The organism is Micromonospora sp. FIMYZ51 (assembly GCF_038246755.1).
In the GTDB taxonomy this organism is placed as follows: domain Bacteria; phylum Actinomycetota; class Actinomycetes; order Mycobacteriales; family Micromonosporaceae; genus Micromonospora.
Map to the genome: position 1 here is coordinate 3,988,080 of NZ_CP134706.1, position 112,792 is coordinate 4,100,871.

Genomic DNA, 112,792 nt, shown 5'->3' on the forward strand with positions numbered 1-112,792 from the left:
CCGACCTGACCGAGTACGCCAACCTGATCACCCGTGAGGAGCAGACCCGCGCCGACCGGCAGGCCGCCGCGGATGCCGCCGGCCTGACCATCGCCAGCCTGGAAACCGAGTAGTCCACCAGCCCACGTCCGCCTCGTTGATCATGAGGTTAGCGGCAGTTTGAAGATCAACTACTGCCGCCAACCTCATGATCAAGAGGATCGAAGTGGGTGGGTGGGTGGGTGGGGGTTAGCGTTCGATCAGGATGTCGTGGCCCAGGTCGAGCAGGGAGTGCCGCCACTCGTCGTCGGCGGTGCCCCGAGCGGGTCTGGCGGCGGTCAGCGACCGGATCCGCTCGACCGCGTCCCGCATCACCTCGATGTCCTCGGGCGTCAGGTCGACCTTGCGCTTGCGCAGCACGGCCAGGATCTGCCGGCCCGGCTCGGGCAGGTTCAGATCCGGGTCCGGGCCGAACGCCTCCACACCGGAGCCGCGGGTCAGCAACCACTGCCGCAACTGCTCGGACGGCACGTTGACCTCGGCGTGGAAGTCCTCCCAGAGCACCTCCACCTCGGGATCGAGTCGCTGCTGGCGTACCATCAAGCCTCCTCTGTCGGGGGCGATCCGGACGGTTCCGGGTGCCCCTGGTCGATCTGCCCGTCCAGGCCCTCCTCCGGCACCTGCACCCGCCGGGGGTTCGCCGTCGGCGGGGCCAGGATCGGTTCGGTCAGCTCGTCGTCGCGGCTCTCTTCCGGTTCGGTCATCGCCTACCTTTCCGCCTCAGCGGGGATGCGAGGTCGTGGCGGCGGTGTAGCCGCGCGTGCCGGCCGCCACGTCGAAGGCGAGCCGCCCGTCCCGGCCGTCGACGGTGACCCGCTGGCCCGGTGACAGTTGCTGTTCCAGCAGCATCCGGGAGAGGTGGTTGTCCACCTCCCGCTGGATGACCCGGCGCAGCGGTCGCGCACCGTACTCCGGCTGGTAGCCGTGCTCGGCGATCCAGTTCACCCCGGCGGTGGTGAACTCCACCTCGATGTCCTGGGCGTGCAGCCGGCGACGGGTCTCCTCCAGCAGCAGCCCGGTGATCTGACGCAGCTGCTCGGCCTCCAGCCGACGGAAGATGATCACCTCGTCGATCCGGTTGAGGAACTCCGGGCGGAAGTTCTCCTGCAACCGGCGCATCAGCCGGTCCCGCAGCTCGTCGCTCTCCTGGCTGCTGCCCGGCTCGCCGGCACCGAAACCGACCGCCCGCTGACTGCCGGTGATCAGCTCCGAACCGAGGTTGCTCGTCATGATCAGTACGGTGTTCTTGAAGTTGACCGTACGGCCCTGGCTGTCGGTGAGCCGCCCGTCGTCGAGCACCTGCAACAGGATGTTGAACACGTCGGGGTGGGCCTTCTCGATCTCGTCCAACAGCACCACCGCGTACGGGCGGCGGCGCACCGCCTCGGTCAACTGGCCCGCCTCCTCGTAGCCGACGTAGCCGGGTGGCGCGCCGACCAGCCGACTGACCGTGTGCCGCTCCTGGAACTCGCTCATGTCCACCCGGACCATCCGGTCGGCCTCGCCGAACAGCGCCTCCGCCAGGGCACGGGCCAGCTCGGTCTTGCCGACCCCGGTGGGGCCGAGGAACAGGAAGCTGCCCATCGGGCGGTTCGGGTCGGCCAGCCCGGTGCGGGACCGGCGCACCGCCTCGGCCACCGCGTTTACCGCGTCGTCCTGCCCGATCACCTTCTCGTGCAGGTGCCCCTCCAGGCGCAGCAGCCGGTCCCGTTCCTCCTCGGTGAGCTGACTGGCCGGGATACCCGTGGCCCGGGAGACCACCTCGGCGATCTCGTCCGGCCCCACCTCGGGCACCTGGCTGCCACCGCCGTCCTCGCCCCGGGCCCGCTGGACCTGCTGCTCCAGTTCGGCCACCCGGTCGCGCAGCGTGGAGGCGCGTTCGTACTGCTCGTCGGAGACCGCCTGCTCCTTGTCTCGGCGTACCTCGTCGAGCTGCTGCTCCAGATCGCGCACGTCGGCGGCCGGCGTACGGGTACGCAGCCGCACCCGGGCACCGGCCTGGTCGATCAGGTCGATCGCCTTGTCCGGCAGGTAACGGTCGGTGACATACCGGTCGGACAACTCGGCGGCGGCGACAAGCGCCTCGTCGCTGAACCGCACCTGGTGGTGCGCCTCGTAGCGGTCCCGCAGTCCGCGCAGGATGGCCACGGTGTCCTCGACGGACGGCTCGGGCACGAACACCGACTGGAACCGTCGGGCCAGCGCGGCGTCCTTCTCGATGCTGCGCCGGTACTCGTCAAGCGTGGTCGCGCCGATGACCCGCAGCTCGCCCCGGGCCAGCGCCGGTTTGAGCATGTTGGAAGCGTCCATCCCGCCCTCGCTGCCCGCACCGCCCGCGCCGACCAGGGTGTGGATCTCGTCCAGGAAGATGATCAGCTCGTCCCGGTGCGCCCGGATCTCGTCGATCACCTTCTTCAGCCGTTCCTCGAAGTCGCCCCGGTAGCGCGTACCGGCGACCAGCCCGGCCAGGTCGAGCTGGACCACCCGCTTGCCGAGCAGGGTCTGCGGTACGTCGCCGTCGCAGATCCGCTCGGCCAGGCCCTCCACGATCGCAGTCTTGCCGACCCCGGCCTCTCCGATCAGCACCGGGTTGTTCTTGGTCCGCCGGGAGAGGATCTCCACCGCCTGCTCGATCTCGTCGGCGCGCCCGATCACCGGGTCGATCTGGTCGTTGCGGGCCAGATCGGTGAGGTCCTGGCCGTACTGGTCCAGGGTGGGCGTACCCCGGTCCGGCCGCGGTCCGTTCGTCGGACCGCGCTCGGCGTTGGCGGCCTGCAACGACTCGGGCTGGATCCGGCCGGCGGCGAGCATCCGGCCGGCCGGCGACTCGGGGTTGAGCGGGAGCGCCATCAGGATGTGCTCGGGGCCGATGTAGTTCGCCCCCATCGCCCGGGACAACTGGTGGGCGTCGAGCAGCGCCCGCTTGGCCGCCGGGGTCAGCGACAGGTTCGGCGGCACCTCACCCTGCGGCGCACCGTCCCCCCGCCCGCCGAGCGCGTTGATCAGGGTCTCCGGGTCGGCACCGGCCCGGCGTACCAAATCGCGTAGGGGCTCGCGCTGCAACGCCGCCCAGAGCAGATGGTCGGTGTCCAGATCGTTGCTCTTCTTCTGGGCCGCCCGGCGCGCGGCGTCGGCCAGCATCTCCCGGGCGTCGGCGGTCATCAGCCGGGTGATGTCGACCCGGTGCGCGGGCCGCCGCCCGCCCTCGCCCCGGCCGAAGTACCGGGCCAGGAACTCGTCCCACGGGTCCGAGCCGAAGTCGCCGGGTCCAATCATCTCTGTCCTCCGCGGTCGGGCGCGAGACGGTCGGCACGGGCTACCCGGCCCCCGCCCGGACAAACGCGACCGCTCGGACGCCGGCCCGGCGTCGGCGCGGCGGTCGAGCGGGTCAGCCGGCCGGGTGGCAGGGTGGGCGGATGAACCGGACTCCGCTGCTCATCGTGGACGCCGCAAACGTGGTCGGGTCCCGGCCGGACGGCTGGTGGCGTGACCGCGCCGGGGCCACCGCCCGGCTGCGCGACACGCTCGCACCGCTGGGTGGGCTCGGCGTCCCGCCGGACCTGTCTCCGCCGGTCGAGGTGGTGCTTGTGGTCGAGGGCGCCGCCCGGGAGGTGCCCGGGGTCGACGGGGTACGGGTGGTGGCCGCCGCCGGTTCCGGCGACGACGCGGTGGTGGACCTGGTCGCCGGGGCCGGCGACCGACGCCGGCTGGTGGTCACCGCGGACCGGGCGCTGCGGGACCGGGTCACCGCGCTCGGTGCCGAGGTGTACGGACCGCGTTGGCTGCGCGGCTGACCAGCAAAGCCACCCGAAGCCGGGGGCAGGTCCGACCGGCCCGGTGGCGCACGGTGATCCACTCGCCACGAGTCCCACGAATCGGACTCGTGGCGCGGGTGGTCGACAACCGGTCAGCAGGGCAGGAACACTGACAGGGCACATGTTCTTCCCCGGACCGGCATAGGCTCTAATGGAGTCCTCCCCGCCCCCAGGAGGTTCCGCGTGGCGAGCGTCGCCGAGCTCAAGGCAGCCATCGATGTCGCACTTCAGCAGATCGGTGACGGCCAGAGCGCCGTGCAGGCCGCCGGCGAGAAGCTGGCCGAGGCGCAGCAGACGCTCGCCGGCGCGCTGGAGGGCAGCGGTCACGCCACCGTCGAGGCGGCCCAGGCGTCATTGACCCAGGCCAGCCAGGAACTGGAGGAGTGCCTCGCCGCGACACTCGTCGCGATCGAGCAGGCTCAGCAGTACGTCGCGACGCTGTAGGGGCGGGCGTGTCCATCGTCGAGGATGTCGGTGCGCAGGTCCGTGCCGCCGCCGAGGAGCTGCCGCTGGGCCTGCTGGCGCAGGCGCTGGAGAAGTTCGGGCTGGCCACCGAACGGCTGCGCTGGGTACGCCAGGAGTCGGCCAACCCGATGGGCGTGCCGGAGCTCTCCGCCGCCACCGAGCATGCCGAGACGGCCGGGTACGCGCTGCGCGTCGCCCAGGAGCAGTTGACCGCGTACCTCGCCGCGATCGGGCTGGCCCCCGACGGCGCGCCGCCGCCGGCCGGTGGGCCGACAGACCGGCCCGGGCACGACGCGCCCCGGGGCGACGAGCCCGTGGCGGTGGCACCGGAGCCCGCGGGCGAGGTGCGGTTGCGCCGCTGGTGGTCGGTGCGGGTGGCGGAGCTGACCGGCGGCCGGGAAGGCCCGCCGGAGGAGCCCGACGAGCGGATCACCGACTCCCGTGAGCTGCTGCACCGGGTGGTACGCGGGGTCCGATCCGGCGACCGCGACCGGCTGCACCGCGACCTGCGCGGGGCACACGCCGACGTCGGCATGGGGCTGGCCGCGGTGGCCCCGCCGCTGCTGCGCGACCTGGCCGCAGAGTTGCTCGGACATCCGCCGCGCGGCGACGACCTGGCCCGGCTGCATCGCGAGCTGGACGGCCGGGTGCGGGACCTACTCCCCGGCCTGCCCGCTCCGGTACTGGACACGCTGCTGACCCGGGTGTGCCGGATGCCCCCGCCGCGCCGCGAGGACGGGGCGCAGCCGCACGCCGCCGACCCGGCGGTGACGGCCGGCGTCCTCACCGGCGTCCTGCTCGACCGCCTCGGCCGCGACCTCCCGTCAGATGAAAGGAAGGGCCCCCTTTTAACGCCTGATGCGGTAAAGGGGCCCCCTGTTAACACCCCCAACGGCGCACCTCGCTCGGCCGCCGGCGGGTCGCGGCACAGCGCCGGGAGTGCGCGCCAGGGTGCCGGCCCGCTGCCGCGCACCGGCCCGTCACCACACACCGCCGGGCCCGTCCCACGCACCAGCGGCCCATCACCCACCGCCGGGCCCGTCCCACGCACCAGCGGCCCATCACCCACCGCCGGGCCCGTCCCACGCACCAGCGGCCCATCACCCACCGCCGGGCCCGTCCCACGCACCGGCGGCCCGTCACCCACCACCGGCGGGCCCGTCCCGCGCACCGGCGGCGGACCGCGCAGCACCGGTGGCTCAGCGCCGTCGCGCCCCGGACCCAACAGCGCAAGCACCGGCCGGCCGGGGCACGGGATCGATGGCTGACCGGCGTAACCAGCTGGTCGCCCGGGTCCGGGAACTGCTTGCCGAGGCGCTCGGCGCAGCCCGCACCCGGTCGGCCACGGCGCAGACCACGCTGGCCGCCGCGCGGGAGCGGGCGGTACGGGTACGGCGGGCGGCTGCCGGCGTACCGCAGCGGGTGGGTGCGGAACGGGACCGGCGGCTGACCGAGATCGAAACCGGGCACTCGGCGCGGCTGGCGGAGCTGACCCGGCGGGCCGCCGAGGCCGCGCTGCGGGAGGCGCCCGGCGCGGGTTCGGCGGACTGGTCTACGTGGCGGCCCACCCCGCCGAGCGGGCCGAACCGCCGGGCCTGGCCCGGGTCGGCACGCTGCGACTGCCGGAGCAGAGGCGACCGGACGGCGGCGTCGAACCGGTGCCGGCGCTGGTGGCGCTGCTCGACGGTGGCCACGTGGCACTCGACGGCGACCCGGCGGGCTGCGCGGCGCTGGTTTCCGCGTTGCTGCTGCGCAGCCTGGGCCGCGCGGCGCCGGGCAGCGTACGCCTGGTCGGCTACGACCCGGAGCAGCTGGGCGGCGGGTTGGCCGGGTTCGCCCCGCTGGGCACGGCCGGGCTGCTCACCTTCGTCGGCCCCGGCGGCCTGGGCCGGCTGCTCGACGACCTGGTGGAGCAGATCCGCCGGATCAACGAGACCGTGCTGGCCGGCGAGCACGCCTCGCTGCGGGAACTGGCCGCCGCGACCGGTCGCCGACCGGAGCCGTGGCGGGTTGCGGTGCTGCTCGGCGGGGAGGAGCTGTCCCGGCACGAGCGCGGCCAGCTGGACCGGGTGGTCCGTGCCGGTGCCGCGTGCGGCGTACACCTGATCGTGCGGGGGGTGCCGCTGCCGGACGATTCGACGGTGACCCGGGTGGTGGTGACCACCGACGGCGCCGACGTCGGCACCCTGCCGGTACGCCTCGACCCCCCGCCGCCGGCCGCGCTGGTGACCGAGACCTGCCGCCAGATCGCCTCGGTGGTCAGCGCCGGACCGGCACCGACCCCGTTCACCGATCTGCTGCCGCCGCCGGAGCAGATGTGGCGGGAGGACTCGGCCACCGGCCTGACCGCGCCGATCGGTGAGGGACCGCAGGGCCGACCGGTGCTGTTGACGCTCGGTGACTATCCGCCGCACGCGCTGATCGGCGGCCCCTCCGGGACCGGCAAGACCAATTTGATCTTCGCCTGGATCGGCGCGCTCGCCGCCCGTTACTCCCCCGCCGAGCTGGAGTTCTACCTGTTGGACTTCAAGGAGGGGGTGTCCTTCGCCCGGTTCGCCAAGGGACGCCGGGATCCGAGCTGGCTGCCGCAGATGCGGTTGGTCGGCATCAACGTCAACACCGACCGCGAGTTCGGGCTGGCGTTGCTGCGTTTCCTCGCCGAGGAGCTGCGCCGCCGCGCCGACGCGGCAAAGAAACACGAGGTCACCAAGCTGGCCGAGCTGCGCGCGGTGGACCCGACCGGGCACTGGCCGCGGATCGTGGCGGTGGTGGACGAGTTCCAGATGCTGCTCGCCGGCCGGGACGCGGTGGCCCGGGAGGCCGCCGACCTGTTGGAGGACCTGGCCCGCCGGGGCCGGTCGCAGGGCATCCACCTGGTGCTGGCCTCGCAGGACGTCCGCGGCATCGAGGCGCTGTGGGGACGGCCGGCGCTTGTCGCCCAGTTCACCCTCCGGATAGCGCTGCCCAAGGCGCTGCGGATCCTCGCCGAACGCAACGACGCCGCCCAGTCGCTGCCGAAGTACCACGCCGTGGTCAACGCCGAGTCGGGGCTGCCGGAAGGTAACCAGGTGGCCCGGATCCCCTCGGCCAGCGACTGGGAGACCTGGAGCGAGCTGCAACACCGACTGTGGCGGATGCGGCCGGCCGAGGCGGCACCGGCCCGGCTCTTCGATGGCGACGCGATCCCCCGGCTGGCCGACGCGCCGGACTTCCGGGCGCTGCAAGCACCGGAGATGGGTACGCCACGCGGCCCGGTCGCCCTGCTCGGCGAGATCATCGACGTGCAGGCCCGGTCGGCGGCGCTGCGGCTGCCCCGGGCCCCCGGGCGCAACCTGGCCGTGCTGGGCACCCGGGTCGACGAGGCGTGCGCGGTGCTGGACGCCGCCGCCCGCTCGCTGGCCCGGCAGCACCGTCCCGGCAGCGCCCGGTTCTCCATCGCCTGCCTGGATCCGGACGCCGACCCGGCGGCCCGCGCGCTCTACGAGGATCTCGCCGACGACGCCGCCTGGTACGACGAGGAGAGCGTCACCGAGCTGATGGCCGAGACGGCCGACGGTCTCGGCGGGCCGGGTGCCACCGGCGCACCGCACTACCTGCTGCTCTTCGCCGTCGACGCGGCGGCCGGCGCGTTGGCCGCCCGGGTCGGACGGGCCAGCGGTCTGGAGCACCTGCGCCGGATCATGCACGACGGCCCGGAGCGCCGCACCCACGTGCTGGCCTGGTGGCGCGGCGTGGCCCGGATGCGCGCCGACCTGGGCGGCGCCGGGGCCCGCACCGATCAGATCGGCGCCTGGGTGGCGCTCGACACCCACGGCGGGGAGCTGAGCGGCTCGCTGTATCCGGGCACCAGCGGCCCGGACTGGTATCCCCGCCCGTGGCGGGGCCTCTTCTTCGACCGGGCGGTACACCGCACCGGGCAGACCATCATCCCGTACGGACCGTCCCGATGAACGAACCGGTGACCAGCGAGACGTACGCGGCCCAGCTCCGGCGACTGGCCGAGCTGACGGCGCGGGTACGCCAGCAGCGGGAGGAGGCGTACGCCTGGCACGAGCAGCAGTGCGCGGCGGCCGATCGGGCCGTGGCCGAGTCGGCCGACGAGGTCAACCGGGCCGAACGGGAGCTGGTCGCGGCCCGCGAGGCGCAGGAGCGGGTGGATGCCGAGGTGGCGGTGCTGTGGCAGGAGCTGAACGTCCGGCTCGGTGGCGGCGGGCGGCGGGCGGGCACGCCACCGGCCCCCCGAGCGGACGCCACCGGCGACCCGGAGCCGCTGCTGGAGGGTGCACGCGACCTGCTGCGCCGCGCCCGGCAGCCGGGTGAGCTGCCCAGCGGGGTGAACCCGCTGCTGGCCCTCTGCGGGGTGGGCGGGGCGGTGCTGGCGTACGCGCTGGGCGCCGGTTTCCGGGCGCTGGCCGCGCGGGCCGACGGTGAGCTGGCGGTGGGCCTGCCGGTGCTGGCCCTGGTGGTGACGCTGCTCGGCCCGGTGCTGGGTCTGATCCCGGCGCGCCTGATCGCCGACCGCCGGCACGCCGTGCTGAGCCCGCGTCCGGTGATCGTGGTGGCCACCGCCGGTCTGGTGACCACTCTCCTGCTCCTGGTGACCGCCTGAATCCGCGCGTCAGCCGGCGCGCTCGGGGGTGAGCACGGCTTCCCGGAGCAGGCGGCGGGTGAGGGTGAGGCGGTCGGCGTCGGTGTCGAGGGCGGGAAGGTCGCCGACCCGGGTGACCTCGCCGGTGAGCAGGGCGCGCAGCGCGGGCTCGCAGTCGGCGGGCAGGGTCAGTGTGCGGTCGAACAGGCGCAGGGTGATCCGGTCGCCGTCGCCGGTGAGCTGCCAGCGCAGCCCGGGACGGACGGTGACGTGGCTGTCGACGCCAAGCGCGGCGAGCGCGGCGGCCTGGGCCAGCGGACGGATCGGTGCCGGACGCGATGCCGGCCAGGCCCGCTGCCGCAGCCGGGCCGCCACCGCCGCCGGATCGGCCCGCAGCAGCCAGTCCCGCAGTGCCTCGACGGTCTCGGTCAGCTCCGGTTCGATGGCGTCCGGGTCGGCCAGGTCGGTGCCGAACGGCAGGGTGGCCCGCAGCCGCCGGTCCTCCGTGGCCAGCGCGAGCAGCTCCTCCACCAGCGCGTACCGGGTGAGGGCGCGGATGCCGACGGTCAGGTGCAGCGAGCTGTCCTGCTGCGCCTGGGCGCTGTGCAGCCAGCCGCGCGGCAGGTAGAGCGCGTCGCCCGGTTCGAGGACCACGTCCAGGGCGGGCGCACCCTGCGCGCTGGCCGTGACCTCGTCGGCCCGGCCGCCCCAGGGCTGGCGTTCCAGCGGGTCGGGCAGCACCGGTGGGTGGATCCGCCAGTGCTTGCGGCCGTCCACCTGGAGCACGAAGACGTCGTGGGTGTCGTAGTGGGTGGCGAAACCCTGGCTGCCGGGCGGGGTCAGGTAGGCGTTCACCTGCAACGGCTGACCGACGGCCAGACCCAGCTCACGGGTGAAGTCGATGAGCGCCGGCCAGGTGCGGTGCAGGCCCTGGAGGACGAGGGTGGCGCCGCCGGCGTACAACTCGAGGATCTTCTCGTCGAGGACCTGGTCGCCGATCTCGGCGCCCGCGCCACCGCCGCCGGTGTACCGCGCCGCCGGCACCAGCTGGCCGTCCTTGGCCACCCGCAGGAAGGGGGTACGCAGACCCCGCCGGCTCAGCAGTTCGTCGGCGTCGGCGGGGCTGAGCAGGTCGATGAAGCCGGCCGGGTTGGGCAGCTCGGCGGCGCGGGACAGCAGTGGGGTCTGTCCCCAGTGGGCGGCGGCGAACTTTGCCGGTTCCACGCTGACACAGCGGGCCAGCGCCGCGACGGCCGATGGTGGTGGCCCGGCCGGAGCGCAGACCGCCGGGCGGCCCTGGCCGCCCGGCGGGTCGAGTTGCGTCATGGTGATCCGCTATCGCGCCGCGCCGTCGGCACCGCCGTCGTGCTGGCCGGGGGTCGCGCCGCCATCGGCCGGACCCTCGGCACTACCGTCCGCACCACCGTCGTGCTGACCCGGGGTCGCGCCGCCATCGGCCGGACCCTCGGCACTACCGTCCGCACCACCGTCGTGCTGACCCGGGGTCGCGCCGCCGTCCGCCGGACCCTCGGCACTACCGTCCGCACCACCGTCGTGCTGACCCGGGGTCGCGCCGCCATCGGCCGGACCCTCCAAGCCGCCGCCGCTGGTGCGCTGAATGTCGTCGTCGTTGAGTGGCATTCGTGCTCCCTCGGATGGCCCCGCCCCCGCCGTCGGTGGGGTGCGTCGTGTCGCGCGTGGTACCCCCGCGCGATCTTCTCTAACCACACTGCACACCACCGTAAACGTCCGCTCCGGCCGACACGGGGCGTTCGGGTCACGACGCGGCGGCGTACGCCTCGGCCAGGCGGTCCAGCACGCTCGTCCCGTCCCGTCGCGGCACCGGCGCGCCGAGGTGCACGGCGCGCAGTTCGGCCATCAACTCGTGCCACAGCTCGGGCCCGCCGGCCGCGAGCAGTTCCGCCCGCACCCGCAGTTGTCGGGTGGTGCGGCGGTGCCGCAGACCCCACTGCCCCAGTTGGGCGAAGACCGGCACCAGGTGAATCGACGCCTCGGTCAGGCTGTAGGCGGCCCGCCGGCCCGGCCCCGCGTCCTGTCGGGTCAACAGGCCGGCAGCGACAAGCCGCCGGAGCCGGTCAGCCAGGATGTTGGAGGCGATCCCCTCCTCGGAGCCGGCCAGCAGTTCCCGGAAGTAGCGCCGATTGCCGAACATCACGTCGCGCAGCACCAGCAGGCTCCAGCTGTCGCCGAACGCCTCGACGGCGGCATTGATCGGGCAACCCGAACGCGCCGGCTCCACCTACCAACTCCTCACCGTCGAGCTGGTTGCAATCTACCATCAGATGCTTCGACGGCGACCGGGCAGCCGGACCGTGGCAAGCCCGGCCAGGGCGGCGGCGGCCAGGAAGGCCGTACCGGCGCTGGTGGCCGCCTGGAGCGACGGCCGGGGCCACGCCGGTGCCGGATCCGGGGCCGACCGGCCGGGCGTGCGCTACGGCACCTCGTTCGAGGTGTTCCACTTCGACCTCTGGTAGGCCGGTGCGACACGCCGGCTGGTCGGACCGGTCGGTCAGGGCATGACCTGCGCGAGATCGCCGGGCATGTTGGCCCGCACGTCGTCCCACTCGCCCTGGGTGATGTGCCGGCGCAGGGTGTCCAGCACCACCTGCACCACCCGCTGCGGGCCGCCCTCGACGTCGTACGGGAAGCCCTGGCGTACCTCGTACAGGAAGTCGTCCCGGTTGAGCTTGATCGGCACGTTCTGCGGCTGCCAGCCGTCGAAGTAGATGCCCCGCACCAACAACGGCAACTGGGCCGAGAACTCCACGCTCTCCTGCACCGGCATCCGGTCCCGCAGCAGGTGCAGCACGGTGCGCAGGGCCGCGTACGACTGGTTGCGTTGCGCCTTCGGCCACCCGTACGCCTGCTCGATGTCCTTGAGAATCAGGTTGGTTTTGTCCACCGAGGACTCCACCGCCGACTGGAACTGCTCAGCCATCTGTCCACCCCCGTAGGTCGGTCTCCCACCGTCGGTCGTCGGGCCGCCGGGGCGGGCCCACCGGACCGCGTCGTGGCCTGATCGGGCCGCCCCGGCCGAGGCGTGACGCGCGCCTGGACCGGTCGGCCGCCCCGATGACGCGCAGCACCCCGTCCGGTCGCCGGTGCGGTAGCACCGTCATCGCCATCCACCTCCGTCGGTCGTCCCCACCATGGTCGGCACGGCGAGGGTGAGCCGTCCTCACCCGCACCGGGTGAACAACGGCGCGGGATCAGGCGGTCTCCGGGAGAAGTTCCTGGAGTTGCTTGGCGTTGCGTTGGGCGTAGTCGCGGTAGCAGTTGTTGAACAGCACGTGGGTCTGTGCCGTCTGGTCGGCGAGTTCGCGCAGCTTGGGCGCCCAGTCGCGCAGCTCACGGTCGGAGTAGCGGTAGCCGAACTTCTGGTGGATGTCGCGGCTGGTCCACTTGTCACTGTGGCCGTGGAAGCGGACGACCGCCAGGTCCGAGGTGGCGGCCAGCACCGGTGGGATCGACGAGCGGTGCCCCTGCGGCATGTCCACGCTGACGTACGACAACCGGTGCTGACGCAGGAAGTCGAGGGTCTCCTCGGCGTTGTCCCCGTCGAACCAGGAGGCGTGCCGGAACTCGAAGACCGGCCGTAGCGGCGCGCACCGCCCGGCCACCTCCAGCAGGTACTGCTTGTTGTCGCGGCGGATGGTGAACCAGGGCGGGAACTGGAACAGCAGCGCACCGAGCTTGTCCGCCTCGACCAGCGGGTCCAGTGCGCTGAGGAACCGGCTCCAGACCTCCTCGTACGCCTGCGGCGGCAGGTCGGCCGGGTAGACGTTGCGCTTGTCGGTCTGCGGTCGAAGCTCCTTGTAGAGCGAGCTGACCTTGGTGGGGTGACCGGTGAGCAGGCTGAACGCCTTCACGTTGAAGGTGAACTCGGCCGGCGTACGCTCGGCCCACAACCGGGCGGTACGCTCGGCCGGCGGCGAGTAGTAGGTGGCATCCACCTCGACCAGCGGGAACTGCCGCGCGTAGTAGGCCAGCCGCTTCTCCGGCGTGTCAGCTTTGCCGGGATACCAGCCCGAGTCCAGCAGCGTCCGGTCGGTCCAGGAGGCGGTACCCACCCTGATCTCGCCCATGGGTGCAGTCCACCGCGTCCCGGACCGACCGGCAACCTGCCGAGGCTCAGGCCGCCCGCCGCTCCCGGGTCTGCTTGCACGTCACACAGGCGGTCGCCGCGGGGAAGATCTCCAGCCGCTCCACCGGGATCGGCGCCGAGCATCCCTCGCAGTAGCCGTAGGTGCCCTCGTCGAGTCGGGTCAGGGCGTGCTCGTACTGGGCGCGCCGGTCGAGGATGGTGCGGAGCAGGGACTGCGCGGTGTCCCGCTCGGCGGTCTTGGTGCCGCTGTCGGCCTGGTCGTCGCCGGCGGTGTCGCCGACCTCGACCAGCCGCAGCACCTGGCTCTGCTGCACCGCCTGCTCGTACTCCTCGGACAGCTCGGCGTAGCGGGCCTGCAAGGAGAGCCGGATCCGGTCGGTCTCCGCCTGGGACCGGCCCGTGCCGATTGTGTCGTGGACGAGCATCGCTGCCTGCCTTTCCTCGGCCTATTCGTCAGCCCGGGCGGGACGCACCCACCCGGCGATACCGCCCAGACCTGATCAGCCGGGCGCTGTGAGCCCCGCGAATACCCCCCGCGACGGCAGGTCAAACCGGGTCGGCGGCGGATTCCACGATCGCCGGACGACGCGGGTCGTCGACCCGGACCACCAGGTCGGCGAAGCTGGCGGGGGCGACCTCGTCGGCGTACCGGGCGAACGCCGGCAGCGTCCACGCCTGCTCGGCGGCGCTGCGGCGGCGCAGCGCGCCGGCCGACATCTCCAGGTGCACGGTGCGGTCGAAGGGCAGGCCGCCGCCGAGCAGGAACGCGCCGCTGACCAGGACCACGCCGCCGGGCGGCAGCTCGACGTACCCGGCCCGGGTGGCCCGATCCGCTGCGGCGTCCCAGAGCGAGGGCAGCAGCCGGCCGGTCCCCGCCGGCCCCGCCGGATCCAGTACCTCCCGACGCAGGCCGGCCTCGTCGACCCAGCTCTCGTAGTACGCGTCCGGATTGTGCCGGCCCCGTTCCAGCCGGACGGAGGCGGGCCGGAGGAAGTCCTCGGCCCGGACGTGCAGCACCGGGCGGCTCAACGCGCGCAGCGGGTCCACAAGTGCGGCGGCCAACTCGCCCGGACGTGCGGCCGGCGCGCCGTCGATGCCGACCCGCAGCCGCCCGGCCGGTACGGCGTCGGCGAGCCGTTCGGCCAATTCGGCCACGAGTCGCTGCGGTGAGATGGGGCGCACGCGCATCCGACAATCGTGCCCGGCCGGCGGTCGGGCGCCCAGCCGGACCGGTCAGCCGGTGCGGTCGAGGGTGACCCGGGCGTCGTCGGCCAGTCGGTATCCGACGCCGTAGACGGTGGTGACCAGCGGGACGTCCACACCGACCTTGCCGCGCAGCCGGCGCACGTGCACGTCCACCGTACGCACGCCCGCGTGCTCGTAGCCCCAGACCGCGTTGAGCAACTGGAGCCGGGTGAACACCCGTCGGGGATGCGCCACCAGGTGCAGCAGCAGGTCGAACTCCAGCCGGGTCAGCGGCAGCGGCTCGCCGTCGCGCAGCACGGACCGGGAGGAGGCCAGGATGTGCAGGCTGGGAATGGTCGGGGCGAGATGCCGTGCCGACCGTCCGGCCGGGACGCTGTCGGTGCGACGCTCGGGCACCACCGGGCCGACGGTGCTGACCATGCCCTCACCGTGCTCGATCATCTCCCGGGCCGCCTCCAGCAGCCGGCGGGCGGCCGGAGTCAGCGACTCCTCACAGGCCAGCGGGATGGAGAGGGTCACGGTGAGCACCGGAGCCGCCGTACTTGTGGGGCGGCGTTGACCGCCCGGAGGCCGACCAGGGACCACGGGTTGGGACGTATGCCATCCGGCGCGCGACGAAGCGGGGCTGACCGACATGGTCCTCCTTGGCTGGTCCGGGTTTCCCCACGGCCCCGGGACGCCGTTTTATCGATGCTTCCCGGCGTCCGTGCGAGGGTCAAGAGGCGGCTGCGTTGCATGAATGTGACAATTGACCGACACTTCGCAGCCAACTGCTCGCTCTGCGTACGAGCCATGTTGATTACAGCAGAGCCGCCCACTTGATCTGTTACGGGGGGGTCCCCGGCGGATTCACCTCTCGGGTGGCCGCCACTTCACCTCTCGGGTGGCCGCCACTTCACCTCTCGGGTGGCCGCGCCGAATTGTTCTCCCGGGCTCCCCTTTCCCCGGGCAGCGCACCGGACGGACGCGGCACACCCGGACCCGGATGCGCCGCGCCACGCTCGCCGCTCGCCTCACGGCTCGATCGTCACCCGGGCCTCGTCGGCGAGGCGGTACCCGACACCGTGCACGGTGGTCAGGATCGGCGTGTCGGCGCCGAGCTTGGCGCGCAACCGGCGGACGTGCACGTCCACGGTGCGCGCCACCGCGTGGTCGTAACCCCAGACCGAGTTGAGCAGCTGGACCCGGGTGAAGACCCGACGCGGTCGCTCGGCGAGGAAGAGCAGCAGGTCGTACTCGATGCGGGTCAACTGGATGGTCCGGTCGCCCTGCTGCACGACGCGCGGCCCGGTGAGGATGCGGACGGCGTTCGGGTCCGCCGGGCCGGTCCGCTGGCCCGCGCCCGGACCCGCCGCAGTGGCGGCCCGCTCCCCGACGTCCGCAGTGGCGGCCCGCTCCCCGACGTCCTCGGGAAAGACCCAGCCGTCGTGGGACAGCCGGCCCTCGCCCGACTCGGCCAACTCGCTAAGCACCTCCATCAGACGCCGCAGACGCGGACTCACCGGCCCTGCGGCGAGATCGACCGTGATGGTCAGGGTCGGTCCGGTGCGCGGCCGGGTCAACCAGACCCGGTCGGGGCGGCCGGGCGGGTGCTGACGCGGACTGATGGCGACGACGGACATGGTGGCCTCCTGGGACTACCGCCACGCCGGGTGGGCGGGGCGGTTCAGCGGGACGCCCGACCGGCGGTCGCCGGGGGCGCGAGGATGGGGCGGGACAGCGGGGTGGGACCGAGTACGGGCAGGCCGGCGATCCGCCACGCGGCGAAACCGCCGATCACGTCGGTGGCCCGGTACAGCCCGAGATCCTGCAACGAGGCGGCGGCCAACGACGAGGTGTAACCCTCCTGGCAGATGACCACCACGGGCAGGTCGTAGCCGACCGCCTCGGGCAGCCGGGCCGGACATCGCGGGTCGAGCCGCCACTCCAGCACGTTGCGCTCGATCAGCAGCGACCCCGGCACGGTGCCGTGCGCGGCCCGCTGCGCGGCCGGCCGGATGTCGACAAGCAGCGCGCCACCCCGGTACGCCAGGTGCGCCTGCTCCGGGTCGAGTCGGTCGATCCGGGCCCGGGCGGCGGCCAGGATCTCGTCGATGCCCCGCGAGCCCGGGGGTGGCACCGGTGGCGGACAGCGGAGGTCGGCCGGTTCGGTCTGCGACATCAGGGGTTCCTTCCAGGAAAGATCATCTTTGCGCGTCGAAGGCTCGGCGGCGGGGCGAGGTGGGCCGCACGGAGATCACCATGCCACGCCGGCCTCGGCCACCTCGGCGACCAGCAGCCGGCCCTCGGCCAGGTGGTAGCGGGTCATCCGGCGCAGGGCCGGACGGTAGACGTGCACGCTGACCGCCGGCTCGGCCTGCCGGTTGGTCACCACGTGCACGTGCCGTGGGCCGAACCGGCGGCCGGAGCCCGCAGCGAGCAGGTGCGGACGCAACCGGCCACCGCTGACCGTCTCCTCGGTGAGGACACCCGCGGCGACCAGGAAGGCACCGGCGGAGCCACCGTGGTCGTGCAGGTCGGTGCCCTGGCCGGGCAACCAGCTCAACGCCCACACCTCGTGGTCGTCGTGCGCCGCCAGCCGGGCGTACCAGCGGCTGGTGGGGTCGAAGCGCAGCGGCACCGGCCAGCTCGCGGGATCGGCGGCCCAGCGCCGGGCGACGGCGAGCAGGTCCGATTCGGTGGCGGATACGGCAGGCATCAGGTCCTCACGGCGGTCGTCGGCGGTACGTCCCGATCAGCTTAGAAGGTAAACCCTATAGGTTTAGTAGGCAATCCTACGATCTGAGACACAGGTGATCGCGACGCGCCCCGGCCCGACGGGCGACGGGCGACGGGCGACGGGCGACGGGCGACGGGCGACGGGCGACGGGCGACGGGCGACGGGCGACGGGCGACGGGCGACGAAGATCATCGGATCGACCGGCGGTCGCGGGCGGTGCCAGGGCGCCGACTAACCTGGACCGGTGAGCGAGGAACTCGACGCCGAAACCCTGGAATTCGCGCACCGGATGTTCGACCTGGCGCGCGACGGCGCGACCACGGAACTCGCCGGGTACGTCGACGCGGGGCTGCCGGTCAACCTGACCAACCAGAAGGGGGACAGCCTGCTGATCCTGGCGGCCTACCACGCCCATCCGGAGACGGTCCGCGCGCTGCTCGACCGGGGCGCCGACCACTCCCGCGCCAACGACCGGGGACAGACGGCGCTGGCCGCAGCCGTGTTCCGCAAGAACGCCGAGGCGGTACGCGCACTGCTCGACGCCGGCGCCGACCCCGACGGCGGCAACCCGTCCGCAGTAGCCACCGCCGAGTTCTTCGACCTACCCGAGATGCTCGCCCTCCTACAGGGTTAAGGAAGGGCCCCCTTTTAACGCCTGCGGTAGAGGAAGGGCCCCTTGTTAACACCGGAGCCGGCCCGCGAGCGGCCGACGCCGTAGCGCCGCCTATCCGCTCGCCGGGAAGCCGACTACGCGCTGGCCTCGATCAGGAAGCGTCGGGCGTACGCGACGAAGGAGCCCTCCGCGCGGATCCGTTCGTGCAGGCGCCGCAGCGCGGGCCGGTGTGCCGCCACGGTGAAGCCGGGCACCGTCCAGATCACCTTGCGCAGGAACCAGACCACCGCCCCGATGTCGTAGAAGACCGTCCGCAGGGTGGCCTCGCGCAGGTCCACCACCCGCAGGCCGGCAGCCTGGGCGGCGGCCACCGCGTGCTCCGGATGGCGGTGCTCGGGCGGCGGCAGTGGACCGAGGATCGCCTCGCTGAGTTCGCGTACGGTCCCCGGGCCGATCTGCTGGGACAGGAACGTGCCGCCCGGGCGCAGCACCCGCGCCACCTCGGGCCAGTCGGTACGCACCGGATGCCGGCTGACCACCAGGTCGAAGGCGGCGTCGCGGAACGGCAGCGGCGCGTCGCCGCGCACTGCCACCACGCTCGCCCCGAGCGGCGCCAGGTTGGCCCGCGCCACCGGTACGTTCGGCAACCACGCCTCGGTGGCGACCAGCAGCCGGGGCGGGTCGGGTACCTCGGCCAGCACCTCTCCCCCGCCGGTGTCGACGTCCAACGCGGCGGCGGCCCGCGCCATCCGCGCCGCGACCAGCCGCGCGTAACCCCAGGGTGGACGCTCCTCGGTGGCCCGCCCGGCGAGCCAGTCGAAGGCCCACCCCTCGACCGGGGCGGCGGCCCCCTCGGCGATCAGATCCTCGAAGCTGGGTTCTCCTGGCACGGACGCCAGCGTGTCCGGCCGGCACCCCTGCGGCAACGCCTTTTCCCGCCGAGCACGCGCGCTCTACGGGCGGGGACGGACCACCTCGACGGTGGGGGCGTCGACGCCACCGCGTACCACCTCGACGCTCGTCGCCTCGGGACTGGCCTCGAAGTGGCGCATCAGCCGCGCACCGAGGTGTACGCCCACCCCACCGACGGCCAGGGCGAGCATCTCGACGACCAGCAGCGCCGGGGTGGCGCCGCGGTTCGCCGCGTCCGCCCGGATCAGGCAGGAGAGCAGGAACAGCCCGGCCATGCCCGCGTTCACGACGTTGAAGCTGATCGCCGTGCGGCGGGTGCGGTCGGGCGGCACGTCCCACAGGTCGACCATGCCGGCCACCGCGGTCAACGCCGCCGTCACCAGGGCGGCCACCGCCGTCCAGTAGCCGACCTCGCCGAGGAAGGCCGGGCCGCCGGCCACGTCGGCGAGGTCGAAGATGGTCGCGCAGACGAAGAGCCCGTACGGAAAGGTCACCAGCATGGGTTGAATCGGATGCCCCTGCACCCGCAGCCGGCTCTGCATCGTCATGTCCCCCCTGGGATCGAATCAGCCCAACAGCCCAGGGTGCTACCCGGGTGCCAGCCGGGTGAAACGACGGTTCAGTTGTCGCGGGGCCGGGAGACGGTGCTGACCAGCCGCTCAGCCACCTCACGCAACGGGATGGACAGCGACTCCGCAGCGCTGCGCAACACCTCGAGGGCGTCCTCGGCCGGGCAGCCACGCTGGGTCATGATCACCCCAACGGCCTGGCCGATCACGCCGTCGCCGAGCAGCGCGGCGTCCTGCTCGCCGGCCTGCGCGGCCCGTCGCTGGCGGTCGCGCACAGCGGCGAGCAGCAGGCCGGCGTGCTCGGCGAGCAGCATCGCGGTCAACTGATGGCCGGTGGTGAGCGCGTCGGACTCACCGGCGTAGAGGTTCACCGCGCCGATGACCTGCTCGTCGATGTCGACCGGGGCCGAGATCACCCCGTGTACGCCCAACTCGCGTGCGCGGGCCGTCCAGTCCGGCCAGCGCCGCTCGGCGTCCAGGTCCTCGGCACCGACCATCTCCCGCCGCCGGATCGCGTCCATCGCCGGGGTGTCCGCGCCGTAGCGCAGGTCGTCGAGCCCGCTGAACCGGCTGTCGGAGGCGGCTACCCCGGCCGGTTCGCCGGCCCGCAGCGCGGTGAACCCGCACCAGCTCACCCCGACCAGCGCATCCCGGGTGATCCGGACCAGCGCGGCGAGCGCCTCGTCGAAGTCCTCCATGGCGAGCAGCCCGGCGGTCAACTCCCGCAGCAGGGCGGCGGTCTCCAGCACGCCGAGCGTCTCCACAAACGGTGGACTGGCGTCCAGGTTCACCGGTCCTCAGCCCCCGTACGACCGGCCTGCGTCGTCACCTGTCTCCTCCTCGACTCATCCGGTACTGCGCGTCGCCGCGCGCCGGCGCACCAGGGGTGATCCGCTTGCTGGCGTCGCGCAGACCCGATCCACCCGAACCGGGGCGCCCCCGGACCACGTGGACTCGCCCTACTACCCACCCGAACAAGGGTCGAAACGGTGCAAACCGGGGCCCATCCAGGGTACGACCACCGCCAGGAGGGCACGTCCCAGCCGCGAAGAAACCGCACCGCGACCACCACCCGATCAGCCCGCAACCGGTCGGCCCGGCAACCGGTTACCGCGACTCGACTCGGCAACCGGTTACCGCGACGATCGGCGGCGTCTCGGTCAGCGTGCGCCCGCGCCGCTGAGCCGGCGGCCGACCGAGGCGATCAGCCGGTCCAACTCGGAGCCGAACGGGTTGTCGTGCACGAGGTACGTCCAGGTCGCACTCGGCCGGACCAGCTTCGCCGCGTCCGGCTCCCAGTCCTCGTCGAACTCCGTCTCCTCGAAGGTCGCCAGGGTGCGCGTCTCGATCTCGGGGACCAGGTTCGTGAAGGCCGGCACCGCAGCCCGGTGGAACTCGTCGAGCGGGTCGAGCCGGCCCAGGGCACGCAGGTGCACGCCCTCGCGGACCTCCGACAGCTCGGCCAGGTGCTCGGCCCAGAGCCGGTCGAGGTGGTAGAGCGCGATCGACCGGGCCACCCGGGCCAGCAGGTCCTCGTCCATCTCGCCGGCCTTCTCCGGCATCTTGTCCAGCAGCATCAGCGCGGCGATGTCGCTGGTCAGCAGCCGCTCGCGGCGTTCGGCAAGTGCCTTGCGCTGTTGCTCGATCACCACGCTGTAGCGCCAGGTGTTGCGGTGGATCTCGTGGTTGACGCCCTCGGCGACCCGCTGCGCGTGCTCCACGGCGTAGTCCACCTGCGCGTCGGTGACCAGGCCGTCGGCGTTCATCCGGGGCGACGGCGGCACGGTGTCACCGGCGTGCCGGACGACCAGGTCGTCCTCCAGGCTGACGAAGAAGACCGAGCCACCCGGGTCACCCTGCCGGCCGGCCCGGCCACGCAGCTGGTCGTCGACCCGGCGGCTGTCGTGCCGGCCGCTGCCGATCACGTAGAGGCCCCCCAGCTCGGCCACCCGGTCCCGGTCGGCCTGGTCGCTGCCGCCGAGCCGGATGTCCACGCCCCGGCCGGCCATCTGGGTGGAGACGGTGACCGCACCGTACGCGCCGGCCTCGGCGATGATCGCCGCTTCCTCGTCGTCGTTCTTGGCGTTGAGCACCACGCACGGCACACCTACCGCGTTGAGCCCGGCGGCCAGCTGCTCGGACTCCTTGACGTCCAGGGTGCCCACCAGCACCGGCCGCCCGTCGGCGTGGCAGCGCTTGATCTCGTCGATCAGCGCCTCCTCCTTCTCCGCCCGGGTGGCGTAGATGCGGTCCGGCTCGTCCACCCGTACGCACGGGGTGTTCGGCGGGATCACCGCGACCTCCAGGCCGAAGAACTCCCGGAGCTGGTCGCCGACGAGCACCGCGGTGGCGGTCATCCCGCACACCTTCGGGTAGAGGTTGATGTACGCCTGCACCGCGATGGTGCCGAGCACCTCACCCTCGGCCGTGGCGTCCAGCCCCTCCTTGGCCTCCACCGCCGCCTGGAGTCCGTCCGGCCAGCGCCGCCGCTGGGCGACCCGGCCACGCATCTCGTCGATCAGCTCGACGGTGCCGTCCCGGACGATGTAGTCCACGTCCCGGTGCAGCAGGGCGTGCGCGTGCAGCGCCACGTTCACCGCCGAGAGCTGCTCGACGTGCTCCTCGTCGTACAGGTCGATGCCGAGCTTGGCCTCGACGGCGGCCAGCCCGGCGGAGGTGAACGCCACACTGCGACCGTCCTCGGCGACCGTGTAGTGCCGGCCCTTGCGCAGCCCACGCACCAGCGCGGCGGCGGCGTGCACCGGATCCTGCTCGCCGGGCACCGAGCCGGCCAGCACCATCGGCACCCGGGCCTCGTCGATCAGGATGGAGTCGGCCTCGTCGACGATCGCCGTACGCAGCGGCGGCTGGACGCGGTCCTCGATGTCGGTGACGAGCTGGTCGCGCAGGAAGTCGAAGCCGGCCTCGCTCACCGCCACGTAGGTCACGTCGCAGGCGTACGCGGCCCGCCGCTCGACCGGCGTGGACGCCTCGTTGACCCAGCCAACGGTGATCCCGAGCAGGGTGTAGACCGGTTCCATCCACTGGGCGTCACGGCGGGCCAGGTAGTCGTTGACGGTGAGCACGTGCACCGGGCCGTTGCCGAGCCGAACGTGCCCGTACGCGGCGATCGCGGCGGTAAGCGTCTTGCCCTCACCGGTGGCCATCTCGGCGACCTTGCCGGAGAGCAGCGACATCGCGCCGAGCAGCTGCACGTCGTACGGCCGCTGATCGAGGCCGCGTCGGGCGGCCTCGCGGCCGATCGCGCAGATCTCCTCGTAGCTCGTCGCCGCACCGGCCGCCTCGGTGAGCTCGGCATCGTCGAACGCCGAGATCTCTTCCTCACGTGCCTCGATCGCCGGCAGCAGCTTCTCCAGCGGGGCCAGGTCGACCGTGGTCCCCGGGCGCTGGAGGAATCGGCGGAACCTGGTCTTCAACCGTTGCGACACACCCATGAGCCGCAACGGTACGCGAACAAACGGATCTTGAGCGTCCCACCCACCCGCTCCCGCACCCCCGAATCTCCGCGATCTTGCAGTTTCCGCCCCAACAAACCAGGACAAAAAGTGTATTCCCGCGACCAAAAGTGCAAGATCGCGGGGGCGCGGGTGGGTGGGGCTAGAGACCGTTCTCGCGCCGCCGGCCGGTTCCGCGCCCTCCCGGGCGGTCGTACCCTGCGGGTCCGGACGCCTGCCCGAGCCGGTCGCAATCAAACGTTCATCCGTTGGGAACGTGCCGGGAGCAGGGTGCTGATCAAGCTGGGAAGACGGATCCGGTTAGCGTGCGGGGTGCTGGGAAATCCATCTCTCGGTCTTCCCGCCATCAGGGGGTGCCTGTGCGGAACACTGAATCTCTGGTCTCGCCCGTGGTCGAGGCGTGGGCCACCTATCGGACCAGTTCCCAGGCGGACTGGCCGACCCGGCGGCTGTTGCGCGCCAAGGGGGAGACCCGGGTCAGCGTGGTGCTGCCGGCGCGCAACGAGGAGGCGACCGTCGGCGCCATCGTGTCGACCATCCGCGAGCACCTGATGGACCGGGTGCCGCTTGTCGACGAACTGATCGTGGTCGACTCACGCTCCACCGACCGCACCGTCCAGGTGGCCCGGGACGCCGGCGCCGAGGTGGTCGGCCAGGACGCGATGACCCGTGGGTTGCCCCGGCTGACCGGCAAGGGCGACGCGCTCTGGGCCGGGCTGGCCGCGGCCGAGGGCGACGTGGTCGCCTTCGTCGATGCCGACCTGCGGGAGTTCCGGCCGCACTTCGTCACCGGGCTGCTCGGACCGCTGCTCACCGACCCCTCGGTCGACTTCGTGAAGGGTTTCTACCACCGGCCGTTGATCAGCACCAGCGGTGTGGAGGCCGACGGCGGCGGCCGGGTGACGGAGCTGATGGCCCGGCCGGTGCTGAACCTGTTCTGGCCGGAACTGGCCGGCTTCGTGCAACCCCTCGGCGGCGAGTACGCGGGCCGCCGGGAGGTGCTCGCGCGGGTGCCCTTCGTCTCCGGGTACGGCGTCGAGACCGCCATGCTCATCGACCTGCTCGAACTGGTCGGGTTGGACGCGCTGGCCCAGGTCGACCTCGGCGAGCGCAAGCACCGGCACCAGGACACCGCGGCGCTGGGCCGGATGTCCGCCCAGATCATGCTGACCGTTTGGTCGCGGTTGCAGCGGCGGGGCTGGGCGAATCCGGAGTTGCTGCCGACGCCCCTGTTGACCCAGTTCCGGCGGGGTGGCTCGGACGCCCTGCCGAACCTGGACCGGGAGATCGTCGTCAGCGACGTCTCGGTGGCGGAGCGGCCACCCCTGGCCGAACTGCGGCACCTGCTGCCGCGTCGGCGGGTCACCGCGGCGTGACCGACCGGGCCGGCGGGCGGCGCCGGTCACCGTTTCGCCGAGGGGGAGGCGCGCCACGATGGGTTTCACCGCATCCCGAGCTGTACGGCGGATTCGACGGCGGCGACCGGGTCCGGGTCAACGGCGTCTCCGCCGGCGCTCCGGCGGTGATGGCTCGCCGCTACCTCGCCCGCTACCACCAACTACCTCGCCTCGGCCAGGCCGCAGCCCCGCTCCGGGCGGCCTGATCCGGCGTCGTCCGGCACCCGACCGCACGGTTTCACCCGGTCTCGCGCCGGGTAGTTGGCAGGCTCGCAAGAGATGGCGGGCAGTCGGCAGATTCCCGGGCGGGCGCGAGACGAGGGCGGAGATGGCGGGCCGGATCAGCTGCGAGGTACGGAACGGGTCACCCGTCACCGTCGTCGCCCTCACCGGCACCCTCGACCTGACGAGCATGCGCGAGGCGTACGCGCTGCTGGACCGGTGCCTGGCCCGCCAGCCCGACGCGCTTGTGGTCGACCTGGCCGGGCTGACCGTACGCGACAGCCTGGCGGTGTCGGTCCTCGCCGCCGCGGCCCGGCGTGCCGAGGACTGGCCGGCGGTGCCGATGGTGTTCTGCGCACCGCAGCCCGACACCTCCGCTCAGCTTGCCGCGTCGGCTGTCTGCCGGGTGCTGCCGCTCCGATCCACCTGCACCGAGGCGACCCGGGTGGCGGGCGCGGCGGCGGTCCCCCGGGTCCGGATACGCCTGGAGCCGGTGGCGGCGGCCTGCCGGCGAGCCCGGGAACTGGTCGCCGACGCCTGCGCCAGGTGGAATCTGCCGGAGGCGGTCGGGCCGGCCTCGGTGGTGCTCAGCGAACTGGTAGGCAACGTGGTCCGGCACGCCCGTACGCCGATGCAGGTCACCGTGACGTTGCGGCGGCCGTGGTTGCAGCTGGCGGTGATCGACGGCAGCCAGCGGCCGGCCCGACCCGGACACGCCGGGCTGCGCGACGAGGGCGGCCGGGGCCTGCTGCTGGTCCGCGAGCTGGCCGAGCGTTGGGGCAGTGCGCCGGCCGGCGACGGCAAGGCCATCTGGGCCACACTGCCGGCGAATTGACCGAATTTCGCTCTTCCGCCTGGTTACATGGTCGGCGGGGCGGGTAGCCACGCCCGTCCTTTTACGTCCTCCAGCGGGGTGAGCACTGATGGCCAAGCGGGTTACCTCCGAATCCGGACAGGACCGGGGCCCGGCCATCCTGGCGCCGGCCCGGTTCGGCGGCTACCCCGGCCCACTGCGCGAACCCGTCCGGGGCGGAAAGCTGATCAGATTCCTGGCCACCACCGATCACAAGCAGATCGGGTTGCTCTACCTGCTCACCTCGTTCGCGTTCTTCCTGGTGGCCGGGGTCGAGGCGATGCTGATCCGCGCCGAGTTGGCCCGCCCGGGGTTGCAGCTGCTCTCCGCCGAGCAGTACAACCAGCTCTTCACCTCGCACGGCGCGGTGATGCTGCTGCTGTTCGCCACCCCGGCGGCGTTCGGGTTCGGCAACTACATCGTGCCGATCCAGATCGGCGCGCCGGACGTGTCGTTCCCCCGGCTGAACGCCCTGGCGTACTGGCTGTACCTGTTCGGCGGGCTGATGGTGATCGGCGGCTTCCTGACGCCACAGGGCTCGGCCGACTTCGGGTGGACGGCCTACACGCCGCTGAGCACCGCCCAGCATTCTCCCGGCGTCGGGGCGAACATGTGGGTGATCGGTCTGGTGGTGTCCGGTCTGGGCACCATTCTCGGCGCGGTCAACCTGATCACCACGATCCTGACCCTGCGCGCACCGGGCATGACCATGTTCCGGATGCCGATCTTCACCTGGAACATGCTCTTCACCAGCGTGCTGGTGATCCTCGTCTTCCCGCTGCTGGCCGCCGCGCTGCTGGCGCTGTCGGCGGACCGGCTGCTCGACGCGCACGTGTACAGCCCGGACACCGCCGGGCCGATGCTCTGGCAGCACCTGTTCTGGTTCTTCGGGCATCCCGAGGTCTACATCATCGCGCTGCCGTTCTTCGGCGTCATCACCGAGATCATTCCGGTCTTCTCCCGTAAACCGATCTTCGGCTACACCGGCCTGGTGCTGGCCACCATCGCCATCACCGTGCTCTCCATGACGGTCTGGGCACACCACATGTTCGCCACCGGCCAGGTGCTGCTGCCGTTCTTCAGCATCCTCAGTTACCTGATCGCCGTACCGACCGGGGTGAAGTTCTTCAACTGGATCGGCACCATGTGGAAGGGACAGCTCACCTTCGAGACGCCGATGCTGTTCGCCATCGGCTTCCTGGTCACCTTCCTGCTCGGTGGGCTCACCGGCGTGCTGCTGGCCGCCCCACCGGCCGATTTCCACACCCACGACACCTACTTCGTGGTCGCGCATTTCCACTACGTCGTCTTCGGTACGGTCGTCTTCGCGCTCTTCGGCGGCTTCTACTTCTGGTGGCCGAAGATGACCGGACGGCTGCTCGACGAGCGGCTCGGCAAGCTGCACTTCTGGACCATGTTCATCGGCTTCCACGGCACCTTCCTGGTGCACCACTGGCTGGGCAACGAGGGCATGCCTCGGCGCTACGCCGACTACCTGCCCACCGACGGCTTCACCACGCTGAACACGATCTCCAGCATCTTCGCCTTCGTACTCGGCGCGTCCACCCTGTTCTTCATCTGGAACGCCTGGAAGTCCTGGCGGTTCGGGGAGCTGGTGACGGTGGACGACCCGTGGGGCTTCGGCAACTCGCTGGAGTGGGCGACCACCTGTCCGCCACCGCTGCGCAACTTCGACCGGATGCCCCGGATCCGCTCCGAGCGCCCGGCCTTCGACGCCAAGTACGGCGAGCTCGTCTCCGATCTGGGGCGCGACCTGCCACAACGCGCCACCCGCCCGCCGCAGGAACTGCACGAGGAGTTCCACCGCGAGCCGCATCCGCGCGAGTCGCCAAGCGCCGAAGGCGCGCACGGTGCCCGGGAAGCCGTCGCGTACCAACCCACGCCGCAGTCCGGGGCGCGGCCCATCGAGGTGCCGGATCCGGAAGAGATTCGCCGGCCGAGCTTCGAGGAGACCGACGAGCCGGAGCAGAACCCGTTGGGTGGGGAACGCAGCCCGCAGCCCAACGACCGGTGGCGGCATCCGCGCGGGCACGGCGACACCCCGGAGAACTGAACCGGACGCCGCGGCGCCGCCCGGCCGACCGGCCACGCCGCGGCGCCGCCCGGCCGACCGGCCACGCCGAGTCGGTCCGCCCCGGCACCGGCCGCAGATCAGCAGGCCGGCTCCAGCAGGCGCAGACCGAGGTCTGCCTCGACCAACCCGGCACCGGGCCGGGCGGTCAACGGACCCGGGACGACGACACCGGCCCGGGTTCCTTCGTCTTCGACTCGGACTCGGCGGGGCCGTTCTGCCAGGGCGGCGGTGTGTCGGCAAGCATCGCCTGGCGCAGCCAGGTCAGCGCCCGCGACAGCAGCCGTGACACGTGCATCTGCGAGATGCCGAACCGGGCCGCGATCTCGGCCTGGGTCTGGTTGCCGTAGAACCGCATCGCCAGGATCCGCCGCTCCCGCCAGGGCAACCGGTGCAGCAGGCCGCTGACGGTCACCCGGTCGTCCACCGATTCCAGCGCGATGTCGGACTCGCCGACCAGGTCACCGAACTCGGCCGAACTCTCCCCGCCCACCGGGGCGTTGAGCGAGGCCGGACTGTACCCGGCCGCCGACTCCAGCGCGGCGAGGATCTCCTCTTCCGGGGTCTCCAGCCGCTTCGACAACTCGGCGACCGTGGGCGCCCGGGACAGTTCGCTGGTCAAGGCCGCCGTCGCCTGGCCGACCTCGAGGATCAGGTCACGCAGCCGACGGGGCACGTGTACGCCCCAGGTCCGGTCCCGGAAGTGCCGCTTGATCTCACCCACGATGGTGATCGCGGCGTACGCCGTGAAGGAACCACGTTCCGGGTCGTACCGGTCGACGGCGTTGACCAGGCCCAGCCGGGCCACCTGTTCCAGATCCTCGAGCGGTTCCCCGCGCCCCCGGTACCGCCGGGCCAGCCGGCCCGCGAACGGCAACGCGAAGCGCACCAGGTCGTCGCGTGCCTCCTGGCGCCGTTCGGGCGGCAGACCTTCGATCCGCGCCGCGTACGCCAGTGCCGCCGAGTCCAGATCCTCAAGTCCCCGATCGGTCGGTGGTGGTGTGGTCGTGCTGGTCTGTCCGAACATCCGCGCCTCCCTCAGGAAGGACCCCGCCCGGATTCGCCGAACACCGGGCACGTGCGTGGGCACGCACGGGCCTGTGCGTGGGTTACGTGACTGGGATGCCAGCGGGCGACGGCGCCATGCCACGCCAAGGTGATCAGCCTGTCGCAGCCGGCGGTGTTCCCGCTCCGTAGGTACTCAATCACGGGATCGCGGGTTCGCGAGGATGTTTCGCCAGCCCTGCGGTTGCCAGTCTGTCTAGCTGACGAGCAGGCCCTCGCGGGTGCCGATGTCCCGCAGCACGGCGAGCGCGTCCGCCACCTCCAGCGGCGGCGGGACGGGCAGGTCGCAGGGCTGGGCACGGAGCACTTCGGTGGCCCGGCGGGTGGGCACCGAGGTGACCGGGTACCCCCGGGCGGCGGTACGGTCCAGCGCCCGGCGGCGTCGACCGAACCCAGCCACCGCCAGCCACTGCGGCAGACCGGCCAGCGCCGGCGAGCGTACGCCCGGCGGCTCCGGCAGCACGTCCACCGAGCTGAACGCGCCGCTGCCGGCCAACCACCACTCCACCTGCTCGACGCTGCGGCGCGTGGCGTTCTCGCACCAGTACGGCACCAGGCCGGCCCGGAGCACCTGCCACGGGTCGAGCAGCCGGCCGCACTCGACCACCAGCCGGTCGCCGGTCTTACCGGCGGCCCGCAGCCAGTGCCGGTACAGGTCGGCGATGGCGGCGCTGAGCACCTCCGGGGCCGGGAACACCAGGCGACGCAGCCGGTGGGTGTGCCGCGCGGTCCACTCCCGGACGTCGAGTTCGAAACCGGACTCCACCGCGTGCTCGGCAGCGGCGGGCGCGGCGCCGATCTCCGGCAGCTCCCAGTGCGTACGGTTGCCACCGGCCGAGCGCAACACCTGCCGCAGCGCGTGGCTGTCGGGGTGAAAATCCACCGGATCCAGCCCACTGCCCGGACAGCCCACCTGGAAGCTGTGCCCGTCGGCGGTCTCCAGCACCGGCCAGGTGCGGCCGTCGCGCAGCACCAGCACCGGCGCACCGGGGGCGAGCCGCTCGGCCAGGAACCGGCGGTACGCGGTCGGCAGCCGACGCCAGCGGGCGGTCAGCAGCACCGTGGCACCGGCGAGGGCACCCCGGCTGGCCGGGCAGTGCACCTGGCGAAGGTGCAGGTCGGGGTTGCCGGCGAGCAGCCGCCCGGCGAGCCCGGCACCGTGGTCCAGGGCCGCGCGGGGGTGCTCCACCGCGCCCTGCGGCCAGTGCGCGATCATCTCGAACCCGGCGGGCAGCCAGGGCACCCCGAGCGCCACCGCCAGATGTGCGGCGGCGCCGTGCGGCGAGCCCACCAGCACGCCCGGGTAGCGGCGGCAGGGGTACTGGTCGGCGAACCAGCGGGCGACCCGTTCGGCGTCCACCTCGGCCGCCTGCCCGGCGGTGAGGGCGACCCGGCCCACGGCCCGCGTGGCCACCGCCCGGCGGACCGGCTCGGGCGTGCCGGCGAAGCGGGACACCGGCGGGCCGGTGTGACCGAGATCGGCGCAGTCGGTGCCGCGCAGCGCGCGGGCGATGGCCGCGACGAGGGTCCGGGCGATGCTGCCGGCGGCCACCACCCGGTCGCCGGCCAGGCCGGCACCCTCAGCCGTCAGCCCTGGGCGCACCTTGCGCACCGGATCCACCCTGCCTCGTTCGCTCGCCACGCGGCGGGCTTCCCGCCTCGATGCGGGTTAAACAGGGCATCCTCTCACCGAACGGCATCAACCAGCGGATCGCGGCCACCCCGCCGTCCACGCCAAATCCCGCCCACCCCGCCCCACCGCACTCCCCCACCCGCACTCCCCCACCCGCACTCCCCCACCCGCACTCCCCTACCACGGCGATCTTGCACTTTCGGTCGCCGTTTCACGCCTTTTATCAGCTTTCGGGGCGACCAGAAGTGCAAGATCGGCGAGGTTGGGGCGGTGGGCTCGGTCGAGGACCATCTCCAGGACGCAGGGGCGGTCGGCGGCTAGGGCCGCGTCCCAGGCGGCCCCCACCAACCGCGACCGGTCCACCCGTACGCCGTGCAGGCCGAGCAGCCGAGCCCAGCCGGCGTAGGGCACGTCGTCGGTCCCCGGCCGGTACCCGGCTTCGGTGCGGGTGTTGAGCACCACGACCACCAGGCGCGGATCGGGCCAGGTCGGCCAGCGCCGGGCGACGGTGACCAGTTCGGTCAGGCCGTGCGGGTGCATGCCGGCGTCGCCGGTCAGGGCAAGCACCGGCTGATTCGGGTCGGCCAGCTTGGCGGCCACCGCGTACGGCAGCGCGCCGCCGGCGGGGGTGTCGCCGACGGCGAGTCCCGACCGTGGGTGCAGGTGCCGGGCGTACCCGGTGAGAATCGAATCGCCGTCGATCACCACGCTGCCCCGAGCCGGCAGCCGGACGGACAGTTCGTCGAGCACCAGCCCTACATCGAGCAGCGACCCGGCCAGCTCTGGTTCGAGCGGGCCTGACCCGGTCAGCCCCGGCCCGGTCAGCCCGGACCGGGTCAGCCCGGACCCGGCCAGCCCGGACCCGGGCAGCTCGGACCCGGCCAGCCCGGACCGGGTCAGCTCCGGTTCGAGTGGGCCGGAGTTTGCCGGCCAGTCGGTCGCGGACGGGGGGTCGGGTGCGGTGTGCCGGGGCAGCACCAGGCAGGCCGGTCCGGCGCCGGTCGCCGCGTACCGGACCGCCTCGTCGACAAGTTGCGCGACCTGGCCCGCCTCGGCGGCGTACCGCACATGCCGGCAGAGCCCGGCGAACAGGCGCTCGACCCGTACCGCGAACAGGCGCTCGACCCGCACCTCCGGAGCGGCGGGCCGGTCGGCCTCGGGGTCACCGGGTGGGTCGTCCGCGCCCACCATCGCCAGCACCGGCAGACCCGGCCGCCAGGCCGCCTCCAAGCCGCTGAGCAGCCCGTACGCGCCCGGACCCGGTGGCGCCAGACAGACGCCGAGACCGCCGGTGAGCCGGGCGTGCCCGGCGGCCATGAACGCGGCGCTCTCCGCGTGCCGGGTGGGTACGAACTCCGGCTCGCCACCGGCCGCCGTCAACGCCTCGACAAGTGGTGCGACCGCCTCGCCCGGCTGACCGAAGACCCGTGGTACCCGCCAGGCCGCCAACCGCGCGACGAGCGCCTGCGCCCCGCTGCGGTCAGGCACCGCCCCGTCCCGGGGTGGACGGGTCGACGTAGCGCAGCACCGCACCGACCCCGTCCACCAGCTCCGGTGCCTCGTCCGGGCCGAGCACGGTCAGCTCGGCGTCGGTGCCGACCAGCGCACGGACCAGCGCGGCGTCGGCGCGGACCCGTTGCGGCGGGTCGGCGACGGCGACCAACTGTGCCGGGTCGAGGGCGATGTCGGTGGCCGCCGGACCGATCCAGAGTTCACCGTTCGCGGACGGGTCGTCCACGATCAGCATCGTGTCGACCTGGTTGCGTTGCAACGCGGCCACCACGGCGTCGAGCCCGGCACCGACGTCCTCCTGCATGCCGAAGCGGTCCAGCGCGGCGGTGACCCGCTGGTCGGCCACCTCGGCGATGGTCTGCACGGTGAGGTCGTCGAGCAGGGTCTGGTCGGCACCGCCGGCCCGCGACCCCGCGTCGGTGCGGACCACCAGGTCCTGCCAGCGCTCCGGCATCTGCGCGGCGATCATGCCGGTGGCCCGCACGTCACCGGCGACCACCACCACCTCGGCGCCGACCCGTTCGGCCAGCTCCACGGTGGCGGCGGTGACGTCACCGGCGTTGTGGTGCCACGCCTCCATGGCGGCGCGCTGGTAACGCGACTGCGACCAGCCGCCCGGCTTGACCCGGCGCAGCTGGTAGCTCTCCCGACCCACCACGTGGGCCCGCCGCGGTACGCCACCGGCGCTCACCGACATCGCGTCGGCACCGGTACGGTCCGCCAGCACCCGCACCCACGCCACCTGCTCACCCCGTTGGGCCAGCAACGGCATCACATGCGGCAGCGGATCGTACGCGGCCAGATCGCGGCGCGGCGGGGCGTGCAGGTACTCGGAGAGCACCACGTGTCCCCCGGTGCCGAAGACCGCCAGCCCGTAGTCGCCGGGCATCGGGTCGTGCCCGCGTACCACCCGGTCGATGGCGGCGACGGTCGGCTCGTCGGCGCCCTGTTCCGCCAGCTGCCGTTGCAGGCCACGCCAGCGCAGATCGAGTGCCGGGTGGGCGTCCTCGGTGTCCAGCGAGGCGTCCAGATAGACCGAACACCACGGCCCCGGACGCTGGTAGAGCGGGCGCAGGAAGGACAGCTGCATGCTCGACCCCTTTCCAGCTCGGCCCACCGCTTACCCGCGCCCCCGCACTTGTCACCTGCCAGCCATCGCGTGACCGCTGTTCATTCATGCCGTTCAACTCGGAGAATCGATACTATCTGTGTCCGTACGCGAACAGTGGGTGGTGATCATGGACGCGACATCGTACTCCCGGCGTGCTCTGCACCCGACTGGCCGGATCCTCACCGCCCAGGTCGTCCGCCTGATGGACGGCTACCCACGGGAGGTACGCGTGGGCCAGCCGGTGCTGGTGGTGGTGCTCGCCGCCGCCGGAGTGGTCGGGCTGCTCGCCAAGCTGGTCCGGGCCCTGCTCTCCGCCGGTTCCGGCACCGGCCGACGCAGCTTCAAGGAGCTCAAGAAGGGCCCCGAGTTCCTGGTCACCCCGATCCGACTGCGCGACGCCGACGGCCGCACGTACGAGGTCGAGCTGCACGGGCACCTGCCGCAGAGCGCCCTGCACCCGGCCGACCACGTCCAGCTCACCCTGCGCGACCAGGGCGACCCCGACCTGGCGCCGAAGATCGAACGGATCGTCAACCTGACCACCGGGCAACTGCTGCGACCGCGTACCGCCACGATGTGGTCGCACCTCGGCCCGCCGCTGCTGCTCCAGGCCGTGCTTGGCGTCCTGCTGCTCGCCGGACTGGCCGCCTGCGCCACGCTGACCTGACCGGCATCGGGCCACAGACCCGGCGGGCGACGAGCCGCCCGAGGTTTCCGGGTCGACCGCGGCGGGCACCGCGTGCCGCATGTTCCCCGGATTCGCGCTGGACGAGATCGACGTCGGCCCGGTGCGGCTGCGGGTACGCCACGGCGGTTCCGGGCCACCGGTGGTGCTGCTGCACGGGCATCCGCGTACCCACGCGACCTGGCACCGGGTGGCGCCCCGCCTCGCCGCCACCCACACGGTGATCTGCCCCGACCTGCGCGGCTACGGCGGCTCGTCGAAGCCACCGAGCACGCCGGACCACGCCACGTACGCCAAGCGGGCGATGGCCGCCGACGTGGTGGGGCTGCTGGACGCGCTCGGTCACCACCGCGCGGCCGTGGTCGGTCACGACCGGGGGTCGTACGTGGCGATGCGGACCGCCCTGGACCACCCGGACCGGGTCAGCCACCTCGGGGTGCTCGACGGGATCCCGATCGGCGAGGCACTGGCCCGCTGCGACGCCCGGTTCGCCGCCCGCTGGTGGCACTGGTTCTTTCTCGGCCAACTCGACAAGCCCGCCGAGCGGCTGATCAACGCCGATCCGGACGCCTGGTACGGCGGCTCCCCCGACGAGCAGGGCCAGGCCGCGTACGAGGACTATCGCCGGGCCATCCACGACCCGGCCACCGTGCACGCGATGTGCGAGGACTACCGGGCCGGTTTCGGACCGGACCGGGCGGCCGACGACGCCGACCGGGCCGCCGGGCGGCGGATCGGCTGCCCGGTGCTGTTCTGCTGGTCCACCCGCGACGACATGGTGGAGCTGTACGGCGATCCGGCGGCCATCTGGCGGGACTGGGCCGACGACGTACGGGCCGCGCCGATCGAGTCCGGCCACCACATGGCCGAGCAGGCTCCGCAGCAGCTGGCCGAGACCTTGCTGACCTTCCTCGCCGGCACCGGACCAGCGTGACGTCAGCCGACCGCAGGCCGGCTCGCAGGCCGACGTAGCGGGCCAGCTCGCAGGCCGACGTAGCGGGCCAGCTCGCAGACCGGCTCGCGGGCCGACGTAGCGGGCCGGCTCGCAGCCTGACGTGCGGTCAGCCGACCGGGGCCGGCTCGCGGGCCGGCTCGGCGACGTCGAGCATGCCGCGCCGACGAGCCCAACGCTCGAAGACCAGGGTGGCGAAGGGCGGCACCGCGCAGGCAAGCGCCACCACGGTGGTCAGCACGCCCCACCGGTGCACCCGGGCCACGGCCAGCACCAGCACGCCGTACGCCACGAAGAGCGCGCCGTGGATCGGCCCGAAGATCTGCACGCCCACCTCGTTGCCGGGCGGGCCGTACTTGACCGCCATGCCGGCCAGCAGGCCGGCCCAGGAGATCGCCTCAGCGATCGCGCCCACCACGAACAGCCGGGTCACCTTCTCACGCACGCCGGCCATGCTATCGGTGCCGTCGGGCGGTTCGCGGCGGTGCGGCGCACCGACGCGACCGGCGTCACCCTACGCCCGACCGGAGCAGCCACCTGGCGAAATCGCCCGCCGGGGGTGCTGGCAAGCCGAATGGTGGACAACCGGACGCTCGGAGCTGCGCCGAAAGGCATGGACGTGCAACGTTTGGGGTACCAGCGGTGACAGGGTGGTGACCATGGGCGAGCAAGTCGGCGTGCAGACCTTCAGCCGCCAGGATCGAGCCCGCTACCGGGAGAAGGTACGGCGTTGTCTCGACGTCTTCGCCGAGATGCTGCGCGAATCCCGGTTCGACGTCGACCGGCCGATGACCGGGCTGGAGATCGAGCTGAACCTGGTCGACCGGGACTCGATGCCGGCGATGCGCAACGCCGACGTGCTGCGCGCGGTGGCCGATCCCAACTTCCAGACCGAGCTCGGCCAGTTCAACATCGAGATCAACGTGCCACCCCGGCGGCTGACCGGCACCGGCACCGCCGATTTCGAGCAGGACGTACGGGCCAGCTTGAACTCGGCCGACGCGCGGGCCCGGACGGTCGGCGCGCAGCTGGTGATGATCGGCATCCTGCCCACCGTGCGGCCCGAGCACCTGACCGCGGCCACGCTCTCGGCCAACCCCCGCTACACCCTGCTCAACGAACAGATCTTCGCCGCCCGCGGTGAGGACCTGCGGATCGCGATCAACGGGGTGGAGCGGCTGTCGGTCACCGCCGACACCATCACCCCGGAGGCGGCCTGTACCAGCACCCAGTTCCACCTCCAGGTCGGCCCGAACCAGTTCGCCGACTACTGGAACGCCGCCCAGGCCATCGCCGGCATCCAGGTGGCGGTCGGCGCCAACTCGCCGCTGTTCTTCGGTCGGGAGCTGTGGCGGGAGACCCGGATCCCGCTGTTCCAACAGGCCACCGACACCCGGCCCGAGGAGATCAAAACCCAGGGGGTACGCCCCCGGGTCTGGTTCGGCGAACGCTGGATCACCTCGGTGTTCGACCTGTTCGAGGAGAACGTCCGCTACTTCCCGGCGCTGTTGCCGGTCTGCGACCAGGAGGAGCCGGCCGAGACGCTCGCCGCCGGCGGGGTGCCGACGCTTGCCGAGTTGCGGCTGCACAACGGCACCATCTACCGCTGGAACCGCCCGGTTTACGACGTGCTGCGGGGCCGCCCTCACCTGCGGGTGGAAAATCGGGTGCTGCCCGCCGGGCCGACCGTGCTGGACACCGTCGCCAACGGGGCGTTCTACTTCGGGCTGGTTCGCGCGCTCGCCGAGTCGGACCGTCCGCTGTGGTCACAGATGTCGTTCAGCGCCGCCGAGGAAAACCTCTACACCTGCGCCCGGCACGGCATCGACGCGCACGTCTTCTGGCCGGGCCTGGGCTACCTGCCGGTCACCGAGCTGGTGCTGCGCCGCCTGCTGCCGCTGGCCCACCACGGCCTGGACCGCTGGGGGCTCGACCCGGGCGAGCGGGACCGGCTGCTCGGCATCATCGAGCAGCGCTGCCTGACCGGCCGCAACGGGGCCAGCTGGCAGGTGGCGACGCTGCACCGGCTGGAGTCGACCGACCAGCTGGACCGGCCGGAGGCGCTGCGCGAGGTGGTCCGGCACTACGTGGAGCTGATGAACACCAACCGCCCGGTCCACGAGTGGCCCATCCCCTGACCCACCCCACGTCCGCGCCGAAGGAAGGGCCCCTTCTTAACGCTGGTTTGTTAAGAAGGGGCCCTTCCTATACACGAGGCGTTAAAAGGGGGCCCTTCCTTTCACCGCAGGGCGGTGAGGGTCAGTTCGGCGGCGTGGGCGAGCAGGGTGTCGTCGTACTCGGCGTCCTTGTCGGTTTTGCTGGAGAGTACGGCCAGCACGATCGGCGCCCGGTCCGGCGGCCAGATCACGGCGATGTCGTTGCGGGTGCCGTAGCCGCCGGAGCCGGTCTTGTCGCCCACCTGCCAGCCGTCCGGGGTGCCGGCCCGGATCGTCTTGTCGCCGGTGGTGTTGCCCTTGAGCCAGTCGACAAGCACCACGCGGTCCTCGGCGGCGAGCGCGTCGTCGACGGTGTACGTCCTCAGCGAGGTGGCCAACGCGCGGGGGGTACTGGTGTCGCGGGTGTCGCCCGGGGTCGCCTCGTTGAGGGCGGTCTCCCAGCGCGCCGGCTCGGTGACCTCGTCGCCGATGTCGCGCAGTGCCTGCTTGAAGCCGCCCGGGCCGCCGAGCCGGTCGAGCAGCAGGTTGCCTGCGGTGTTGTCGCTGTAGCGCACCGCCGCGTCGGCGATCGCCCGCAGCGACATGCCGGTCTGCACGTGCTGCTCGGTGATCGGCGAGTAGGTGACCAGGTCGTCGCGGGAGTAGGTGACGATCTGGTCCAGTTCCTCGGTGGAGGTGGCGGCGAGCACCGCGGCGGCGGCCAGGGCCTTGAACGTCGAGGCGTACGCGAAGCGCTCGTCGGCCCGGTGCTCGACGGTGCGCCCGGTGCCGGTGTCGATCGCGTACACCCCGAGCCGGACGTCGTACTGCTGCTCCAGCGGGGCGAAGTCGACGACCACCGGCGCGGCGGACGGCGACGCGGCAGTCGGCGACGCGGGCGCGGCGGGGGTGCCGGGTGAGCATCCGGCGAGCAGGCCGAGCGCCAACGCGGCGGCGAGGGCACGGATTCGGGTACGGCGGGTGGTGCTGGTCAAGACTGGTCCTTCCGTCGGTCGTCCCGGCGACCCGGAGACCTTCCCGGGCAGCCGGTAACCAGGCTCGCAGCGCTCACCCATGCTGTCGAAGACGCCGAGGGCGGCAGTGATGCTGTTTCGGCATAGGATCATGGGGTGGATCTGGTGGCGGCCTGTCGGGCGTTCGTGTCGGTCGGCACCCATGGCAGCTTCACGGTCGGCGCGTCGGTCGCCCGCATTCCCCAGTCGGTGGCGAGCCGCCGGGTCGCCGCGCTGGAGCGGCATCTCGGCGGGCAACTGTTCGACCGGACGTCGCGCAGCGTCACGCTCACCCCGTTCGGGCGGGACATGCTCCACTCGGCCCGGCGGATCGTGGACCTGGCCGAGGCGATGGAACACGACGCCGAACGCGCCCGGCTGCGGCCGTTCCGGCTGGCCGTACCGGCGGTCTGCGCGCCACGATCGCTGGCCGCCCTGGTGGTCGAGGCCCGCCGGCACGAGCTGAACCTGGAGCTGCGCCGGGCCGAGCCGGCGGAACGGGCCCGGCTGCGCCAGAGCTTCGAGGTGCGCGCCGCGCTGGTCTGCGTACCGTCGGACGAGGCCGCGTGGCGGGTGCCGCTGGGTCTGGCCAGCGGCGCCGACCCGGGCGTCGAGGTGGTGCACCTGGAGACGCTGCGCGCGTCGCGCGCCGACCGGCGCACCCGACGACGCCGGGTGTGGATCGCGCCGGAGGACGACGTGCCGCACGTGCGCGACCCGCTGACCCGGCTGCGCGACGCCGCTGGGCTGCAACCGGCCCAGGTGGCGGTCGCGGCGTCGATTGTCGACGCCGCCGCCGAGGCCCTCGCCGGCTCCGACCTGATGCTCTGCTCGCCCGCCGAGGCCCGCGAACTCGGCCTGCACTGGCGGCCCCTCGGCGAGCTGCGGCCGGTCCGTGGCTACCAGGTGACCGCCGGTGTACGCGAGGACGCCGAGCGGCTCCGCGGCGTGCTGCACACCGCCGTCGGCCGGTGTCTCGGGGCGGCGGAGCGGGTGCCCGGGGAGTCCCGGGCGCACGGCCGGCGGGTGCGGGCATGACCGTCGGTCGGCTGCTCCGCGCCGCTCGGGAGACGTTGCGCGAGGCCGGGCTGCGCGGCTGCATCCTGGTCCGCGACCTGGACACCGGTGACGAGTTGGGGCTCGACACCGACGTCGTCCTCCCGGTCGCGTCGCTGGTGAAGGTGCCGCTCGCGCTGGCCACCGTGGAGCGGCTGGAACGCGGCGAACTCGACGGCGCCACCCCGGTCACGGTGCCGCCCGGCCGGGTGCGGACACCGGGTCCGACCGGGCTGAGCCGGTTCCGGCACCCGGCCACCGTGGCAATCGACGACCTGCTCTATCTCAGCGTGGCGATAAGCGACGAGGGTGCCTCGGACGCGCTGTTCAGCCTCACCCCGCCGGGGGAGGTCGCCGCCACGCTGCGCCGCTTCGGCATCGACGGGATCAGCGTCCGGCACCGCACCCGGGACCTGACCGACACGCCGGCCGAGCGGTTCGCCCCGGACGAGGTGCACCTCGCGCACTCCCTCGCCGCGTCCGCGACCACCGCCGGTCAGGGCCATCCCGTCCCCCAGCTCGACGTGGGCCGGGCCAACGCCGGCTCGGCGCGTGCCTTCGTCGAACTGCTGCACGCCCTATGGCGCCCGTCGCGCATCCCGGCACCGGTCGCCGCCCGGGTACGCGAGCTGATGGGCGACAACCTGCTGCGGCAACGGCTCGCCCCGGACTTCAGCTCCGACGCCTCCCGCTGGTCGTCGAAGACCGGCACCCTGCTCAACCTGCGGCACGAGGTCGGCGTGGTGGAACATGCCGACGGACAGGCGTACGCGGTGGCCGCGCTGAGCGAGTCGACGGTGCCGGCGGCGGTGCAGCCGCAGGCGGAGGCGGCGCTGGCGCAGGTGGCGCGGGAACTGCACGATGCCCTGCGGGCCACCCACCGTTGACCCAGTGGGTTCGGCGGATCACCCGGCTGCGGCGCGGCTCGCCGGTGGCCGGCAGGTCAGCCGCTGGCCAGCAGGTGCTTACGCTCGTCCTCGATCGCGCCGAGGCTGGCGTGGTCCCGGGCGGCCCGCTGCGCCAACCGGACCCGCACGTCGCTCACCAACCGCCGGCACTGCTCGACGTGGTGCACGGCCTGCGTGATCTTCTCCCGCACCGCGAGGTCGGTGAAGATGTTGTCGAACCAGATGTCCACGAACCGGGTCAGGCTGCCGACGGCAAGTCGGGGCGCGATCACGTCGATGCCGGGCACGTCGGCGAGTTCGGTACGCAGCGCGGCGAGGCACCGCTCGGCGTGGGCGGCGGCCTGCGCCGCGTCGTCCAGGCGGGAGTGTTTGAGCGCGCTGCTCACCATCCCGCCGCCGAAGAAGGTGTCATAGGTCGACCAGCCCGAGGCGCTGTCCAGCTTGCGCTGCACCTGTTCCAGGGCCTGCTGGGCGGCGCGGGCGGCCTGATCGGCCTCGGCCACCTCACGCAGCTCGCCGGTGAGCCGGCCACGCTGGTCGGCCAGGGCCAGCAGCCGCGCGGCGCGCGGGTCGCCGGTGCCGGTCAGGTGCTGCTCCTTCGCGTCGAGCACGGCGGCGTACGCGTCCGGGGCCCCGGCGAGCTGATTGAGCCGCGCGCACGCGGCCTCGTGCTCCCGCCGCAGCGCGTCGAGACGGGCCGCGGCCTCGGCCGCGCGGTACCGGGCGGCGTCGGCCTCGGCCCGTTCCCGGGCCAGCAGGTCGTCCCGCGCGCCGCGCAGCGAGGCCAGCACCCGGGTCAGCGAGCGACCCTCCAGCCGGGCGACGTCCTTCTCCTCGGCCACGCACTGCTCGCGCAGCTGCGCGACCCGGCCGGCCAGTTCGTCGACCCGGGCGCGCAGGTCCGCGACCCGGTGCGTGGTCACCTCGTACTCGCGGAGCGCCTCGGCCGCCACGGAAAGCCGGTGTTCGATGTCGTCGGTCACGTGATCCATTTGACGAACCCGGCGCAAGGGCCCGGCCGCGCCAAACCCGGGCCGGTGTCGCTGGCGTAGTCGGCGGCGGGCTTCCGGCTCCGGCCGTCGGGGTGGGTGCGGGACTACGCTTACCCGGTGCGGTTGGTCATCATGGCAGACACCCACCTGCCGAAACGTGCCCGTGACCTGCCGCCCGGGCTGTGGGCTGCGGTCGACACCGCCGACCTGGTGATCCATGCCGGCGACTGGGTCAGCGCGGCACTGCTCGACGAGTTGGAGCGGCGCAGCGCCCGGCTGATCGGCGTCCACGGCAACAACGACGGCCCCGAGCTACGTGCCCGGCTACCCGAAGTGGCCCGCACGGACGTCGCCGGTGTGCGCATCGCGGTGGTGCACGAGACCGGTCCGGCCAGCGGCCGGGAGCGCCGCTGCGCGGCCCGGTTCCCCGACTGCGACCTGCTCGTCTTCGGGCACTCCCACATCCCCTGGGACAGCGAGGCACCCGGCGGCCTGCGGCTGCTCAACCCGGGCTCGCCGACGGACCGACGGCGTCAGCCGTACGCGACGTACCTCACCGCCGAGGTGGCCGGCGGGCGGCTCGACGCCGTCACCCTGCACCAGGTGCCGCGGTAGCCCCGGTCGGCCGGGGCCGACCAGCCGTTTGCCTCCGCTGCGGTCGCCCATGCGAGGCGATGTAAAAGTTTCTAGACACGATGTCGAAGATGTCTTACTCTTCGTGTGTCAAGGATTCTTTACATGGGGAGCCGGTCATGACGCACGAGGAGAAACGCGCCTGGATCATGCTGATGGTCAGCCTGGTCGCCTACACCGGCTACGCGGCCGTGCTGCTGAGCCGGACCGAGGGCGGCTCGCTGACCACGACGCCGTACGTCGCGGCGATGCTGTGGACGATCGGCGGGGCCATGGTGGCGAGCATCCTGGCCGAAATCGGCATGGGCGTGCTGAACCCACGAGCCTCCCGGGTCACCGACGACCGGGACCGGGAGATCGGGCGCCTCGGTGACCGCGTCGGGCAGGCGTTCGTGGCGATCGGCGCGGTGTCGGCGATGCTCATGGCAATGGCGCAGTGGCACTGGTTCTGGATCGCCAACGTGATCTACCTGTGCTTCGTGCTGTCGGCGGTCGTCGGCTCGCTGGCCAAGGTGATCACCTACCGCAAGGGCGTGCCGCAGTGGTGAAACCGACCCGCGTCACCAACAACATCCGGGCGCTGCGCTTCGCCCGCGACGAGATGACCCAGGCCGAACTCGCCGACCGGATCGGGGTGACCCGGCAGACCGTCATCGCCATCGAACAGGGTCGCTACTCCCCCTCGCTGGAGATGGCCTTCCGCATCGCCCGCGCGTTCGGCGTACGGCTCGACGAGGTGTTCCAGTACCCCGAGGAGGCATCGTGAAGGCGATCGTGCAGGACGCCTACGGCAGCACAGAGACACTCCGGCTGCGCGACGTCGAACGGCCGCGCACCGGCGACCAGGAGGTGCTGGTCGCGGTACGCGCCGCCGCGGTCGACCCCGGAGTGTTGATCTTCATGGTCGGGCGCCCCTACCTGGTGCGACTCGCGGCCGGGCTGCGCCGACCCCGGGTGCCGGTACGAGGCCGGGACCTGGCCGGCGTGGTGACCGAGGTCGGTGCCCGGGTGACCCGCTTCCGGCCCGGCGACGAGGTGTACGGCACCTCCCTGCGCGGCTCGTACGCCGAGTTCACCGCCACCCACCAGAAGCGGCTGGCCCACAAGCCGGCCAACCTGTCCTTCGCGCAGGCCGCCGCCATGCCCGTCTCCGGGATGACGGCGCTGCGCGCGGTCCGCGACAGCGGCCAGGTGCGCCCTGGTCACCGGGTGCTGGTCATCGGCGCCTCCGGCGGCGTCGGCGCCCATGCCGTGCAGATCGCCAAGGCGTACGGGGCGAGCGTGACCGGAGTCTGCGCCCCGGAGAAGACCGAGTTCGTCCGCTCCCTCGGTGCCGACGACGTGCTCGACTACACCCGTGCGGAGATCGACCGGGACGGTCCGGTCCACGACGTGGTCATCGACACCGGCGGCAACCGCCCACTGTCGTTGCTGCGGCGTGCGCTCACCCCGCGCGGAACGCTGGCGATGGTCGGCGGCGACTGGACCAAGGGCCCGCTGCTCGGCGGATACGGCCGGCAGATATTCGGGGCGCCGCTGCTGTCCACAGTCCTCCGCCAACGGCTGCGCGCCGTCAGCGCCGTGGAACGCACCGAGGATCTCGACGAGTTGAGTGACCTCGTCGGCTCCGGTGCGCTGATCCCACCGGTCGACCGCAGCTATCCGCTCACCGAGGCGGCGGCGGCACTGCGCCACTTCACCGACGGCCGCCCCGCCGGCAAGGTCGTCATCACCGTCGACCCGCACGACGCCTGACCCGTGGGCCGACGTGGCCTGGCGGTCCCACCCGGCCCGACACCGGGTGGGACCGCACCGGGCTCGGCGAGACCGGCAACAGGGCGGTGGCGACGAGGCCGGCCTCGGTCAGGAGGACGGCACGTACAACATCTTGTCGGTGGTGTTGGGCCGGGTCTCGAAGACCACCCCCGGTGTCGCGTCGGCAAGCACCTGGGCGTGTACCTGGGCCGGGGTCCAGGTCGGATTCGCGGCGAGGATCAGGGCGGCGGCACCGGCCACGTGCGGCGCGGCCATCGAGGTGCCGGTCCTCGTCGCCACGGCGGTGTCGTTGACGTATCCGGCCGAGACGATGCTCTGTCCGGGGGCGAACAGATCCACGCACGGACCCTGGTTGCTCAGCCAGGCGGCACCGTCGTCCGACCAGGTCGACCCGACGGTGAGCACCGCCGGAATGAAGGCCGGCGTCTTCGAGCAGGCGTCGCCGGCGTCGTTGCCGGCCGAGGCGACCACGGTCACCCCCGAGTTGATCAACCCGGTGGTCGCGACCTCGTAGGCGCCGGGGTTGAGCGAGGTCAACAGGCCGAAGCTCATGTTGGCCACGGCGGGACGCTGCGCGTTCGCGGTGACCCAGTCGATCGCCTGGGTGGTCGTGGCGATGTCGCCGGTGGCGTCGCACGCCCAGACCCGCACCGCGACCAGGGTGACGTTCTTGGCGACCCCGTACGTCGTGCCGCCCAGGGTGCCGGCGACGTGGCTACCGTGTCCGTAGCAGTCGTCCGCGGCACCACCGTCCACCACGTCGATGCCGTTGACGACCCGGCCGCCGAAGTCCTGGTGGGTGAAACGGATGCCGGAGTCGATGACGTACGCGTGCACGCCCTGCCCGCCCGAGGAAGGGTAGCTGAACGAATTGTCCAACGGCAGCTGGCGCTGATCGACCCGGTCCAGCCCCCACGACGGCGGGTTCGGCTGCGTACCCGACGGGGTGGCGAATGTCGCGGCGTCCGCCAACCGCACCCGACGGTTCTGCTCGACGAAGGCCACCGACTCGTCGGCGGCGATCCGCCTGGCCGCCGCCTCGCTGGTCCGGATGGTGAAGCCACGCAGGGCCGCTGCGTAGCGGTGCTCGACCGTGCCGCCGTGCCGGCCGGCCAGCGCGGCTGCGGCCCGCTCGACCGCCGCTGCGGACGCGCGACGAGCCGCTGCGGACATGGTGCCGCGCGGCACCTGGCCGTCCCGCGCCAGCACGCCGCTGTCCCTGAGCACGACACTGTCCTTCAGCACCACGATGTAGCTGCCCGGCACCGCGCTGGGCGCGCCGGCACCGACGATCGTGGCGGACTCCGCCGCCGCGGGTGCGGCGACGCCGACCAGCGACGCCGCCGCGACCGCGACGGCTACCGCCGTCGCGGCGAGCCGCCGTGAGATGATCTGCCCTGGCGAGTGGACCTGCGGTAACCGCATCTGCCGCCCTTCCGGCCGACCCCCGTTGCGGTCCCCGCTGTTCCGCAGCTGAACGGGAGCATCGACCAACGGCGATGCTATCCGGCTACGGCGCATCCCGCCGCCCGGCAGAACGCGCAGCGCACCAACTGACCACAGCGCCGCGACGGCCAGGCCCGGTCAGTCGACGCCGAACTCCATCGCGGCGCGGTCGAGTGCCTCGTCCTCCGCCGTGGCCACGCCCCGGGAGGCGATGGCCTCCGCGCCGCCCTGCGGCATCGCGCCGATCAGCCCCGTCGAGGCCGCCTGCGCGGCACCGACCACCCGCTGCGGGGCGCCGCCGACCATGCCAAGGCTCGCGTACTGCTCCAGCTTCGCCCGGGAGTCGGCGATGTCCAGGTTACGCATGGTGAGCTGGCCGATCCGGTCGGACGGGCCGAAGGCCGAGTCCTCGGTACGCTCCATCGACAGCTTGTCCGGGTGGTAGCTGAACGCCGGGCCGGTGGTGTCCAGGATCGAGTAGTCCTCGCCCCGGCGCAGCCGCAGCGTCACCTCGCCGGTGACCGCCGTGCCGACCCAGCGCTGCAACGACTCGCGCAGCATCAGCGCCTGCGGATCCAGCCAGCGGCCCTCGTACATCAGCCGACCCAGCCGGCGACCCTCGTTGTGGTAGTTGGCCAGGGTGTCCTCGTTGTGGATGGCATTCACCAGCCGCTCGTACGCGGCGTGCAGCAGCGCCATGCCGGGCGCCTCGTAGATGCCCCGGCTCTTCGCCTCGATGATCCGGTTCTCGATCTGGTCGGACATGCCCAGCCCGTGCCGCCCGCCGATGGCGTTGGCCTCCAGCACCAGGTCGACCGCGCTGGCGAACTCCTTGCCGTTGATGGTCACCGGACGGCCCTGGTCGAAGCCGATGGTGACGTCCTCGGTGGGAATCTCCACCGACAGGTCCCAGAACCGGACGCCCATGATCGGGCTGACCGTCTCGATGCCGGTGTCCAGGTGCTCCAGGGTCTTCGCCTCGTGCGTGGCACCCCAGATGTTGGCATCGGTGGAGTACGCCTTCTCGGTGCTGTCCCGGTACGGCAGGCCGCGCTCCAGCAGCCACTCCGACATCTCCTTGCGCCCACCCAGCTCGGTGACGAAGCTGGTGTCCAGCCACGGCTTGTAGATCCGCAGCTGGGGGTTGGCCAGCAGGCCGTACCGATAGAAACGCTCGATGTCGTTGCCCTTGAAGGTCGAGCCGTCCCCCCAGATCTGGACGTCGTCCTCGATCATCGCCCGCACCAGCAGCGTCCCGGTGACCGCCCGGCCCAGCGGGGTGGTGTTGAAGTACGCCCGCCCACCGGAGCGGATGTGAAAGGCACCGCAGGTCAGCGCCGCCAGCCCCTCCTCGACCAGAGCGGCTCGGCAGTCGACCAGCCGGGCCAGCTCGGCGCCGTAGTTGAGCGCGCGGCCGGGCACCGAGGCGATGTCGGGCTCGTCGTACTGGCCGATGTCGGCGGTGTACGCACAGGGCACAGCGCCCTTGTCGCGCATCCACGCGACCGCGACCGAGGTGTCGAGGCCGCCGGAGAAGGCGATGCCGACACGTTCACCGGTGGGCAGGGAGGTCAGAACCTTGGACACAAGGAAGAGTATGCACCACCCCGCATACCCATGCAAGCTGACGGTGAAAGGAAGGGCCCCTTATTAACGCCTCGTGCATAGGAAGGGCCCCCTCTTAACATCTGCCACGCAGCGCCGCCCGCATCACCATGCGAGCTGCGCGGGCAGCGCAAGGCAGCACGGCGCGGGCGCGGGTCACGGGTAGCAGCGCGGGAACAAAAGTCCGTGGCGCCGAGGGCTACCGGACGACAAGATGCCCGGCATGGCTGTTGGTCGTAACGACGGGCCGGGGCGGCCAGCGCCGGGGCCGGAGCAGCCAGCACCGGGGCCGGAGCAGCCAGCACCGGGGCCGGAGCAGCCAGCATCGGAGCCGGAGCGGCCAGCACCGCAGCCAGAGCGCCGAGCGGCGGAGCCGGAACGCCGAGCGTCAGAGCCGGAGCCGGAGCAGCCAGCACCGCAGCCAGAGCGCCGAGCGGCGGAGCCGGAGCGCCGAGCATCGGAGCCGGGGCCGGAGCCGGGGCCGGGGCCGGGGCCGGGGCCGGAGCCGGGGCCGGGGCCGGAGCAGCCAGCATCGGGGGTGGGGACGGGGTTGCTGGTGCGGGCGCGACGGCTGTGGGTCGAGTTGGCCGGCGTACCGATGATCTTTCCTGCTCGGGGCGTCGCTGTGGCGGTGTCGGCACGATCGCTGCTCTGCCCGCCGGACTGGGTCGGGATCGTCGCCCTGGGCGACGCGGCGATCAGCACGGTACCCGTCGACGGTTTCGCGCAGGTTGTCCGGAAGGCGCTGGACAACCTGCCGGTCACGGCGATGACCGATCCCGAGCGGCTGGCCGCGCTACTGCCCGTCGAAGAGGTACTCGGGCCCGCGACGCTCGCCTACTGCGACGAGCACGGCTTCCGACCGTACGCGAAGGGCATGCCGCCGGAGCGACTGCCCGGCGGCCATCCGGATCTCGCCGATCTCCTGGCCTCCGTCCCGACCGACGAGGCCGACGAGTGCGGGCTGGCCGAGATCACCTCTCCGGCCTTCGTCATCCGTGCCGGTACCCGTGTCGTGGCGGCGGCCGGTTACCGGCACTGGCCGGGGCAGGTGGCTCACCTGAGTGTGCTTACCGCGCCGGACCAGCGTAGGCGGGGCCTGGCCCGGGTCGTCGCCAGCGCGGCGGTGGCGGAGAGCCTGACCAATCGGATGCTGCCGCAATGGCGGGCTCGACCGGAACCGTCGCGTCGGGTGGCGCGGGCGCTCGGCTTCCGGGAACTCGGCGCCCAGTTGAGTGTTCGCCTCGGCGGCTGACCCCGTCCCAGCGTCACCGCCAGCGTGAACCCCCGCGCGAACCCCCGTGAGAACTCCCGTGAGAACCCCCGCGCGAACCCCGTGAGAACTCCCGCGCGAACTCCGCGCGAACTCCGCGAGAACTCCGCGAGAATCCTCGCCGACACGGCCCAGCGGCAGACTGCCACAGATCGTCGGGCTGTCACGAATCCACCTTGGCCGGTGTCTGATGCCCGGAACCGGCAGTCGAGGAGGAGAGATGACCAGGATCCCGAAAACTGAGATCACCGGCGTCAAGGGTGCGCTGGTGAAGCGGGTGGCCAAGAAGATGCTCGGCGAGGTGCCCGAGCCCCTGGGCGTGATGTGGCACCACCAAGGGGTGCTCGCCGCCACCATGGGGCTGGGTCGTAAGGCAAACAAGTGGAACGAGTGCGACAAGGACCTGAAGTCGTACGCCCACATGGCGGTGGCGTCCCTGGTCGGCTGCTCGTTCTGCCTCGACATGGGCTACTTCCAGGCCCGCAACGAGGGGCTGGACCTGGTCAAGGCCCGTGAGATACCCCGGTGGCGCGAGTCGGAGGTCTTCACGCCACTGGAGCGTGACGTCCTGACGTACGCCGAGGCGATGTCGCAGACGCCGCCGACGGTGACCGACGAGCTTTCCGGCCGACTACTCAAGCGACTGGGCGCCCCGGCACTTCTCGAACTGACCGCGTTCGTCGCGGCTGCGAACCTCGCCGCGCGGATGAACGTCGCTCTCGGTATCGAGGCGCAGGGATTCGCCACCTCGTGCGGCCTACCGCCGCTGGCCCAGCCCCGCACCCAGTCCATGCCCCAGGCGGGGTCGTCCGGCACGCCGTCGCGGGCCTGAGCCAACGAGACCCGACCAGACCGATGAGCCGGCGCACGCGGCGGCGACGCGGGCCTGAGCGAACGAGACCCGACCAGACCGATCGGCCGGCGGACGCGCGGCGACGCCTCCGCCGGCCCGAGCCGCGCCGTCGCCCAGGCGTGCGGTGTGCGCTGGACAGGCGGGTCGAGAGTGGACTTGATCAACCCGGGATGATTGTCGGCATGCGGGACACCGTCGCCATCGCGTTGATCACGTCACTTTCCACGTTGACCGCCGCCGGGCTCACCGGGCTGGTCACCGCGCTGACCGTGCGCCGGCAGGTCGCCGGGCAACTCGCCGCCGCCCGGGAGGAGCGCGCCGAGCAGCGTACGCTCCGCCGGCAGCAGGCCCGACGGGAGACGTACGTAGGCTTCCTGGCCGCCTGCGACCGGGCGTACCGGGCATTGGACACCGGCTGGGTGGGTGTGGAGACCGCGCCGGGTGAGGAGTCGCCGTACCCGACGCTGCGCACGCTCGACGAGGCGTACAACCTGGTGCTGTTGGCGGGCCCGGATCCGGTCGCCGAGGCCGCCGGGCGCACCGTGCGCAGCATCAACGAGGAGTACGCCAAGCAGCGCCACCTCCACCGGGAGCAGGCCACGGAGCCGGGCGTCCTGGCCACCCGTCACCGCCCCGAGCACCTGACCGCACTCCGGGAGCGCACCACCCACCGCAACGCCTTCACCGCCGCCGCCCGTACCGCTCTGGATCTCCCCACCCTGACTGGTTGATCATGAGGTTAGCGGCGAAGTCGATCTCCTCAGCTGCCGCCAACCTCATGGTCAACAGCGCTCGGCGGGTTGCGGGTCAGCGCTCTCGGAGGAGGCGAAATCCGAGGTCGTCGTTGCGTACGAAACACTGACCGCGCCCCCGGTAAGCGGCCCGGGCGCGCACCCAGTGGTGGCGCCAGGATCCGCCGCGACAGATCCGGACCGCGCCCGGATCGTCGGAGCCGGGACGGGTGTCCGGATGTGGGTACGGGGTCGCCGGGCTGGCCGTCCACTCGAAGACGTTTCCCGACAGGTCGTGGCAGCCCGCTACGGAGACGCCGGCCGTGAAGACCCCGACCGGCGTGGTCGTGCGTACGTGCAGTTCGAAGGTGTTCGCCGCCGAGGGATCAAACGAGTCCCCGTACGGAAAAGCCCGGCCGCCGGAGGCGGCTGCCGCCTCCCACTCGTACTCCGACGGTAGCCGGATGACTGTGCCGGTGACCTCGGACAGCCAGGCGCAGTACGCCTCGGCCTCGTAGACGCTGACGCCGACCACCGGCTGGCCAGGTTGGTTGAGCCGACTGTCGTCCCAGTAACCGGGCGCCCGTGGCGGCCCGGAACCGTAGATCGCGGCGAGCGCGTCGGTGATCTCCACGTCGGACATGGCGGTCAGTTTGACCATGCTGACGGCCTGGTGCAGGGTCGCGGCGCCGGTGCGCAGCATCTCGACGGGCAGTTGCGGATGACGGCGGAGGTTGTCCCGCTTCTTGATCCACTCCGCGCCGATGATCTCGGCGAGTCCCTCGCCACGACGCCAGCGCCGGGCCGCGTCCGTACGCCACCAACGATCGTCCCGGTAGCCGCCGGCCGCGATGAAGCTTGCGTACTCCGCGTTGGTGACCGGGGTCCGGGCGAGTTCGAAGCTGGGCAAAGACACCGTGTGCACGGGCCGTTCCAGCGGATACGGGCTGTCGTCTGCCCCGATCCGCCAACTGCCGGCCGGCGGCACGCCGACGTCCTTGCTGGAGAGCCGACGGGCCCCGGTAGGCACCGACCTATCCGCCTACCGGGACAGTGGGCGGATCGCCTCGCGCACCGCCCCACGATCGACCGTCGATGGTCACGCTCGTTCCAGGAACGAGTGGCATCCTCGCGACGCTGAGGCCACTCGTTCGCGTAACGAGCACGATCTTGCCCAACACCCGGCCGGTCAGCGGAGCGCGCTCGACGGGCAGCGGCGTGGTGGGGATCGATCGTAGACTCCCCGGACCGCGCCGTCGAAGTGCACCAGGTCGGGGAGGATGTTCGTGGCGAGTGACGGGAACGAGACCGGCGGGGCCGCACCTGCGCCCGACGTCGAGGTGCTGCCGGCCCGCCGAGGCAGGCGCCGGATCCTGGTCCTCGGGGCCGTGGCGACGGTGGTGGCGGTGGCGGCAGGTATGACCGTGTGGATCGTTGGACGGGGACCGGAGAGCGTCGGTCCGGGCGACCCACCAGACTCGGCACCCACCCGATTCGACCCCGGCCAGCAACTGATCCGCCTCGGCCCACTCCCTGGCCCCGCCCGCCAGGTCAGCTACACGACAGAGCTGGACATGCACGTCCTCACCGTGGCCGGACGACCCGATGTCCCCTTCGATCGCAACGACAGGTACCCGCCCGACTCAAACTGGCGCGTCGAGGTCATGATGGCAGCGCGAGACGCCGATGTTCATCGTTACGATCGGGAGTACGACGAGGAAGCCGGATGGCACGTCCCGGGTGGTTCGGTCGCACCGGTGCGTGGTCGTCCCGCCAGGCAGAACGAAGGCGGGATTCTGTCCTGGGAGTACGCGCCGGACGCGTGGATGCGGATTTCGGCCTCCGGTGTTGACCAGCCCCACGATCTCGCGCGTCGGGTGGCCGAAGGCATTCGCTGGGAGACGACGCCACTGGCCCTGCCGATCCAGACGATGGCACTGCCCGACGGTGCCGTGCTCGGCGGCGCGGCGCTGCGCTGGGCCGACGACGAGTCGGTGAAGGACTACGCCTACGCCCAGTACCTGCTCAAGCCGATCAAGGATCACGACGGCAGCCCGGAGCCCGACTTCATGATTGGCATCAGCGCCCAGAGCGTCGCCGACGGCAGAGACAACCGCACCGACGACGTCACCGTGTCGGGCCGTCCCGGCACCGCGATCGATTGGGCCAGGACGGACCCAGCGGTCTATCGGGTAGGGAAGTTTCCCGGCGGCTGCACCGAGTGTGTCGCGGAGGTACACATCATGAGCCGGCGCGCCAACGAGGCGGTGGGCGGTCGCGACAAGGCGCTGAAGTTGGCGGCCTCGATCCGACTGGCCGACGGCCACGACGACCCTGCCCGATGGCGAGCACGCTGAGTGTTTCGTTCGCCCCGCTCTGCTCCGCAGCTGTCACTCGGCGGATGAGTGCCAGAGTGGAATGATGAGCCCGCTGACTGCGCGATCTGCCGATGGGGGCAACGGGTGAGCCGGTGCCGGTCCGGGCCGGAGCGGGTGCGCTCCGGCCCAGCACTCGGGCTTACCTGTGCTCGACGTGGTAGGCGCCGTCGCTGGTCGCGGCGCTCTCGGTGAGAGCTTTCCAGGCCGTGCCGTCGAGGTCGAAGGTGTCGTGAAGGTAGCCGGAGACCGCGTCGGCGACCAGGGCTACGCGGGCGGGATCCTCGTCGCTGGTTTCGGCGACCTGCTCGCCAGCGACCCCACCGAGGGTGTGTTCACCGTCGGTGATGGTGAACAGGCTCTTGGGGGCGGGGCTGAGGTGGTAGGCGTCGGTGAACCAGTCCGGCCCACGGGTGGACATCATCGACTGGTCCTTGCCGCCCGTGACGACGAGGGCCGGCGTGGTCATCGTGGCGAAGTCCGGCCGCATGAACGGCAGATGCTCCACGGCGAACGGGGTGAGTGAGTCGCCGGTGCCCGTCGCGGCGAGCAGTGCCCCGGCCTTGACCAACGGGTGGGAGAAGTCCTCGCCTGGCGTGCCGTCGGCGTCGAGTACGCGGGCACCGAGGAGGGTGCCGACGCTCTGACCGCCCCAGGAGTGTCCGACGGCGGCGACGCGCTCGGCGTCGACGCGGCCGGTCAGTCCCGCCTGGGTGATGATGTCGTCGAGGTTGTCCAGGACGGCGTGCAGGTCGGCGATTCGCACTCGCCAGATGGTGCCGAATCGCGGGTCGTCGAACCCGATGCCGTGGCGGCGGGAGTCGAGGTGGGTCGGCTGGACGACGACGAAGCCGGCGGCGGCCCACCTGTCGACGAGCGGCTCGTACCCGTCCATGGACCAGGCGTTGCCGTGGGAGAACACGATCACTGGGAGGTGGTGGCCGGACACCGGGGCGGTGACCTTGACCGCCAGGTCGATGTCGCGTCCGGTGGTGGGCACGGGGACGGGCTTGATCGCCATGATCTGCTGTGCGAGCTGGTGCAGGTGCATGCGGTTGCTGCTTCCTCTGCGCTGGTGAGGGTGTCTGCCACAATCAGGCGGAACGCTGTTCCGCCAAATTTAGCGGAACAATGTTCCGCGAGCAAGGGAGGAACTGTGATCGAGTCGCCTGGGGCACGTGAGGCAGGCGTACGCCGTAACCGCGAGGCCCTTCTCGCCGCTGCTGCCGCGGTGTTCGTGGAGCAGGGGGTGCAGGCGCCCATCCGCGACATCGCCGGGCGGGCCGGCGTGGGCCTCGGCACGGTCTACCGCCACTTCCCCAACCGCGCCGAGTTGGTCATCGCGGTGTACCGCCACCAGATCGAGGAGTGTGTGGCGCTGGCGTCGGCGCTGGAGCGGGAAAGCATCGCGCCCGGTGAGGCACTGACGCGCTGGATCGAGGCGTTCGTGGAGTTCCTGGTGACCAAGCACGGGCTCGGCGTCGCCCTACAGTCGGAGGATCCGAGCCTGCTCACGCTGCATGAGCTGATGCTCGACAAGCTCGTCCCGGCATGCGCGTCGCTGATTGCCGCAGGCGTGTCCGCAGGCGAGATCGACCCCAGCGTGACCGCGTACACCCTCATGCGTGCCGTGGGGAACCTGTGCATCCTCGGCCCGGGCTACGAGCGGGCCCACGCGCAGGACATGGTGGCCCGCCTGCTGGTCGGATGTCGCACCGCCCGGTGACACCTGCGAGGGAGGCCGGGTCAGCGGGTGAGGCCGACGAAGGTGGCCAGCCGGGCCACACCCGGCGGTACCGGTCGGCACCGGGCAAGCTCGCCGAGGAGGGTACGGGTCGACGGCCGCGCCCGGACCTCGGCCGGCGCGACCCCATCGGCCGCGACAAGCATCCGGCCCGCCCCGGCCGGGTCACCGGCGAGCAGGTACGCCCGCGCGGCGTCCACCAGGTAGGCGCCCCGGTACTCGGCCGGCAGCCGCCGCCACCCGTCCCGCCGGATCACCAACTCGTGCCGGGTGACCGCCTCGGCCAACTCGCCCCGCTCGACCGCCACCAGCACCCGCGCCATCTCCACGGCGACCGGCCCGAAGCTCGTACGCTGTGGATCGTCCGCGACCTCGGCCCGGCTCGCCACGCCGTCGGCCCAGTCGAGCAGCGCCTCGGCCTGCCGAGCTTCGCCGCAGCCGGCGGCGGCGAGGGCACCCTGGAGCAGCAGCGTCCCACCCACGGCCCACTCCTGCGCCCGCCGACCCGACGGCGACGGACCGTCCCCCGCCGGCACCCGGGACGGCCGCTTCGCCGCCATGGTCAGCCGCTGCGCGGCCACGACGGTGGCGGCCAGCGCCAGCCGCTGCCGGCCGGCGAGCCGCAACGCCTGCCCGATCGAGATGGTCGCCGTACCCACAAGCACCGCATCACCACCGGCCGCCGCCACCGCCCGGTCGGCGGTCAGCCAGCCGAGGCCGGCCTCACCCAGCTTCACCAACACCGACGAGGCGATCCGGTACGCCTGCACCGCCAGCTCCGCCGGCCCCGGCTCCCCCACCGGCCTGGTCTGCACGGCGTCCAGCAAACCTGGCAGCGCCCGCACCACCTGGGCGTACTGCCCATGCTGGAAACTCAACCAGGCGTGCCCCACCTGCCGGCGCAGCTCCGCCGTCGACACCGGACGCACCGGTGCCTGGAACACCCCGTGCCGGGCGAGCGCCGCGCGTACCCCGTCAAGGCCGTCGCGGACGTCGCCACCGGCCGGCGGCGGTTGCTCGCCGAGCAGCGCCGCCGGGTCGACGCGCAGCACCTTGGCGATATCCTGGATCACCGAGTACCTGTCGAGCCGGCGGACGCCCCGCTCCACCTTGTCGATCCAGCTTTTCGACTTGCCCAGCCGGTCGGCCAGCCCCTGCTGCGTCATCCGCCGCCGTACCCGCCACTGCGCCACCCGCCGCCCGATCGGCACCTCACTCCGGCCGGTCACGCCGCCACCGCCGATCCGGCACCGCCCGGGTGGTCTCCTCCACCGGTACGCGCTCCGCCTCGGCCTGCTCCAGCAGCCGCCGCTTCGCCGCCTCCCGCTCAGCCGCCTGAATCCGCTCACCCCGACTGACCGACTCGTCGCCCTGACCTGGCATCCCCACCTCCATCAAGCTCGGCCGTGGAGATCGTGAGCAGGAGGGGGACTGTTCACCGTCTCATCTGGCCGAAGAAGGCGATCGCCTTCCCGAACTCGACGTTATGACGAGGCGGTGATTGAATGATTACTGCCAGTTATACGGCGAGACGAATGCCCATCCGACCGGCGAGCAGCCGCAGGTCGTCCGAAACTGCCCGACGCTTCGCCCGCTGAGCGAGGGTCACCACCGCATCGCGGGCAAGCGGGTTCAACGTGAACGGTATGGGCGCGGCACGTTCCGCCTGCACGAATGCGCCCAGCGCTTCCGCGTCCCGACGGCCGCTTTCTGACAGGGCGCGGCCGAGGTCAAGCCAGTAGGCCAACTGGCGGTTCGTTGCCGCCAGCACCTGCGGTCGGAGCGTCCGCGACAGCTCGATCACCCGGCCCATCTCTCCCTGCTCCGCTGCGATGGACATCTGCCACAGCCCAACGTTGGTAGGTCCGAATCCGCAGCCGTTGAAGCCCCCTCCGTCGGCCGGATCCCCGAGACTGTTCGCTTCCCGAGTCGCCTCGGCGAGATGGTCGCGAGCGACGTCCGAACGACCCTCGACGGTGGAGGCCAACGCCGCCGAGAGGTGAAGCTGCCCGAGCATTTGACGCACCCGTACATCGGCCGCGTCAGCCTGCAACTCGCTGAGCGACCGATCGGCGGCCCGTGCAGCAAGCGCCGCCGACTCGATCGGCAAGCTCTGCACGTACACAAATCGCGCCGCCGCCATCCACGCCGAATCCTCAGCACCCTCGGCAGCAGACACCGCGACCCTCGCCGCGCTAAGCGCCAGGTGCCGGTATCCAAGGTGCCGTAGGCATGTCGATGCCTGGTAAGCAGCCCGTGCCAGGATCGGACCGCCCACGGCGGCAGCCTCCACGAGCAGGCCCGGAAGCATCCTCGCCATGGCCGGGTAGTTGCAGATCATGCGGAGCTCATCGCTCCGCTCAATGTCGGCAGCCAACTGCTCCGGCGTGCAGGTCGGCCGCCGTCGTTCGCCGTCCTCGATCTCGATCAACGCTGACCAGATCGCCGGCACACACTCCGTGGCACTCTCACGGGCAGGATCGCCCGGTTCCGTGCCCTGGCCGAGCAGGTCGGCCACCGTGACCTGGAGGGCTGCGGCGAACGCCACGAGGGTGGAGCGCCGGTCGATGGTCTTCCGGCCCGACTCGATCTGGGAGACGTACGGCTGGCTGACGCCAGCAAGCCCGGCGAGGACGGCCTGAGACATCCCGCCCCGGCGCATCCGCCAATAGCGGATCCTCGCCCCAACGGTGTCAGCCTTCTGGACCATGGTCGTCGCCACCTCCCAGGTAGCCGATTTGCCAGCACCACACGACGCCTCGGCCTACAAGTTGGACGGTACTCCCGGTTGCCGTGCCATCGATACCCACGCACGCAGCAACGACGTTCATTGTGGCCCCTTCCGGAGATAACCTCTGGCAGACGGAATGACCGGCGCAGGGACGGGCAGATGAGCGACGACAACGGGACAGCCGGGGCAATCGCCTTCATCTTCGAGGCGGGCGTACTCAAACGCGCCGCCCGCACCGGCTGGTGGTTCGCCGGAGTCAAGCATCCCGAAACGATCGCCGAGCACTCGTTCCGTGCCGCGCTGATCGGCATGATGCTGGCCGCCATGGAGGGTGCCGACCCCGCCCGGGTGTCCATGCTCTGCGTCCTGCACGACACGCAGGAAACTCGGATCACCGACATCCCGCACATCGCCAAGCGCTACCTCACCGCCGTACCCAACACCGCAGTCACCGCCGACCAGGTCGCCGCCTGCGCACCCGCCGTGGCCGACGTCATCACCGCCGCCGTCGCCGAGTACGAGGCTGGCGAGACCCTCGAAGCCATCGTGGCGCGCGACGCCGACAAGCTCGAATGCCTCGTCCAAGCCGTCGAGTACCGCCACCAGGGCATCGACAACGTCCAACGCTGGATCGACAGCTCCCGCGCCGCCCTCAAGACCGCATCCGCCCACCGCCTCGCCGACGCCGCCCTCACCGGCCAACCCCTCGCCTGGCTCACTCCGGGAGGGGCCGTCGGCTCTGCCGGTCAGACGGGGAGGTAGTCACCGGCAGGAAACCGTCGTCGGGACAGGGCTTCACGATCACGCCCGTCCCACGTGGACTGCTCGTGTCTCCGATCGAGGGGAGAACTACGGCGTCACCGAGCCGGTGATCGATCGCGGCTCGGCGGATGGGCTGGCCGGTGGGTGAGTATGGGGACAGCGGTGACGGCATCGCCCGGTGGTTCTCTTTGGTCTGAGCGCGGCGATCGTCCTCACGTCCTCACCCGCGTGATGGCGCAAACGGTTCAGCTCGACAGGGGCCGGCAAGGACAACCTGGGTCGAGACTCGACCAGACTGTCGACGCTCATCGTTCTCGATCTCGATTAGCGCCGACCAGATCGCCGGCAGCCGGCACACGCTCGTCGGCATAGCTATTCATGTTTACACCTGCCACCATGAAATCGCAGGTCAACGGCTTGCCGAGGGCGGTGTCAGCAGGCTCGACGCCTGTGATCACCGCAGAGAAAGGGCGAGACTCTGATGGCAGTCCACCGACGCACGGATGCGAAATGGAATCGTTTCACGGCCGGCCGGTCGGCCTTCGTTCGATTCGTGGCCGGGTTGGTCGTCCTGACCGGCACGACCGGCTGGGCCGGAGCGACGCAGGCGGCCGTAGGCGGCGAACGGGGTGTGCGGGAGGTGCCTTGTCGCGCCGGCGAACTCTCGGCTGCGGTGAGCCGGCTCGATGCGGGACGCCGGGCCACCCTTCAACTCGCCGCAGCCTGCACCTACACGCTGGATCTTTCGAGCACCGCAACCGGTGGGACACCGACGGTGACCGGCCATCTCACGATCGTCGGGAATGGCGCGACAGTCATCGGCTCCGGGGCGGCGACGCCCGGCTGTTCTGGGGTCTTGCGGGTGGCCCCCGGTGGCAGCCTCAATCTGGTCGACACCACCGTGACGGGCGGCGACACCACCGACTGCGATGGCACCGGAAACCGCGAGGACGGTGCCGGAATCCTGGTCGATGCAGGCGGCACGGCACGCATCGAGCGCACCGTCATCACCCACAACAAGGCGGGGGGAAGTGGCGGCGGCATCGCCAACTTCGGTACGACGACCATCGTCAACAGCACGATCACCAGCAATGCCGCGGCCGGCAGCGGAGGCGGTGTCTACCAGGGTGCGGGACAGCTCAGCGTCGTGGATTCGAGCATCGGTCAGAACATTGCCAGGACGGGTGGTGGTCTGGCGATCGTCGGCGGGCAGACCGAGATCCGGGGTGGCACCGTCAGGGCCAACGCCGCTGGCGGTGACGGAGGTGGCGTCGCCGCTTCCGGGCCGACCACCAGCGTCACGATCAATCGGGCAGAGATCACGGCGAACATCTCCGGTGGCGGTGGCGGAGGAATCAGCAACTGGCAGGCCGCGTCGTTCACGCTCGACGAGAGCAGAGTGAGCCACAACAAGGCCCGGGCCAATGGTGGCGGTGTCCAGATCATGAATTCCCCGATGCTGATCGACCGCAGCAGGATCTCCGCGAACGTCACGACGAGAAACGGAGGCGGCATCGCCAGCAGAGCCCCGTCCCAGCCCGTCGAGGTCGTCGTACGCAGCAGCACGATCAGCCTGAATCAGGCGACGGGTGCGGCGTCGAGGGGCGGCGGACTCTTCAACGACGGCAGTCGGCTCCGGCTCACGAAGGACCTGGTCACACTCAACGTCTCCCGGCTTCCTGCCGGAGGGGTGGACAACACCCGCGGCACGGTGGTCCTCGACAAGACCGCAGTCTTGTTCAACCTGCCGAGCAACTGCCGCGCCGTTCTCTTCTGCGCTTGACAACGACCTGCGTGTCGTTGGGCCATCCGACCACCGGGGCCGTGACGGCCGCCCTCGCCCGGCCCAGGTGGATGGGTCAGAGCGCCACGATGGCCGCTGTTTCGGCTGGTAACTCGATCCTGTCGCGTTGGACGGTGACGCCCTCGCCCGTGGCCAGCAGGACCCGGCGGGCCACGCCCGGCAACGTCACCCGTTGCGGTTTGTCGGCAAGGTTGGCTGCTACCAGGCAGCCGCCTCGCCGCAGCACCAGAAACCGGTCGCCGTGCCGCACGTCGACCGCGAACAGGTGCGGGTCCGACAACTCGGGACGGGACTTCCGTAGGACGATCAGTCGCCGGTAGAAGTCGTACATCTGCCGGTGTTCGGGTTTGTCCAGCTCGGCCCAGTCGAGCCGGGAGCGTACGAAGGTCTGCCGGTCCTGGGGGTCGGGGACCTCGGAAGACGACCAGCCGTGGGCGGCGAACTCGCGCCGCCGGCCGGTGGAGACCGCCGTGGCCAACTCGGGCTCGGGATGCGACGTGAAGTACTGCCACGGCGTGGTGGCTGCCCACTCCTCGCCCATGAAGAGCATCGGAGTGAAGGGCGAGGTCATCAGCAGGGTCGCGCCGACGCGCAGCATGGCCGGCGACACCGACATGCTCAACCGGTCGCCCGTGGCACGGTTGCCGATCTGGTCGTGGTTTTGCAGGTAGGCCACGAAGCGGTGGCCGGGGGTGCGCTGGTCGACCGGGCGGCCGTGTTGGCGGTGGCGGAAGCTGGACCAGGTGCCGGTGTGGAAGAAGGCGCCGCGCAGCACCTCGGCGAGGCATTCCATGCTGCCGAAGTCGCCGTAGTAGCCCTGCTGTTCGCCGGTGAGCAGGGTGTGCAGGGCGTGGTGGGCGTCGTCGTTCCACTGGGCGTGCAGGCCGAAGCCGCCGGCCTCGCGTGGGGTGATCAGCCGGGGGTCGTTGAGGTCGGACTCGGCGATCAGCGACAGCGGGCGGCCCAGGTGCACCGAGAGGGTTTCGACCTCGACGGCGATCTCCTCCAGCAGGTGCACCGCGCGGGTGTCGGGCAGGGCGTGTACGGCGTCCAGGCGCAGGCCGTCGACGTGGTAGTCGCGCAGCCACATCAGGATGCTGTCGATGATGAAGCGGCGTACCCCGTCGGAGTGCGGGCCGTCCAGGTTGACCGCCTGGCCCCAGGGGGTGTTGCGGTCGCTGAGATAGGGCGCGAAGAGCGGCGCGTAGGCCCCGGAGGGGCCGAAATGGTTGTAGACGACGTCGAGGATCACCCCCAGCCCGCGCGCGTGGGCGGCGTCGACAAGCCGTTTGAGGCCGTCCGGGCCGCCGTAGGGTTCGTGCGGGGCGAACCAGCAGGCACCGTCGTAGCCCCAGTTGTGCTCGCCGTTGAAGGCGTTCACCGGCAGCAACTCGATCATGTCGACGCCGAGTTCGACCAGGTGGTCGAGCTTGCCGATGGCGGCGTCGAAGGTGCCCTCCGGGGTGAAGGTGCCGACGTGCAGTTCGTAGAGGATGCTGCCGGGCAGTTGCCGGCCGGTCCACGAGCCGTCGGTCCAGGTGAAGGCCGAATGGTCGTAGACGCGGCTCGGCCCGTGCACCCCGAAGGGCTGCCACATCGAGCGGGGGTCGGGCAGCGCCTGCTCGTCGTCGTCGAGCACGAAGGAGTAGTCGAGGCCGGCGCCGGGCAGCTCGACCTTCCACCAGCCGTTCCGGCCGGCGCGCATCTCGTGGTCGGCACCGTGCGGCAGGCGCAGCCGCACCCGCTTGGCCTCCGGTGCCCAGACCGTGAACTCAGACATGATCGCAGCCTCCCGAGTCAGGTGGTGGGCACCAGCAGCGCGACGGGATAGGTGGCCAACAGGTCGGCCAGGCGGACCTGACCGTCACTGTAGACCTGCCCGGTGAACAGGCACGACATCTCGTTAACGGGCAATGACAGGGTGGTTTCCCGCCAGCCGCCGGCCGCGGCCAGGCGCAGCGGCAGCCGGGTGGCGACGGCGAGTGCGCCGCCCCGGTCGAAGGCGACGGCGTGCCGGGCGGCCGGGCCGACCGCGATCACCGGCTGGTAGTCGCCGAACAGCTCCGGATGGTCGCGGCGGGCGCGCAGGGTCCGGGACACCACGAGCAGCTTCGCCGCGCCGGACTCGTCCACCGCCGGCTGCCAGCCGGCGTCGAGCCGGGCCAGCAGTTCCCGGCGTACGCCGAAGTCGACCGGGCGGCGGTTGTCCGGGTCGACCAGGGAGTTGTCCCACAGCTCGGTGCCCTGATAGGTGTCGGGCACCCCGGGCATGGCCAACTGGAGCAGCTTCTGGCCGAGCGAGTTGGACCAGCCCGGCGGGGTGATCTCGGCGGCGAACGCGGCCAGCTCCGCCGAGACGGCCGGGTCGTCGTAGATGGCGTCGACCAGGGCGTGCATGGCCTGCTCGAAGGCGGGGTCGGGGTCGGTCCAGCTGGTCGAGGCAGCGGCCTCCCGGGCGGCCTTCTCGGCGTACGCGTGCAAGCGCTCGCGTTCGATCGGCCAGGCGCCGACGGCGGTCTGCCAGAGCAGGTGGGCCAGGGCGGCGTCCGGCAGCGGCACCGCGGCCATCCACCGGGTGACCAGCTCGGCCCAGCGGTGCGGCAGCTCGGCGAGGACCGCGAGGCGGGCCCGGACGTCCTCGCCGCGCTTGGTGTCGTGGGTCGACAGGGTGGTCATGCTGGCCGGCCAGCGCTCGTGGTGGGCGGCGGCGAAGCGGTGGAAGCGGCCGGGTGGGGTGCCGAAGTGGGTGGGGCTGCCGCCGACCTCGTTGAGCGCGACGAACCGGGTCCACCGGTAGTAGGCGGTGTCCTCGACGCCCTTGGCCATCACCGCGCCGGTGAACTGCGGGAAGCGGCGGGCCAACTCGTCGTCGGGATCGCGCAGCCGGCGGGTGACCGCGTCCAGCGCGCCGGTCAGGTCGATGCGGCGGCGGCCCGCCTCGGCGCGAGCGTTGGCCAGGTGCCGGACGCCCTCGGGCGGGTAGCCCCGGTAGACCGGAAACGCGGCGGCCAGTTCGGCGAGGGCGGCGCGGGCGGCGGCCCGGTCCACCTCGGGGGCGAGCCCGGCGAGCCGGTTCAGCTCGGCGGCGAGCAGCCGGGTGGCCGCGCCGAGTTTGGTGTCGTGGGTCAGGTCGGCCCAGGAGGTGGCCCGGCCGGTGAGCCGGGTGTCCAGGGCGGTGAAGTCGGCCTCGCCGTCGCCGTCGACGAAGAGCCCGCCGACCGCCGCGAGGGCGTCGTAGCCGGTGGTGCCGGCCACCGGCCAGTCCGGCAGCTCCTCGCCGTACTCCAGGATCTTCTCCACGATCAGCCAGGCGTTCGGCGCGGCGGCGCGCAACCGGGCCAGGTAGCCGGCCGGGTCGCGCAGCCCGTCGGGATGGTCGACCCGGATGCCGTCGATCTCGCCGGCCTGCGCCCAGGCCAGGATCAGCTCGTGGGTGGCGGCGAACACCGCCGGGTCCTCCACCCGCAGCCCGGCCAGGCTGGAAACGGCGAAGAACCGGCGGTACGTCAGCTCGGCGTCGCCGCGTCGCCAGGAGACCAGCTGGTAGTGCTGCCGCTCGTGCACCTGCATCGGGCTGCCGTCGCCGGTGCCGTCGGCGATCGGGAAACGGTGCTCGTGATAGCGCAGCTCCCCGTCGGCCAGCTTCAGGTCGTCGAGCGCGTCGGGGCGGTCGGCGAGCACCGGCAGCAGCAGCCGACCGGCGTCCCAGTCGATGTCGAACCAGCTCGCGTACGCCGACTCGCGCCCCCGGCGCAGCACGTCCCACCAGGGCGGATTGGCCGCCGGCACGGCCACCCCGGCGTGGTTGGGCACGATGTCCACGACCAGGCCGAGCCCGACCTCGCGCAGCGCCCGCAGCAGCCGCTGCCGGCCGGCCTCGCCGCCGATCTCCGGGTTGACCTGGCGGTGGTCGACCACGTCGTAGCCGTGCGCGCTGCCCGGGGCGGCGGCCAGCAGCGGCGCGCTGTAGAGGTGGGTGACGCCGAGGTCGGCGAGGTAGCCGGCGATGCCGGCGGTGGTGTCCAGGTCGAAGCCGGGGCGGATCTGCACCCGGTAGGTCGCGCCGACGGGGTGCTCGGTCATCTCAGGCCACCCTCTCCAGCACCACCAGGGAGCGGTCCGGTACGCAGAGCGTGCCGCCGGCCTCGACGGTGGTGCCCTTGTCCTGGTCGGGTTCGGCGGTGCTGATCACCAACTCCCACCGCTGGCCGAACTCGACCGGCGGCGGGGTGAAGTCAAGTGGCGCGTCGTGGGCGTTGAAGCAGAGCCAGAAGGAGGCGTCGTGGTGGCGCTGGCCGTACTGGCCGCGTTCGCGGATGCCGTCGCCGTTGACGAAGAGCGCCACCGAGCGGCCGAAGTCGTTGCCCCAGTCTTCGCCGGTCATCTCCCGCCCGTCCGGGGTGTACCAGGCCAGGTCGGGCAGCGGCTCGTCCACCTCGCGACCGCGTACCGGCAGGCCGGTGAAGAAGCGGCGGCGCTGGAAGACTTGGTGTTGGCGGCGGAACTCGACAAGCCGGCGGGTGAAGTCGAGCAGCTCGGTGTCGACGTTGTCCCAGTCGACCCAGGCCAGCTCGCTGTCCTGGCAGTAGGCGTTGTTGTTGCCGCGTTGGGTGCGGCCCAGCTCGTCGCCGTGGCCGATCATCGGTACGCCCTGGGAGAGCATCAGGGTGGCCAGGAAGTTGCGCCGCTGCCGGGCCCGCAGGGTGCGTACGCCGGGGTCGTCGGTGTCGCCCTCGACGCCGCAGTTCCAGGACCGGTTGTGGCTCTCGCCGTCGCGGTTCTCCTCGCCGTTTGCCTCGTTGTGCTTGTCGTTGTAGGAGACCAGGTCGGCCAGCGTGAAGCCGTCGTGGCAGGTGACGAAGTTGATGCTGTGGAACGGGCGGCGGCCGTCGTCCTGGTAGAGGTCGGCGGAGCCGGAGATGCGGGAGGCGAACTCGGCGAGGGTGGCCGGCTCGCCGCGCCAGAAGTCGCGGACGGTGTCCCGGTATTTTCCGTTCCACTCGGTCCACTGCGGGGGGAAGTTGCCGACCTGGTAGCCGCCGGGGCCGATGTCCCACGGTTCGGCGATCAGCTTGACCCGGCTGACCACCGGGTCCTGCTGCACCACCTCGAAGAAGGTGGAGAGGCGGTCCACGTCGTAGAACTCGCGGGCCAGGGTGGCGGCCAGGTCGAAGCGGAAGCCGTCGACGTGCATCTCGGTCACCCAGTACCGCAGCGAGTCCATGATCAGCTGGAGCGAGTGCGGGCTGCGGACGTTGAGGCTGTTGCCGGTGCCGGTGTAGTCGACGTAGTAGCGCCGATCTTCCTCCGACAGCCGGTAGTAGCTGGGGTTGTCGACGCCCTTGAAGCTCAGCGTCGGGCCGAGGTGGTTGCCCTCGGCGGTGTGGTTGTAGACCACGTCGAGGATCACCTCGATGCCGGCCGCGTGCAGCGCCTTGACCATGCCCCGGAACTCCTGCACCTGCTGGCCGAGGTGACCGAGCGCGGAGTAGGCGTGGTGCGGGGCGAAGAAGCCGATGGTGTTGTAACCCCAGTAGTTGCGCAGCCCCAGGTCGGCCAGGCGGTGGTCGTTGACGAACTGGTGCACCGGCATCAGCTCGATAGCGGTGATCCCGAGCCGGGTCAGGTGCTCGATCATCGGGGGTGAGGCGATGCCCGCGTACGTGCCGCGCAGTTCCTCGGGGATGCCGGGCAGCCGCATGGTCAGCCCGCGTACGTGCGCCTCGTAGATCACCGAGTGGTGGTACGGGATGCGCGGCGGGGCGTCGTTGCCCCAGTCGAAGTACGGGTTCACCACCACCGACTTCGGCATGAACGGCGCCGAGTCGGTGTCGTTGCGCCGCTCCGGGTCGCCGTGCACGTAGTCGTAGACCGCCGGGTCCCACTGCACGTCACCGTCGATGGCCTTGGCGTACGGGTCGATGAGCAGCTTGTGCGGGTTGCAGCGCAGCCCGTTGCCCGGGTCGTACGGGCCGTGCACCCGGTAGCCGTATCGCTGCCCCGGCCCGAGCCCGGGGATGTACGCGTGCCAGACGTAGGCGTCCACCTCGCGCAGCTCGACGCGGCGCTCGGTGCCGATGTCCCACTCGTCGAAGAGACAGAGTTCGACCTTCTCCGCCACCTCGGAGAAGATCGCAAAGTTGGTGCCCATCCCGTCGTAGGTGGCACCGAGGGGATACCGCTCGCCCGGCCAGACCTGCATCTCGCTCCTTCGGCCAAGAATCATGAGCGCGCCCGCACCATGAGCGCCCCGTCCGGGGCCCCCGGGCGGTACGCCCGGCGGTAATGCCCCGCACGGTCCGCCACCAATCCATCCGATCGGGTGAATGCCTGGTATCCACCTGACTGATCCCGGATGAACCCTTGCGTGCCTTCGGTCACTGTGACCGTTCTCAAGGTGCAGAACCGGCCGGCATGACGTTTCCTTGTTCGCGGGCACGTGTCCGCGCGCCCGTTGATCCTCGCACCACCGGATGCGTACGCGCGTGTCCGAAACCCAATGCTGCTCTTTTCGCCGCCAACGATGCCGGCGCGCTTCCCGCTGCACGGACGGAGACTGATGTGACGACCACGCGGGTCGGCGGGCGCGCCGCCACCGCCACGGACCGGCTGCACCGCCCCACCCTCACCTCGCGGCCCCAACTCCCGACACCGCCCGGTCCGGCCACCCCGCCGCAGACCCGTCGCATCCTGATGCTGTCCTGGGAGTATCCGCCGGTGCTCGTGGGCGGGTTGGGCCGGCACGTGCACGCGCTGTCGGTGGCGCTGGCCGCCGCCGGGCACGAGGTCACCGTCGTCACCCGGCACGCCGAGGGCGCCCCGCTGGAGGAGTACGTCGACGGCGTCCGGGTGGTACGCGCCGCCGAGGACCCGGTCACCTTCCCACTGGCCACCGAGAGCCTGCTCGCCTGGACGATGGCGTTCAACCACACGCTGACCCGGGCCGCGCTGCGCGCCGCCGCCGCCGGCGGATACGACGTGATCCACGCGCACGACTGGCTTGTCGCGCACACCGCGATGACCCTGCGCGATCACCTGGACCTGCCGCTGGTCAGCACCATCCACGCCACCGAGGCGGGGCGGCACCAGGGCTGGCTGCCCGAGGAGATGAACCGCACCATCCACGGCGTGGAGCACTGGCTCGGCGGCGAGTCGACCCGGGTGATCGTCTGCTCCGGTTACATGCGCGACGAGGTGACCGGGCTCTTCGGCGTACCGGCCGGCCGGGTCGACGTGGTGCCCAACGGGGTCGAGTCGCGACGCTGGCGGGTGCCGGCGCGGGCGGTGACCGACGCGAGGGCCCGCTTCGCCGGTGCCGGTCCGCTTGTCACCTTCGCCGGCCGGCTGGTCTACGAGAAGGGCGTACAGCACCTGCTCGCCGGGCTGCCCCGGCTGCGCGAGCGGCACCCGGGGCTGCGCGCGGTGATCGTCGGCGACGGCCCGTACCGGGCCGAGTTGGAGGCCGACGTGCACCGGTTGGGGCTGGCCGGCACGGTAAGCCTGCCCGGCTTCCTCGGCGGCACCGACCTGCCGGCGGTGATGGCCGCCTCGGACTGCTTCGCGGTGCCGAGCATCTACGAGCCGTTCGGCATGGTCGCGCTGGAAGGGGCCGCCGCCGGTGCGCCGCTCGCGGTCGCCGAGACCGGCGGCCTCGCCGAGATCGTCGAGCCGGAGGTGACCGGGATGACCTTCCGGCCCAACGACCCGGACGCGCTCGCCGACGCCGTACACGCTCTGCTCTCCGACACCGAGCGGGCCCGCGCCCTGGCCCGCCGTGCTCGCGCCATGGTGGACGAGCGGTACGGCTGGGCGGCGATCGCCAGCCGCACCGCGGCCACGTACGCCTCGGCGATCGCCCAGGCGCCGGGCTTCGTCGCCGAACGCGCCGCGCACCAGATGGCGCACGGCCGGGCCCGCCCCACGGTGCCGGAGGGCAACCTGCTGGCCGCCGCCGGTCTACGCTGAGCCGTCGTCCCTCGTCCCTCGTTCCCTCGCCCGCACAGGCCATGGGGAATCGTCCCGGAGTACCACCGCAGGCCGTTCGGTCAGCCCATTCTGCCGTTACGATCTTGTATCCGCACTGGTAAGCAGCTGTTCACATCCGACAGACTCGCACCATCCACGGGGGCGAAGTCGAGGAGGGTGTCGGTTGCGGGTGCTCCTGGTGGAAGACGATCTGCGGGTGTCGGCGGGGCTCGCCTCGGCGCTGCGACGGCGGGGGCACGAGGTGACGCAGGCGGTCACGGCCGCGGAGGCGGTCGAGGCGGACCGGGTCGATCTCATTCTGCTCGACATGAATCTGCCCGACCGGGACGGTTTGGAGGTGTGCCGGCGGATCCGCCAGCACGACGAGGTGGTCGCCATCATCGCGGTGACCGCCCGAGGCGAGGAACAGGACCGGGTGGCCGGGCTGCGCGCCGGTGCCGACGACTACGTGGTGAAGCCGTTCTCGATGGTCGAGTTGCAGGCACGCATCGAGGCGGTGATGCGGCGGACCTCGCGTACCGTCCGGACGTCGACGGCGTTGCAGGCCGGTCCGCTGCGCATCGACGTCGACGCCCGGCGGGTCTGGGTCGCCGACCGCGAGGTCGGGCTCTCCCGCAAGGAGTTCGACCTGCTGGTGGCCCTGGCCCGGCAGGCGGGCACGGTGGTGCCCCGGGACCGGCTGCAACTGGAGGTCTGGCAGACCACCTGGGCCACCCGGCACAACCTCGACGTCCACGTCGCGGCACTGCGCGCCAAACTGGACGACCCGGGTCTGGTGGAGACGGTACGCGGCGTCGGCTACCGGCTGCGCGCCGACTGAGCCACCGCCGGGCAGCCCCGGCCCGGCACGACCGCCGGGCAGCCCCGGCCCGGCACGACCGCCGGGCAGCCCCGGCCGGGCCCGGCCGCCGGGCAGCCCGGCCGGGCCCGGCCGCCGGGCCAGGCTGCCATGCTCCTATTCGGAACCGCAGATCACGTCGTCCATCAGCCGGAAGGTACGCCCGTACACGGCGAGCGCCTCGGCGTCGGCGGCGAGCTGCGTGGTCAGGGACAGCACCGCGACCCGTTCGCCGTCCGGGGAGACCCCGTTTGCGGTGCTGACGCCCGGTACGTCGCCGCCGTGCGACCAGTAGCCACCGCACCGGTTCGGGGTGAACATGATGCCCAGGCCGTACCGCGCACCGGGCACGAGGTCCTGAAAGGTGTCGGCGAGCACGGTGTCGTGCAGCTGCGCCATCTGGCGAGGCTTGAGCAGCTGGCCGCGTTGCAGCGCCTGCCAGAAACGGGCCAGGTCGCTCGGTGTGCTGATCATGTTGCCGGCCGCGCCGGCAGCGGTCGGGTTCCACGCAGTGGTGTCCGTCAGGGTGCCGCCCGGGACCCACTGCTGGTAGCCCTTGGCGTGCGGTGCCGGCAGGAACGGCCAGTCGCCCGGCACCGAGGTGCGCCGCAGACCGAGCGGCTGGAGGATCCGGCTGCGTACCTCCACCGCCCACGACCGGCCGGTCACCCGCTCGATGATCATCCCGGCCAGTAGGTAGTTGGTGTTGGAGTAGTCCCACCTGGTGCCGGGCGCGAAGCCGGGCCCGTGCCGCATCGCCAGGGCGACCAGGTCGGCTGCCTCGTGATGGTCGAACCGGTGCGCCAGGTATCCCTCGTAGCTGCGCAGTACCGCGAGGTCGTTCGTGTAGTTGTAGAGGCCGCTGGTGTGCTGAAGAAGATGACGGACGGTGATCCGACGGCCGTCGTTGCCGTTGCCGGCGACGACGCCCGGCAGCCAACGCTCGACGGTGTCGTCCAACGACAGTTTCCGCTCGCCGACCAGTTGCAGCACCACGACGGCGACGAAGGTCTTGGTGTTGCTACCGATCCGGAAGTGCCCGTCGGTCGGCACCGGCGTGCCGCGCCTGAGGTCCCCGACGCCGGCTCGGGCCCGGCTGAGCACGCCGTCGACCCGGGTCAGCCCCTGCACGCCGGTGATGCCGAGGTCGTGCAGATCGTCGACCGCCAGCTGAAGCCGCCGCTGATCGTCGCCGACCGGTCTCGCGGCGACCGGCACCGCGCCGCCGGTGACGACCAGCGCCGCCGCCAACGCGACGGTCAGGCCCCACCGGCCGAGATGTCCGCGCATGTCAGATCCTCCCATAATCGGGGACAGTGCCAGAAACCCGACCGTACGCGGCCATCGACGCCTTTCCATCCGGAGATCCACCCGGATCGAATCAGGGTGAACCCCACATCCGGTACGGGTCGCCAACCTCAGAGCATCCTCAAGAAACGCTGTTCGCGGGCCCGTGACCGAGCCGCGACGGGTGTGCTGGTCATACCCGACCATTCCTCCTGTTTGGAGATGCCCTTGCGATACAGACGGACAACGGCCGGTGTATTCACCGCCTTGCTCGCCGTCACCCTCGCGGCGACCGCACAACCCGCCCAGGCCCACGGTCAGCTGACGGCCACCACCGTGGAGCTGACGGTGGAACCGAACCAGGTCCAGGGCCTCACTGTCGTGCAGAGTGACGGTTACGCCACCCTGGCCTGGACCCCGGTCGACGGGGCCACCGACTACCAGATCGAGCGCACCCCGATCGCCGCCGACGACACCGCCACCGGCAACCCGGTGATCGTCGGCCTCTGGCGGCCGAACCGTCAGATCAACAACCATGCGCCCACCTTCGCCGACGCCGGCTTCGTCCCCGGCGAACGGTTCCAGTGGCGGGTCCGGGCCCGGTTCGGCACCGAGGCGCAGCCGTACTCGGCCCCGGTCACCGGCACCACGAACGCGCACTGGGGTGACCCGAACACCCCGGGACAGAACCTGCGCACGCAGTGGGAGGACACGCTGGGTGCCCAGTACACAAGCGATGTCAACGAGTACGCCTACACCGCGGCGATCGACGAGCTGAGCGAGCGGGTTCGCGTGGTGGAGATCGGCCGCACCATCCAGAACCGGCCGATAAACATGTTCGTCATCGGCTACCCGACCCCGCCGGCCACCCCGGAAGCCGTGGCCGCGACCAACCCGCTGCTGGTCAACTGCAACGTGCACGGCAACGAGCCCGGTGACCGCGAGGCCTGCTTCATCATGGCCCGGCAGCTCGCCTTCACCCAGGACCCGACCACGCTCGACCGGCTGTCCAAGAGCACCATGCTGATCCTGCCGACGATCAACGGCGACGGCCGGGCGGCCAACAGCCGGGGCAACTCCACCGGCCAGGACCTCAACCGGGACTACTCGCTGATCCGTCAGCCGGAGACCCAGGCCTTCGTGGAGATGGTCCGCGACTACCGGCCGATCGCCAGCTACGACGGCCACGAGTACGGCAACGCCAACACCGGCGACCTGCCGATGCTGTCGCCCCGGCACGCAAACGTGGCGCAGGGGATCTTCGACGAGTCGCAGGACATGATCGAGGGTCACATGTACACCGAGGGCGCCAAGGACGGCTGGTGGGCCTGCCCGTACGGCTGCACCGGGGCCAGCGTGGGGCTGGGCGAGGAGACCATCCTGCGCAACACCCTCGGCCTGAAGAACGTGGTCAACTCGCTGCTGGAGCTGCGCAGCTCCGGTGGCCCGACCCGGCCGAACGAGAGCAACACCGGCAACAACCGGCGGCGCAAGACGTACTCGGCGCTCTGGACGTTCAACCAGTTCATGGCGTACCACAGCGCGAACGTCGGTGACATCACCAAGGCCCGGGCGGACGCGATCAAGTTCCAGTCGGCGAACACCGGCCGGATCGTGTTCCGGGGCTCCCGACCCATCCCGGCGTACCCGGCTCCGCACCCGGGTGACACCCCGCCGCCGGTGGACGCACCGCGTGAGGACCGGATCCTCAACCAGCCGCCGTGCGCCTACAAGCTCACGGAGGCGCAGTACAACGGTGCCCGCACCGACGGCCCGAGCGGACGGCAGACCACCGTGGCCCAGCGCCTCGCCGCGCACGGCTGGAAGGTGATCAAGGTTGCCGACGGTTACCTCGTGCCGCTGTCGCAGCCGGAGCGGGGTCTGGTGCCGCTGCTGCTCGACGAGCAGGCCGTCGAGGGCCTGGTCGCCGGGGAGCGGATCGCCCCCACCCTGACCGGTACCCACAACGGTCCGCTTACCGTTTCCGGCGTGGCCTGCCTCGCCGGTGCCACCGTCCGGGGCCCGATCACGGTCAAGGCCGGTGCCACGCTGATCGTCAACGGCACCTCGATCAACGGGCCGGTGAGCGCCTCCGGCGCGGCCGGCTTCGTGCTGACCGACAGCACGGTCAGCGGCCCGGTGAACGCCACCGGCACCCGTGGTCCGGTGGTGCTGGTCGGCAACAAGGTAAGCGGCCCGGTCAACGTGGTGAACAGCGTCGGCAGCGCACCGCTGGTTGCCGGCAACACCATCAACGGCCCGCTGAGCTGCACCGGCAACTCCGCCGAGCCGGTCAACCTGGAGGTGGCCAACTCGGTGAGCGGTCCGAAGTTCAGTCAGTGCGGACGCCTGTGAGCTAACTGCATCTCGTACCCCCTTCGTACCGGCAGGCCGGATCCGCGCCCGGCCTGCCGGTACCTCCCGGAGCCGACTGGAGAAGACGTGACCGACACCCTTCCCGCCGGGACGCCAGCGCCCCGGCGCGCCCGGCGCGCGGCACCGTTCGCCGGGGCGACCCTGGCCGTACTGCTCGCGGCGGCCGGCTGCACCGCAGCGGGCGACGACCGGACGGCGGACGCCGCTGCGGCGCGTACCGTAAGCGTGGTCGGGCCGCTCTGCGCCGAGCTGCCCGGCGGCAGCGAACCGGGCAACCCGGCGGCGCTGGCCGACCAGCCCGCCGACCAGGCTCTCCAGTGGATTCCCGTGCTCACCACCTTCGAGGCGGCGGTACGGGCCAGCGGCCTGGCCGCCGAGTTGACAGGTGACTCGGGCGTGACCATCCTCGCCCCGACCGATGACGCGTTCGCGGCCAAGTTCTCCCGTACCAACCTGGACGAGCTGCTGCTGCACGACACCGACACGCTGCGTGAGCTGCTTCGCGATCACCTGGTCGGCGGCGCGCAGCCGGTGGCCGAGCTGGTGCGCGCCGGCACCGTGACCACCCTGGCCGGCACCGACCTCACCGTCACCGCCGAGGGTGACGGCGCCCGCCTCGGCGTGGCAGCTGACGGCAACGCCCACAACGAGGGTGACGCCCACGGCGACGGCAAGGGTGATGGCGACGGCAAGGGCGACGGCGACAGCCGGGGTGACGGCAAGGGCGACGGCAACGGCAAGGACGACGGCGACAGCCGGGATGACGGCAAGAGCGACGGCAACGGCAAGGACGACGGCGACAGCCGGGATGACGGCGACGCTCACGGCGGCGGCGACCGGGGTGACGGTCAGCAGGGCAGCGCCCACCCCGCCGCTCAGGCCGTCACGCTCTGCGCCGACTACCGGGCGACCAACGCCCGGATCCACGTCATCGACCACGTGCTCGGCACGATGCCCACCACCGCCGGTGGCGAGGACGACCACCCGGCCCACTGATCGCCGCGGGGCACAACCCCCTCCCCGCGGACACCGACGGCCGCTGCCCCCTGATCCGGGGGGCCGGCGGCCGTCGTCGTGTTCCTGGTGTTCGATGTTAGGAAGGGGCCCTTCCTATGCACCAGGCGTTAAGAAGGGCCCCTTCCTTACTTCTCAGCGCTTTTCGATGGAGAGGTAGTCGCGCTCGGCGGCGCCGGTGTAGACCTGCCGCGGGCGGCCGATCTTGGTCTCCGGGTCGTTGATCATCTCGCGCCACTGTGCGATCCAGCCGGGCAGCCGGCCCAGGGCGAACAGCACCGTGAACATCTTCGTGGGGAAGCCCATGGCCTTGTAGATCAGGCCGGTGTAGAAGTCCACGTTCGGGTAGAGCCGCCGGGAGACGAAGAAGTCGTCCGCCAGGGCGATCTCCTCCAGCTGCACCGCGATGTCCAGCAGCGGGTCCGGCTTGGCCATCCGGCCGAGCACGTCCTGGGCCGCCTGCTTCACGATCGCGGCACGCGGGTCGTAGTTCTTGTAGACCCGGTGGCCGAAGCCCATCAGCTTGACGCCGTCCTGCTTGTCCTTGACCTTGCGGACGAAGGACTGCACGTCACCGCCTTCGGCGGAGATCCGCTCCAGCATCTCCAGCACCGCCTGGTTGGCGCCGCCGTGCAGCGGACCGAAGAGCGCGTTGACGCCCGCCGAGACCGAGGCGAACAGGTTGGCGTTGCTGGAGCCGACCAGGCGCACGGTCGAGGTGGAGCAGTTCTGCTCGTGGTCGGCGTGCAGGACGAAGAGCATGTCCAGCACCCGGGCCATCACCGGGTCGACCTCGTACGGCTCCGCCGGCACGCCGAACGTCATCCGCAGGAAGTTCTCCACGTAGCTCAGCGCGTTGTCCGGGTAGAGCAGCGGCTGGCCGATCGACTTCTTGTAGGCGTACGAGGCGATGGTGGGGACCTTCGCCATCAGCCGGACCGTGGACATCTCCACGTGCTCGGCGTCGAACGGGTCCAGGCTGTCCTGGTAGAAGGTGGAGATCGCGCTCACCGCCGAGGAGAGCACGGCCATCGGGTGCGCCTCGCGGGGAAAGCCGTCGAAGAAGCGCCGCATCTCCTCGTGCAGCAGCGAGTGCCGGCGGATCCGCTCGCTGAACTCGCTCAGCTGCTGGGTGGTCGGCAGCTCGCCGTAGATCAGCAGGTAGGAGACCTCCAGGAAGGAGCTCTTCTCGGCCAGCTGCTCGATCGGGTAGCCCCGGTAACGCAGGATGCCCGCGTCACCGTCGATGTAGGTGATCGCGGATGAACAGGCGGCGGTGTTGACGAACCCGGGGTCGTACGTCGTCATCCCGGTTTCCTTCAGCAGCTTGCTGACACCGATACCGTCGGGGCCCTCGACCGCGGAATGTACCGGCATCGACAGCTGCCCGCCGGGGTGATCGAGCTTGACTTCCGTCATGTGGTTCCTCGCTTCGCCGGCAGATCTACGTTGAATTGCCTTCGCTTCTACCGTAATTGCGGTTGCGATGACACCGCCCCTCGTGGTTCGGCGGTGAGGTATGCGTCACCCGATTCCCGACCGGCGAGCTGGGAAACCCCGACGATCGACACCGAGCGGAACGAACGGAACACGGGGCGTGAATGCGTACCGGCCAAGCAGGCCGAACGGAGACCCGCAAGCGGTGCCATTCGGGGTCGCAAGCAGGCCGTGCGCGGACGCGCAAGCGGCCGAGCGGAGGCTCAGCAGCCGGTGCAGCCCGGCGGCGGCTCGGCAGCCGGCGTGGCGCTCCGGGTCGGTCAGGAGATGGTCAGCTGGCGCATGCCGCCGGCCGGTTCGACCAGGTACAGATCGAGCCGGTTGGCGCCGACGCGGAAGAGCCGGTCGTCGGCGAGCAGCGCGGCGAAGCGACGGCCACCCGGGTCCGGCGCGACCACCGGAACCACGGCGGCCACCGTGCCGTTGACCGCCACCGCCAGTTCGGTGCCGTCCGGCACCGAGTCCGGCAGGGTGCCCCAGACCATGCCCGGCAGCACGCCTTCGTCCGGGTCGACGAAGCGGAACGCGTCCAACCCGGCGACCCGGGCCGTGCCGCCCGGCGCAGCGGCGCCCACGGTCCTGCCGACAAGTGGATGCGGGGCCGGTGGCGGCATCCCGGCGGGCACCCCGCCGGGCAGCGGGATCGGTTCCCCGGGCCGGTCGTAGAAGAGCTTGCCGGATTCGGTACGCGCAGGCTCGCGGGCGGAGCGGCCGTCGACCCGCCAGGGCAGCCGGATGGCCGCCTCGTCGGCGATCGTCGGCAGCAGGTCGACGTGTTGCCAGTTCCGGTCGTCGACCCGGCCGGTGCGTTGCCCCGGCGTCTTGACGAACATCGGCACCCAGGCCACCTGCTGCGGTGCGGCCCGGATGGCGTCGAGCCCTCGGCCCTGCACGCCCTTGGTGAAGCTGACCCCGTGGTCGGCCGTCACCACCACCAGCGCCTGGTCCCACAGCCCGTTCTCGCGCAGGGTCCGCAGCGTCTCGCCGATCAGCCGGTCGGTGTAGCCGAGCTGCGCCAGGTGCCGGGCGCGGGCCAGGTCCACCCAGCCGTCGCCCTCGTTCGGGAAGTCCTCAGGCGCCTCGTAGCGTGCGCCGGAGGGCAGGTACGCCCACGGCGAGTGCGGCATCAGCAGGTGCAGGAAGTGCAGCGTGGGCCGGTCGGTCCGGGTCAGGCCGCGCAGGAAGCTGGTGAACCGGGCCGGCTGGTTGAGGGTGAGGCTGTCCCAGCGGAACTTCGGGTCGGTCGGCACCGGCTCCGCGGCGTCGATGCCCGCCTCCTCGGCGGTGCGTTCCCGGTAGGAGTTCTCCGGGTCGATCCGGCTGTCCTGCGGCGAGGTCACCTGGCGCAGCAGCTTGCCGGTCTCCCGCATCAGCACCCCGAGGCCCTGCTCCGGGGTGATTGGCCGCTCGCAGCGGCTGGGCGGGCAGAGCCGGGTGATGCTCTCCTCGGCACGGATGTCGTACAGGCCGCCGAGGGCGGTGAAAAGGTTGTCCGGGTGGTGCGAGAAGTGCGGCGCCACCGGTTCCGCCGGATACCGGCCGGTAAGCATCGCCGGGAGCGCGTACGGTGTCCAACCACTGACCCCGGTGGCGTTGCGGTACCAGGTCGTGGCGGCGGCCAGCTCGGCGAAGTGCGGGAAGCGTGTGGCGTCGATGCCGCCCTGCGGATCCAGCAGGGAGACCAGCGGCAGTTCGTCGAGGACCAGCATGACCACCGGCGGATGCCGGTCTCCGGTGGCCGTGCCGGCCAGGCCGCCGTCACCGCGCGGCAACACGACCGGCCCGGTCGGCGAGACGAACAGGAACAGCCCGGCGAAGACCAGCGGCCCGACGGCGGCCAACCGCAGTCCGGCGCGCAGCGCCCGCCAACGCCGGTGGGCCACCGCTGCGCCGGCACCCACCGTCGCGGCGACCACCAGCAGCGGTACGCCCCGAAGTGCCGTGCCGTGCCGGCCGACCTGCACCGCCAACGCGGCCACCAGCAGGCCCACGAACAGGGTGTGGGTGGCCGCCCGCGCGGCTGGTCCGACCAGCCCGGACAGCGTGCCGAGCAGCCCGAGCGCCACCGTCGGCAGCACCACGACCAGGGTCACCAGCAGCAGGATCTCGCCCCGGTCGGCGCGGTGGAACAGGAAGAAGTCGGGGCTGCGGCCGAGCACGTCCAGCAGCGGCTGGGTGATCACCAGCCCGACCAGTGCCGTGACTTCCAGCAGCCGGCCCGCCTCGGGCCGCCAACCACCCCAGCCCCAGCGCCACCGGGTCGGCGGGCGCGGCGACCGGCCGGCGGTCGCGTCCGGATCGGCGACGGCGAGTGCGCCCGGCTGGTCGGTGGGCCGGTCGACCGCGCCCTTTGCGCCCGGCTGGTCGGTGGGCCGGTCGACCGCGCCCTTTGCGCCCGGCTGGTCGGTGGGCCGGTCGACCGCGCCCTTTGCGCCCGGCTGGTCGGTGGGCCGGTCAGCCACCCAGGGCCACCCGGTACAGGGTGCGGGTGCCCGAGGGCAGCTCCAGCCGTTCCTCGACCGTGCCGTGCCCGGCGAGCAGCGCCTCGAAGGCGTCCCGCCGGTAGTCGGGGAAGATCCCGTCCGGCTTGTTGGCCAGCAGCCGGACGGCCATCGGGTCGTCGGGGTGGACGAACTCCACCACCAGCCGACCGCCGGGCGCGGCGCAGCCGGCGAGGCACGCCACCACCTCGGGCAGCGGCACGTTGCGCCCGATCGCCAGGTGGTGCACCAGGGCCAGGGCGAGCACGGTGTCCGCGCCGGCCCGGGCGGCGAACGAGGCCCGCTCGATGCCGCGCCAGCCGCCACCGGGCGAGGGGTCGGCCAGGTCCAGCACCAGCGGCAACACCCGCCGGTCACCCTCGTCGCGAAGGGTGCGGTAGAGCCGGTCCACCACCGCCGGGTCCTGTTCCACGGCGACCACGTAGTCGGCGTGCCGGGCGGCCAGCCGGGAGTAGTGCCCGTCGTTGGCGCCGAGGTCCAGCACGAGACGACTGCGGCGTACGCCGGTCAGCGCGGCGGTGACGAACCGCTCCTTGCCGGCCCGGTCGGCCTCCGAGTAACCGCAGGTGCGCTGGTAGTCCACCCAGTGGCTGGCGGGCGGCCGGTACTCCAGGCGGCGTACCAGCTTTTCCATTCCGCGTACGGTGGCCAGCGCCAGCTCGCGGGTGTAGCCGGCGTCGCGCAACTGGGTTCGCACGTCGGCGGTGCTGCGGCCCGCGTTGCGCCGCTGCACGCTGTGATGCAGGTGCACGTGGGTCAGTACGCCCGGCGACAACCGGCGCAGCCCGCGCAGCAGCCGGCTCATCTGTTCCGCCTCGATGCCGTCGACCCGGGCCCGCAGCCAGGGTTGGAAGTCCACCCCGAGGTGGGCGCCGAGCAGCAGCGGGTAGAGCAGGGTCTGGCAGAACTGCCGGTAGCCGGCCCAGGGTTCGCCGTCGCGGATTGGGGCGAAGGAACCCACGTCGATGAAGACCGGCCGGCTGCCCCGCCACTGCACGTTGTACGCCGAGCCGTCCTTGGTGGTGAAGCCCGCCGGCAGCGCCGTACGGAGGATCTCCAGGTGCAGCAGCGCGGCGTCGCGCAGCATGGCGTGGGACCACTCGTACGGGTGGGAGACGAACGGGATGCGCTCGTGCCGCAGCACCGCCGCCCAGGCCGGCTGTCCCGATCCGGCGGCCGGGCCGGCGGGGGTGGCCGGCGGGATCGCCGGGCTGGCCGCCGCCGGCAGTTCCTCGGTGCCGCAGATCTTGCCGGCCGCGACCAGGTGCGGAAAGAAGGTGCTGCCGGCCAGGGCCCGCCAGTGCGCGGCGGCGGTCTCGTCGAGCGCGCGGAGCACGTCACCGCCCGCGTGAAACACCCGGTTCGCCGGGTCGCGGAACGAGCCGGGTTCGGCGCGTGGCTCCGCGTCGGGCCGGGCCGCTCGCGAGGCCCGGCCGAGGTCGGGGATCACCATGTCGGACGGGTCAGCTCTGGTCGGTGGGCTGGCGGCGGAAGCGACTGACGAGTCTGCGCCAGTAGAGCTTGGCGGCCACCGCGACGCCGGCGACCCCGCCGACCACCGCCTGCACGATCAGGCTGCCGGACCCCGCGTCCAGGTAGGCCAAGTGGTTCACCGACCGCTCCTCTCCCGCTCGCCGTCTCGACACCGACAACCGCCCGTCCTCGCATTTCAGACTTCGGCGGCATAGCCGGACTTGTCCCACCGTACGCGGTCAGCCGTGACCTGACGGGTACAACGCGGGACTTGCCGGGTCCGTTTTGTTCAAGACGCCGCCTCCGGCTCGGTCGTAACCTGCCGCCATGACCCCATACCTCGACATGATCGGGCTCGTCACCACCGACATGGCCCGCACCCTGGCCTTCTATCGCCGGCTCGGGCTCGCCATCCCGGCCGACGCCGAGCAGAACCCGCACGTGGAGGTGACCCTGCCGGGCGGGCTGCGCCTCGCCTGGGACGACGTCGCAGTGGCCCGTTCCATCGACCCCGACTGGGCCCCGCCGGTCGGCAGCCCCCGGGCGGCGCTGGCCTTCCGCTGCACCGAACCGGCCGAGGTCGACAGCTGGTACGCCGAGCTGACCGCCGCCGGCGGCAATGGTCACCGGCCGCCGTGGGACGCGCCCTGGGGCCAGCGCTACGCCATCCTGCACGACCCCGACGGCAACGCCGTCGACCTCTTCGCACCGACACCGACCCCGGACTCGTGACCCGGCTCAGGAGGTGAGCAGCGCCCCGGGAGGCACCCCGGCCAGGGCGCGGACGTCGCGGGTCAGGTGGGCCTGGTCGGCGTAGCCGGTGCGGGCAGCCACCTCGGCCAGCGGGGTACCGCCCCGGGCCAGCGCCAGCGCCCGGCGCATCCGCAGGATCCGGGCGAGCGTCTTCGGGCCGTACCCGAACAGGTGTCGGCTGCGTCGCAGCAGGCCACGCGGGTCGAGGCCGACCTCGGCGGCGGTCGCGGCCACCGGGGCACCGGCGGACAGCGCGGCGGCCACCCGGCTGCCGAGCCGGTCCGGGCCGCCGGCGACGCGCAGCCGGTGCGCGGCCACCGCCACCAGGACCGTCGCGGCGTCGGCCGCGGCCCGGTCGGCCAGCGACGCGGCGTACCGCTCCCCCAGAGATCCGCCAGCGGCACCCGCTGGTCGCGCAGTTCGACGGCGGGTACGCCGAGCACCGCCGGCCCCACCCCGGGCGGCAGCCGCAGCCCGACCCACCGCTCCCCCGGCGCGCTGGTGGCGAGGTACGCGGTGCGGTCCGGACCGGCCACCAGCAGCCCGGACCGGCTGGACCAGAGCAGGTCGAGGCAGCCGTCCGGAAGCACCCGGGTGACGTCGGGCTGGGCCGGCGCCGTGCTGGTCCACAGCACCGCGCCAGCGACGCCGGCCGCGCGTTCCCGGTACACGTGGCCAGCCTGCCACGCCCGCCAACGCCCGCCCACGCCACCACCGCTCCTGCCGGTTTGTTAAAAGGGGGCCCTTGCTATGCACCAGGCGTTAAGAAGGGGCCCTTCCTTACCGGCAGGTGGACGGTGAAGGTGGTGTGGCCGGGGCGGGTGTCGAGGGTGACCGTGCCGTGGTGGGCCTCCACCACTGCGGCCACGATGGCCAGGCCGAGGCCGGTGCTGCCGTGGGCGCGGGAGCGGGAGCTGTCTGCCCGGGCGAATCGTTCGAAGACCTCGGCCCGCAGTTCGGGTGGTACGCCCGGACCGTCGTCGGTGACGCTGAGTTCGGCCGCGTCGGCGGCCAGGCGCAGGCGGGTGGTGACGGTGCTGCCCGGCGGGGTGTGTACCCGGGCGTTGGCCAGCAGGTTGGTCAGCACCTGGTGCAGTCGGGCGGCGTCACCGGGGACCCGGATCACCTCGTCGGGCAGGTCGAGTTGCCAGTGGTGCGCCGGGCCGGCGACGTGGGCGTCGCTCACCGCGTCCACGACCAGCGCGGTGAGGTCGACCGGCTCGACCGCGAGCGGGCGGCCGGAGTCCAGCCGGGCCAGCAGCAGCAGGTCGTCGACGAGGCTTGTCATCCGGGTGCTCTCCGACTCGACCCGGCGCAGCGCGTGTGCCACGTCGGGCGGCACCCGGTCCCGGCCGCGCCGGGCCACCTCGGCGTAGCCCCGGATCGCCGCGAGTGGGGTACGCAGTTCGTGGCTGGCATCCGCGACGAACTGGCGTACCCGGGTCTCGCTGGCCTGCCGGGCGGCGAGTGCGGCGCCGACGTGCCCGAGCATCCGGTTGAGCGCGGCACCCACCTGACCCACCTCGGTACGCGGATCGGTGTCGGCCGCCGGAACCCGGTCGGAGAGCGCCACCTCGCCCCGGTCCAGTGGCAGTTCGCTGACCCGGCCGGCGGTGGCGGCGACCCGGCGCAGCGGACGCAGGGTGGCCCGGACGATCAGCGCACCGGCGGTGCCGGCGACGAGGAGTCCGGCGGCGGTGACCGCGGCCTGTGCGGCCACCAGCCACCACACGGTCTCCTGTACGCCGGACAGCGGCACCCCCAGTACCCGCACCGTGCCGGCAACGGACTGCCGGGCGACCAGCCGGTAGCTGCCCCGGTCGCCGAGGTCGACGCTGTGCGCGCGGCGGTCGGTGGGCACCTCGGCCAGCCCGGCCACCTGGTCGACCGGGATCGCCTGTTCCTCCCGGCCGACAAGCGTCCACGCCTCGGTGACCTGGCCGTCGACGACCCACGCGCTGATCGTGCCGGGCGGGAAGCCGCGCGGGACCCGCACGTCGGACCAGGGCGGGCCGCCCGGTCCCGGCTCCCACGGCGTGCCGGCACGGGCCCCGGTCATCGGCAGGAGTTGCTCGTCCACCCGGGAGATCAGGAACTGCCGCAGCGCCGCCGTGGTGATCGCGCCGATGGCCAGGCTGACCACGGCCAGCAGGGCGACCAGGGTGACCACCAGCCGGGTCCGCAGCGACCAGCCGGCCAGCCACCGGCGCACCGCGCTCACTCCGCCGGCTTGAGCAGGTACCCGGCCCCGCGCAGCGTGTGGATCATGGGTTGCCTTCCGGCGTCGATCTTCTTGCGCAAGTAGGAGATGTACAGCTCGACCACGTTGGCCTGGCCGCCGAAGTCGTAGTTCCAGACCCGGTCGAGGATGTGCGCCTTGCTCAGCACCCGCCGGGGATTGCGCATCAGGTACCGCAGCAGCTCGAACTCGGTGGCGGTCAGGGTGATCAGCTGACCGTCCCGGCGTACCTCGTGGCTCTCCTCGTCCAGGGTGAGGTCGCCGACGGTCAGCACCGCGGCCGGCCGGGTGGCGACGGCGAAGCCGGAGCGGCGCAGCAGCGCCCGCAGCCGGGCGATCACCTCCTCCAGGCTGAACGGCTTGGTCACGTAGTCGTCACCGCCGACGGTGAGCCCGGCGATGCGCTCCTCGACCGCGTCCCGGGCGGTCAGGAAGAGCACCGGCACGGTGGCGTGCTCCGCGCGCAGTCTGCGTAGCACCTGGAAGCCGTCCAGGTCGGGGAGCATCACGTCGAGCACCACCGCGTCGGGCCGGAACTGCCGGGCGACGCGCAGCGCGGCCATCCCGTCGCCGGCCGTACGGACCTGCCAGCCCTCGTAGCGCAGCGCCATCGACATCAGGTCGGTAAGGGTCGGCTCGTCGTCGACCACCAGCACCCGGACCGGTTCACCGTCTGGTCGGCGCAGCTCGACGCGACCCGACCCGACCTCACTTTCGGTCATCACGAGGTCCATGGTGGGCCGACCCGCTGGGCCCCGCTTGTGTGCTTCCTGTGCGCGGGCTGTGCGGCCAGGCGCCGCAGCATCACTCGGTCACGCCGACCGGGTCGGTACGGACGAAACGCATCGTCCAGACGCTGCCGTCGGGGCGTTGGCGGGCGTAGAGGTGGTCGGCGGCCGGGGTGGGCGCCGCCTCGGGCCGGCGGAGCACCCACAGTCGCGGCGGGGCCCCGTCCGGGCCGGCCGGCAACGCCCGGACCATGTCGTGTGCCGGACCACCGACGAATCGTACGGTCACCTCACTCATCACCCGCTCCGTCTCCCACTGCCCGACACTGGCGTCCCGGCTCGCACGCTAACCCCACCAGCCCCGTTGCGAGGCCGGTTTGCCCTGATCGGGGCCGGGGTACCGTGCGGGACGCCGCGAGCACGCGCGCCGACACGGGCAGCACGAGGGCAAGGAGCGGGCAATGAGAACGCTGGACGGGCGGTACCGGCTCGAACAGCGAATCGGCCTCGGCGGGATGTCGGAGGTCTGGCGGGCACACGACGAGGTGCTGGACCGCGAGGTGGCGGTGAAGCTGCTGTCACCCGGCCAGCCGGACGGCGTCGCGTCGGTGGCGCGCATCCGCGCCGAGGCCCGCTCGGCGGCCCGGCTGGTGCACCCGAACGTCGCAAGCGTGCACGACTTCGGCACCTGCGCGATGCTGCCGGGGCACGAGACGCCGTACATCGTGATGGAGCTTGCGCTGGGCGAGACGCTCGCCGCGCACCTGCGCTCCGGCCCGCTGGACTGGCGGATCGCGGTACGGGTGTGCGCGGAGGTGAGCGCCGCGCTGGCCGCCGCACACGCACACGGCATCGTGCACCGCGACGTCAAGCCGGCAAACGTGATGCTCACCCCGTCCGGCGCGAAGGTGCTCGACTTCGGCATCGCCACTGCGGCCGGCACGCCCGACGCCACGCCCGAGGGCATCGTGATCGGTACGCCTGCCTATCTGGCGCCGGAGCAACTGCGACGGGCCCCGGCCACCCCGGCGGCCGACATGTACGCCCTCGGCGTCCTGCTCTACTGCTGCCTCACCGGACGACTGCCGTACGCCGCCGAGAGCGTGACCCAACTGCTCGGCCCGCACCGGCGGCAGCCCCCGCAGCCGCTGCCCGAGGTCCCTGGGCTGCCCGCCGAGGTGGCCGACCTGTGCCGACGCCTGCTGGCCGAGGAGCCGACCGGGCGGCCGAGCAGCCTGCTGGCCGCGCTGCTGCTCGCCGAGGCGGTCGACGCCCGGGTGTACGTGCCGATGCACCAGCCGCTGCTGCCGCGACCACGGCCCTCCTCGATCAGCCCGTGGACCGACCGCGCGGCAGCCGAGGCGACCGAGGCCGCCGCGTTCCAGTTGACCGATGCGGCCGAGGCTCCGGGCGGCCGTTGCGGCGGGTGAGGCGGCGGCGCCGTGCCTGGCCGGTTTCACCGGACCCGGCTCGGGTAGCCGGGCGGGGAGTGACGGGAGGAACACAGATGCCGAGTTCCAGGCTGAACGAGGTTGCCACCGCGACCGCCGAGGGTGGTCACGTACGCACCGACGACGGGGCCCTCTCCACCGCCCTCGCCTCGCCGCTGGCGCCGCACTGCTCCGGGTTGACTCCGGAGCAGTTGCTGGCCGCCGCCTTCGCCTCCTGCCTGCACCACGCGGCGGTGGAGGCGGCCGGCGCGATCACGGACGAGGCGCACACCGTGCAGGTACGCGCGGAGGCGCGGTTGGGGCGTGACGACGACGGCCGGTACCGGGCCGACGTGCACGCCTCGATCTCCTCGGTGGGCCTGACCCGCCAGCAGCTTGGCGAGTTGGTCGAACATGCCGACCGGCTGTGGCCGTTCTCCAGCGCGGACGGGGGCCGGCACCGGCTCACCGTCGCCCCGGCGGAGAACGGTCGACACTGAGGTCGCGCCACTGACCGGCCGAGCGCCCCATCCGCCCGCGTCCGGTGGGCCGATGCCGCATTCGTCCGTTCGGTGGAGGTCAGCCGGACAACATATCGACCGCGGCAAGATCCACCATTTGTGCCAGCGTCGATGGATAATTCGGGCATAAACGGAATGACGGATAGCTGGCCGCCATCCGGTTTGGGAGCATGCGCAGAGCTTCGTCACGCTGATAGCCGCAAATTGTGACTCATGCCACCAACCGGGCCGATGGCAACGGGCCGAGAGCTTTCTAGCCTCGGCGAGTGCATCCCGACGACCAGATCGACCAGAAGCTGACCCCCAAGCCCTCGGCGACCCGCTCGAACGATGGAGCATCATCCGAACGGCCGACCGGCCGGCATCGCGCCGCCGAAGCGGTCCGCCGCGGCATCCCCGCCCCCCGCGTGCGCGCCCTGCTGGGCTCCACCCCCTTCCGGGTGGCCCTCGCCGCCGGGGTGACCTGCTACCTAGGGGCGGCGGGCGCGGTTGCCGCGACTCGCGACACCGCCGAGGCGCCCACCCCGACCGTGGCCGAGGCAGTGGCCGACCGCGCGCTGGCGGCACAGGACGAGGCCGCCTCCCGCTCGCTGGATCGCAGCCCCTCGCCGACTCCGGCCAGCCCGACCCCCAGCGCCACACCGAGCGCGAGCGCTTCGCCTACCGCCAAGGCATCGGCCAGCCCCAAGCCGACGAAGACCAAAACCACCCCGGCCCGCCCCAAGCCGGTCGCCGGGCTCACCCAGGCCCAGATGGACAACGCCAAGGTCATCGTGGACGTGGGCGTCGAGCTGAAGGTGCCGCGCCAGGGCCTGGTCATCGCCGTGGCCACGGCGATGCAGGAGAGCACCCTGCTCAACTACGCAAGCGGCGTGCTGCCCGAGTCGCAGAACTACCCGCACCAGGCGATCGGCTGGGACCACGACTCGGTCGGGCTGTTCCAGCAGCGGCCCAGCAGCGGCTGGGGCAGCGTGCGCGACCTGATGCGTCCGGCGTACGCCGCCCAGGCGTTCTACCAGGCGCTGCTGGAGGTGCCCGGCTGGCGGCAGATGAGCCTGACCCTGGCCGCCCAGGCCGTGCAGATCTCCGCCTTCCCGTACGCCTACGCGCAGCACGAGGAGCGGGCAGCCACGATCGTGGCCGCGCTGACCTGACCGATCGCGTCGGCGGCGGCGGTGACCGGCGGGCGCGGTCAGGCGCGCTTGGGCAGCACGACCACCCGGCCGAAGAACTCGTCGATGCGGTGCACGACGTCGTTGAAGTCGTCCAGGTCGATCGGCTTGGTGACGTACGCGTTGGCCTGGAGGGTGTAGCTGCTGATGATGTCGGTGTCCGCGTTCGAGGTGGTCAGCACGACGATGGGGATGGTCCGCAGATCCTCGTCGCCCTTCACCTCGCCCAGCACCTGACGCCCGTCCATCCGGGGCATGTTCAGGTCGAGCAGGATCACGTCCGGCCGGTGGGCGCCGGTGTGCCGGCCCTCGCGGCGCAGGAACTCCATCGCCTCCTGGCCGTCACCGACCACGTCGATGACCTTCTCGACGTCCGAGGTCGCCAGCGCCTCCTCGATCATGAGCACGTCGCCCGGGTCGTCGTCGACCACCAGGATGCGAACCGGGTCAAGCGTACGAGCGGCCATCACTACCTGCCTCAGGTCGGAGGACGGGATCTACCGATCCCGCATCGGCGGCAAAATCTAGCCGATCGCCGGGCGGTCCGTGACCGCCGGGTCACCGGCTTCGGTCGCGTACCCGAGCACGTCGGCCAGACCGGTCAGCTTGAGCACCCGCTCGACCCGACCGGTCGCGCCGGTGACCCGCAGCCACCCGCCCTCGGCGGTCGCGCGGTTGTCGCCGCGCACGAAGACAGCGATCCCTGTCGAGTCGCAGAAGGTGAGATCGGTCAGGTCGACCAAGAGTTGCCGCTCACCGCGGGCGGCCAGCCGGTCGATGACGGCGTTGAGCTGGGGCGCACTGCTCATGTCGAGCTCACCGGCGAGACGGAGGCGGGCCGGCCCCATCTCGCCACGGTCGGCGTACGTGACGGTCAACGTCACGGGAATCCCCTCTCGCCATCCTCAGCCGGATGTTTGCAGTGGGGCAAGTATAGAGCCAGCCACCCGGCGGGCCGCAGTTCATGCCCGCTACGGCAGCGTCTGCCGCACCGACACCGGCAACACCGCGCACCCCTCGCGCAGATAGCGTACGGCGCGCGGCGAGTCGTGCAGCGCCTCGGCGTAGTGGTCAAGCGTGGTCTCCACCGCGACGGCCGGCACACCCCGACTGTCCAGGATGGCGATCAGCCACGTCACGAACTCGGCGAACAGCGAACCGTCGTCGACATAGAGCGCGGCGGCGAGGAAGTCCAGGATGAAACCGAGGTCGCTGACCGTGGAATCCAGCTGGGCAGAGGTGTAGTCGCGGGTGGCCGGCAGCCGCTGCGCCAGATGGGCCAACGCGCTGTCGATCAGCTCCGGGCGACGACGGACCAGGGCGGCGTACTCGTCGTCGGCCAGGTGCGCCAGGCGGGCCGGGATGTTCGCCCGCAACGCCCGCTCGTCGGCGAGCAGCTCGGCGGCGGTCGGCGCGTCGGGCGCCCAGGGCACGCCGAGTCGCCGGGCCCACCGGCCGTCCGTGCCGAAGCCCCGCCCGCCGACGACCACCGGCACGTCCGAGCGTCGGCACGCCTCGATCATCCGGTGCGCGTGCGGCAACCGCATCGGCAGCGCGCAGGCCAACGCGACCGCCTCCGCGTCCTGCCGGTGCAGGTACGACACCAGGTGTGCGGCGGGCACGCTGGCGCCGAGGAAGGCCACCCGCCAGCCCCGCAGCCGCAGCACCTCGGCGACCAGCCGCGCCGGCAGCGCGTGCCACTCACCGTCCATACAGGCCACCACGACCCGGCCCCGGGTCGGGCGGACATCGGCGTACGCGGCCACGGCCGCGACCACCCGCTCGCTGATGTGCGTGGCCGCGTGTTCCTGGGCCACGCTCCACTCGTTACGGGCCCACCGCTCGCCCACCTCCGCCTGCGCGGGAGCGACCAGTTCCAACAGCACCCGGTCGGCGGGCAGTCCGGCGTCGAGCAGCCGCCGGGCCACCTCGATGGCCGTCGTCTCGTCGGCCTCCGCGAGGCAGTGCAGATAGTCCTGGTACTCGCTGACGGGTAGGACACCGGTGGTCGCGACGGTCACGGTGCGGCCGTTCCTTCCTGGCTCACCTCGGCGGGAGTGGGCACCGCGTGCAGGTGCCGGTGCGGGCGCGGACCGGCGCCCGTGGCGCGCAGCGCCAGCACCGCGATGTCGTCGTGGTCGCCCTGGGCCAGCCAGTCGGAGGTGATCTGCTCCACCCGCTCGGCCAGGGCCGGTGCCGGCATCCGGTGGCAATTGGTGAGCGCCTGCGTCAGGCGGTCCGTGCCGAGTTGCTCGTCGCCCCGGCGGCCACCACGTGCCTCGGTCACCCCGTCGCTGTAGAGCAGGCAGGTCTCACCCGGCGCGAGTCGGGTGGAGACCTGACCGACCCGGGGGTCCGGCACCACGCCGATGAGCATCCCGTTGAGCGGCAACTGTTCCACCTCGCCGGAGGAGCGCAGCACCAGCGGCGGTAGGTGGCCCCCGCCGGCCAGGGTCAGCGTCAGACCGCCGTCGCGGTGCGGTCGCACGACACCGAGCACCATGGTGGCGAACCGGCCCTGCCCGTGCGCCAGGGTGGTCTCCAGCAGCGCGTCGTTGAGCAGCCGCAGCAGCCGGGCCGGCTGGTGCTCGATCCGGTGCAGCGCGTGCAGGCACTGGCGCAGCTGACCGGTGAAGACCGCCGCCTCGACGCCCTTGCCGGACACGTCGCCGAGGAAGAAGAGCGAGCCGCCGTCGGGCAGCCGGTGTGAGCCGTAGAAGTCGCCGCCGATGCGCAGCCCACCCGGTGCCGGCCGGTACGCCGTACCCCATTGCACGCCCGCGGTCTCCGGCGGTTCCACCGGTAGCAGGCTGGCCTGGAGGGTGTCGGCCACCTCGGCCTGGTCGCGGTAGAGCCGGGCGGTGGTCAAGGCCGCGCCGGCCCGTGCGGCGAACGCCCCGATCAACTCGCCGTCCTGCTCGCCGTACCAGCGGCTGGCGGCTCGGGCGAGCAGTAGCACGCCGACCGGCTCGTCCCGGCCGGGCAGCGGCACCAGTCGGGCCCCCACGTCGGAGGCGGAGAGCCCGGGCAGCCAACCCGCCTCGACTGCCTGTTCGGCAAGCCAGTCGACGGGGTGCGGCGTGGCGTCGTGCAGTCCCTCGACCACCGCCGGGGGCAGTTCAGCGGCGCTGAGCACGCCACGGTCCACGTTCGGTGTCTCGTCATCGGTCCGCTGTGCCCGCCACCAGCGGGCTCGGCCGGACCGGGGGGCCAACACCAGCACGGCCACGTCGGCCAGGGTCGGCACGGCGAGCCGGACCACCGCCGCGGCGGCCCGGTCGGGGTGCAGCGGGTTGCCGAGCTTCTCGCCGGCCACGGCCAGGAACGCCGATCTGGCCCGCTCGGCCACCAGGGCGTCGGCTCGGTCGGCGCTCTCGCTGACGTCCTCGACGTACCAGCAGCTGCGTCCCGCCGTCAGCCGCACCCGGCGGGCCCGCAGTCGGCGGCCGTGATGGAGGAACTCGGCGTGGGTGGCATCCGGTGCCATCCCGGCGAACCCGGTGAGCGTGCCGCCGACCACGGCCTCCGGCAGCAACTGCCCGGCCAACGGGCTGACGTGCCACAGCACGTCGTCCGGACCGCAGACCAGCAGGCCCTCGCGGAAGTTCTCGACGAGCTCCGGCCAGTCGGCCACGGTCTGGGCCCACGATCGCTCCCGGGCGGCGTCACCGGCAATCGAGCGGGGCATGCTGGGGGACCACGTCGGCGCCCGCGGGACACTCGGCGTGGAGATCAGTCCGTCGCCGGGGTTGAGGTCCCTGACGTCGGCACCAGTCACCAGCTAAGCCCCACTCCTTCTCGATGCCGCACCCGCCGCCAGCGGTATGCCTGTCGCGTCCTGCGCTCCACCCTACGCCGGAATCGGCGCATCGCCACCCGGCGGCTGCGCGACCAGGCCCGCGCGCCTTCGGAAGGCGGTACTGCTCAAGGGTTGTTACGATCCGGCATAACCCCCTGCCCGCCTGCCAGCCGCGGAAGGCGTGATCGAGCTGTCCCACGGTCGAAGATCCGAGATGACGCCGCTGAGCGTGCGTGTTGACCACGCCGATCCCGACATGCCCGTCATCCTGGTCGGCGGAGACCTCGCCTACACCACGGCCGCCCCGCTGCGCGCCGAGGTCGACCGGATCCTGGCAACCACGCCGACCAGCCTCGTGCTCGATTTCGCCGAACTGACGTTCATCGACAGCACCGGGCTCAGCGTCATCGTGCACGCCTGGCGCGAGGGGCAGCGGGAGGGCACCATGCTGCGGCTGCGCTCGGTGCCACGGTTCCTCGAGACCATCCTCGACCTGACCGGAGTCGCCGGTCTGCTCGCCCGGACGAACACCGCCGAGCGGCGCTCGTACGCCCAGTCGGACGGACGGTCCTCCGCCACCGCGTGAGCGAGACCGCGACCGAGATGAAGTGACCCACCCCCGCGACTTGCGCTGAGCCGCCGGGCTGGGAGCATGGAGACATGTCCTCCCCGCTGCTGGCCATCGAGGTCAGCCGGTTCGACGGTGACCGCGCCGAGTTGCGGCTCTCCGGCGACCTGGACTTCGACAGCGCACCTGAGCTGATCAATGCGGTCGCCGAGTTGCGCCGCGACGGCTATCAGCAACTCGTCATCGACCTGACCGGCGTGGGCCTCTGCGACTCCTCGGGGCTGAGCGCGTTCGTGGTGGCGCATCGCGGCGGCTCCGTCCCGATCCGGCTGACCGGAGTCAGCACCTCGCTACGTCAACTGTTGGACCGCACCGGGCTGACCGAGTTGCTGGACCTGCCGTCGGTTGCCGAGGACGGGAGCACCCAGGCGGTGGGCTGAGCGGGCCACCCCCGAGCCGGGGTGGCCCCCGACCCTGGGACCAGGGGTCGGGGGCCGGAGGATGGCTCTAGGGTGCCGGGACCGTAGGTCTGTCGAGCCGTGGTGGTGGCGGTGACTCCGCGTCCTCGGGCGGTCCGGACTCCAGCGTCCGGAACAGGTAACGGACAAAACTCCCACTCGTCGCGTCGTCGGCTCCGGGCCACTGCCCGGCACAGTCGACGCCGATCACCTCACGCCCGGTGCCGTCGGCCTCCTCCAGCAAGGCCCAGAGACTCACCGGGTAGCAGCGGGTGCTCTCGGCGGCCAGTCGCCAGCGGGCGTACCAGCCGGGCCGGGCCGGGACGATCTCGACAATCCGCTTCATCACGACCTTTCCTTCGGCGCGTACCTCGACGAAGTGCTTCGGTCCGCTCCGATCGTCGGCACCACCCGGGTGAGCGTCCCTCACCCGGGCGGGATGAAGGTGCGCACGGCGGATCCGCAGCGGCGCTCGCGGCCCGGCCGCGATCGTTTCGCGCCCGGCAGCGCCGGGAAGGCCACCGGGAACCCGCAGAACCCAGCGGAAGCGAGGTGTCACCATGCGCAAGCAGATGGAGGGCGACAACCAGCGCCGCCGGGCGCTGGCCCGACAGGCCCGGGAGCGCGGCATGCAGGCGGCCGACGCCGGTGCCAGCCTCAGCGCCTCCAAGCAGCTCACCCACCTGGAGCAGAACCGGCGAGCCGGACCCGCGCCCGCCGGCAGCCGCCACAAACCGGACACCACACGCGGCGGGCCCGCTCCCCCGCCGACGGGCGTGCCGGCAACGCCCCGACCTCTGCCGCAGCCCGGCAGTGCGGCGCCCGGAGTCACCGCGATCGGCTACCGGGAACTTGTCGAGGACGTCGTCCGGCGGGCCGGTGTCGACTTCCGCACCGCAAAGGTCGGGGTGGAGTCGACCGTGCTCGTGCTGGCCTCGGCGTTGGAGACGGCCGAACGCGGACGGCTGCTGGCCGCCGTGCCGGCCTCGCTGCACGACGTCGTGCCGGTCGACGGCATCGAGCGACGCCGGGACCTGCCCGGCTTCCTCGCCGAGGTGGGTCGGATCAGCGGTCGCAGCCCGGAACAGGCCCGCTACCAGGCCGAGGCGACCCTGGCCGCGCTCGCCGCGCACGACCAGGACCTGGTCGAGTCGCTACACGTGCCGGACGAGCTGCGGGAACTGCTGAATCCGCCGCCCGTCGGCGGCGGCTTGGTCGGGGCCAGCAGCGCCACCGCGCCGCTGTCCGACGCGGAACTGCGCGACGCCCTGACCGACCTGCCCTACTGGGCACAGGACGGCAGGTCCCTGGCGCGGACCCTGGAGCTGCCGGCGGGCAATCTCGACCGGGTCCTGGACCGGCTCGACAAGCTTCGCGACCAGATCGGCCGCGGACCGCGGATCGGTCGAGCCGACCCGACGACCGCCGTACTCACCGTCAGCTCACGAAACGCCGCAGCGGTGACCGCGCTCGACATCGACCTGGCGCACGCGGTCGACGCGGCGATCGACGAAGCCGGCGCCGGCCTGGCCGGCTGACCAGCGGCGATCGCCCGCTCGCCCGCCCACCCGAGGGCCGGTGGCCGCCAGCCACCGGCCCGTCGGGGTGGGCGTTCGGTCAGCGGGCATGGCTGTAGCTCGGCACCTCGGGTGACGCGCTCTCCAGCGGCACGGCGTGGGCGGGAACGAGTCCGAGCTGCGCTGCCGAACGGGGCAGCGCCGCATCCAGCAGCCAGTCCGCGCTCACCCGCGCCCGGTTGCCCGGCATCGCCAGCAGGTGGTACCCCCGGGTGACCGCCTTCGCCGGCAGGCCGGCCAGCGGCACCTTCAGGGGGTTGGCCGCCGCCTGCTTGCCACCCAGGTCGACCACCCAGCCGAGATCGTGGTGCCGGTACGGGCGGCGCCGGCCCTGCCCGTACGAGGCGGCGATGTTGTGCGCGGCGAGCTTGCCCTGCCGCTGCGCGTGCTGGGCGGTCATGGTGCAGATCTGGCCGGGCCGGGTCAGGTCGGGCACCGCAGCGGCATCGCCGCAGGCGTACACCTCGGGGAAGCCGGGCACGTTGAGGTACTCGTCGACGACCAACCGGCCCTTTTCGGTGCGCAGGCCCAACTGGGCCACGAAGGGATCAGGACGGACGCCCACGCACCAGACCAGCGAACAGGTGGGCACGTAGTCGCCGTCGGTGAGCTTGACCCCGTCGGCGGTGGCGACCGCCACCGAAGTGCCCATCCGGACGTCCACCCCCCGTCGGCGCAGCACCCGGTCCGCGGTCTTCGACATCCGCTCGTCCAACTCGGGCAACACGCGGCCCGCGACATCCAGCAACATCCACTTCGGGCGGACCTTCAGCCGGGGTCGTTGGGCGAGCAGCTCGTCGGTGAAGAGCTGCCCGTGCGCGGCCACCTCGGTCCCGGTGTAGCCGGCGCCCACCACCACGAATGTGGCGCGGGCCTGCCGCTCGGCCGGATCCTCCGCCTGCTCGGCCAGCTCGATCTGCCGGATCACGTGGTCGTGCAGGTAGAGCGCCTCCGGCAGGCCACGGAAGCCGTGCGCGTACTCGGTCACCCCGGGGATCGGCAGCAGCTTGTTCACGCTGCCCACGGCGAGCACCAGCCGGTCGTACGCCAGCCGGTTGCGGTCCCCCTCCGGCTGGGTGAAGCCCACCCAGCGGTTCTGTAGGTCGACGTGATCGGCCTCGCCGACGACCACCCGTACCCCGTCCAGCGTGCCGGTCAACGGCACCGCGATCCGACCCGGCTCCACCACCCCTGCGGCCACCTCCGGCAACAGCGGCAGGTAGAGGAAGTAGTCGGTCGAATTCAGCAGGACGATCTCGGCCCGGTTGCGGGCCAGCCGGCTTAGCGTCCGGGCAGCGTGGTAACCGGCAAAGCCCGCTCCCACGATCACCACACGAGGTTTCGTCATTGTGGCCCGGTTCCCGCACCGAGCCAGGGCAAACGTCAGCGCCGGGAGAGCCTCACCGGGTGGCGCGGCGGGCCAGGGCGGTGAGCATGGTCCGTCGGCCGACCTTCGTCATGCTCCGGTCCCGGCGCTGGTGGGTGGCATCGGGAACTGGAGGAAGGTGGCGCCACGTAGGTCCAGCCAGGCTCGATCCGGCCCGCGGACCAGCCGCATCACCACCTCGACGCAGGTCGGACAGCGGGCGACCAGCCCGGGTGCCGGCGAGTAGACCCGCAGCCCCGCCACCGGGCTGGGCGTGCCGCAGTGGGCGCATCGGCCGGTGGCGGTGCTCAGGTCGACCGCGAACAACTCCCCCAGCGGGCCGTCGAGCATGTTGCCGTCCAGGTACGGCAGCTCGGTCATCGGCGCGTCTCCTCTCAACCGGTCGGGCCGAAACGTTCGGTACGCACCCGCCGGGCCGGGTGACCCAGGCCGACGAGCAGGTCGGACACCGTCTCCACGAAGCCGGTCGGGCCGCAGACATAGACCAGCGGGTCGAGTTCCGGCGGCCAGCCGTGGTTGTTGACGTCGGCGAGACCCAGCCGGTGCGGCTCGCCCCGCCATCCCTCGGGCGCCTCGCGGGTGTAGACGTACGCCACGTCGAGGCCGGCATCGGCGCGGACCCGGTCGCGCAACTCCGCGGCGTAGAACACGTCGGCCGGGGTGCGGACCGAGTAGATCAGGCGGAACGGCACCCGACTGCCGGCCGCCCGCCGCGCGCGGATCATGGCCATCAGCGGCACCACGCCCGAGCCGCCCGCGACCAGCAGCACCGGGTCGGTCTGCTGCGGTCGCCAGACGAACCAGCCGCCGATCGGGCCGCGCACCTCGACCGGGTCGCCTTCCCGGTAGGTGTCGGTCAGGAAGGGCGACACCTCGCCGTCGGGCACCCGCTGCACGGTCACCTCGATCCGGTCGCCGTCGGCCGGCGCGGCAAGCGAGTACGACCGGGCGGCCTGGTAGCCGTCGGGCGCGGTGAGCCGGAGGTCGACGTGCTGACCGGGCAGGTGCGCCGACCAGCCCGGTACGTCGAGCACCAGGGTCTGCGCGGTGGGTGTCTCGGCCCGGCGGGCCACCAGGCGGGCCGGCTGCCACCTCATGCGCCCGGTCAATCGCCCTGGTACCGCTGCTCACGCCACGGGTCACCGTAGTCGTGGTAGCCGGCGGTCTCCCAGAAACCGGGGGTGTCGTCAAGGCTCAACCGGATGCCGCGCACCCACTTGGCCGACTTCCAGAAGTAGAGGTGCGGCACCAGGAGCCGGGCTGGGCCGCCGTGTTCGGCGGGCAGTTCCTCGCCGTCGTAGGTGTGCACCAGCCAGGCCCGCCCGTCGCGCAGGTCGTCAAGCGGAAGATTTGTGCTGTAGCCGCCGTAGGAGTGGGCCAGGGCGTAGTCGGCCGCGGTCTCCACCTCGTCGAGCAGAGTGTCCAGGGAGACGCCCTGCCAGCTGGTGCCGAGCTTCGACCACCGGGTGACGCAGTGGATGTCGACGGTCGGGGTCTCCTGCGGCAGCGCCATCATCTGCGCCCAACTCCACCGGTGTTCGGCACCGGTCTCGGTGGTGATGACGAACTCCCAGGCATCCCGCTCGACCCGCGGCGTAGGGCCGGCGGAGAGGACGGGGAAGTCCGGCGTCAGGTACTGCCCGGGTGGCAACTCCGGCGCCTCGACGCGCGGCCGGCCCGAGAAGCCCGGCGTGACGATGCCCACCGCCAATTCCTACCACGTCCCGGCGTCGCGGCGGGGCCGCGCCGGCGGTCCGTGGCCGAAAGGGCCGCCTCACTGCCGCTCGGTGACGACCTCCTTCGAGCCCGGCACCACGTTGCGGGTGGCCCGCAGGCTGGTGACGGTGACGATAGCCAGCACGCTGACGATGACCAGGAGCGAGATCTCGGTGGGGATCACCGGCACGCCCTCCCAGATGCCGTGCGCCCAGTGCAGGCCCAGTTTGACGCCGATGAAGGCCAGGATGATCGCCAGGCCGTAGCTGAGGTGGACCAGCCGGCTCAGCGCCGCGTGCAGGACGAAGTAGAGCGCCCGCAGGCCGAGCAGGGCGAAGGCGTTTGTGGCGAAGACGAGGTACGGATCCTCGGTGATGCCGTAGACCGCCGGCACCGAGTCGACCGCGAAGACCACGTCGGTGGCGAGCACCGCCACCACCACAAGCGCGAGCGGGGTCAGCGCCCGACGTCCGCCGACCTGCACGGTCATCTTCGTGCCGTGGTACTCGTTGACCACGGGCATGAACCGGCGCAACAGCCGCACCGAGCGCATGTTGGCGATGTCGACCGACTGCTCGTGCCCGGTGAAGGCATCGCGCAGCAGCTTGGCCGCGGTGAAGAGCAGGATCAGCGCGAAGATCAGGAAGGCGAAGTCGAGGGTCTGCAACGCCGCCGCACCCAGGGCGATGAAGATTCCGCGCAGCACCAGCGCGCCGGTGATGCCGAAGAGCAGCACCCGCTGGGCCAGCACGCTCGGCACCGCGAAGGCGGCGAGCAGCAGCATGAAGACGAAGAGGTTGTCGACCGACAGCGACTTCTCGACCAGGTAGCCGGCGAGGTAGTCGATGCCCTCGCTGCGGCCGAACTCGAACCAGATCCACGCCCCGAAAGCCAGGGGCAGGGCTATGTAGAACGCGGACCAGCCGAGCGCTTCCTTCAGTTTCACCTCGTGTGGGCGCCTGGTGACCGCGAAGTCGAGCACCAGCAGCGCGATGACCCCGGCGATGGTGATCGCCCAGAGCGACGGCGTACCTACCGTTTGAAACTCGGCAGCTAGCGACATTTCGGACATGGAGCCTCCTCGAACACCGTGACATGTTCGAGGTCTCCTTCACCCACGTTTTCGTGGGCAACCACCCGAGGCACACTCCGGGGCGCGCCGTACTGACCGGTATGGTTCGTGGGAAGTACTCCCCTCGTGGTGCCTAGATTAGGGCAGCCGAATTCGACCCGCCAGGCGGGGGACGCTGATCACACGCCCCCTCGGCCGGACAGCGCGCCCGGCCGGCAAGTGGCCTCCGGACCTGGCGCGATCCGTCGGGGGCGGAGCAGCCGCAGGCCGGGCATCTCCACCAGCCGGTACATCGCCGCCGACGCGGCCACCGCGACGGCCAGCGCCACCAGCACCACCACCAGTTCGACAAGCAGTGGCCGGCTGTCGCCGACCGTCTTCACCAGCACGCCGAGCACCAGCAGGTGCAGCAGGTAGAACGCGTACGACCACTCCCCCGCCACCACGGCGGACCGGGACCGCAGCCAGCTCCGCCGGCCCTGCACGTCCCCGGCGGCCACGGCGGCGACCAGCAACGCCAGCGGGACGACGGTGCCGGCGACGAGCCGCCACCGCTCCGGCAACCACCAGCTGGCGAGGCAGGCGGCGACGACCAGGGCAGCGATCCGGCCGGCGCCCGCCCACCGGGGCCATCTGCCGCCGCCGACGAGCCGGGCCAGCAGGATGCCGGCGACGAACTCGGGCAGCCGGGCCACGGGAAGCACCCAGATCGCCCAGTAGCGCAGGTCGTCGGGGACGGCCAGGGCGGCAACGGGAACGACCCAGACCAGGGCGAGCACACCGGCCAGCGTGGGCCACAGCGCCCGCTCGGGTAACCGGCGGGCCAACGCCCACAGCGCGGGGAACAGCGCGTAGAAGAAGACCTCGCAGGACAGGCTCCACGCCACCGGGTTCACGCCGAAGTAAACGCCCTCGTTCGGCACCCACGCCTGGAGCAGCAGCAGGGTCACCAGGGCGGTCCCGAGACCGACCGTGGTGCCGGTCACGACCAGCGCGGCGAGGGCGACGGCCCAGGCGGCAGCGTGGTTGGGCCACACCTTCGCCAGGCGGCGTCGCCAGAACCGGCGCACCGGGTCCCCCGGTCGGGTGGACCAGGCCAACACGAAACCGGAGAGCAGGAAGAAGAACGACACGCCGGCTGCGCCCTGCCGGAACAACCACTGGGTGACCGGGGTGTCGACCAGGCCGACGGCCAGCGCGTGGAAACCGAACACGGCGACTGCGGCGATGGCGCGGAGGCCGGTGAGCGATTCAAGGCGGGTTACCGTCGGTGCAGTCACCGAAGCGACGGTAGGGAACCGCAACGACGACGAATATCAGCTATCAGTCACGGCGCGATAGCACAAAGTTAATGATCGGCCGCTTCGTTCGCACCGTCGCTCGGCGGCGAGCGGGTCGGCCGGCCAGGACGACCGTATCGTGATCCGATGACCGCAGAGCTGCCCGCCGGACCACTGGCCGGCGTACGCGTCGTCGAGCTGGCCGGCATCGGGCCGGGCCCGTTCGCCGCGATGATGCTGGCCGACCTCGGCGCGGACGTGATCCGGGTGGACCGGGTGACCGACGTCGCCACCGACGCCTTCGGCACGCCGCACCCGGACCTGCTGAACCGGGGTCGCCGTTCGGTCGGGGTGGACCTGAAGTCGACCGACGGCCGGGAGGTGGTGCTGGCGCTGGTCGGCGCGGCGGACGCGCTTGTCGAGGGCTTCCGGCCCGGGGTGACCGAGCGGCTCGGTATCGGTCCGACCGACTGTCACGCGATCAATCCGGGGTTGGTCTACGGCCGGATGACCGGCTGGGGGCAGCACGGCCCGTACGCCGCCAGCGCCGGGCACGACATCGACTACCTGGCCCTGACCGGCGCCCTGCACGGGATCGGACGGGCCGGGCAGCCGCCGGTGCCGCCGCTGAACCTGCTCGGCGACTTCGGCGGTGGCGGGATGATGCTGGCCCTGGGCATCGTCTCCGCCCTGTACGCGGTGCGCGGTGGCGCCGCCGGCCAGGTGATCGACGCGGCGATCGTGGACGGCGTGGCGGTGCTCAGCACCCAGATCCACGCGCTGCGGCAGCTCGGCATGTGGCAGGACCCGCGCGGGGTGAACCTGCTCGACGGCGGTGCCCCCTTCTACGACACGTACGAGTGCGCCGACGGGCGCCACCTCGCGGTCGGCGCGCTGGAGCCGAAGTTCTACGACGAACTGGTGCGACGCACCGGTTTCCCGTTGCCGCCGGACGAGGCGCCCGACCGCACCGACCCGGCGAACTGGCAGGCGTTGCGCGCGGCCTGGGCACGGCTGTTCCGGACCCGCTCGCGGGACGAGTGGGCGGCCCTGCTCACCGCCACCGACGCCTGCGTGGCACCGGTGCTGGACTGGGCGGAGGCGCCGGACGATCCGCACCTGGCCGCGCGCGGAACCTTCGTGGTCCGCGACGGTGTCGTCCAGCCGGCCCCGGCGCCCCGGTTCTCCGGCACCCCGACGTCGGTACGTCGGCCGCCGCCCTGGCCCGGTGAGCACACCGACGAGGTGCTCGCCGAACTCGGTTATCGCCCGGACCGGGTGACGGAGCTGCGGGCCGCCGGCGCGATCGGCTGAGACGGGACTCGGCCCCCTCGGGGCGCTCAGCCGCGACGTAGCGCCGCGCCGGGCGCCAGGGCCGGTTCGACCAGGTCACGGTAGTCGCGGGGCAGCCGGACGACCAGTTCGTCGAACTCGCCGCCGATGACCGCTTCGCGCAGGGTGCGGAAGACCGCGCCAGCGACGGAACGGGCCGCCGGCTCGCCGATACCGGCCCGGACGGCCACCCGCGCGACGAACTCGGCCGCGCCGAAGCGCTCGGCCGCCTCGGTGTCCGGGGTGGGCCGCAGCGGCGGGCGTAGCGGCTCGGGCAACTGGACGGCGAGATCCAGCACCTCGCCGCCGGTCAGCCGCTCGGCGAGCGTCGCAAGCGTCGCCCGGGTCAGCTCTGCCGCTCGCTGCGGCGAGGTGCTGGTCCGCCGGGCGACGTGGTCGACGAACGTGTCGTAGTCCATCGCCTACCCCCTTTCCGGGCGCGGTTACCCGGCGGGCCGGGGCGAAAACAGCGCCGGGTCTGCGCGCCCGGCCGGATCGGGAACGGCGCCCGATTTTCCGCGCGGCGGTGCGTGACGGGCTCCCGGGTGGGTAACCGCGGCCGGTCGTGGCCGCAGCGCCGCAGCGCAGCCGGGAGGAGCCGACACCATGGCGAGTTACACCGACGTCCTGCAATACCTGTCCAGCCTGGACTTTCCAGCCGGAAAGGACGACGTGGTACGCGAGGCCGAGCGCGAGGGCGCCCCGCCGGACGTGCTGCGTGCCCTGCGCGCCCTGCCACCGGTCGACTACGCCAACGGCGCCGAGGTGGCGCGCTCGGCCGGCATCGAGGCCGCCCCGGAGGTGACCGACGCGCAGGAGGCCGAACGTGCCCGGGACAAGCGTCACAAGCGGGTGTCGCAGCACATCCGGAGCATCTGAGGAAGCGGAAGCCGCGCAGCGGCGGACGGGCCGGCCGGAACCGGCGGACGCCCCGGCCGCGAACCGCGACCGGGGGCGCCGAGTAACCACCTGCCCTGGTGATGTGCTGCGCCCGAACCGGGTCGCGACCACCAGGCGGCCCCACAGCCGCCCGAACCGGGCGGCTGCTGTTACTGCGACAAGCATACGCCACGCCATCAGCCGAACGGCTAGCGGGGGTCAACAAACGTCTACTCCGTCAGCCGCCGCCTGAGCTTCCACTGGCGGGAGCGGCTCAGGTTGGCCGAAAAATGCGACACAGGGTGTCAGGTTTCTGATCGAGGATGGTTCCACCAGCCGGCGTCGGCACTGCACGTGGACCGGCCTTACGAATCACTGAGGACTCGATGCGCGAAACCCCGGAAGACCTCAAGCAGCTCCAAGCCTTGCTGGACTCCTCCCTGTCCCGCTCCACCTCGCATCTGCGCTCGATCGTCGCCGAGCGCACCCTGACCGCGGAGCAGCTCACCCAGGTGCTCACCGGCATGTGCACCCTCGCCCTGTCCACCGTGACGGCGAAGGGTGAACCACGGATCAGCGGCGTGGACGGGCATTTCCTGCACGGCAAGTGGCACTTCGGCACGGCACCCGGCGCCGCCAAGGCCCGCCACCTCGCCGCCCGTCCGGCCGCCAGCGTCGCGCACATGCGTGGCGAGGAGTTGGGCGTGTTCACCCATGGCACGGTGGAGGTTCTCAACCCGCAGGGCAGCGAGCCCGCCCCGGACTGGCCCGACCTGCTCAGGTACTTCAAGGACTTCTACGGCGACGACGCCTTCGAGTGGGACAACGAGGTGATCTACTACCGGCTGCACCCGCACTGGATGACCGTCTACGCCCCGGACTTCGACAAGCTGATCACCACGTGACTGAGCCTTCCTGGGCCGGCTAGGCGGTCAGGTCGGCGTAGCGCCGTTCCAGGTCGACCCGGGCGAGCGCACCGACCAGCCAGGCGAGTCGCTCCGACTCGCCGCCGCCGGCCAGCCCGGCCAGATCCTCGGCGGAGCGGCCCAGCCCGAGCCGGCGGGCCGCGGCCAGCGCCCGCCGATCGGCCACCGGGGCGACCTCCCCCCACAGCGCCTGCACCTCGCGCAGGAACAGGTCGACCACCTGGTCGTCCACCCCCGGCAGCGCGGTGAGCAGCGCCCGCTCGCGGCCCGGGTCGTGGCCGGCCGCCGAGCGCAGTCGCCGCAGGTCGCCCCGGTACCGCTCGACCACGGCGCGGGCCAGATCGCCGAGCAGGTCGGCCAGGGCCTCGACGTCGCCGCGTTGACCGCTGTCGCGCAGCACCCGGACCCGGTCGGCGTGCAGCGAACGGGACAGCCGGGCCGCGCTGTCCCAGCCGGCGTCCGGCAGGGCGTGGGCGCTGTCCAGGGCACGCCGGAAGTCACCCCGGCGGGCGAGCAGGACCGCGAGACAGAGCAGCTGGAACAGGCTGGCCGGATTGTTGGTGACCCGGAAGCCGTACTGCTCGGCGAAGCCTCGGCCACTGCCGGCGAGCCGGCGTACCAGGCGCTTCTTGTCCTCGATTGTGGCAACCGCAGTGGGCATGCCCGCTGTTACCCGCCTGCCCGGCCGACACGCCTGCGGCGGGCAGCCCGGCACAGGTCAGCCGTGCAGACCTCCGGCCCGGTCCCGCGCCTTGAGGCGGGTGGTGGGCAGAGCGGGGGCGGGCAGCGGCGGGTCCGGGTCGGCGGCGACCACGCCGAAACGCCGTCCGGCCAGCCAGTCCTCCCGGGCGGCCACGATCTCCTCATGGCTGCGGCCGACGAAGTTCCACCACATGACGAGCGGTTCGGTGAAGGGCGTGCCGCCGAGCAGCATCAGCCGGGTACCGGGGGTGCCGCGTACGGTGCACTCGTCCCGGCCGGCACCGAGCCAGAGCAGGGCGCCGGGTGTCACCGCCACGCCGTCGGACTCGGCGCTGCCGTCGAGGGCCAGCAGCGCGTACTCGAAGTCGGGGCGCAACGGCAGCCGGACCGGGCCGGCACCGGCCAGCTCCAGCTGCGCGCCGAGCAGCGGACTGTGCACCCGGGCCGGCGAACGCTCGGCACCGAACTCGCCCACCAGCAGGGTCACGCTCAACTCACCGTCACGCCAGCGGGGCAGCTCGGCGTGGTGGGCGAAGTCAGCCGGGCCGGACCGGGCCGGATCGGGCAGCGCCACCCAGAGCTGCACGCCGTGCATCAGCGGCGGATGCTCGGCCGGGGACCGCTCGGAGTGGGCGATGCCGTGACCGGAGGTCATCACGTTCAGCTGGCCGGGACGGATCGGCTGGACGTTGCCGAGGCTGTCGCGATGCAGGATCTCCCCGTCGAGCAGCCAGGTCACCGTCTGCAACCCGGTGTGCGGATGCGGCGGCACCTCCATCCCCGGCCGCTGCGCCACGTCGTCCGGGCCGAAATGATCCACGAAGCACCAGGCACCGACCATCCGTCGGGTTCGTTGCGGCAACAGCCGACGCACCGTGGTGTAGCGGCCCAGCGGCACATCGTGGCCGGGCAGCAGGACACTGCCGGGATCCGCGGTGGCCACGCCGGGCGGACGGGTCTGCGCGGGCATCGACTCGGTACGCTCCACGATCCGACTCTACGGTCCGTCCGGCCCGGCCGCCCGCTCGCCGCCGCACCCGGGCCGCACCGAGACCGGACCCGGACCGGGGCCCGCCCTGGCGCCGGACCGGGGGCCGCGCGGGGCCGGACCGGGCCCGCACCGGTGGCCGCGCGGAGGCCGGGGCGGCTGGCCACGCCAGCTGGACCGGGGCGGCGGCGCTCAGCCGCGCCGTACGGTCACGATGTTCGCCCCGGCGACCAGGTCCAGGAAGATCCGACCGGTGACCCGGTCCCAGTCCCGCGAGCCGAGCACGGTGCCCGGCGGTACGCCGTCACGCCGCTCGTCGTACACCTCGACCGCGCCGGCCCCGGCGTTGGCCCGCACCCGGACCGGTACGCCGCCGACGACGCGGACGTCGAAGAGGTTCACCCCGCCGGTGACCCGGATGACGAGCCCTCGGCCGACCGGGGGCAGCCGCAGGTCGGTACGGGTGGCTCCACCGCCGAACTCCAGCGCGGACAGCCGGGCCGCGCCGAGGTCGAGTCGCCGTTCGGTGCTCCCCCCGGTGATCCGCAGCGCCCACTCCACCCGGATGTTGAGCCACACCTCGACCTCACCCGGCACCTCCTCGATCTGCGTCATCCGCAGCTGGAGCCGGTCGCCGGCGAGTTCCGGGCGCGGCCGGGCACCCGATCCGGCCGGGCTGCCGATCCGGTACAGCTCCTCCCCCAGGTCCGCCACCCCCAGCCGGAGCCGGGTGACGCCGTCGACCAGCTCGAACTCGGCGTACCGCCGGCCGTTCAGCGGCGCGGACTCGACTTCGGTCAGGCTCTCCGCCGCGGCCCGCGCCGCCCCGCCCAGGCCGCTGGTGCCGCCCGGGGCGGCCGTTGCGGTGCCCCCGGGCTGCGGCGGCTCGACCTGGCCGGTGAAGACCCGGCCCAGCCGGTGCGGATCGGACAGGATCACCACCACGGCGCCCGCACCGAGCGCCAGCACCAGCACCGCGGCGGCAGCCAGCAGGCGCGCCCCCGCCGACCAGGTCGGCCTCGCGGCTGATCCCTCCTCGTCGTCGGCGGCGAGGGCGCAGACCTCGACCTGGGGCGCGGCGGACTCCGACGGCTTGCGTGTTCGGTGCTTCTCGTCCTGCTCCGACCCGGTCATGCGTGTCCCCTTCCCCACTCCCTATCGAGGCATTACGCGCCCCAGAGCGGGAAGGATCAGCCAACCCGACCAAAAAACCGCTGGCCACGGCTTGTCCGAGCTTTGGTAACGCGGGCGGCGGCAGGCACCCGTGCCGGGGGGCACCGGTACGGTGCCGGCGAGGTGCGGGCAACAACGCCGGACCTGAACCGGAAGGGGCGTGTCAGTAATGCCGGAAGCGGTCGAGGCGGTGTTTGCCAGCGTGGTGGCTCGCAACCCGGGGGAACCCGAGTTTCACCAGGCGGTACGGGAGGTGCTGGAGAGCATCGGGCCGGCGCTGGCTCGACACCCGGAGTACGCGCACGCCCGGATCATCGAGCGGATCTGCGAGCCGGAACGGCAAGTCATCTTCCGGGTGCCGTGGGAGGACGACCGCGGCAAGATCCGGATCAACCGCGGGTTCCGGGTGGAGTTCAACAGCGCACTCGGCCCGTACAAGGGGGGCCTCCGCTTCCACCCGTCGGTCTACCTGGGCATCGTGAAGTTCCTCGGCTTCGAGCAGATCTTCAAGAACGCCCTGACCGGCCTGCCGATCGGCGCCGGCAAGGGTGGCGCGGACTTCGACCCCAAGGGGCGCTCCGACCGTGAGGTGATGCGGTTCTGCCAGAGCTTCATGACCGAGCTGTACCGGCACATCGGGGCGGAGACGGACGTACCGGCCGGCGACATCGGGGTGGGCGGCCGGGAGATCGGCTACCTGTTCGGCCAGTACAAGCGGATCACCAACCGGTACGAGTCGGGGGTGATCACCGGCAAGGGCGTGGCGTACGGCGGCGCGCAGGTGCGGACCGAGGCCACCGGCTACGGCGCGGTGTTCTTCGCCGAGGAGATGCTCAAGCAGACCGGGGACAGCCTGGACGGCAAGCGGGTGGTGGTGTCGGGCTCGGGGAACGTGGCGATCTACGCCATCGAGAAGGTGCACCAGCTCGGCGGGACGGTGGTCGCCTGCTCGGACTCGACCGGATACCTGCTCGACGAGAAGGGCATCGACCTCGACCGGCTGCGGGAGTTGAAGGAGCATCGGCGCGGCCGGCTGGCCGACTACGTGAGCCAGGTGCCGAGCGCGGTGGCCGTCAGCGACCGTACGGTCTGGGAGGTGCCGTGCGACGTGGCCCTGCCGTGCGCCACGCAGAACGAGATCGGCGGCGCGGAGGCCGCGCAACTGGTCGCGGGGGGCTGCCTGGCGGTGGTGGAGGGGGCGAACATGCCGACCACGCCGGAGGCGGTGCGCATCCTCGGTCGGGCCGGGGTGCGGTTCGCGCCCGGGAAGGCGGCAAACGCGGGTGGCGTGGCGGTAAGCGCGCTGGAGATGCAGCAGAACGCCAGCCGCCAGTCGTGGACGTTCGCCGAGTCGGAGCAGCGGCTGCGGGACACGATGCGGGACATCCACGCCCGGTGCTGGGCCACCGCCGAGGAGTACGGCCTGCCGGGTGACTACGTGGCCGGTGCCAACATCCACGGGTTCCGGCGGGTGGCCGAGGCGATGCTGGCACACGGGCTGATCTGAGGCCGGCACCACGAGCGCCAGCCCGACCCCGATTCCGGCGTCGGCCAGCACGATCATGGTGCCACTGAGCCGGTGCCCGCCGGATCACTCCGACGGGCACCGGCCTGCGGTGCGTACCGGGCCCTGCCCGGCGCGCTGGGGTCAGTGGGTGCCGCCCGCGCCGAAGCGGCTGCGCCGCCGCCAGAGCATCGTGCCGAGCAGCAGGATGGTGCCCACCCCGACGAGTCCGCCACCGACCTTGATCGGCGTCTCCAGGCTGCTGCCGGTGACCGGCAGGTGGTGTGGCGGCTTGTGTGGCGGCTTGTGGTGCCGGGGCAGCACCCGCAACTCGGTGGAGGCGGTCCGACCCGACGTGCGCCCGGTGGCGGTGATGGTGTAGATGCCGGCCCGCTTCGGCGTGAACGGGATGCGGAAGTTGCCCTGCGAGTCGGTGCGCGCGGTCAGCCGGATCCGGTCGGAGCCGCCGTCGTCGGGGCGCCGGCCCTGGTCGCCGTTCCAGTCGCCGTCCGGGTCACCGCCCGGGGCAGCGACCACGACGCCGACCGCACCGCCGCCGCCACCGCCCGCTCCGTCCAGCGGACGCCGGATGAGCACGATGTCCACGATCTCGTTCGGACCGAAGTTGCGGCCGATGATGTCCACCGTCTCGCCGACGAAGATGGTCGGGTCGCTCACCGTCAGCGACGGGGTGGTCGGCGGGTACGGCGGTGGTTGAGGTGGACCGGTGGGTGTGGCTGTCGACGTCGGCTGCGGCTGTGTCGGCTGTGCCGCCCCCGCCGCGGCCGGCACAGCCACCACAGCCAAGCCGACCGTGAGTGCCATGATGATGCGGGATAGCCGCATTTTGTTCCCTCCTACTGTGCACAGTTGGGTGCGGTGACAACATGGGTGGTCCAGGGGGTGGCGGTCGGGGTGAGCCACAGCTCGGCGGTTCCGCTCTCCGTCGGACCGGTCAGCAGGGACAGCTCCAGGCTTCGGGAGCCACCGGGACCGAGTTCGACGTTGACCGTGGCCACCTGCCGCCGCCGCTCCGTGCCGGTGGCGACCGGCGTACTGACACCGTCCAGGCGGGCGTCGAGTACCGCCCCGCCGGTCGGGCCGTAGACCGAGACCAGCGTCCGGAGGGTGTACGGATCCCCCGCCATCGCCAGGCCCAGCACGGACTTGCTGAGCCCGGAGGCCGGCGCGACGGACCGGAGGGTCAGCCGGAGCCGCAGTTCGCGACGGCCGTCGCTCTGGCAGTCGCCCACCACCAACTCGGCGCTCTGCCGTAGGTAGTAGCCGAGCTTCGCGCCGCTGCCGTCGTTGAGGAAGACGCCGACCGTCGGCACGGTGTCCTGTTCCGGGAGCGTCCCGGCCATCCGGCTGTCGCCGAACGTCCGCTGTTCCTCCGGTCGGGCACTCCAGAACAATATCCGGCGCTCCTGCATGGACTGGTCAAAAGCGGCCAAAAACCCCCGTAGGTGTGTTTTTCGGGTGAAAAGGACGTCGAAGACGGTGGCCGCGGCGGTCGCGAAGAAGGCATCCTGCTCGGCCGGGGCGACCCGCTGGTAGGTGTCGCCGAGCAGGGTCCCCACCGCGTTCTCGGCATTCAGCGACACCCCGTCGGCGACCCGCACCGGCCCGGTTGCCTTCAGCAGGTGCGACAGCACGACCGGATCGACGGCGAGCACCCCGTCGACGGTCTCGCCGCTGCGCCGCTGGTACATCTCCCGGAACAGCGCCGCCGCCGTCGGGAAGTGCGGGCTGAGGTTGACGTCCGCGGGATAGATGCCGGGCAGTTCGCCCCAGAGGGCCCGCACCTCGGCCGGGATCTTCAACGGTTCGGTGAACATGCCGACGCCCGCGCCGCTGCCCTGGGCACCCATCCTGACCCGACCCCGGTTCGCCTCGATCACGGCGTACGCGCCGAAGATGCCGCCGGTGGCCCGCAACTCCGCGGAGTTCTGCGACACCAGCAGGTACCGTCGCGGACCGTCCGCGCCGAGCAACGGCGGCAGTAGCCGGCCGGCACGTTCGGCCGCCGAGGTCATCGCGGCCAGCCGATCGAGCTCGCCGCGCAGCGTCTCCAGCGCCAGCCGAACCTGCTTGACCAGCCGCTCGCCGTCGACCGTGGCGAGGTCCGCCCGGGTCCGCTGCACCGCCGCGTCCACCCTGGCCAGTTCGGCGCTGAGGCCGCCCAGCCCGGCCAGATCGAGTCGACCGTCGCGGGGCACCAGGCCACCGAGGTCGACCCGCACCAGCGCCGGAAACGCCTGGTGGGCCAGATCGTCGATCGCGATGGCGATCTGCCGCACCGCGGCGAGGTTGGCTCCCGCGTACGGCAGGTGCCGACCCACCCGCCAGGCGGGATCACCGGTGGCCCGGCGGGCCGCCGCGGACTGTTCCTGCAACGTGGCGAGCACGCGCTGCGCCTGGTCCGCGTCGCCGCTGATCAGGTGGGTGCTCAGCACACCGGCGAGGCCGGCGGCGTTGGCCAGGTGGGCGCGGGCCTGCCAACCCCGGAAGCCGACCCAGCCGGCGAGGGTGAGCAGCAGCGAGCCGACCACCAGGGCACTGAGCAGAGTACGCCGCAGTCGAGCGCGCCGACGTCGTCGTCGGCGGCTTCGCCCGCGGCGCAGGCTCTCGCTTTCCGTCACTCCGCACTCCACTCCTGGAAACGGACAGAAGCCCTCATAGTTCTAACATCTGTCGGGGTTTTTGTGGGTCAAAAAGCGCTTTAAGACGCTATGAGAGTTTCATTCGCGGTCTGGGTCGGTCGGACGGCCGCCATCGACTCCCGCAGCAGCTGCTCGATCCGGTCCACGCCGGCCGGCAGCGACATCTCCCGCAGGTACGCCTCCCGGCCGCGCCGGCCCATCTCGATCCGGGTCGGCGGCGGAATGTGGGCGGCCAGCCAGAACCGGTCGGCCAGGCTCGCCCAGTCCTCCGGCGGGCAGGACAGCCCGGCCCGCGCCCGTTCCACCAGGGCAGCGGTGTCCCCACCGGCCGAGGCCACCACCGGCACGCCGCAGGACAGCACCGCCGGCAGCTTGGCCGGTACGCTGCTGCGCAACTCGGGCAGGTCACGCAGCATCACCAGCTGGTAGTCGGCGGCCGCGTACAGCTCGGGCATGTCCAGCGGCGAGCGCCGTTCCACGAATCGCACGTTGTCGGCCCGCAGCTCGGCGGCGAGGCCACGTACCCGCTCCTCGTCCGCGCCCGAGCCGACCAGGACCAGGTCCACGGTGTCGGAGAGGGCAGCCGCCGCCCGGACCGCCGTCGCCAACCCCTGCCGGGCACCGATCGTGCCGGCGTGCATCACCACACACCGCTCGTCGCGGCGGACCAGCTGGCGAGCGGCGGTGCTGGGCGCGGTGGGCTGGAAGATCCGCTCTTCGGTCCAGTTGAGCACCACCCGGACCCGGTCCGGGTCGACGCCGACCGCGACGACGGCATCGCGCAACGACGGCGCGGTGACCGCGACGAGTGTCGCCGAGCGGTAGGTACGGATCATCGCCGCCCGGACCCGCGCCGCCCACCGCTGGTCGGACTCGTCCACCGCCTCCTCCGGCCACACGTCCGGGACGTGCAGGAGCACCGGCACGCGGCCCAGCAGGCGCAGCAACGCCGCGGTGGCGAACGCCGCGGCCGGCGGCTGGTACACGTACAGTGCGTCGACGTCGGCGAGGAAGCGGCGCCCGACCAGTGCGGCGCTGCCGGCGAAGGAGAGCCAGCAGGCCATCCGACCGCGTACGCCGCCATCACCGGTGCTGTAGCGCAGCACCCGCCGCACGATCAGCCCTCGATCGCGGGTCTCGTGGCGCCACCGCTGGCGCCACCCCGGATAGACGTGCCCGCCCGGGTAGTCGGGGAAGCCGGTGAGCACCCGCACCTCGTGCCCCCGGGCGGCCAACTCCTCGGCCAGGCTGCCGGGAATGAACGCCGGCTCCGGCGGAAAGTGGTACGTCAGGATCCCGATCCGCACCGGGACACCCCCATCCCAGCCGGCCGCATCGGCGCGGCACCCGACCTTGTCGGCACCGGGACTGCGTACGATGCCGGCAACCCCTCCCGGATCGCGGCGCCGCCGACCGCGACCACGTCGAAGGGGTGCCACATGACCAACGGGGTCTTGTTCGTCTGCCACGCCAACCTGTGCCGGTCGCCGATGGCCGAGTACGCCGCGCGGCGGCTGCTCGCCGACTGGTCGATCACCGTGGCCAGCGCCGGCACCGACGCCGTGCCAGGTCTGGCCATGCACCCGTACGCGGCCAAGATCGCTGCCGAGACGGGCGAGGACCCCGCCAGCTTCCGCAGCCGGCGGCTCGCGCCGGAGCACCTCGTCGACTCGGTGCTGGTGCTTACCGCGACCCGCCGCCAGCGCTCCGTCTGCACGGTGCTGGCACCCGCGGTGCTGCACCGTACCTTCACGCTGCGGCAGTTCGGCCGGCTCGCCGCGATGATCGAGTCACCGATGGACCGGCACGGTGATCCGCTGCGGGCCGTGGTGGCGGCTGCGGCGCTGGCCCGAGGGCGGCTGCAACCCGCCCTCGGGGACGCCGACGACCTGCGGGACCCGGTCGCCGGCACCGCCGAGGATTTCCGGCGCTGCGCGCAGGAGATCGAACGGTGCCTGCGACCGCTGGCGACGCTCATCGGGACAGCCGGGTAAGTTCCTCGACGGGCTCGACCGTGTCGTCCGCGCCGGCACGCTCGGCATGCCGGCCGGACCAGACCCGATCGGCCGGCACCGACGGCTCGGTTGACGCCAGCCGGTAGGCCTCGTACTGGTACACCTCGGCTTTGGGCAGCCGCGCCATGTTCAGCACGCAGCCCAGCAGTCGGACGGACACCGCGTTGAGCGCGCGGGCCGCCGCCGCCACCTGCGTCCGCGCGGTACGCCCCTGCTGGCTGATCAACAGGGCACCGTCGGCCTGCACGGCGACCACCACGCCGTCGGTGACCGCGAGCAGCGGCGCGGTGTCGATGATGACGATGTCGGCGGACTCGCGCAGGGCCAGCAGCAGGTCGGCCATCGCCTTCGAGCCGAGCAGCTCGCTCGGGTTGGGCGGGAGCGACCCGCTGGGCAGCACGAGCAGCGACTTGTCGCCCCAGCGCTGCACCACGTCGCCGACGTTGACGTCACCGACAAGCACATCGGTCAGCCCGACCGCGTCGTCGATACCCAGGTACTCGCCGACCTTGGAACGCCGCAGGTCGGCGTCGACAAGCAGCACTCGCCAGCCCGCCTCGGCAAGCGTGATCGCCAGGTTGCAGGAGAGCGTCGTCTTCCCCTCCCCCTGTAGCGCACTGGTCACGGCGATGACCCGGGCCGGCTCGTCGGCGTCGACGAAGCGCAGGTTGGTGCGCAGCTTGCGGATCGCCTCGGCCCGCGACGAGGTCGCGGCGGCGCCGACGATAAGCGGGGCGGTGCGGGCGGCCGGGTCGAGCGGGATCTCGCCGAGCAGCGGACTACCGGTCAACCGGCGCAGGGCGGTGGCGTCGCGCAGCCGAATGTCGACCATGCCGCGCAGGACCGCCAGACCCACCCCGGCCAGCAGGCCGACCAGGGTGCCGATGAGGAAGTTGCGTACCGGCTGCGGCGAGATCGGGCTCGGCGTGACCCGCGGCCCGCCGATGACCTCGATCTTGATCTGACCGGCGCTGCCGTCCGGCCTGGTCTCGACGTTCTTGACGAGTTCGACGAAACTCGCCGTGACGGCCTCGGTGACCCGCAACGCACGGGTCTGGTCGGTGTCGATCACCGACGCCCGGAGCAGGACCGTGCCGGTCTCCGTGGACGTGGAGATCTTGTTGCGGAGCTGCTCGGCGGTGAGCCCGAACTGGTTGTTTGCCACCACGCTCTGCGCCAGCCGGTCACTCGTCAACAACTGCTCGTAGGACTTGACCCGCTGCTGGAGGAAGAGCCCGCCCTGGTAGGCGTCGGTGACCCCCTGCGCGGGCGTGGTGACGAAGAAGGTGACCGTGGCGAGGTAACGGGGTTGAGCCCGGACGGTGATCAGCGCGGTGACGCCGAGCGCCACCATGAGTGTGACCAAGACAATCCACCAGTTCCGGCGGACCAGGCGCAATTGGCGGAACAGGTCCATCAGGCATGCCTCCGGACCGGGCCGGCAACGCCAAAGAACTTCACAAGAACCCCCAAGGTCGACCTTGTCGCGTGAAACCTATTAAAGCGGTCCTTTGGGGCTTATGTCCTCAATTGCCAATTTCCTCGATGCGGATGCCCGGTGGTACAACCGGACCAGCCAGCCGTCGGAATCGCCTCCGAGGCGAGAAAGTGCGGATTCTCCGCCGACGAAGTGAGGGCCCACACCGGGCGGGAAGTCTCCTCGTCGCCGCACTCGCCGCAGCCAGCAGGGCTGGATAAGATCGTCGCCGGTGTGCCGGGAAGCCTGGTCGGCGCTGACCTCTGCCATTCCTATCGACGAGGTGGACCGCCCAGATGACCAACGAGCACCCACGCCCTGAGCGGCGCGGCGTACGTCGCCTATTCGCCCGTACCTCCTGGCCGGAGGCCCGTTTCCTGGCTGACGTGCTGCGTACCGAGACCGTCGGCGGCGCGCTTCTGCTGTTCGGCGCGGTGATCGCGCTGGTCTGGGCGAACTCGCCCTGGGGCGATTCGTACGCCGAACTGGGCCGGTGGGTGCCCTGGTCCGGCGGCGCCGCCCTGCACCTCGATCTCGACCTGACCACCTGGGCCGCCGACGGCCTGCTTGCCATCTTCTTCTTCGTGGTCGGCCTGGAGCTGAAGCGGGAGTTCGTCGCCGGAGAACTGCGCGATCCGCGCCGGGCGGCGCTGCCGGTGGTGGCGGCGATCGGCGGCATGGCGATGCCGGCGCTGATCTACGTGGCGGTGAACCTGGCTGCCGGCGGCGACGGGCTGCGCGGCTGGGCCATCCCGACCGCCACCGACATCGCCTTCGCGCTGGCCGTGCTGGCCGTGATCGGGGCCTATCTGCCGCAGGGCCTGCGCGCCTTCCTGCTCACCCTGGCCGTGGTCGACGACCTGCTCGCGATCACCATCATCGCGATCTTCTACACCGACGACTTCCACCTGCTCCCCCTGCTCGGCGCCGTGGTACCGATCGCGCTGTTCGGGCTGCTGGTGCAGCGTCGCCGCACCTGGTGGTGGGCGCTCATCCCGCTCGCGGTGGTGGCCTGGACGCTTGTGCACTCCTCCGGCGTGCACGCCACCGTCGCCGGTGTGCTGCTCGGTTTCACCGTGCCGGTGCTCGCCGGCAAGAGCCGCGGCGGCCGGCCCTCGCCCGGTCTCGCCGAGCACCTGGAACACCGGTGGCGGCCGATCTCGGCCGGGTTCGCCGTACCGGTCTTCGCGTTCTTCGCCGCCGGGGTGTCGCTGCGCGGCGCCGACCTGGGCGCGGTGGTCACCGACCCGATCGTGCTCGGCATCGTGCTCGGTCTGGTGGTCGGCAAGTGCGTCGGCATCGTCGGCTCGACCTACCTGCTGGCCCGGTTCACCCGGGCCCGGCTGGACGAGGACATCGCCTGGTCCGATCTGCTCGGCGTATCGCTGCTGGCCGGTATCGGCTTCACCGTCTCCCTGCTGATCGGCGAACTCGCCTTCGGTTCGGTCGATGCGGGAGGCAACGTCAAGGCCGCCGTGCTGGCCGGCTCGCTGATCTCGGCGTTGCTCGCCACCGTGGTGCTGTCGCGGCGCAACCGGGCCTACCGGGCGATCGCGCTGAAGGAGCAGGTCGACCTCGACCAGGACGGCGTGCCGGACGTCTACCAGCGGCCCAACGGCTGACCGACAGCGCGACGCCGGCCACGGTCAGGGATCGACGCCGGGACGCCCGCCGACACGTTCGGCCGGGCGTCCCGGCTCCGCCGTGCGCCACCAGCGGTAGTTGCCGAGCAGCGCACTGCGCAGCAGCATCCGCAGCGCCACGATCGCCGCGACCCCGGCGAGTTCCCGCAGGTTCTGCCCGCCGGCCAAGTTGACCACGCCGGCCGCGACGAACATGTCGAGCAGCACCGCGAGAGCAGTCGGCCAGGACCGGGTGGTGACCAGCGCCACCGTCGCACCGAGCACGCCGAGCGCGGTGATGACGGTGGCGAGGGTGGCCGTCACCGGGACGTCTCCGGTTCATCGATCTGCCGCTGCTCCTGCTCGATCTCCCGGCGCAGGACGTAGTTCAGTACCGTCCGGATCGCGGCGATGGCGGCGAGCTGACCGATCTGGGCGAAGGTCGGCGACAGCGCCGTACGCAGGATGTCGGCCGCGAGCTGGAACTCCAGCCCGAGGGTGAGGAACCGGCCCAGGGTCAGCCGGATCCGGGTGAACACGGCGGCGTCGCGGTAGCGCAGCCCGTCGACCACGAACCGCAACGCCGCCCAGGCCACCCCGGCGGTGATCACCACCACCCCGACGAGCTCCACGGCGGTCACCACGATGTGATGACCGCCGCGCAGGACCGCCTCGACGTCCACCCCGGCGCCTTACCCGACCGCACCACGGCTAGTCCGCGCCGGGCCGGGCCAGCTCGGACCGGGCGCGGTGCTCAGGTCAGCTGCGCCACCGCCTCCACGATCAGCCAGATGCCGCTGGCGGCGAAGAGCGCGGCGGCGCCGTACTTGATGGTCCGTTCCGGCAGCTTCCGGCCGAGCAGCCGGCCGACGACGATGGCGAGCGCGTCGGCGGCGACCATGCCGATCGTCGAGCCGACCCAGGTGCCGAACCAGCCGTACTGGGTGGCCAGCGTGATCGTCGCCAGCATCGTCTTGTCGCCGAGCTCGGCCAGGAAGAACGCGACACCAACGGCCAGCACCGCCGACTTGCCACCCTTGGCGGCTTTGTTCTTCTCCTCCTCGGTAAGCGTGTCGCCGCGCAGGGTCCACAGGCCGAAGCCGATGAAGGCCAGCCCTGCCAGCAGCGAGATCCAGCCGGTGGGCAGGGTGGCGCCGAGGCCGTGACCGATTGCCACCGAGGCCAGGTGCACCACGGCGGTGGCCACGGTGATGCCGATCAGGATCGGCACGGTGCGATATCTGGTGGCAAAGGCCAGGGCCATGAGCTGGGACTTGTCTCCCAACTCGGCAACGAAGATCACACCGAAGCTGACCGCCAGTGCGACGAGGAACCCCTCCATGACGTCCTTCCGGATCGGGCCGGGAGGAGGAACGGGGGTGCCCTCGACCCGGCTGCTACAGCCTGGGTCGAAGGTCTCGCCCGCCTCGATGATTCGAGGCCGCGTGGCCGGATGCGGAACGCATCAGTATGTCGACCACGGCGTTGCGGGCTACTCCCCTTCGCTGCCCGCCAGCCTAGCCGACCACCGGACGGTCACTCCGCTCGGGCCAGGGTGACCCCGAACCGGCCCTGCGGGTCGGTCCAGAACCGTTCGGCGCGCAACCCCGCCCCGGCCAGTTCGGCGGCGATCCCCTCGGGGCGGAACTTCGCCGACACCTCGGTGCGCAGCTCTTCCCCGGCGGCGAAGTCGACCTCCAGATCGAGCACCCGCACCCGCATCGGCCGCTCGGCGCGCAGCCGCATCTCGATCCACTCCCGGTCCGGGTCCCAGCGCGCGACGTGCGCGAACGCCGCCGGATCGAAATCGGCACCGAGTTCCCGGTTGAGCACCCGCAGCACGTTGCGGTTGAACTCGGCGGTCACCCCCGCCGCGTCGTCGTACGCCGGCACCAGCACCGCCGGATCCTTGACCAGGTCGGTGCCGACCA

The 112,792-nt window shown here is 72.1% G+C and carries 110 protein-coding genes and 3 pseudogenes (2 of these 113 only partly in view); 45 read left to right on the forward strand and 68 right to left on the reverse strand.

Features of this window, described 5'->3' with window-relative positions; translation table 11 throughout:
• Positions 1–113, forward strand: the final stretch of a protein-coding gene (locus tag QQG74_RS18140) for a hypothetical protein (RefSeq protein ID WP_341715953.1). 124 nt of this gene lie to the left of the window's left edge; the window shows 113 of its 237 coding nt (coding positions 125–237); the start codon falls outside the window, past its left edge; its stop codon occupies positions 111–113.
• A 115-nt stretch (positions 114–228) separates the two neighbouring features.
• Here the strand turns inward: QQG74_RS18140 and QQG74_RS18145 are convergent, their stop codons facing one another.
• The 3 genes from QQG74_RS18145 to QQG74_RS18155 are packed head-to-tail and all read right to left on the reverse strand — an operon-like array spanning position 229 to position 3,315.
• Positions 229–579 carry a DUF3140 domain-containing protein gene (locus tag QQG74_RS18145; protein WP_341715954.1) on the reverse strand — a complete coding sequence of 117 codons (351 nt, stop codon included), beginning with the start codon at positions 577–579 and terminating at the stop codon, positions 229–231.
• Complete coding sequence (locus tag QQG74_RS18150; RefSeq protein WP_341715955.1) at positions 579–743, reverse strand: hypothetical protein; 165 nt, start codon at positions 741–743, stop codon at positions 579–581. The genes QQG74_RS18145 and QQG74_RS18150 overlap by 1 nt, the downstream gene beginning before the upstream one ends.
• 16 nt (positions 744–759) lie before the next feature.
• Positions 760–3,315 carry an ATP-dependent Clp protease ATP-binding subunit gene (locus QQG74_RS18155; RefSeq protein WP_341715956.1) on the reverse strand — a complete coding sequence of 852 codons (2,556 nt, stop codon included), beginning with the start codon at positions 3,313–3,315 and terminating at the stop codon, positions 760–762.
• Positions 3,316–3,455: 140 nt separating this feature from the next.
• Between QQG74_RS18155 and QQG74_RS18160 the strand changes: the two genes are divergently transcribed.
• From QQG74_RS18160 to QQG74_RS18180, 5 genes and pseudogenes are all read left to right on the forward strand, one after another.
• Complete coding sequence (locus QQG74_RS18160; RefSeq protein ID WP_341715957.1) at positions 3,456–3,833, forward strand: hypothetical protein; 378 nt, start codon at positions 3,456–3,458, stop codon at positions 3,831–3,833.
• 204 nt (positions 3,834–4,037) lie between these two features.
• Complete coding sequence (locus tag QQG74_RS18165) at positions 4,038–4,298, forward strand: hypothetical protein (protein ID WP_111245968.1); 261 nt, start codon at positions 4,038–4,040, stop codon at positions 4,296–4,298.
• A gap of 8 nt (positions 4,299–4,306) precedes the next feature.
• Positions 4,307–5,143, forward strand: a pseudogene (locus QQG74_RS18170) (hypothetical protein); the annotation flags it as partial.
• Positions 5,144–5,579: 436 nt separating this feature from the next.
• A pseudogene (locus QQG74_RS18175) lies at positions 5,580–8,269 on the forward strand (FtsK/SpoIIIE domain-containing protein).
• A complete protein-coding gene (locus tag QQG74_RS18180) occupies positions 8,266–8,928 on the forward strand; it encodes a hypothetical protein (protein ID WP_341715958.1) in 663 nt (220 codons plus the stop codon). The pseudogene QQG74_RS18175 and the gene QQG74_RS18180 overlap by 4 nt, the downstream one beginning before the upstream one ends.
• A gap of 9 nt (positions 8,929–8,937) precedes the next feature.
• On the opposite strand, the gene QQG74_RS18185 is transcribed toward QQG74_RS18180, so the two are convergent.
• The 3 genes from QQG74_RS18185 to QQG74_RS18195 all read right to left on the reverse strand — a co-directional run bounded on the left by QQG74_RS18185 (position 8,938) and on the right by QQG74_RS18195 (position 11,167).
• Positions 8,938–10,233: a cupin domain-containing protein gene (locus tag QQG74_RS18185; RefSeq protein WP_341715959.1), complete on the reverse strand. Its 1,296-nt coding sequence runs from the start codon at positions 10,231–10,233 to the stop codon at positions 8,938–8,940.
• 9 nt (positions 10,234–10,242) lie between these two features.
• Entirely contained in the window at positions 10,243–10,548 is a 306-nt protein-coding gene (locus tag QQG74_RS18190) for a hypothetical protein (RefSeq protein ID WP_341715960.1), read from the reverse strand.
• A 136-nt stretch (positions 10,549–10,684) separates the two neighbouring features.
• The gene (locus QQG74_RS18195) at positions 10,685–11,167 is read right to left on the reverse strand and encodes a helix-turn-helix domain-containing protein (protein ID WP_341715961.1); all 483 of its coding nucleotides are present in this window, start codon (positions 11,165–11,167) and stop codon (positions 10,685–10,687) included.
• A gap of 43 nt (positions 11,168–11,210) precedes the next feature.
• Between QQG74_RS18195 and QQG74_RS18200 the strand changes: the two genes are divergently transcribed.
• Positions 11,211–11,402 carry a hypothetical protein gene (locus tag QQG74_RS18200; protein WP_341715962.1) on the forward strand — a complete coding sequence of 64 codons (192 nt, stop codon included), beginning with the start codon at positions 11,211–11,213 and terminating at the stop codon, positions 11,400–11,402.
• A gap of 35 nt (positions 11,403–11,437) precedes the next feature.
• On the opposite strand, the gene QQG74_RS18205 is transcribed toward QQG74_RS18200, so the two are convergent.
• The 8 genes from QQG74_RS18205 to QQG74_RS18240 all read right to left on the reverse strand — a co-directional run bounded on the left by QQG74_RS18205 (position 11,438) and on the right by QQG74_RS18240 (position 16,937).
• Positions 11,438–11,866 (reverse strand): DUF2267 domain-containing protein, encoded by a 429-nt coding sequence (locus QQG74_RS18205; RefSeq protein ID WP_341715963.1) that lies wholly within the window; start codon positions 11,864–11,866, stop codon positions 11,438–11,440.
• Positions 11,867–12,137: 271 nt separating this feature from the next.
• Positions 12,138–13,013: a DUF72 domain-containing protein gene (locus QQG74_RS18210; RefSeq protein ID WP_341715964.1), complete on the reverse strand. Its 876-nt coding sequence runs from the start codon at positions 13,011–13,013 to the stop codon at positions 12,138–12,140.
• Between the two features lie 46 nt (positions 13,014–13,059).
• A complete protein-coding gene (locus QQG74_RS18215; RefSeq protein WP_341715965.1) occupies positions 13,060–13,458 on the reverse strand; it encodes a TraR/DksA C4-type zinc finger protein in 399 nt (132 codons plus the stop codon).
• Between the two features lie 121 nt (positions 13,459–13,579).
• Positions 13,580–14,221, reverse strand: coding sequence for a uridine kinase (locus QQG74_RS18220; protein WP_341715966.1), 642 nt, complete (start codon positions 14,219–14,221; stop codon positions 13,580–13,582).
• Positions 14,222–14,266: 45 nt separating this feature from the next.
• A complete protein-coding gene (locus tag QQG74_RS18225; protein WP_341715967.1) occupies positions 14,267–14,875 on the reverse strand; it encodes a winged helix-turn-helix domain-containing protein in 609 nt (202 codons plus the stop codon).
• Positions 14,876–15,252: 377 nt separating this feature from the next.
• Positions 15,253–15,861, reverse strand: a complete 609-nt coding sequence (locus QQG74_RS18230) for a winged helix-turn-helix domain-containing protein (RefSeq protein WP_341715968.1) — start codon at positions 15,859–15,861, stop codon at positions 15,253–15,255.
• A gap of 44 nt (positions 15,862–15,905) precedes the next feature.
• Positions 15,906–16,400, reverse strand: a complete 495-nt coding sequence (locus QQG74_RS18235; protein WP_341715969.1) for a rhodanese-like domain-containing protein — start codon at positions 16,398–16,400, stop codon at positions 15,906–15,908.
• Positions 16,401–16,475: 75 nt separating this feature from the next.
• Positions 16,476–16,937, reverse strand: coding sequence for a cysteine dioxygenase family protein (locus QQG74_RS18240; RefSeq protein ID WP_341715970.1), 462 nt, complete (start codon positions 16,935–16,937; stop codon positions 16,476–16,478).
• Positions 16,938–17,202: 265 nt separating this feature from the next.
• Here QQG74_RS18240 and QQG74_RS18245 point away from each other — a divergent pair, with 265 nt between their 5' ends.
• Positions 17,203–17,592: an ankyrin repeat domain-containing protein gene (locus tag QQG74_RS18245; RefSeq protein WP_341715971.1), complete on the forward strand. Its 390-nt coding sequence runs from the start codon at positions 17,203–17,205 to the stop codon at positions 17,590–17,592.
• A gap of 113 nt (positions 17,593–17,705) precedes the next feature.
• Here QQG74_RS18245 and QQG74_RS18250 read toward each other — a convergent pair whose 3' ends face one another.
• From QQG74_RS18250 to secA2, 4 genes are all read right to left on the reverse strand, one after another.
• Positions 17,706–18,461, reverse strand: a complete 756-nt coding sequence (locus QQG74_RS18250) for a class I SAM-dependent methyltransferase (protein WP_341715972.1) — start codon at positions 18,459–18,461, stop codon at positions 17,706–17,708.
• A gap of 63 nt (positions 18,462–18,524) precedes the next feature.
• Complete coding sequence (locus QQG74_RS18255) at positions 18,525–19,031, reverse strand: DUF2231 domain-containing protein (protein ID WP_341715973.1); 507 nt, start codon at positions 19,029–19,031, stop codon at positions 18,525–18,527.
• A gap of 71 nt (positions 19,032–19,102) precedes the next feature.
• Entirely contained in the window at positions 19,103–19,843 is a 741-nt protein-coding gene (locus tag QQG74_RS18260) for a GAF and ANTAR domain-containing protein (RefSeq protein ID WP_341715974.1), read from the reverse strand.
• 369 nt (positions 19,844–20,212) lie between these two features.
• Positions 20,213–22,507 (reverse strand): accessory Sec system translocase SecA2, encoded by a 2,295-nt coding sequence (gene secA2, locus QQG74_RS18265; protein ID WP_341715975.1) that lies wholly within the window; start codon positions 22,505–22,507, stop codon positions 20,213–20,215.
• A gap of 380 nt (positions 22,508–22,887) precedes the next feature.
• On the opposite strand from secA2, the gene QQG74_RS18270 reads away from it, so the two are divergent.
• From QQG74_RS18270 to ctaD, 4 genes are all read left to right on the forward strand, one after another.
• A complete protein-coding gene (locus QQG74_RS18270) occupies positions 22,888–23,904 on the forward strand; it encodes a glucosyl-3-phosphoglycerate synthase (RefSeq protein WP_341715976.1) in 1,017 nt (338 codons plus the stop codon).
• Complete coding sequence (locus tag QQG74_RS18275; RefSeq protein WP_341715977.1) at positions 23,901–24,131, forward strand: hypothetical protein; 231 nt, start codon at positions 23,901–23,903, stop codon at positions 24,129–24,131. Before QQG74_RS18270 ends, QQG74_RS18275 begins: the two co-directional genes overlap by 4 nt.
• A 122-nt stretch (positions 24,132–24,253) precedes the next feature.
• Entirely contained in the window at positions 24,254–24,982 is a 729-nt protein-coding gene (locus QQG74_RS18280) for an ATP-binding protein (protein ID WP_341715978.1), read from the forward strand.
• A gap of 88 nt (positions 24,983–25,070) precedes the next feature.
• A complete protein-coding gene (ctaD, locus tag QQG74_RS18285) occupies positions 25,071–27,074 on the forward strand; it encodes a cytochrome c oxidase subunit I (protein ID WP_341715979.1) in 2,004 nt (667 codons plus the stop codon).
• A 166-nt stretch (positions 27,075–27,240) separates the two neighbouring features.
• Here ctaD and QQG74_RS18290 read toward each other — a convergent pair whose 3' ends face one another.
• The 4 genes from QQG74_RS18290 to QQG74_RS18305 all read right to left on the reverse strand — a co-directional run bounded on the left by QQG74_RS18290 (position 27,241) and on the right by QQG74_RS18305 (position 32,392).
• Positions 27,241–28,119: a SigB/SigF/SigG family RNA polymerase sigma factor gene (locus QQG74_RS18290; RefSeq protein ID WP_341715980.1), complete on the reverse strand. Its 879-nt coding sequence runs from the start codon at positions 28,117–28,119 to the stop codon at positions 27,241–27,243.
• Between the two features lie 234 nt (positions 28,120–28,353).
• Complete coding sequence (locus QQG74_RS18295; protein WP_341715981.1) at positions 28,354–29,769, reverse strand: hypothetical protein; 1,416 nt, start codon at positions 29,767–29,769, stop codon at positions 28,354–28,356.
• A gap of 198 nt (positions 29,770–29,967) precedes the next feature.
• Complete coding sequence (locus QQG74_RS18300) at positions 29,968–31,278, reverse strand: thiamine pyrophosphate-binding protein (protein ID WP_341715982.1); 1,311 nt, start codon at positions 31,276–31,278, stop codon at positions 29,968–29,970.
• On the reverse strand, positions 31,271–32,392 hold the full coding sequence (locus QQG74_RS18305) for a Vms1/Ankzf1 family peptidyl-tRNA hydrolase (RefSeq protein WP_341715983.1): 1,122 nt from the start codon (positions 32,390–32,392) through the stop codon (positions 31,271–31,273). The genes QQG74_RS18300 and QQG74_RS18305 overlap by 8 nt, the downstream gene beginning before the upstream one ends.
• A 139-nt stretch (positions 32,393–32,531) precedes the next feature.
• On the opposite strand from QQG74_RS18305, the gene QQG74_RS18310 reads away from it, so the two are divergent.
• Positions 32,532–33,080 carry a hypothetical protein gene (locus QQG74_RS18310; RefSeq protein WP_341721275.1) on the forward strand — a complete coding sequence of 183 codons (549 nt, stop codon included), beginning with the start codon at positions 32,532–32,534 and terminating at the stop codon, positions 33,078–33,080.
• Positions 33,081–33,159: 79 nt separating this feature from the next.
• Complete coding sequence (locus tag QQG74_RS18315; protein ID WP_341715984.1) at positions 33,160–34,032, forward strand: alpha/beta hydrolase; 873 nt, start codon at positions 33,160–33,162, stop codon at positions 34,030–34,032.
• A gap of 127 nt (positions 34,033–34,159) precedes the next feature.
• Here the strand turns inward: QQG74_RS18315 and QQG74_RS18320 are convergent, their stop codons facing one another.
• On the reverse strand, positions 34,160–34,504 hold the full coding sequence (locus tag QQG74_RS18320; RefSeq protein WP_341715985.1) for a DUF3817 domain-containing protein: 345 nt from the start codon (positions 34,502–34,504) through the stop codon (positions 34,160–34,162).
• 205 nt (positions 34,505–34,709) lie between these two features.
• Here QQG74_RS18320 and QQG74_RS18325 point away from each other — a divergent pair, with 205 nt between their 5' ends.
• Positions 34,710–36,188 carry a glutamate--cysteine ligase gene (locus QQG74_RS18325; protein WP_341715986.1) on the forward strand — a complete coding sequence of 493 codons (1,479 nt, stop codon included), beginning with the start codon at positions 34,710–34,712 and terminating at the stop codon, positions 36,186–36,188.
• 101 nt (positions 36,189–36,289) lie between these two features.
• Here the strand turns inward: QQG74_RS18325 and bla are convergent, their stop codons facing one another.
• Positions 36,290–37,201 carry a class A beta-lactamase gene (gene bla / locus QQG74_RS18330; protein ID WP_341715987.1) on the reverse strand — a complete coding sequence of 304 codons (912 nt, stop codon included), beginning with the start codon at positions 37,199–37,201 and terminating at the stop codon, positions 36,290–36,292.
• 135 nt (positions 37,202–37,336) lie between these two features.
• On the opposite strand from bla, the gene QQG74_RS18335 reads away from it, so the two are divergent.
• Together QQG74_RS18335 and QQG74_RS18340 are read left to right on the forward strand one after the other, a co-directional pair.
• Positions 37,337–38,257, forward strand: coding sequence for a LysR family transcriptional regulator (locus tag QQG74_RS18335; protein WP_341715988.1), 921 nt, complete (start codon positions 37,337–37,339; stop codon positions 38,255–38,257).
• Positions 38,254–39,162 (forward strand): serine hydrolase, encoded by a 909-nt coding sequence (locus tag QQG74_RS18340; protein ID WP_341715989.1) that lies wholly within the window; start codon positions 38,254–38,256, stop codon positions 39,160–39,162. Before QQG74_RS18335 ends, QQG74_RS18340 begins: the two co-directional genes overlap by 4 nt.
• Positions 39,163–39,218: 56 nt before the next feature.
• Here the strand turns inward: QQG74_RS18340 and QQG74_RS18345 are convergent, their stop codons facing one another.
• Positions 39,219–40,166, reverse strand: coding sequence for a hypothetical protein (locus QQG74_RS18345; protein WP_341715990.1), 948 nt, complete (start codon positions 40,164–40,166; stop codon positions 39,219–39,221).
• Between the two features lie 126 nt (positions 40,167–40,292).
• On the opposite strand from QQG74_RS18345, the gene QQG74_RS18350 reads away from it, so the two are divergent.
• The 4 genes from QQG74_RS18350 (at position 40,293) to QQG74_RS18365 (ending at position 42,563) form a co-directional block, all read left to right on the forward strand.
• On the forward strand, positions 40,293–40,790 hold the full coding sequence (locus QQG74_RS18350) for a metallophosphoesterase (RefSeq protein ID WP_341715991.1): 498 nt from the start codon (positions 40,293–40,295) through the stop codon (positions 40,788–40,790).
• A 137-nt stretch (positions 40,791–40,927) separates the two neighbouring features.
• The gene (locus tag QQG74_RS18355) at positions 40,928–41,356 is read left to right on the forward strand and encodes a hypothetical protein (protein ID WP_341715992.1); all 429 of its coding nucleotides are present in this window, start codon (positions 40,928–40,930) and stop codon (positions 41,354–41,356) included.
• Positions 41,350–41,574, forward strand: coding sequence for a helix-turn-helix transcriptional regulator (locus tag QQG74_RS18360; RefSeq protein WP_341715993.1), 225 nt, complete (start codon positions 41,350–41,352; stop codon positions 41,572–41,574). The genes QQG74_RS18355 and QQG74_RS18360 overlap by 7 nt, the downstream gene beginning before the upstream one ends.
• On the forward strand, positions 41,571–42,563 hold the full coding sequence (locus tag QQG74_RS18365) for an NAD(P)-dependent alcohol dehydrogenase (RefSeq protein ID WP_341715994.1): 993 nt from the start codon (positions 41,571–41,573) through the stop codon (positions 42,561–42,563). Before QQG74_RS18360 ends, QQG74_RS18365 begins: the two co-directional genes overlap by 4 nt.
• Before the next feature lie 108 nt (positions 42,564–42,671).
• On the opposite strand, the gene QQG74_RS18370 is transcribed toward QQG74_RS18365, so the two are convergent.
• Together QQG74_RS18370 and argG are read right to left on the reverse strand one after the other, a co-directional pair.
• On the reverse strand, positions 42,672–44,009 hold the full coding sequence (locus tag QQG74_RS18370; RefSeq protein WP_341715995.1) for a S8 family serine peptidase: 1,338 nt from the start codon (positions 44,007–44,009) through the stop codon (positions 42,672–42,674).
• A 159-nt stretch (positions 44,010–44,168) separates the two neighbouring features.
• The gene (gene argG / locus QQG74_RS18375; protein WP_341715996.1) at positions 44,169–45,617 is read right to left on the reverse strand and encodes an argininosuccinate synthase; all 1,449 of its coding nucleotides are present in this window, start codon (positions 45,615–45,617) and stop codon (positions 44,169–44,171) included.
• A 556-nt stretch (positions 45,618–46,173) separates the two neighbouring features.
• Here argG and QQG74_RS18380 point away from each other — a divergent pair.
• The 3 genes from QQG74_RS18380 (at position 46,174) to QQG74_RS18390 (ending at position 48,492) form a co-directional block, all read left to right on the forward strand.
• Entirely contained in the window at positions 46,174–46,890 is a 717-nt protein-coding gene (locus QQG74_RS18380; protein ID WP_341715997.1) for a GNAT family N-acetyltransferase, read from the forward strand.
• 238 nt (positions 46,891–47,128) lie between these two features.
• Positions 47,129–47,740 carry a carboxymuconolactone decarboxylase family protein gene (locus QQG74_RS18385; RefSeq protein WP_341715998.1) on the forward strand — a complete coding sequence of 204 codons (612 nt, stop codon included), beginning with the start codon at positions 47,129–47,131 and terminating at the stop codon, positions 47,738–47,740.
• Between the two features lie 203 nt (positions 47,741–47,943).
• On the forward strand, positions 47,944–48,492 hold the full coding sequence (locus tag QQG74_RS18390; protein WP_341715999.1) for a hypothetical protein: 549 nt from the start codon (positions 47,944–47,946) through the stop codon (positions 48,490–48,492).
• A 76-nt stretch (positions 48,493–48,568) separates the two neighbouring features.
• Here QQG74_RS18390 and QQG74_RS18395 read toward each other — a convergent pair whose 3' ends face one another.
• On the reverse strand, positions 48,569–49,522 hold the full coding sequence (locus tag QQG74_RS18395; protein WP_341716000.1) for an SUMF1/EgtB/PvdO family nonheme iron enzyme: 954 nt from the start codon (positions 49,520–49,522) through the stop codon (positions 48,569–48,571).
• A gap of 358 nt (positions 49,523–49,880) precedes the next feature.
• Here QQG74_RS18395 and QQG74_RS18400 point away from each other — a divergent pair, with 358 nt between their 5' ends.
• On the forward strand, positions 49,881–50,849 hold the full coding sequence (locus QQG74_RS18400) for a hypothetical protein (protein ID WP_341716001.1): 969 nt from the start codon (positions 49,881–49,883) through the stop codon (positions 50,847–50,849).
• A gap of 160 nt (positions 50,850–51,009) precedes the next feature.
• Here QQG74_RS18400 and QQG74_RS18405 read toward each other — a convergent pair whose 3' ends face one another.
• Positions 51,010–51,918: a chlorophyllase gene (locus QQG74_RS18405; protein ID WP_341716002.1), complete on the reverse strand. Its 909-nt coding sequence runs from the start codon at positions 51,916–51,918 to the stop codon at positions 51,010–51,012.
• Positions 51,919–52,023: 105 nt separating this feature from the next.
• On the opposite strand from QQG74_RS18405, the gene QQG74_RS18410 reads away from it, so the two are divergent.
• A complete protein-coding gene (locus QQG74_RS18410) occupies positions 52,024–52,593 on the forward strand; it encodes a TetR/AcrR family transcriptional regulator (protein ID WP_341716003.1) in 570 nt (189 codons plus the stop codon).
• A 20-nt stretch (positions 52,594–52,613) separates the two neighbouring features.
• On the opposite strand, the gene QQG74_RS18415 is transcribed toward QQG74_RS18410, so the two are convergent.
• From QQG74_RS18415 to QQG74_RS18425, 3 genes are all read right to left on the reverse strand, one after another.
• Positions 52,614–53,840 (reverse strand): helix-turn-helix domain-containing protein, encoded by a 1,227-nt coding sequence (locus tag QQG74_RS18415; RefSeq protein WP_341716004.1) that lies wholly within the window; start codon positions 53,838–53,840, stop codon positions 52,614–52,616.
• The gene (locus QQG74_RS18420) at positions 53,824–53,994 is read right to left on the reverse strand and encodes a hypothetical protein (protein WP_341716005.1); all 171 of its coding nucleotides are present in this window, start codon (positions 53,992–53,994) and stop codon (positions 53,824–53,826) included. The genes QQG74_RS18415 and QQG74_RS18420 overlap by 17 nt, the downstream gene beginning before the upstream one ends.
• Positions 53,995–54,130: 136 nt before the next feature.
• The gene (locus QQG74_RS18425) at positions 54,131–55,321 is read right to left on the reverse strand and encodes a helix-turn-helix transcriptional regulator (RefSeq protein WP_341721276.1); all 1,191 of its coding nucleotides are present in this window, start codon (positions 55,319–55,321) and stop codon (positions 54,131–54,133) included.
• A 180-nt stretch (positions 55,322–55,501) separates the two neighbouring features.
• On the opposite strand from QQG74_RS18425, the gene QQG74_RS18430 reads away from it, so the two are divergent.
• Positions 55,502–56,104, forward strand: a complete 603-nt coding sequence (locus QQG74_RS18430; protein WP_341716006.1) for an HD domain-containing protein — start codon at positions 55,502–55,504, stop codon at positions 56,102–56,104.
• Between the two features lie 481 nt (positions 56,105–56,585).
• Entirely contained in the window at positions 56,586–57,887 is a 1,302-nt protein-coding gene (locus QQG74_RS18435; RefSeq protein ID WP_341716007.1) for a hypothetical protein, read from the forward strand.
• Positions 57,888–57,963: 76 nt separating this feature from the next.
• Here QQG74_RS18435 and treZ read toward each other — a convergent pair whose 3' ends face one another.
• The 3 genes from treZ to glgX are packed head-to-tail and all read right to left on the reverse strand — an operon-like array spanning position 57,964 to position 64,110.
• A complete protein-coding gene (treZ, locus tag QQG74_RS18440; protein WP_341716008.1) occupies positions 57,964–59,688 on the reverse strand; it encodes a malto-oligosyltrehalose trehalohydrolase in 1,725 nt (574 codons plus the stop codon).
• A 17-nt stretch (positions 59,689–59,705) separates the two neighbouring features.
• On the reverse strand, positions 59,706–61,991 hold the full coding sequence (gene treY, locus QQG74_RS18445) for a malto-oligosyltrehalose synthase (protein WP_341716009.1): 2,286 nt from the start codon (positions 61,989–61,991) through the stop codon (positions 59,706–59,708).
• 1 nt (position 61,992) lies between these two features.
• Complete coding sequence (gene glgX, locus QQG74_RS18450) at positions 61,993–64,110, reverse strand: glycogen debranching protein GlgX (protein ID WP_341716010.1); 2,118 nt, start codon at positions 64,108–64,110, stop codon at positions 61,993–61,995.
• 359 nt (positions 64,111–64,469) lie between these two features.
• Here glgX and QQG74_RS18455 point away from each other — a divergent pair, with 359 nt between their 5' ends.
• Together QQG74_RS18455 and QQG74_RS18460 are read left to right on the forward strand one after the other, a co-directional pair.
• A complete protein-coding gene (locus tag QQG74_RS18455; RefSeq protein ID WP_341716011.1) occupies positions 64,470–65,873 on the forward strand; it encodes a glycosyltransferase family 4 protein in 1,404 nt (467 codons plus the stop codon).
• A 184-nt stretch (positions 65,874–66,057) separates the two neighbouring features.
• Entirely contained in the window at positions 66,058–66,714 is a 657-nt protein-coding gene (locus QQG74_RS18460; protein WP_341716012.1) for a response regulator transcription factor, read from the forward strand.
• A 135-nt stretch (positions 66,715–66,849) separates the two neighbouring features.
• On the opposite strand, the gene QQG74_RS18465 is transcribed toward QQG74_RS18460, so the two are convergent.
• A complete protein-coding gene (locus QQG74_RS18465; protein ID WP_341716013.1) occupies positions 66,850–68,022 on the reverse strand; it encodes a serine hydrolase domain-containing protein in 1,173 nt (390 codons plus the stop codon).
• A gap of 264 nt (positions 68,023–68,286) precedes the next feature.
• Here QQG74_RS18465 and QQG74_RS18470 point away from each other — a divergent pair, with 264 nt between their 5' ends.
• Together QQG74_RS18470 and QQG74_RS18475 are read left to right on the forward strand one after the other, a co-directional pair.
• Positions 68,287–70,374 carry a M14 family zinc carboxypeptidase gene (locus QQG74_RS18470; protein ID WP_341716014.1) on the forward strand — a complete coding sequence of 696 codons (2,088 nt, stop codon included), beginning with the start codon at positions 68,287–68,289 and terminating at the stop codon, positions 70,372–70,374.
• Between the two features lie 87 nt (positions 70,375–70,461).
• Complete coding sequence (locus QQG74_RS18475) at positions 70,462–71,391, forward strand: fasciclin domain-containing protein (RefSeq protein WP_341716015.1); 930 nt, start codon at positions 70,462–70,464, stop codon at positions 71,389–71,391.
• 153 nt (positions 71,392–71,544) lie between these two features.
• Here the strand turns inward: QQG74_RS18475 and QQG74_RS18480 are convergent, their stop codons facing one another.
• The 4 genes from QQG74_RS18480 to QQG74_RS18495 form a co-directional block, all read right to left on the reverse strand.
• Positions 71,545–72,828: a citrate synthase gene (locus tag QQG74_RS18480; protein WP_341716016.1), complete on the reverse strand. Its 1,284-nt coding sequence runs from the start codon at positions 72,826–72,828 to the stop codon at positions 71,545–71,547.
• Positions 72,829–73,166: 338 nt separating this feature from the next.
• Positions 73,167–75,368, reverse strand: a complete 2,202-nt coding sequence (locus QQG74_RS18485; RefSeq protein WP_341716017.1) for a sulfatase-like hydrolase/transferase — start codon at positions 75,366–75,368, stop codon at positions 73,167–73,169.
• Positions 75,361–76,860 carry a class I SAM-dependent methyltransferase gene (locus tag QQG74_RS18490; RefSeq protein WP_341716018.1) on the reverse strand — a complete coding sequence of 500 codons (1,500 nt, stop codon included), beginning with the start codon at positions 76,858–76,860 and terminating at the stop codon, positions 75,361–75,363. The genes QQG74_RS18485 and QQG74_RS18490 overlap by 8 nt, the downstream gene beginning before the upstream one ends.
• A 10-nt stretch (positions 76,861–76,870) precedes the next feature.
• Entirely contained in the window at positions 76,871–77,020 is a 150-nt protein-coding gene (locus QQG74_RS18495; protein WP_013734425.1) for a hypothetical protein, read from the reverse strand.
• A 187-nt stretch (positions 77,021–77,207) separates the two neighbouring features.
• Between QQG74_RS18495 and QQG74_RS18500 the strand changes: the two genes are divergently transcribed.
• Positions 77,208–77,612: a VOC family protein gene (locus QQG74_RS18500; RefSeq protein WP_341716019.1), complete on the forward strand. Its 405-nt coding sequence runs from the start codon at positions 77,208–77,210 to the stop codon at positions 77,610–77,612.
• Positions 77,613–77,618: 6 nt separating this feature from the next.
• On the opposite strand, the gene QQG74_RS18505 is transcribed toward QQG74_RS18500, so the two are convergent.
• The 5 genes and pseudogenes from QQG74_RS18505 to QQG74_RS18525 all read right to left on the reverse strand — a co-directional run bounded on the left by QQG74_RS18505 (position 77,619) and on the right by QQG74_RS18525 (position 80,898).
• A complete protein-coding gene (locus QQG74_RS18505; RefSeq protein WP_341716020.1) occupies positions 77,619–78,116 on the reverse strand; it encodes a helix-turn-helix domain-containing protein in 498 nt (165 codons plus the stop codon).
• Positions 78,092–78,340: pseudogene (locus QQG74_RS18510) on the reverse strand (AraC family transcriptional regulator); the annotation flags it as partial. The gene QQG74_RS18505 and the pseudogene QQG74_RS18510, both read right to left, overlap by 25 nt.
• A 41-nt stretch (positions 78,341–78,381) precedes the next feature.
• Positions 78,382–79,833: a HAMP domain-containing sensor histidine kinase gene (locus QQG74_RS18515; RefSeq protein ID WP_341721277.1), complete on the reverse strand. Its 1,452-nt coding sequence runs from the start codon at positions 79,831–79,833 to the stop codon at positions 78,382–78,384.
• 17 nt (positions 79,834–79,850) lie between these two features.
• Positions 79,851–80,597, reverse strand: coding sequence for a response regulator transcription factor (locus QQG74_RS18520; RefSeq protein ID WP_341716021.1), 747 nt, complete (start codon positions 80,595–80,597; stop codon positions 79,851–79,853).
• 79 nt (positions 80,598–80,676) lie between these two features.
• On the reverse strand, positions 80,677–80,898 hold the full coding sequence (locus tag QQG74_RS18525; protein ID WP_341716022.1) for a hypothetical protein: 222 nt from the start codon (positions 80,896–80,898) through the stop codon (positions 80,677–80,679).
• 163 nt (positions 80,899–81,061) lie between these two features.
• Between QQG74_RS18525 and QQG74_RS18530 the strand changes: the two genes are divergently transcribed.
• The 3 genes from QQG74_RS18530 (at position 81,062) to QQG74_RS18540 (ending at position 83,705) form a co-directional block, all read left to right on the forward strand.
• Entirely contained in the window at positions 81,062–82,030 is a 969-nt protein-coding gene (locus QQG74_RS18530; protein ID WP_341716023.1) for a serine/threonine-protein kinase, read from the forward strand.
• A 77-nt stretch (positions 82,031–82,107) separates the two neighbouring features.
• Positions 82,108–82,530, forward strand: a complete 423-nt coding sequence (locus tag QQG74_RS18535) for an OsmC family protein (RefSeq protein ID WP_341716024.1) — start codon at positions 82,108–82,110, stop codon at positions 82,528–82,530.
• A gap of 287 nt (positions 82,531–82,817) precedes the next feature.
• The gene (locus tag QQG74_RS18540) at positions 82,818–83,705 is read left to right on the forward strand and encodes a hypothetical protein (protein ID WP_341716025.1); all 888 of its coding nucleotides are present in this window, start codon (positions 82,818–82,820) and stop codon (positions 83,703–83,705) included.
• A gap of 38 nt (positions 83,706–83,743) precedes the next feature.
• Here the strand turns inward: QQG74_RS18540 and QQG74_RS18545 are convergent, their stop codons facing one another.
• The 4 genes from QQG74_RS18545 to QQG74_RS18560 form a co-directional block, all read right to left on the reverse strand.
• Complete coding sequence (locus QQG74_RS18545; RefSeq protein WP_341716026.1) at positions 83,744–84,190, reverse strand: response regulator; 447 nt, start codon at positions 84,188–84,190, stop codon at positions 83,744–83,746.
• Between the two features lie 57 nt (positions 84,191–84,247).
• Positions 84,248–84,607, reverse strand: a complete 360-nt coding sequence (locus QQG74_RS18550; protein ID WP_341716027.1) for an STAS domain-containing protein — start codon at positions 84,605–84,607, stop codon at positions 84,248–84,250.
• Positions 84,608–84,694: 87 nt separating this feature from the next.
• Positions 84,695–85,744, reverse strand: a complete 1,050-nt coding sequence (locus QQG74_RS18555) for a cobalamin-dependent protein (protein WP_341716028.1) — start codon at positions 85,742–85,744, stop codon at positions 84,695–84,697.
• Complete coding sequence (locus tag QQG74_RS18560; RefSeq protein WP_341716029.1) at positions 85,741–87,501, reverse strand: PP2C family protein-serine/threonine phosphatase; 1,761 nt, start codon at positions 87,499–87,501, stop codon at positions 85,741–85,743. Before QQG74_RS18560 ends, QQG74_RS18555 begins: the two co-directional genes overlap by 4 nt.
• 235 nt (positions 87,502–87,736) lie before the next feature.
• Here QQG74_RS18560 and QQG74_RS18565 point away from each other — a divergent pair, with 235 nt between their 5' ends.
• A complete protein-coding gene (locus QQG74_RS18565; protein ID WP_341716030.1) occupies positions 87,737–88,108 on the forward strand; it encodes an STAS domain-containing protein in 372 nt (123 codons plus the stop codon).
• Positions 88,109–88,182: 74 nt separating this feature from the next.
• Positions 88,183–88,530, forward strand: a complete 348-nt coding sequence (locus tag QQG74_RS18570) for an STAS domain-containing protein (protein ID WP_341716031.1) — start codon at positions 88,183–88,185, stop codon at positions 88,528–88,530.
• 67 nt (positions 88,531–88,597) lie between these two features.
• On the opposite strand, the gene QQG74_RS18575 is transcribed toward QQG74_RS18570, so the two are convergent.
• Entirely contained in the window at positions 88,598–88,894 is a 297-nt protein-coding gene (locus QQG74_RS18575) for a hypothetical protein (protein ID WP_341721278.1), read from the reverse strand.
• 214 nt (positions 88,895–89,108) lie between these two features.
• Between QQG74_RS18575 and QQG74_RS18580 the strand changes: the two genes are divergently transcribed.
• Complete coding sequence (locus tag QQG74_RS18580) at positions 89,109–90,086, forward strand: DUF2267 domain-containing protein (protein ID WP_341716032.1); 978 nt, start codon at positions 89,109–89,111, stop codon at positions 90,084–90,086.
• A gap of 79 nt (positions 90,087–90,165) precedes the next feature.
• On the opposite strand, the gene QQG74_RS18585 is transcribed toward QQG74_RS18580, so the two are convergent.
• The 6 genes from QQG74_RS18585 to QQG74_RS18610 form a co-directional block, all read right to left on the reverse strand.
• Entirely contained in the window at positions 90,166–91,473 is a 1,308-nt protein-coding gene (locus QQG74_RS18585) for an NAD(P)/FAD-dependent oxidoreductase (protein ID WP_341716033.1), read from the reverse strand.
• Between the two features lie 108 nt (positions 91,474–91,581).
• A complete protein-coding gene (locus tag QQG74_RS18590; RefSeq protein WP_341716034.1) occupies positions 91,582–91,872 on the reverse strand; it encodes a DUF6510 family protein in 291 nt (96 codons plus the stop codon).
• A gap of 14 nt (positions 91,873–91,886) precedes the next feature.
• Positions 91,887–92,609, reverse strand: a complete 723-nt coding sequence (locus tag QQG74_RS18595) for a ferredoxin reductase (protein WP_341716035.1) — start codon at positions 92,607–92,609, stop codon at positions 91,887–91,889.
• Positions 92,610–92,617: 8 nt separating this feature from the next.
• A complete protein-coding gene (locus tag QQG74_RS18600; RefSeq protein ID WP_341716036.1) occupies positions 92,618–93,217 on the reverse strand; it encodes a sulfite oxidase-like oxidoreductase in 600 nt (199 codons plus the stop codon).
• A 69-nt stretch (positions 93,218–93,286) separates the two neighbouring features.
• Positions 93,287–94,300 carry a TerC/Alx family metal homeostasis membrane protein gene (locus QQG74_RS18605; RefSeq protein ID WP_341716037.1) on the reverse strand — a complete coding sequence of 338 codons (1,014 nt, stop codon included), beginning with the start codon at positions 94,298–94,300 and terminating at the stop codon, positions 93,287–93,289.
• 179 nt (positions 94,301–94,479) lie between these two features.
• Positions 94,480–95,580: an acyltransferase gene (locus tag QQG74_RS18610; RefSeq protein WP_341716038.1), complete on the reverse strand. Its 1,101-nt coding sequence runs from the start codon at positions 95,578–95,580 to the stop codon at positions 94,480–94,482.
• Positions 95,581–95,727: 147 nt separating this feature from the next.
• Here QQG74_RS18610 and QQG74_RS18615 point away from each other — a divergent pair, with 147 nt between their 5' ends.
• Positions 95,728–96,894: a CaiB/BaiF CoA-transferase family protein gene (locus QQG74_RS18615; RefSeq protein ID WP_341716039.1), complete on the forward strand. Its 1,167-nt coding sequence runs from the start codon at positions 95,728–95,730 to the stop codon at positions 96,892–96,894.
• A 26-nt stretch (positions 96,895–96,920) separates the two neighbouring features.
• On the opposite strand, the gene QQG74_RS18620 is transcribed toward QQG74_RS18615, so the two are convergent.
• The gene (locus QQG74_RS18620) at positions 96,921–97,331 is read right to left on the reverse strand and encodes a DUF2267 domain-containing protein (RefSeq protein ID WP_341716040.1); all 411 of its coding nucleotides are present in this window, start codon (positions 97,329–97,331) and stop codon (positions 96,921–96,923) included.
• Positions 97,332–97,518: 187 nt separating this feature from the next.
• Here QQG74_RS18620 and QQG74_RS18625 point away from each other — a divergent pair, with 187 nt between their 5' ends.
• Together QQG74_RS18625 and QQG74_RS18630 are read left to right on the forward strand one after the other, a co-directional pair.
• Entirely contained in the window at positions 97,519–97,791 is a 273-nt protein-coding gene (locus QQG74_RS18625) for a DUF2795 domain-containing protein (protein ID WP_341716041.1), read from the forward strand.
• A 386-nt stretch (positions 97,792–98,177) separates the two neighbouring features.
• Complete coding sequence (locus QQG74_RS18630; RefSeq protein WP_341716042.1) at positions 98,178–98,696, forward strand: pyridoxamine 5'-phosphate oxidase family protein; 519 nt, start codon at positions 98,178–98,180, stop codon at positions 98,694–98,696.
• 19 nt (positions 98,697–98,715) lie between these two features.
• Here the strand turns inward: QQG74_RS18630 and QQG74_RS18635 are convergent, their stop codons facing one another.
• From QQG74_RS18635 to QQG74_RS18645, 3 genes are all read right to left on the reverse strand, one after another.
• On the reverse strand, positions 98,716–99,378 hold the full coding sequence (locus tag QQG74_RS18635; protein ID WP_341716043.1) for a hypothetical protein: 663 nt from the start codon (positions 99,376–99,378) through the stop codon (positions 98,716–98,718).
• Positions 99,379–99,435: 57 nt separating this feature from the next.
• Positions 99,436–100,407, reverse strand: a complete 972-nt coding sequence (locus QQG74_RS18640; protein WP_341716044.1) for a pirin family protein — start codon at positions 100,405–100,407, stop codon at positions 99,436–99,438.
• 192 nt (positions 100,408–100,599) lie between these two features.
• On the reverse strand, positions 100,600–101,541 hold the full coding sequence (locus tag QQG74_RS18645; protein ID WP_341716045.1) for a hypothetical protein: 942 nt from the start codon (positions 101,539–101,541) through the stop codon (positions 100,600–100,602).
• Between the two features lie 208 nt (positions 101,542–101,749).
• Here QQG74_RS18645 and gdhA point away from each other — a divergent pair, with 208 nt between their 5' ends.
• Complete coding sequence (gene gdhA, locus QQG74_RS18650; RefSeq protein WP_341721279.1) at positions 101,750–103,087, forward strand: NADP-specific glutamate dehydrogenase; 1,338 nt, start codon at positions 101,750–101,752, stop codon at positions 103,085–103,087.
• Between the two features lie 141 nt (positions 103,088–103,228).
• Here gdhA and QQG74_RS18655 read toward each other — a convergent pair whose 3' ends face one another.
• From QQG74_RS18655 to QQG74_RS18665, 3 genes are all read right to left on the reverse strand, one after another.
• A complete protein-coding gene (locus tag QQG74_RS18655; RefSeq protein ID WP_341716046.1) occupies positions 103,229–103,762 on the reverse strand; it encodes a hypothetical protein in 534 nt (177 codons plus the stop codon).
• Between the two features lie 179 nt (positions 103,763–103,941).
• Positions 103,942–105,726 (reverse strand): DUF4012 domain-containing protein, encoded by a 1,785-nt coding sequence (locus QQG74_RS18660; protein WP_341716047.1) that lies wholly within the window; start codon positions 105,724–105,726, stop codon positions 103,942–103,944.
• An 80-nt stretch (positions 105,727–105,806) separates the two neighbouring features.
• Positions 105,807–107,054 carry a glycosyltransferase family 4 protein gene (locus QQG74_RS18665; protein ID WP_341716048.1) on the reverse strand — a complete coding sequence of 416 codons (1,248 nt, stop codon included), beginning with the start codon at positions 107,052–107,054 and terminating at the stop codon, positions 105,807–105,809.
• A gap of 132 nt (positions 107,055–107,186) precedes the next feature.
• Between QQG74_RS18665 and QQG74_RS18670 the strand changes: the two genes are divergently transcribed.
• Positions 107,187–107,741, forward strand: a complete 555-nt coding sequence (locus tag QQG74_RS18670; RefSeq protein ID WP_341716049.1) for a low molecular weight phosphatase family protein — start codon at positions 107,187–107,189, stop codon at positions 107,739–107,741.
• Here the strand turns inward: QQG74_RS18670 and QQG74_RS18675 are convergent.
• Positions 107,722–109,179 (reverse strand): polysaccharide biosynthesis tyrosine autokinase, encoded by a 1,458-nt coding sequence (locus QQG74_RS18675; protein WP_341716050.1) that lies wholly within the window; start codon positions 109,177–109,179, stop codon positions 107,722–107,724. The two genes, QQG74_RS18670 and QQG74_RS18675, sit on opposite strands and share 20 nt — an antisense overlap.
• Before the next feature lie 356 nt (positions 109,180–109,535).
• Between QQG74_RS18675 and nhaA the strand changes: the two genes are divergently transcribed.
• Positions 109,536–110,861, forward strand: a complete 1,326-nt coding sequence (gene nhaA / locus QQG74_RS18680) for a Na+/H+ antiporter NhaA (protein WP_341716051.1) — start codon at positions 109,536–109,538, stop codon at positions 110,859–110,861.
• Positions 110,862–110,885: 24 nt separating this feature from the next.
• Here nhaA and QQG74_RS18685 read toward each other — a convergent pair whose 3' ends face one another.
• From QQG74_RS18685 to egtD, 4 genes are all read right to left on the reverse strand, one after another.
• Positions 110,886–111,185 (reverse strand): hypothetical protein, encoded by a 300-nt coding sequence (locus QQG74_RS18685; protein ID WP_341716052.1) that lies wholly within the window; start codon positions 111,183–111,185, stop codon positions 110,886–110,888.
• On the reverse strand, positions 111,182–111,544 hold the full coding sequence (locus QQG74_RS18690; RefSeq protein ID WP_341716053.1) for a DUF1622 domain-containing protein: 363 nt from the start codon (positions 111,542–111,544) through the stop codon (positions 111,182–111,184). Before QQG74_RS18690 ends, QQG74_RS18685 begins: the two co-directional genes overlap by 4 nt.
• 71 nt (positions 111,545–111,615) lie before the next feature.
• Positions 111,616–112,203, reverse strand: a complete 588-nt coding sequence (locus QQG74_RS18695; RefSeq protein ID WP_341716054.1) for a TMEM165/GDT1 family protein — start codon at positions 112,201–112,203, stop codon at positions 111,616–111,618.
• A 194-nt stretch (positions 112,204–112,397) separates the two neighbouring features.
• Positions 112,398–112,792 carry the 3' portion of an L-histidine N(alpha)-methyltransferase gene (gene egtD, locus QQG74_RS18700; RefSeq protein WP_341716055.1) on the reverse strand. It continues 571 nt past the right edge of the window, so 395 of the gene's 966 nt are visible here — the last part of the coding sequence; its start codon lies off the right edge, out of view; it ends in the stop codon at positions 112,398–112,400.

Coding starts and splice junctions, on each gene's coding strand:
- QQG74_RS18340 (WP_341715989.1), top strand. CDS start 38,254: ATGACCGTCGGTCGGCTGCTCCGCGCCGCTCGGGAGACGTTGCGCGAG.
- QQG74_RS18695 (WP_341716054.1), bottom strand. CDS start 112,203: ATGGAGGGGTTCCTCGTCGCACTGGCGGTCAGCTTCGGTGTGATCTTC.
- QQG74_RS18160 (WP_341715957.1), top strand. CDS start 3,456: ATGAACCGGACTCCGCTGCTCATCGTGGACGCCGCAAACGTGGTCGGG.
- QQG74_RS18580 (WP_341716032.1), top strand. CDS start 89,109: ATGCGCAAGCAGATGGAGGGCGACAACCAGCGCCGCCGGGCGCTGGCC.
- QQG74_RS18190 (WP_341715960.1), bottom strand. CDS start 10,548: ATGCCACTCAACGACGACGACATTCAGCGCACCAGCGGCGGCGGCTTG.
- QQG74_RS18605 (WP_341716037.1), bottom strand. CDS start 94,300: ATGTCCGAAATGTCGCTAGCTGCCGAGTTTCAAACGGTAGGTACGCCG.
- QQG74_RS18215 (WP_341715965.1), bottom strand. CDS start 13,458: ATGCTCGTCCACGACACAATCGGCACGGGCCGGTCCCAGGCGGAGACC.
- treZ (WP_341716008.1), bottom strand. CDS start 59,688: ATGTCTGAGTTCACGGTCTGGGCACCGGAGGCCAAGCGGGTGCGGCTG.
- QQG74_RS18535 (WP_341716024.1), top strand. CDS start 82,108: ATGCCGAGTTCCAGGCTGAACGAGGTTGCCACCGCGACCGCCGAGGGT.
- QQG74_RS18570 (WP_341716031.1), top strand. CDS start 88,183: ATGTCCTCCCCGCTGCTGGCCATCGAGGTCAGCCGGTTCGACGGTGAC.
- QQG74_RS18500 (WP_341716019.1), top strand. CDS start 77,208: ATGACCCCATACCTCGACATGATCGGGCTCGTCACCACCGACATGGCC.
- ctaD (WP_341715979.1), top strand. CDS start 25,071: ATGGCCAAGCGGGTTACCTCCGAATCCGGACAGGACCGGGGCCCGGCC.
- QQG74_RS18155 (WP_341715956.1), bottom strand. CDS start 3,315: ATGATTGGACCCGGCGACTTCGGCTCGGACCCGTGGGACGAGTTCCTG.
- QQG74_RS18430 (WP_341716006.1), top strand. CDS start 55,502: ATGAGCGACGACAACGGGACAGCCGGGGCAATCGCCTTCATCTTCGAG.
- QQG74_RS18390 (WP_341715999.1), top strand. CDS start 47,944: ATGCGGGACACCGTCGCCATCGCGTTGATCACGTCACTTTCCACGTTG.
- treY (WP_341716009.1), bottom strand. CDS start 61,991: ATGACCGAGCACCCCGTCGGCGCGACCTACCGGGTGCAGATCCGCCCC.
- QQG74_RS18255 (WP_341715973.1), bottom strand. CDS start 19,031: ATGACGATGCAGAGCCGGCTGCGGGTGCAGGGGCATCCGATTCAACCC.
- QQG74_RS18210 (WP_341715964.1), bottom strand. CDS start 13,013: ATGGGCGAGATCAGGGTGGGTACCGCCTCCTGGACCGACCGGACGCTG.
- QQG74_RS18675 (WP_341716050.1), bottom strand. CDS start 109,179: ATGGACCTGTTCCGCCAATTGCGCCTGGTCCGCCGGAACTGGTGGATT.
- QQG74_RS18595 (WP_341716035.1), bottom strand. CDS start 92,609: ATGAGGTGGCAGCCGGCCCGCCTGGTGGCCCGCCGGGCCGAGACACCC.
- QQG74_RS18435 (WP_341716007.1), top strand. CDS start 56,586: ATGGCAGTCCACCGACGCACGGATGCGAAATGGAATCGTTTCACGGCC.
- QQG74_RS18220 (WP_341715966.1), bottom strand. CDS start 14,221: ATGCGCGTGCGCCCCATCTCACCGCAGCGACTCGTGGCCGAATTGGCC.
- QQG74_RS18320 (WP_341715985.1), bottom strand. CDS start 34,504: ATGGCCGGCGTGCGTGAGAAGGTGACCCGGCTGTTCGTGGTGGGCGCG.
- QQG74_RS18315 (WP_341715984.1), top strand. CDS start 33,160: ATGTTCCCCGGATTCGCGCTGGACGAGATCGACGTCGGCCCGGTGCGG.
- QQG74_RS18565 (WP_341716030.1), top strand. CDS start 87,737: ATGACGCCGCTGAGCGTGCGTGTTGACCACGCCGATCCCGACATGCCC.
- QQG74_RS18590 (WP_341716034.1), bottom strand. CDS start 91,872: ATGACCGAGCTGCCGTACCTGGACGGCAACATGCTCGACGGCCCGCTG.
- QQG74_RS18185 (WP_341715959.1), bottom strand. CDS start 10,233: ATGACGCAACTCGACCCGCCGGGCGGCCAGGGCCGCCCGGCGGTCTGC.
- QQG74_RS18420 (WP_341716005.1), bottom strand. CDS start 53,994: ATGCCAGGTCAGGGCGACGAGTCGGTCAGTCGGGGTGAGCGGATTCAG.
- QQG74_RS18290 (WP_341715980.1), bottom strand. CDS start 28,119: ATGTTCGGACAGACCAGCACGACCACACCACCACCGACCGATCGGGGA.
- QQG74_RS18150 (WP_341715955.1), bottom strand. CDS start 743: ATGACCGAACCGGAAGAGAGCCGCGACGACGAGCTGACCGAACCGATC.
- QQG74_RS18530 (WP_341716023.1), top strand. CDS start 81,062: ATGAGAACGCTGGACGGGCGGTACCGGCTCGAACAGCGAATCGGCCTC.
- QQG74_RS18225 (WP_341715967.1), bottom strand. CDS start 14,875: ATGTCGGTCAGCCCCGCTTCGTCGCGCGCCGGATGGCATACGTCCCAA.
- QQG74_RS18305 (WP_341715983.1), bottom strand. CDS start 32,392: ATGCAGCTGTCCTTCCTGCGCCCGCTCTACCAGCGTCCGGGGCCGTGG.
- QQG74_RS18425 (WP_341721276.1), bottom strand. CDS start 55,321: ATGGTCCAGAAGGCTGACACCGTTGGGGCGAGGATCCGCTATTGGCGG.
- QQG74_RS18635 (WP_341716043.1), bottom strand. CDS start 99,378: ATGCCCACTGCGGTTGCCACAATCGAGGACAAGAAGCGCCTGGTACGC.
- QQG74_RS18325 (WP_341715986.1), top strand. CDS start 34,710: ATGGGCGAGCAAGTCGGCGTGCAGACCTTCAGCCGCCAGGATCGAGCC.
- QQG74_RS18670 (WP_341716049.1), top strand. CDS start 107,187: ATGACCAACGGGGTCTTGTTCGTCTGCCACGCCAACCTGTGCCGGTCG.
- QQG74_RS18645 (WP_341716045.1), bottom strand. CDS start 101,541: ATGACCGGGTCGGAGCAGGACGAGAAGCACCGAACACGCAAGCCGTCG.
- QQG74_RS18235 (WP_341715969.1), bottom strand. CDS start 16,400: ATGTCGCAGACCGAACCGGCCGACCTCCGCTGTCCGCCACCGGTGCCA.
- QQG74_RS18370 (WP_341715995.1), bottom strand. CDS start 44,009: ATGCGGTTACCGCAGGTCCACTCGCCAGGGCAGATCATCTCACGGCGG.
- QQG74_RS18405 (WP_341716002.1), bottom strand. CDS start 51,918: ATGCACCTGCACCAGCTCGCACAGCAGATCATGGCGATCAAGCCCGTC.
- glgX (WP_341716010.1), bottom strand. CDS start 64,110: ATGCAGGTCTGGCCGGGCGAGCGGTATCCCCTCGGTGCCACCTACGAC.
- QQG74_RS18480 (WP_341716016.1), bottom strand. CDS start 72,828: ATGACGGAAGTCAAGCTCGATCACCCCGGCGGGCAGCTGTCGATGCCG.
- QQG74_RS18200 (WP_341715962.1), top strand. CDS start 11,211: ATGCTTCGACGGCGACCGGGCAGCCGGACCGTGGCAAGCCCGGCCAGG.
- QQG74_RS18630 (WP_341716042.1), top strand. CDS start 98,178: ATGCGCGAAACCCCGGAAGACCTCAAGCAGCTCCAAGCCTTGCTGGAC.
- QQG74_RS18545 (WP_341716026.1), bottom strand. CDS start 84,190: ATGGCCGCTCGTACGCTTGACCCGGTTCGCATCCTGGTGGTCGACGAC.
- QQG74_RS18465 (WP_341716013.1), bottom strand. CDS start 68,022: ATGCGCGGACATCTCGGCCGGTGGGGCCTGACCGTCGCGTTGGCGGCG.
- QQG74_RS18180 (WP_341715958.1), top strand. CDS start 8,266: ATGAACGAACCGGTGACCAGCGAGACGTACGCGGCCCAGCTCCGGCGA.
- QQG74_RS18625 (WP_341716041.1), top strand. CDS start 97,519: ATGGCGAGTTACACCGACGTCCTGCAATACCTGTCCAGCCTGGACTTT.
- QQG74_RS18525 (WP_341716022.1), bottom strand. CDS start 80,898: ATGAGTGAGGTGACCGTACGATTCGTCGGTGGTCCGGCACACGACATG.
- QQG74_RS18575 (WP_341721278.1), bottom strand. CDS start 88,894: ATGAAGCGGATTGTCGAGATCGTCCCGGCCCGGCCCGGCTGGTACGCC.
- QQG74_RS18490 (WP_341716018.1), bottom strand. CDS start 76,860: ATGGTGATCCCCGACCTCGGCCGGGCCTCGCGAGCGGCCCGGCCCGAC.
- QQG74_RS18355 (WP_341715992.1), top strand. CDS start 40,928: ATGACGCACGAGGAGAAACGCGCCTGGATCATGCTGATGGTCAGCCTG.
- QQG74_RS18385 (WP_341715998.1), top strand. CDS start 47,129: ATGACCAGGATCCCGAAAACTGAGATCACCGGCGTCAAGGGTGCGCTG.
- gdhA (WP_341721279.1), top strand. CDS start 101,750: ATGCCGGAAGCGGTCGAGGCGGTGTTTGCCAGCGTGGTGGCTCGCAAC.
- secA2 (WP_341715975.1), bottom strand. CDS start 22,507: ATGGGTGTGTCGCAACGGTTGAAGACCAGGTTCCGCCGATTCCTCCAG.
- QQG74_RS18145 (WP_341715954.1), bottom strand. CDS start 579: ATGGTACGCCAGCAGCGACTCGATCCCGAGGTGGAGGTGCTCTGGGAG.
- QQG74_RS18615 (WP_341716039.1), top strand. CDS start 95,728: ATGACCGCAGAGCTGCCCGCCGGACCACTGGCCGGCGTACGCGTCGTC.
- QQG74_RS18205 (WP_341715963.1), bottom strand. CDS start 11,866: ATGGCTGAGCAGTTCCAGTCGGCGGTGGAGTCCTCGGTGGACAAAACC.
- QQG74_RS18230 (WP_341715968.1), bottom strand. CDS start 15,861: ATGTCCGTCGTCGCCATCAGTCCGCGTCAGCACCCGCCCGGCCGCCCC.
- QQG74_RS18240 (WP_341715970.1), bottom strand. CDS start 16,937: ATGCCTGCCGTATCCGCCACCGAATCGGACCTGCTCGCCGTCGCCCGG.
- QQG74_RS18280 (WP_341715978.1), top strand. CDS start 24,254: ATGGCGGGCCGGATCAGCTGCGAGGTACGGAACGGGTCACCCGTCACC.
- QQG74_RS18620 (WP_341716040.1), bottom strand. CDS start 97,331: ATGGACTACGACACGTTCGTCGACCACGTCGCCCGGCGGACCAGCACC.
- QQG74_RS18585 (WP_341716033.1), bottom strand. CDS start 91,473: ATGACGAAACCTCGTGTGGTGATCGTGGGAGCGGGCTTTGCCGGTTAC.
- nhaA (WP_341716051.1), top strand. CDS start 109,536: ATGACCAACGAGCACCCACGCCCTGAGCGGCGCGGCGTACGTCGCCTA.